Consider the following 113869-nt stretch of genomic DNA (forward strand, 5'->3'; position numbering starts at 1 on the left):
CTGGGCCAGGACCGCTGGCGCAGACAGCTGAAGACGTTCGTGGACCTGCAGGCAGCGGGCAAGAACGTACCGGCCCAGGCCAAGCAGGAGGCCTGGGCCGGCCTGCGCAACACGGCTGAGTCCGCGGTGGCGAACGGCGCCCTGGAGTTCTTTCTGCGGCCGGAGTTGGACGACGGCAGCATCATGCCCGTCTCGCTCATCGTGTCGCTGCTTCCCCATCCCGGTTCTCCGACGCCCAAGGATCTCCTGGCCTCGTTCGAGGAGATGGAGCACCGGAACGGGCGCGGTGCCGAGGTCTCGATCGTCGCTCTCCCGGCCGGCGAAACCGTCCGGATCCGCACGCGGACCACCCTGGACCTGTACGTCCATATGCCGGGAACAACCGGATATCTGGTCCTCGGGTTCGTCGTACCCCTCACCGGCGTCGTCGGTCCCATGGAGCGGCTGTGCACCTCGATCGCGGGATCATTGCGCTGGATCATGTGATCCACGTCTTCGGCGGTCTCGGTCGGTCTCGGTCGGTCTCCGGCGGTCTCGGACGGTCTCGGACGGTCTCCGGGGATCGGGCAGGGAACTGTGGGCGACAAGGAACTGGAGAGGGCAGTCCCGATGACGCTTTCTGTATGGTCCCTTTGCCCTCCATTGGTTGCCGGTTCGAAAACCCGTGCAAGAGGGTGGAGGGCGGCCCCGCGAGGTTGGTGTGCCGGACGGGGCGGCCGCGGTGGTTGTCGGGCAGCGGGCGCACGGGGGTGGCAGTGGCGGATCACATCGCGGTGTCCACGACGGAACTGCGGGACATCAGCCGCTCCGTCGCGAAACTGAAGACGCACTTCGAGCACGCCAAGGATCTGGTCGACTCCTACGACGCCGAGATCGGCTCGGGTGAGGTGGCCGCCGCGCTCGACGCCTTCGCGGACGACTGGAAGAAGAAGCGCAAGGTGCTCTGCGACGGCCTGGAGTTCCTCGGCAGGACGGCCGAGGAGGCCGCCAAGGCGTACGACGGCCTCGACCAGCATCTCGCGGACGCGCTGCTCAAGTCCCAGGACGGCAAAGGCGGCAGCGGCAAGTGAGCGACGACTTCTCCGGCGTCGACTGGCAGACCGCCCGCTACGACGACAAGGAACTCACCCCGGGTGATCCCTACGAGGTCGCCCGGCTCGGCAAGCGCATCGCCGATACCGCCGCGCTGATCCAGGAGCAGGCCACCAAGCTGCACAACCTGGTCGACGGCAATGGCTGGGACTCGGACGCGGGCCGTGAGTTCCAGAAGAAGACCGGCGAAACGGTCGGTCTCCTCACCAAGTCGCACCAGCGCTACGCGGCCGCCGCCGAAGCCCTGGGCTCCCAGGTGGGTGCCGCCCCCGGCGACGAGCACCAGCACACGGACTGGGCCACCGCGCTCGACCACGCGCAGAACCTCGTACGGACTGCACTGATCAAGGCGAAGGCCGCTGATGCGGATCGCAGTCACTGCCAGAAGCAGATGGATCAGCATCCAGGTCCCGACGATCACCCGGGCAAGCAGAGGCTGGACAAGCAGAAAGAGTGCGCCGATACGGACCTGGAGGACGCCAAGAAGGACCTCCGGCGGGCGCTGTTGTATCGGGACACCCAGGCCGGGTACGCCAAGGCGGCCATCCATGACGCCGTGGAGCACGACGGGCTGAAGGATCCCCAGCACCACTGGTGGGACAACTGGAAGGACTGGGTCGCGGACATCGGGCACTGGGCCGGAGTCGCCGCGGCCGTACTCGGTGTGCTGGCCCTGGTCCTGAGCTGGGTGCCGGTGCTCGGCGAAGTGCTCGCCGCCCTGGCCCTGATCGCCTCGGTCGTGGCCCTTGTCTGCGACACGATCTCCGCCCTCGACGGCAAGGGCACCTGGCTGGACGTCGCCATCGACGCGATCGGCGTACTGTCCTTCGGCGCCGGACGCCTGCTCGGTACCACGGCCAAGGAGGCGGCCGTCGCCGCGCGCGGGGCCTCCGCTCTCAAGGACGTGGGTCTGGCGCGGGAGGTGGGGCTGAACCCCGCGGCGGCCCGTGGCCTCGCCGAAGCCCTCAACGGGGTCAAGCCGGGCCAGATCGGCAAGGCGCTGGCCGAGGGACCGGCCGAACTCCTGCCGCGCATGCGGTCGGTGGTCAAGGAGTCGCTGGACGTCAAGGCGTACGTGGACGACATCCGGGTGGCCGCCGGTCAACTGCCCGGCGAGGAGAGCCTTCTCGCGGAGGGCGCACCCAAGCTTGCGCAGGTCTCCGGGTCTTCGTTCAAGACCATGGCGGGATTCGGCAAGGCCCTCTACATCGGCAGTCAGACCCTGCCGCTGACGCTCGGCTGGTCCAACCTGGCACCGGTCGGCGCGGGGGAGTCGAAGGCCACAGGCCCGAACCTCCTGAGCGGACTGAAGGAGATTCCCGGGGTCGGCGCCGGTGGCATCCCGTTCTACAACTGGACGTGGCACGCGGGTGGCTGAGTCGGGCAGGGGCGACAACTCCGGAGGCAGGGACAACGCGGGCCGCTCCGCGGAACAGAGGACCAAGTGGTGAACGAGGAAGAGGAGTCCGTCGACGACCTGTTCGCGCGGCTGCCCGAGGACGGGCGGCGGACGCTGGAACAGATCGGCATGGGGCTGCCGGAACTGCGCCGCATGGCAACCCGCGACGGCGGCATGCGGCAAGTGCGTGGCGTCCTCTCCGAGTTCACCACCGAGTCGCGGCCGCGGCATTCCGGTGACGACGAAGGTCCGGCGGAGCGGGCCGCTGTACGGCCGTGGGCGCTGCTGTTCGCGGCGGCCGTCGCCGGGGTGGTTCTGACCGAGCTCTCCACCCTCGCACTGCACGAGACGGCGCTGCTGGTGGGAGCGGTCTGCGGACTGGGCGTCCTGTTCGCGGCCTTCAGGACCCGTGAGTCGCGCGGAGGGCTCGTCCTTCGGTGGATCACGGTGGCGGCGTACGTCGTCCTGGTGATCGCCGGCTCCTTCGGCACCCAGCAGTGGTACTTGAGTCTCCGCGGCGTGGAGCAGCCGGTGACGATCGCCGAGCCGCTCCATCAGTGGACCCACGGGACCCGGGAGACGTACTGCCGGGTCCGGCTGCGGGACGGTTCCGTCCGCCGGGTGCTCGGCAACAGGGAGAACTGTGCCGATCGGGTCGGCCTGAAGGACACGGCCGTCGTCGATACGGCGGGCCACTACCGGCCGTTCCTCGGCACGAAGGCCGACATCGGAGGCACGCCAGGCGGACTCGCCGCCCTCGGTGCGACCGCCGTTCTGATCCTGGCTCCGGCGAGTGCCGTGGCCCTGGGGCTGGGGCCGCGGACGAAGCGGCACGGCGGGGAGCGGACGGGTGGGGTAGCGGCATGACAGGGCCATCGGACAACAGCACGGCCCCCGAGACGGAGCCGAGCCCAACACCGGAACACACATCGGCACCGGATCATCTACCGGCACCAGGGCCAGGGCCAGGGCCAGGACTGGCACCAGGACCAGGGCCAGGACTGGCACCCCCTTCCGACTACCGTCTGGCCGTCCCCGAGGGCTGGGAGCGCGTCGTCCTCGACCCCGACCGTTGGCCCCACCGCATCGACAAACTCGTCAACCGCGGTCTGCGCAGGACGCAGGCGACCCCGCAGCTCAAAGCGGCGCTGGCGGAACGGATCCGGGAGCAGGCCGAGGCCGCGCACGCGAACGGCGGGGTGGAGATGTACCTCGTCAACCAGGTCATCGGTCAGGTCCCGGTGTCCGCCGGACTGGTCGTGACTCTCCTGCGGCCACCTTCCGGGGCCGCCCACGGGGACCTATCCGACACAGCCCTGTCGCTGGCGGCCCGTGGCGCCGACGTCACCACGATCGACCTGCCCGCGGGCCCGGCCGTACGCCACCTCTACCGCCGCCGCCCCGCGCCCGACGACCCGGACGGCAACAGGCTCACCGTCACGCATCTGGACGTCCACCTCGCCGTACCGAACAGCGACCAGCGTCTGCTGCTCTCCTTCTCCACCCCGATGGAGCCGCTGGCGGACGCGCTGGTGACGCTCTTCGACTCGATCGCCCGCACACTTCAGTGGATGGCCTGATGCCCGAGTACTCCGAGTCAACCGTCCACATGCAGGCGCCCGACGCCGCCGTCTCCCTCCCCGTGCACGGCCCGGTCGACCTGGAAGCCTGGGCGGTGGACGCTGCCCGTCTCCGCGCGGGCCGGGACGGCGACGCGAGGCTGATCGAGGCGCTCGCCGTAGAACTCGGCGATGCGGCGGCCGACGCGCGCGGCCGTGCGCCGATCGTCGCGCTCTCGTACGTCCCCGAACCCCGGCTGGGGGAGCTGGCCCGCATCGAACTGTCGCCGCTCGTCGCCGACGAGACGTACCCGGCCGTCACCGTCGACCTGCTCCACCGCTATCTCGCGATGCCGACGGACCTCTCGTTCCGCCCGCCCGAGGCCGAGCGGCGCACCCTGCCGGCCGGCCCCGCGGTCCGCGTCCGGCACGCGTACGTCCAGGAGCCCGACCGGGACGGAACGGGCACCATCCTGGAGACCTGCGCCTACGGCATCTGCCCGGACGACAAATGGGGCCTTGTCCTGCTCACCTCCTGGCGCGCCCTCGCACACACCGACACCCTGTGCGCCCTGACGGACAGCCTCGCGGAGACGATCACGGTGACGTCCGCCCGCTGAGCCTTCCGTCGGCCGTCACCGCGGTTTCTGTGCCGCCCCAACCTCGCGTCAGACATCGCCCTTTTGGAAGCGGGCGTTCCCCCCCCCCCCCCCCGTCCGCGCCCATCAACGTGAAGGCGGCACCGCCGATTCCGTAGATGGGATCGACGCGATTGTCGAGCCGTAGGTGCCGTGGACGCCTCGAAGGCAAGGAGTCCGGAGGGCATCTGCTGATTCCCTTGGGGAGCACCTTGCCTGCACCGCCGATTCCCCGGCCCAGCCGTTCGGCCCGCCGGACGCGCCTCAGACGGACGCTGTCATCGGTTGACGGACTGGATCTCCTGCACGGTGATGTCCTGGGTCGTCCCGAAGGTCCCGTCGGGAAGGTCGCCGCCGGCTCCTCCGGTGCCGGTCCAGCTGACGGCCCAGGTGATGGTCGCCCGGAGTTTGTACGTCCCGTCGCCCGACGAGCGCAGGTACTTGATTCCGCAGGGCGGGATCTGGCCGGCCTTGCCCTTGGCGTACGGCGAGCCGATCGAGTCGTCGTCGTTCAACCGGCACTCGCCCGAGGCCGGATACGTCTCGGCGTCGCTCGTCCCCGGCTCCAGCTTGAGCGAGACGGGCTTCGCGGTGGTCGTCGCCGAGATGTTGAGCCCGGCGACGTCGAGCGCCGCGGTGACGGACACGTCCTTGAACGTCGCCCTGTCGAGCCAGGCCCAGGTCGGGAGGTTGACCTTGGTGATGTTCTGGGGGGCGAGGGTGATCTCGGTCTCGGGAACCTTGATCCGGCTGTAGGCGAGTTGGGCCAGGATCTCCGGCGTCACCGCGTTCTTCACGTTCGGGGTCTCGCCGTTCTTCACCCAGAAGGTGGCCGTGTCGCAGGCGAAGGCGGCGGGATCGCCGGATTCCTCGCGGTTCTTGTCACGGACCGCGTCCCACCACATGCCCTTGCCCGTCTCGGACTTGTTGAAGTCCTTGTAGGGCTGCCCGTTCTTGTAGTGCTCCTTGGCCAGGTTGTACGCCTCGCCCACACCACTGGCGTTCGGGATGTCCCAGTCCTTCTGGAACTCCTTGGCGAATTCGTCCGGCGTCCACTTGGGCTCGTACCAGCAGGCAGGCGGAAACCAGTCGCCTACGGGAGTGAACCCGCCGGAATGCGTGCCCTTGGAACCGCCGGTGGAGCCGCTGTAGACGATGCGTGATTCGAGGGTCTTGCCGCCGTCCTTCTGGTTGTCTCCCTCGACATCGAACTGGGACCCCCCAGGGCCCTTGGCGAAGGCGGCGGTGGGCACCGTCAGCAAACAGGTGATCGCGAGCACTCCGACGGTTGCCGCGACGCGGGTCCTGGTCACTGCACGCATGACTTGCTCCCTCGTACGGACGTGCCGTTGGAGGTCTGCCACACGCCCTGACCGTTCTTCTCCAGGCGGGTGTTGTAGAGCACGTAGGCGTCGTTTCCGGCGGGTGTCCTGTCGACCTTCTTGGTCTTCCGGTCCTTGTTGTACGCCTTGCTCTCGTCCGCGCAGTACGAGACGCCCGCGGACTTGCTGTCGAAGATCTCGACCTTCGGGCGGTAGTAGCGCGTGGTGCCGGTGTACGTGATTCCGGCGTCCAACCACTTCTGTACCCACTGGACGGACGAGGTCAGAGCCTTGCCCTTGTAGTAGAAGGCGAGGCCGGGAGTGTCCGACGTGCCCTTGATGATGGCGTCGTTCGTGGCGGTCTGTGCGCGGCCGGCATCTGCGAGGACGGCGTCCTTCGTCGAGTCCCCCGTCTTCCAGCTCTCGAACTCGTCCTTCACACCGAGCGGCAGGGTGATGTCCGGTCGACCTGCACCGTCCGACGAACTCGTACTCGGGGAAGCGGACAAGCCGGTCGAGCTGTCCGCCCCCGCGATCTTGTCGTTCCCCTTCGAGCTGTCACCCCCGCCGCCGCAAGCCGTGAGCAGCAGGGCTGTTGTCGCGGCGAACGCGGCAGCAACGGGCAAAGAGCGGCGCTTCACAGTGGACTCCCCGTGAGACATCGGTTGAGCGAAGTCAGTCAAGGGCAATGACGGTATCCGTGGGGCTCTTGGTTTCGCCAGGAGGGACCTCCCTGGAAATGTGGATGTTCTGGGAGGAAGGCGGATCAAAGGAGATCCTTCTCGGTTCCGATCTGCTCCGAGCGTGCCGTCGATCACATCAACGGGCCCTTCCCTCCAGGCTGTTCGCCGCGTGGCGGGCGCCGACGGCGGGCAACTTCCGTACGGGCCACGCCTGTGCGTCTTCGCGCGAGCTACGTCACAGTCGGCCCCACGGATCCCGTGCCGCCGCTCCTCGCGCCCCCGGCGCACCCCCACCTCGTAGGCTGACCCGAGCCGAACAGGTCGAACAGGTCGAACGACCGAACCAGGTCGAACAGAAGGACGAACGACGAACCCCGGGGGACACGTCATGGCCCGCTACATGGAAACGCTCACCGTCGAGCGCGGCGGATTTCGCATCAAGGTGCCGGAGTCGTGGTGGGAGTTCGATGTGCGGCCGGAGTCGCGGGACGACTCGATCCGGCGGATGGTGAGCGAACGGGTCGACCAGCACCCGGAGTTGGCTCAGTACCGCGACACCTACACCGCTTTCCTCCGCAAGGCCGCGGCCGACGCCTGGAAGTCCGGTGCCCTGTACTGCGGCTGCATGGCGGAGTCCTTCGGCGGCGACACCCCGATCACCGGTTCGGTCACCGTCTCGATCGTCGGCGGGCGCTCGCAGACCGGTGAGCCCCTCTCCACCGACCCCCAGGTCATCGCGGCCCAACTCGCCGCGCGGGAGGCGAAGAAGGAGGGCGACGCCTGGCGCAAGGTGACCACCGTCGAGATACCCGGCGTCGGTCCCGCCGCGCGGACGTACGGCATCGAGGACATCGTCGTCCCCGACGACAGCCTCCAGCGCACGATCCGCGCCGTACTCATGCAGACGTTCATCCCCGTGCCCGGCCAGGAGGGCAAGGTCGCCCTGGTCGCCGGCAGCAGTCAGGTTCTCGACCTCGCCGACTCCTTCTTCGACATCTTCGACGCCGTCACCTCCACGTTCCGCTTCGCGGCCCAGTAGGCCGCTGCGCCCTCGAACTCGAAGCCCCTGGCCGTGTACCGACTGATTCCGTGTGACGCAGTTCCCCGTCGGGGTCCAGTGGAACGGCTGGGCCGCCGACCGCCTGACCGAACTCCTCGGTGACGACCTGGAGACCCGCCTGATCTGGTCGGAGGATCCGGCCGCCACACCTCATCCCAACCCTTGGGGGTTCTGAGCCCGGTCGCGGTCATCGTTCAGAAGGCCTGGATGTCCCCTCCGCGAAGCGAGGGTCCCTCGTGTGGCTGAAAGATCACACCCCTCCAGCCCCCCACCCGTAAGCACCTTGTGCAGGGACCGTGCACACCCGGTGACGGACCGTAGGGAATGGGCACGTCAGAGATTCGCTGGCGCACAGCCCGGCGGGTCGGCGGATCACTGGACCCAACAGGGAACCGGACGGCCTCCGTTGCGCGTCGATAACGTCGAGTCGGGTGCGCTTCAGGGGCCTTGAAGCGCCTTGAGGGGCTTATGCGCGGCTGATACGGTGCCATGGCTTGACGCTCGCTCCAGCGCTGGCTGTTCGGCCAGGTCGCGCGGTACGTCCCGTATAGGGGCGCGGGGGTGAAGTGTCCTACTTGGCATGTGAATTGACAGGCATTTTCTTGGGTGTACGGGGAGCGGTTGCGTGAAGATCCAAGAGCGTACGGGCGCGGGCGGCAACCGTTCCGCCACGTCGGCGCACCCGGCGATGGGCGAGCGTCTTCCCACGCCGCCTCGCGAGCGCAAACCCGCGCTTGCCGCTCTCGCGGTGCTCCTCATCCTCCTCGGCGCGCTGGGCGCCACCATGCTGGTGCTGCGCGCCGGCGACCGTGTCGAGGTCGTGAAGGTGACGAGCGACATCCAGGCCGGTGACTCCGTGGGCGATCACACGATCTCCGTGCTGGTCGCGGACGACCCCTCCATCCACTACGTCAAGTGGAACCAGCTCGGAGAACTCGAGAAGCTCAAGGCCAAGTCCCCCATCTACAAGGGGACCGTCGTCATCGGCGAGATGTTCGCCGAGGGTGCCACCATTCCGGCGGGCAAGGCCTCCGTGGGTGTCTCCCTCAAGGAGGGCCAGTACCCCGAGGGCATCAAGTCCGGTGACACGGTGGCCGTCTACCGCGTCGGCGACACCGGATCCAGCGGCAGCCGCGGTTCATCGAGTTCATCGAGTTCCTCGAGTTCGAGCTCGTCGAGCGCGGGCAGCGCTCCCATCGTCGAGCGGGCGAAGGTCAGTTACGTCCAGGTACAGGACAACAGCACGATCGGCAGCACGAATCTGCCGGTCACCCTCATCGTGGACAGCGGCCAGGCGGCGTACGTCGCCGATGCCGCCTCGGCCGGTCAGGTCGCTCTCGTCATCGTGCCCGGCAACTAGAGGCGAGTGAGTAGACAGACATGGCGCTCATCGCCCTCGCCGCAGACAAGGGTTCCCCCGGAGTCACCACCGCCGCGGTGGCGCTCTCGGCGGTCTGGCCCCGCAGGGTCCTGCTCGCCGAGACCGACCCGGCCGGCGGCGACCTCGTGTACCGGAGCGCGGCGGCCCACGGCGGCCCGCTGAACCCCAACACCGGCATGTTGTCGATCGCGGCGACCGCCCGGCGCGGTCTCGTGCCCGACCAGCTCTGGGACCACGTCCAGCCGTTGAGCGGTGGACTCGAAGTCCTCGTCGGGCTCGGGATCGCCGAGCAGGCCGCCGGTCTCGCCGGGCTCTGGCCCACGCTGGGCCGGGCGTTCGCGCAGCTCGCCGATTCCCCGAACGCGCCGGCCGACGTCATCGCCGACTGCGGCCGGATCAGCGGAGACACTCCGGCCGTCGAACTCTTCCCGCACGCCGCCCTCGTGCTCCTGCTCTCCCGCACCGAGCCCGAGGCCATCGCGCGTGTCCGTGACCGCGCCGCCGCCCTCTCCGCCAAGCTGCACGGTGGTCCGCGCGGCGCCGCCGGACTCGCCACACCGTTCATCGGCGTCGTCCTCGTCGCCGACCCGGGCGACTCCGCCAAGCTCGTCCACCAGGTCAACGACATGCTCGTGGCGGCCCAGACCGGTGCCCGTGTCGTGGGCACGCTCGCCGACGACCCCGCGGGCGCCGACCAGTTGGCCGGACGCAGACGCGGTCGCCTCGACAAGTCGCTGCTCATCCGCTCGGCCCGCAAGGTGACCGCGGATCTGTACCAGCAGTACGGTGCCGCCTGGTCCGTACCCGCCGACGGACCCCACGGGACGCACGGGACGCACGGGCAGCCCGCTGCCGGAGCCGGCCGATGACCACCGTCGACCACCAGTTGGTCAAGCGGTTCCGGCAGGACGCCGGTGACCGCATCTCCGAACAGCGCCGCGAGGACCAGGTCCGCGGTGTCACCCCGATGTCCAACGAGGACGAACGGCACTATGCCCGCGCCGTCATCGCCCAGATACTCGAGGACCACGCCCGCACCGAGATCAACCTCGGCCGGACCCCGCTCGACGCGGAGACCGAGGAGCAGTACGCCGCCGCCGTGCACGCCGCGCTCTTCGGCGTCGGCCGGCTCCAGCCGCTGCTCGACGACCCGGAAGTCGAGAACATCGACATCAACGGGTACGACCAGGTCTTCATCGGCTACGCGGACGGCCGGGAGACCAAGGGCGACTCCGTCGCCGAGACCGACGAGGAGCTCATCGAGCTGATCCAGGTCCTCGGCGCATACTCGGGTCTGTCGTCCCGGCCCTTCGACTCAGCCAACCCGCAGCTCGACCTGCGGCTGCCGGACGGTTCCCGGCTCTCCGCCGTCATGGACGTGACCCGCCGGCCGGCCCTGTCGATCCGTCGCGCGCGCATGGGCAAGGTCTTCATGTCCGACCTCGTGGGCAACGGCACACTGACCCCCGAGGTCGCGCACTTCCTCGCCTGCGCCGTCCGGGCCCGCAAGAACATCATGATCGCGGGAGCCACCAACGCGGGCAAGACGACGCTGCTGCGCGCCCTCGCCAACGAGATTCCGCCGTACGAGCGTCTCATCACCGTCGAACGCGCCCTGGAACTCGGCCTCGACGCCTTCGCCGATCTGCACCCGAACGTGGTGGCCTTCGAGGAGCGCCTGCCGAACTCGGAGGACCAAGGCGCCATCACCATGGCCGAGTTGGTCCGCCGGTCGCTGCGCATGAACCCCTCGCGCGTCATCGTCGGCGAGGTCCTCGGCGACGAGATCGTGACGATGCTCAACGCGATGTCGCAGGGCAACGACGGTTCGCTCTCCACGATCCACGCGAACAGTTCCAGCGAGGTCTTCAACCGTATTTCCACGTACGCGCTCCAGGCGACCGAGCGACTGCCCATCGAGGCCAGCCAGATGCTCATCGCGGGCGCGGTGAACTTCGTGGTCTTCATCCAGCGGCGCAACGACTACGAGTCCGGCGGCCGCCTCCAGCGCATGGTGACCTCCGTGCGCGAGGTCAACGGCGTCGACGGACGGGTGCTGTCCAGCGAGGTGTTCGCCGAGGCCCCGGACGGCCGGATCGTCCCGCACGCGCCCATCGCCTGCCTCGACGAACTCGTCGCGCAGGGCTACCGGCTGCCCGGCAGCGGGAATTGGTGATGACGATGATCCAGCACATGACATCCGCCATGACGTCGGGGACCGCGACCGGCAGGACAACATCACTCGCGTCGCTCGACTCGCTCGGTTCCATGGGCGGACTGTTCTCCCTGCCCGTGCTGTACGCGCTCGGGTGCGGGATCGTCGTCGGCGGCGGCCTCGCGCTGTTCGCCGTGGCCGTACGCGGACTGCCCGCCAAGCCCGAGCACGAGAAGCAGAAGGCGAGCCGGCGCGCGAGCGAGCTGATCCGGTTCGCCGGCCGGCGCGGCTCGATCGCCGCCATCGCCGGTCTCGTCGTCCTCCTCCTCACCCGCTGGGCGGTCGCCGGTATCGCGGCCGGCATCCTCGTCTTCTTCTGGGACAAGCTCTTCGGCGGTGCCTCCGAGGAGCGGGCCGCGATGCGCCGGGTGGAGGCGCTGGCGTCCTGGACCGAGTCGCTGCGCGACACGATCGCGGGCGCGGTCGGCCTGGAGCAGGCCATCCCGGCCTCGGCGCGCGCCTCCGCCCCCGTGCTGCGGCCGCACCTCGACGCGCTGGTGGACCGGCTGCGTTCCCGGACACCACTGCCCGACGCCCTGCAGCAACTGGCCGACGAGATCGACGACGCGTCCGCGGACATCATCGTCGCCGCGCTCATCCTCAACGCGCGACTGCGCGGCCCCGGTCTGCGTCAGGTGTTGGGCGCGCTGGCCAAGTCGGCACGCGAGGAGGTCGACATGCGGCAGCGGGTGATGGCCCAGCGTGCCTCGACCCGACGCTCCGTGCAGATCGTCGTCGCGGTGTCCATCGCCTTCGTCCTCGGACTGTCGGTCTTCAACCGTGAGTTCGTCCAGCCGTACGGCACGGCGGTCGGACAGCTCGTACTCGCCGGTGTCTGCGGCCTGTTCGGCCTCGGGTTCTGGTGGCTGCGCAAGCTGTCCACGATCGAGACGCCCGAGCGGTTCCTGGTGCGGGACGAGTCGTCCGTGCAGTTCGTGCGTCCTCGTACACCGGTTTCTGGGGATGAGGCGGTACGCCGATGAACCTGACCATGCCGATCCTGATCGGCGCCGTCCTGGGCCTGGGCTTCTACGCCCTCGTCCGCGCCCTCATGCCGTCGAAGCGCAGCGCGGTCGCGCAGGTCGCCCGCATCGACGCGATGCGGGCACGCGGGGCGGCGTACGAGTCCGCGCGCCACGGGCAGCAGGACACCGGGCGGCTCGGCAGTCTGCGGGCTCAAGTGGGCACGCGCGTCGCCGAATTCTATTTCCAGCAGGGCTGGGAACAGCGGTCGCTCCGCGCCGACCTGGCAGTCCTGGACCGGAGCTGGGAGAGGTTCCTCGCGACGAAGGTGCTGCTGGCCGCGGCCGGTGTCTTCTTCGGCCCGTTGCTCTTCGCCGTCGTGTGGACGCTCGGCTTCGGCAGCAGCCCGATCATTCCGGTGTGGCTGGCGCTGCTGTTCGCGCTCGTCTTCTTCTTCCTCCCCGATGTGGAGGTACGCCGGGACGCGGTGGACAAGCGGCGCGATCTGCGGCGTGTGATCGGCGCCTATCTGGACCTGGTGTCGATGAGCCTGGCCGGGGGACGCGGTCTGCCCGAGGCGCTGATGGCCGCCGCCGAGATCTCCGACGGCTGGGCCACCCAGCGCATCCGCAACGCGCTCAACGACGCCCGGATCACCGGCATCAGCCAGTGGCAGGCGCTCGGCTCGCTCGGCGAGGAACTCGGCGTCGAGGAGCTGAAGGACCTGTCGGCCTCCCTGGCGCTGGTCGCGGACGACGGCGCCAAGGTGCGCGAGTCGCTCGCCTCGCGCGCCGAGACGATGCGCCACCGGGAACTCTCCGAGATCGAGGGCAGCGCGGGCGAGAAGTCGCAGTCGATGCTGGTTGCCCAACTGCTGCTGTGCGCGGGCTTCCTGGTCTTCCTGATCTTCCCGGCGGCGATGCGTGTGTTCCAGGTCTGAGCGTCCGCAGTGCCCGAAGCGTCGTAAGTCGATCACCACTATCCTTCGAGAGGACAACTCACCATGAACGGACGGAACTTCAACACCGGGATCCCGGGGGTGGACTTCCTGATCACCTTCCTCCAGGGCAGGGTGCAGCGTGCCCGCTCCGGCGAACTCGACCGGGGTGCCTCCGCGGTCGAGTGGGTCATCATCTCCGCCGTCGTCGTCGCCATCGTCGGCGTGGTCGCCGCGATCATCAGCAATGCGCTGAGCACCGGTGCGACGAAGGTCGGCACGTGCATCGCGGGCACCACCGACAGCAAGACCTGCTGAGTTCATACGGGGATGCGAGTGCGCGAACATCGAGGGGTACGTCGCTGGGTGCGCCGCAGGGTGGAGGCAGCCTCCACCCGCGGTGACTCCGGCATGACCGCGATCGAGTTCGTGCTGCTCACTCCGGTGCTCTTCTTCATGATCTTCGCGACGGTGCAGTTCGCGCTGTACTTCTTCGCGGACCATGTGGCTCAGGCGGCGGCCCAGGCGGGCGCCCGCAAGGCCCGCGCCACCGCCGACGCGCAGCCCGGCGCATGGCGCGGCGAGGCAGGTGACGTCGTCGACAGCTACATCCGACAGCTCGGCCCGAACCTGGTGCTGTCCCCGGACGTGACGATGCTCCAGCCGGAGCAGAACACCGTGGGAGTCGAGATCACGGCGAGGGTTCCCGCGGTCTTCCCGGGCCTGGACCTGAGGGTGCACGCGCAGTCGTCGGGCCCGGTGGAGCGGTTCGTGAAGGAGGAGAACTGATGGGAGGAGGGGCCCTGTCCGCCGTCCTTCGGCATCGCGTGTCCGGCTGCCGGCGCGACCGGGGGCTGTCCACCATCGAGGTGGTCATCCTTGCCCCGGTGATGATTCTCTTCATTCTGGTACTGGTGGCCTTCGGGCAACTGGTCGACGGGCGCGGCGCGTTGGACGGCGCCGCCCGGGACGCCGCGCGGGCCGGCTCGATCCAGAAGGACCATGCGACGGCCATGACCGAGGCGAGGAAGGCGGCCGACGCCGACCTCGGAGACATCTGTTCGGGCCCGGTGACCGTGACGCAGACCAGCGCGGGCTTCAAGCCGGACACGCTCTTCACTGTCGAGGTGAGCTGCGAGGTGCGCGGCCTCGCGGTGATCGGCCTCGACGTGCCCACCACCCTTCAGGCCAGCTTCAGTTCACCGCTCGATCCGTTCCGGAGGACGGCATGAGGATGCCTTCCGCGGTACGCGGCTGGGTCGCGGCGCGCCGCGCACGCCTGGACGACCGGGGCTCGGGTGCCGGCGCGGTCGTCATCTTCGCGCTCGTCTTCCTGTCGCTCTCGGCTTTCGTCATCGACGGCGGCATGTCCATCTCCAAGCGGGAACGCGCCGCCGACATCGCCGAGCAGGCGGCCCGTTACGCCGCCCAGGACATAGACCTCGAGTCCCTCTACGAGAACCAGAACGGCCCGGCGCCCATCAACTTCCAGGACTGCGACGCCCGCGTGAAGGCGTTCGCCCGCGAGATGAGCATGTCCGGCGCCGACATCGCCGCCACCCACTGTGTGACGGCCGACGCCGAACAGGTCGAGGTCGAGGTCCAGTTGACGTATTCGCCGGTCTTCACGGGCATGTTCTACGGCGGCGACGTGGTTGTCCACGGCAGCGCGGTGGCGGAGAACGAGGTGGGCTGAGCGCGGCCGGTGAAGGAGAACGGGGTTGGCTGAGGTCGGCCGCTACTTGGCCCCACCCGTCTGGCCTCCCTTGTCGTCCTCCTTCTTCACGCCGTCCTGCACTTGCTTGGCCAGATCGTCGTCGAGCTTCTTGAACTCGCGGACGACGGCGTCGGACATCTTCGCGAGGGCGTCGAGGGCCTGGCCGATGTCCTCGCGGCCGTCCTCCCAGCCGGATTCGAAGTCGTCCAGGGCGTCGTAGACGGTGTGGTCGCCGAGGTCGTCCTTGTAGGACTCGAAGAGCTTCTTGGTGTGGTTCAGCCGGGTCTTGATGTCCCGCAGCCGGCCGCCGTAGTCCTCCAGCTCGCTCAGCGGGAGCGCGAGGTCGCTCTTGCCGCCACTGCCCATGTCGGGTCCCCCTCCTGAAGCTCTGATGTCTCGGTCATACGAAGCGGAAGGTGCTGGTCACGGCGTCGAAGATGTCGTGGAACGCCTCGGCGAGATCCAGCACCGGGCTGGCTCCGGAGACGAGAACGACCTGGTCGGTGGTTCCCGGGACCGGGATGTACGTCTGGGTCAGCACCATACGAAGGGTACGGGTGTCGCCCTGCGCGACGGGTACGTCCTCGACGCCGAACGTCCGTGCGGCAACGCCGACTTGAGGGAGGTCGACGGTTGTGACCGTGCGCCAGGCGTCACCCTCACGGCGGGCCGTGACGGTCCGCAGGCTCTCCGCGATCGCACGCGGGTCGGTCGACAGGGTCACGCCCTGCTTGTTCTGGGAACCCAGCACCGACACGGTGAGGGTCGCGGTCAGGGGGACGCCGTCGAAGTTCTCGGCCATGCAGCCCATGTACACGGCCCCGGAGGCGTACGCATCCTTGGCCGTCTTGCGCAGCACGGCCGCCAGATCGCCTCGGTACTCGGCGAGTTCGGGAATCTCGCGGATCCGCTCGTCGACCAGCGCGCGGACGGTCGCGTCCCGGCCCTCCGGGCGGATGTCGAACTCCCACCAGGAGTCCGGGACGGACAGCGAGAACCCCGAGGACAGGCCCGGGCTCTCCGGGGAGGTGGAGCTTGCGGTCAAGGTCGGATGCCTTCCCTCAGGTAGCCCGGTGCGATCCGTCCGGGGCCGGCAGCCAGTCCAGCAGATCCTCGGACCGGGCGGGGGGATCGGCGTCCGTGGTGAGGGACACAGGCAGCCCCAGTCGGGCCGCGCACGCCAGTACGTGAGAGGAGAGGACGGCCTGCGAACCACTCCGGACGTGACCGCTCAGGTCCAGGAGGAGCGGGGCCCAACCAGGTCCATGAGGGCGCGGAGCTGATCGCTCAGTCCTCCCGGCATTCTGTCGCGCACCTGGAGTGCCCACAGTCCGCCCTGGGGCCGTGTTACCCGATCGCGGTGATCGTTTCCCGGCCTCCGGACCGACGTCGGAGGGAGCGAGATGGTCCGGGCCACGAGATCGGCATCCAGGTTGTGCTTGCGGACGACCAGCGTCACCGCGGTCTCGGCCCACGGGCCTTCCTTGTACGTGTACTCGATCACGCGTCCTCTTGGTCGAAGGTGACGGGGGTGTACGTCTTCGCGTGGGCGGCGAGGAAAGCGACGGCTTCCTCCGGCAGGGGAAGGGGCGCCGCGGCCACGTAGTCGAGGAGCCTTTTCGGCGCGTAGTAGTCGACGAAGCGGTATTCCACTCGGGCCAGCTCGGCCGCGTCGGCGTACCTGTGCGCCACTCCGAGGGAATCCAGCAGCTCGGAAAGGCCGTACGCGCCGACATCGTTACCGAGATCGACGGGAAGCCGATAACGGGTCACGTCCGAGGACGAGACGGGAAGTGCGCCCGAGCCGATGGCCCGGAGCTGGGGGAGGCCGAAGCCGAACCATGGACCGGTCTTCTTCACGAGCATCCAGCGATCGGCCATCCGGCTCTGGAAAATGTCGCACTCGTCTCCCGAGAAGACAGGGCGCATGCTCAGGCCCATCCTTGTCAACGGCGGGTGCGACGCTTCCAGACCGGGGATCTCTTCGTGCCCGGCCTGAACGAGGTGGACGAATTCCGCGTGGAACTCGCCACGTCTGTCCGACTGCACAAGGCATGAGAAGTGGAGATTGCCGTCGAGGAAGGACGGGGAATCGGACCAGAGATCCCGGACCAGGCGGTATCCGGTGATCTCTCCACACTGGCCGTCGATCGGGGGAGCCGCTTCGCCGCAGATCTGGCAACGGTTGATGTCGGGCATGGTTCTCCTGCTGGTCAGGTCTCGGGAGCCTGCTTCACCGAGTGCTTGGACTATATGCCGGGCACAGGAACAAGCCCGCCCCGGTCACTGATGGGTCCGCCAGGGGGATAGGTTCCTTGAGGCAGCTCCAACACCCCGTTGTTGTCGAAGAATCTCAGATTTCCGTCCCGGCTGATCACGACTTCCATGTGGGGACTCATTTTGTTGTCCAGGTCGCGGGTCATGCTGTTCCTGGTGTTGCGTGCGGCTTCCAACTCGTCCGGAGGCCCGGGTATTCGGTCCTCGGGGTGCGTGTGGGCGATAAACTTGTAGCCGTCGTCGGCCAGTTCACCGGGAATCCTGGTGGTCAGTTCCGTCCCTTGGAACAGTCGCAGTTCACCGGCCGGATTCTGGATTACGGCATGCTCGACACCGTGGAACTTCTGGAGTTCGGCCATGTGCGAGACATTCACCTCGTTGGGGCTGATACGCACGGGGCCGCGTGTCAGCGCTTTGGCGAGCTGGCGTGCCTTGGGGGACAGCTCGCGGTACGGAATGGTCCCCCCGAAGAGGCGCGTGGATCCCTTGAACGGGCGGTAGATACCCCGGAGGGCCTCGCCCGATCTGAGGTTCCGGGCTGTCTTCAGCAGCCCCCCGCCGATCCCCTTCATGAAGGCGCCGCCCAAGGCCCGCAAGCCGCCCAGCTTCCAGAGCTTGCCCATTTTGGCGAGGCTCGTGAAGCCCTTGGTGGCGGGGATGCAGTCGAGGACCGCGAATATTAAGTCGCCCCAGCCGGCTTGGCCGTTGAGCATTTTTCTTATCGTGTCCGCGAGGATGACGAGGGCCGCCGCGAAGACCAGCCAGCCCAGCGGGCCGCCCACGATCATCACGATGACGCCGACGATCGTCACAACCCACTTGCACACCGTGACGATCTCGTCCCAGTGGTCGGAGACCCAATCGACGGGCTCCTCCCACCAGTGGCGGTTGTGGATACCGGCGTCGGACGCCTCGTTCAGCTTCTGCACCGTGCGGCGGGCGGCGTCCTCGCGCAGTCCCTTCGCGTGGGCGGCGAGCTTCTTCGCCGCGTCCAGCAGCCCCTGGGCGTCGTCGACGTCCTTCTGGGCGGCGGTCTGCCGCTCCTTGGCGTGCTGGGCGTTGCGGGTGGCGCGGCGGACGTCGGCCTCGTCCGGCGGGGGCACGTTCTTGCCGCGGTGCTTGTCGGGGTCGTAGGAGTCGGCCTTCGCGGTGGCCGTGTGCACCCAGTCGTCGGCACCCGAGAGCGCGGTCCTGGCCGTGGACAGTTCCTGGCGGGCCTTGCGGCCGTCGCGCAGCGCCTTGTCCGCCTTCTGCTGGGCGTCGTCCAGGTCCGGCCAGTACGAGGTGAGCGCGTCGCCCGCGATGTCGTAGGACTTCTTGAGCTTCTTGAGCTGGCCTGGGACGTCCTCGAACTCCGAAGCGAAGGCGTCCGCCGTCTTGCCCGCCCACTTCAGGACCGCGTCGTCGTTCGCCAGCCCCTTGACGTCCCGCAGGATGTCCGCGACGTCGTCGGCGAAGTCGTGCAGCGAGCCCGCGAGTTTGCGTACGCGCTGCGGGTCGCCCGGCGTCGGGTCGTGGTCCAGGTCGAGTATGTGCCAGTCCGTCGGCCTGTTCGACACGCGTTCCCCCGTAACACCCGCAACCTCTGCATCAGAACGTACGTGTGAACGTATCGCGCTGATCGTTGCGAGTGAAACGCCGAACGAGGCTTCGTCGAAGGGTTGTTACGTCCGTGGTGCGGTGACCGCTCCGGTGCGTATGGCCTTGAGGAGGTGGCCGACGGAGGCCGGGGTGGTGGAGAGGACGGTGACGGGGTCGTCGGACTCGCGGAGGTGGAGGGTGGCGGGGGTGGAGGCGAGTTCGACGCAGGCGTTGCCGTCGCCGCCGCCGGAGAAGGAGGACTTCTGCCAACTGCGCGGGGTCGTCATGGGCGCCTCACAGTTCCTTCGTCAGTCTGTGGATGAAGTCACGCGACCTTGCGGGTTCGAGTGACACATCCTCCACTCTACGGAAGAGCGTTCGAAACCCGCCGAGTTGAGCTTCGGAATCCACGAAGGCCGAGGCGTGCGGTGCGTCACGCACGACGGTGTCCAGTTGAGGGACGGTGCCGCCCGCGTAGACCATCGCGCTTCCGGCGTCGGTGAACCCGTCCAGGTCGAAGGGGATGACGCGCACGGTCACATGGTCGGCTTCCGAGAGTTCCAGGACCCGGTTCAGCTGAGCTCGTGACGCGGCACGGTCGCCGACCCTGATGCGCAGTGCCCCTTCGTGCACCACTGCCTTGTAGGGAACGGGTTGGGCGCCCTCGATGACGGCCCGCCGTTTCATCCGGTGAACGACGCGCAAGGCAAGCTCGCTGTGGGGGAGTTCGGGCACCCTGTGCGAAAACACTCCGTGTGCGTACTCCTCGGTCTGGAGGAGGCCCGGGACATGCAGGAATTCCACGTCCCAGCGAAACGTGGCGTGGTGCTCCAACTCGGAGAGATCCAGGAATGATGTGGGCAGCAGACCCCGGTACTCCTCCCACCAGCCGCGCGTACGGTCCGTCGCCCAGGCCGCCAGCGCGTCGATCAACTCCGTGTCCGCGCAGGAGTAGTGCGAGGCCATGCGGCGCAAGCGTTCCTCGCTCACCCCTGCGACGCCGGCCTCGATCTGGCTCATCTGGGCTGAGTTCACTCCCAGCAGGGCTGCCGCCTCGGTGGCCTTGAAGCCTGCGGCGTCCCGGAGTTTGCGCAGCTCAGCTCCTAGTCGCAGCTGTCGTGCGGTGGGGTGTCGTCGTGTCGCCATGCGCTCAGCTCCCTGGTTCAACTCACCTGCTGAGGTGCCCCGTTCGGGTGTCAGGTTAAGCGAGCGGCTTGCATGGTCGCAAATTTCAGGCATACCGTCAGTGATGCGACGCACACGCTGCGGTACACCGGGACCCCGGAAGCGCACCACTCCGTCCTGCCGTGACGGCTGTGACACTGCCACCGCCCGTGACCAAGGCGGACTCTCGACTCCCCACACCTGAACCGGAGTTCACGCATGCCCGAAACCGAGCCCTGGACCTACACCCTGCACATCCCGCAGGACGACCGGGCGGTGACTGTCTGCCGCCGCACAGTCCGCCTGATCCTGACCCTGCACGGCCTGATCCGTCTCGCGGACGTCGCCGAGCTGCTGGCGGCGGAGCTGGTCTCCAATGCCGTACGGCATACGAAGGGGCCTGCGGCCCTGCGGCTGCACTGGCGGACCGGGGTGCTCCGGATCGGCGCGTGGGACGCGAGCCCGGTGCCGCCGCCGTACGACCTGCCGGTCACCGCCGAGGCGGAAGCGGGCCGGGGCCTCGTCCTCGTCCGGGCCTGCGCCGACGAGTGGGGCTGGCATCCGCCGCGCCAGGGCGGCGACGTCGGCAAGTACGTGTGGTGCGACCTGGCCGCGGCGTGATCGTTGATCACGTCGGACAGAAAGTAGAGCCGATGGTCAGCTCGTCGCACGAGGCACTGCACCGGATCTTCCAGAAGGACCCCGCGCTGCTGACACGTGCTCTGCAACGCGTGCTGCGCATCCCGTTCCCTGAACCACGCGAGTTCGCGTCCTGAATGCGGGCCGACGACCGGCCCTGATCCGCCGGCCCCGGCGAAGTGAGTCGATGTCCATGGAGCAGGTCTCCCGGCGGTAGGGCCCCGTCGCGAGGGCCGGCCGCGCTGTGGCCGCGGGCCAACAGGGTGATTGTGCGGGGATCGTGAGGACCGTCCCGCGGGTGCTGTGAAGGGTGTGAAGGGTGGAGGGCGCCGGGGAATACCCGGCGGTGCGACAACTGGGCTCTACAGGGCGGTTGGTGGCGAAACGGGCGGCGGATGACCGTTGCCCTCTGCCCGGGCTTCGACACCCTCCTTAAACTCTCAGTAGGCTCGGTTCACCCCCGAACTCACGCCCTTCCCATACGACCCCAGGACACCCGCCATGGCGCGACGCACCACTTCCAGTTCGACGGGCGGCTCGCCGGGTCCGAGGAATCGGACGCCGCAGCCCCTGCCTCGGCGTCGTCGGACGTTCGGGGACTTCGTGAAGGCGTTCGGCGCGTTCGTCGCCCTGCTGGTGCTGCTAGTCGGCGTGCCCGGCGCGCTGGTCGTCGCCGTGGGGTGGCCGCTGCCGCACGGAGCGCCCTCGCTGGACTGGCTCCAGCAGGAGATCACCGTCGGCACGTTCATCCACGTGCTGACGGTCATCGTGTGGTTCGCGTGGGCGCAGTTCACCGCCTGCGTGCTCGTCGAGGTGAAGGCCGCGCTGTCGGGCGTCGGGCTGCCGAACCGCGTACCGGGCGCCGGGCCGAGCCAGTTGTTGGCCCGTCAGCTCGTCGCGGCGCTCCTGCTCGTCGGCGCCGCCGCCGCGAGCTTCACACCGGGCCTCTCGCAGCTCGGCCAGAGCCTGGAGGGCAACCAGCGCGGTTCCGTCGCCGCCGCGCAGCAGACCCCCGGCGGGCTGTTCGGGCAGCAGGAGCAGGCCGCCGCAGGCGCCGCCGCGGTCGCCGAACAGGCCGCGAACGCCGCGTCGCAAGCCGCGTCCCAAGCGGACGGCGGCGCTTCCGCCCAGCACGGCGACACGAAGTACTACCGGATTCAGCCCCCCGAGGGCCGGCACCACGACTCGCTCTGGGAGATCGCACAACGGCACCTCGGCGACGGGCGCCGGTACAAGGAGATCTACCAGCTCAACAAGGACCGTACGCAGCCCGACGGGTCCAAGCTGTCCGAGGCCAGCCTCATCCGGCCCGGCTGGATCATGGAGATGCCCGGCGACGCCCACGGTGGCGAGCTCGTCGAGATGCCCGACGCGGCACCCGGGGTCCCGCAGCAGGTCAAGCAGCAGATCCACGACTACTCCAGGTCCGGCGACCACCAGCAGGCCGGCGGCAAGCAGAGCATCGGCAAGCAAGGCATCGGCAGCGACCGGCAGAGCGACCAGGGCGACCGGGACACCGCGCACATTCACGTGCCCCAGCAGCGCGTCGGCGACGACCGCGGTGCCGATGACAGCCGGCAGCGGGAGCACGCCTCCTCCGAGACCGCGTCGGACGAACAGAGCGAACAGAACCAGCGGGGCGAACAGGACCAGCAGAACCAGCAGCGCCAGGGGAACGGGCAGGACTCGCGGGTCTCCGGGGAGAGCGGGTTCGGGCTGCCCGAGGCCCTCGTCGGCGCCCCCCTTCTCGCCGCCGGCCTCCTCGGCGCCCTCGGCCGACGCCGCCGCCAGGCCCTGTGGCAGTCGGCGCTCGGCGCGGTCGGCGGTCGACGCGGCATGGAGCCGCCGGTGCCGACCGGGTCCGCCGCGGACGCCCAGGACGCGCTGCTCGTCGGCGCCGACCCCGAGGGCGTACGCCTCCTCGATCTGTCGCTGCGCGGACTCGCGGCCACTCTCGCCGCCGAGTCCCGCCCGCTGCCGACCGTCTACGCCGCCTGGCTCGGCGGCAACGGTGATCTGCACCTCCAGCTCGCCCAGCCGGCCGGAAAGCCGCCCGCGCCGTGGCAGCTCGGCCAGGACCAGACGTTCTGGATGCTGGCACGGGCCGACGCCGAGCGGTACGAAGAAGTCGACACCGCCGCCCCCTACCCCGGCCTCGTCAGCCTCGGCACCATGGACGACTCGCGGCTGCTGCTCAATCTGGAGTCCGTGCCCGGCATGGTCTCCTTGAGCGGAAGCGCCTCCGACCGTGCCGGTGTCTTCGCCTCCGTCGCCGCCGAATTGGCCACCAACGGCTGGTCGGACCGCATGACGATCACGCTCGTCGGCTTCGGCGAGGACCTGACGCCGCTCGCACCCAACCGGCTGCGCCACCTCGACGACGTCGAGGCGCTCGTCGAGACCATGGAGGCGGAGACACGGCAACGGCGCGGCGCACTGGGTGCCGCCGGACACGACTCCGTGCTCACCGGCCGCACCGGGCCCGCCCAGCACACCCGTTGGGCCCCGCACCTCGTGCTCCTGGCCGCCGAACCGTCCACCGAGGACGCCCTCAGGCTCGCCGAACTGGCCGCCGACGCGGGACGGTTGGGAATCGGCTACCTCGTCGGCACCGAGTCCGGCGAACTCCCCGGCGCCGCCTGGGAGATGGAGATCACCCGCGAGGGCAAGCTGCTCGCGCCGCTGCTCGGCCTCGAACTCGACGCGCAGATGCTGCCGGTCGCGCAGCAGCAGGCGGTCGTGGAACTCTTCGTCGACGCGGACCCCGAGGGCGGGCCCGACGGGCCGACGGACTCCCCGCCGTTCCTCGTCGACATCAGCGAACAGGGGCGGCCCGCCGTGTACGCGCGGCTCGTGGGCCCGTACGAGATCATCGGCCTGGAGACCCCCGACGGCGAACGCAGCCCGCTGCTGCACGAGGCGCTGGCGCTGCTCCTGCTGCACCGCGAGGGGGTGCACCCGCGCGTGCTGTCCTCCGCGCTGTGGCCGCGCGGCGTCACCGAGGACGTGCGTGACGCGCTCGTCGAGCGGTTGCGCGGCTGGCTCGGCACCGCCCCCGACGGCACACCCCGTCTGGGCACCGACGCGACCGGGCGGCTCACGCTCGCCAAGTCCGTCGTCTCCGACCTGGACGTTCTGCGCTCCCTCTACCACGAAGCGACGCAGGGCAAGGGTGTCAACAGCCGTGTAGTGCGGGGGCGGTTGCTCACCGACGCGCTCGTCCTGGTCCGCGGACCGCTGCTCGCCGACCGCCCCGAAGGGCGCTACGGCTGGCTCACCCACGAGATCATCGACGCCCAACTTCCGCTGCTCGTCGCGGACATCGGCCTCGCCCTCTCCGCGTTCCATCTGGAGAAGGACCGGGCGGAGAAGGCGATCGAGGCGCTGAACGCCTCGATGAACTCGGCGCCGGCGGACGAGCGGCTCTGGAACGAGCTGCTGCGCGCGACGCACGCGACGGGCGACAGCGACCGGTTGAAGCGCCTCGCCGCCGATCTGGTCGCCCGCAGCGGGGCGCGGGGGCTGCCGCCCCGGACGGAGGCACTGCTCGACGAACTGCTGCCGACCTGGCGAAGCGGTGCCGCCGCGGTGGGATGAGACACGGCCGCCCCGGCGAGGCGGTCACCCTCCGGCGGGGCCGAGCGGTCGGGCTGAACGGCCGTGGCTGAACGGCCGGGACGGTCTGGGGCGAATGGCGGGCTGAGCGGCCGGGGCGAACGACCAGGCTGGGCGGCCGGGCTGGGCGGTCAGGCTGGGCGGCCGGGGCGAACGGCCCGCGGCTGGACGGGCGGGGTGACCGGCCCGGGTTGGAGGGTTGTGGTGACCGGTCGGGGTTGGAGGGTTGTGGTGACCGGTCGGGGTTGGAGGGTTGTGGTGACCGGTCGGGGTTGGAGGGTCGGGGTGACCGGTCGGGGTTGGACGGGCGGGGTGACCGGTCGGGGTTGGACGGGCGGGGTTACCGGCCCGGGCTGAGTCGCGTGCTGTGAGTGCGGGCGGCGTAATGGATTTTCCTGGGGGGAACACGTGGATCTCGAGCTCTGGCTCACCGTCGTCGCCGCGTTCTGGGGCGCGGCGGCGGGGCTCCTGGTGCCCCGGCCCGCGTACCGCTTCGCCGTCGAGCCGGACGAGCCTTGGCGGGACCGCTGTCCCGAAGGGCAGCCGATCACCGGGGCCGCGCGCGGGTGGCTGGGACTCGCGCGTTCACCGGGCGGAACCCGGTACGGCCCCAGCGTCTTCCTCGTCTCGCCGGTCACCGCCCTGCTCTGCGCCGGGCTCGCGCTCGCGACCGGTACGCGTCCGGAGCTGGGCGTCTGGCTGCTGCTCGTGCCACTCGGCGTCCTGCTCGCCGTGGTCGACTTCCGGGTGCAGCGGCTGCCGGACGCGCTGACCCTGCCGCTCGCGGCGGCGGCGCTCGCGCTGCTCGGGGCGGCCGCCGCGCTGCCCGAGCACGCCGGGGAGTGGCTGACGGCGCTGTTCGGGGCGCTCGCGCTCGGGGGTGGCTACTTCGTCCTCTTCCTCATCAATCCGAACGGCATGGGCTTCGGCGATGTGAAACTGGCCCTTGGTCTCGGCGCGGCGCTCGGCTGGTACGGCTGGAGCGTGGTGATCCTGGGGACCTTCGCCGGGTTCCTGTTCGGCGGGCTCTACGGGATGGGGCTGGTGATCGTGCGGCGCGCGGGGCGCAAGACGTCGATCCCGTTCGGCCCGTTCCTGATCGCGGGCGCGTACGTGGGGCTCCTGATCGGGGCCTACGCGGCCTGACGTGGGTCGGCTCGGCGGGCTTGCACGGCCTGACGTCGGTCGGCCCGGTGTGCTGGCGTAGGGTGGTTGAGTCTGTCCACACCCTTACGAAAGGGACGCTCCCGGTGACCGAGAAGGCCGACCATCAGTCCGTGCTGGACCGTGCCGTGGAGGGTGGGCGGATCACCCCGGAAGAGGCGCTCGACCTCTACCGCGATGCCCCGCTGCACGCGCTCGGCGCCGCCGCCGACGCCGTACGCCGCCGCAGGTACGCGGGTACCGAGCACATCGCGACGTACATCATCGAGCGCAACATCAACTACACGAACGTGTGCGTCACGGCGTGCAAGTTCTGCGCCTTCTACGCCGCTCCCAAGGACACCGCCAAGGGCTGGACGCGCGACCTCGACGACATCCTGCGCCGCTGCGCGGAGACCGTCGAGCTCGGCGGGACGCAGATCATGTTCCAGGGCGGACACCACCCGGACTACGGCGTCGAGTACTACGAGAAGCACTTCGCCGCGATCAAGGGCGCGTACCCGGAGCTGGTCATCCACTCCCTCGGTGCGTCCGAGGTCGAGCACATGGCCCGGATCTCCAAGGTGACCGTCGAGGAGGCCATCCAGCGGATCCACGCGGCCGGTCTCGACTCGTTCGCCGGCGCCGGGGCCGAGCTGCTTCCCGCCCGCCCGCGCAAGGCGATCGCCCCGCTCAAGGAGAGCGGCGAGCGGTGGCTGGAGATCATGGAGATCGCGCACGGGCTGGGCGTCGAGTCGACGTCCACCATGCTGATGGGCACCGGCGAGACCAACGCCGAGCGCATCGAGCACCTGCGGATGATCCGTGACGTACAGGACCGGACGGGCGGCTTCCGCGCCTTCATCCCGTACACCTACCAGCCCGAGAACAACCACCTGAAGGGCCGTACGCAGGCGACGCTCTTCGAGTACCTGCGGATGATCGCGATCGCCCGCCTCTTCCTCGACAACGTCGCCCACATCCAGGGTTCCTGGCTGACCACCGGCAAGGAGGTCGGCCAGCTCTCCCTGCACTACGGCGCGGACGACCTCGGCTCGATCATGCTGGAGGAGAACGTCGTCTCCTCCGCCGGCGCCAAGCACCGCTCCAACCGCATGGAGATCATCGACCTGATCCGCAAGGCGGGCCGCGTTCCCGCCCAGCGGACCACGACGTACGAGCACATCGTCGTCCACGACGACCCGGCGAACGACCCGGTCGACGAGCGCGTCATGTCCCACATCTCCTCGACGGCGATCGAAGGCGGCACGGCGCACCCCGAGCTGAAGCTGCTCGCCTCCAATTGATCTCACTGTGCTGACACTTCACGTAGCCGAGCAGTCGACCGGGACCTCGGTCCTGGTCGACGGGGCAGCCGTCGCCGCCGTAGGCCCGTACGAGGAACTGGCCGCCGCCCACCCGGATGCGAGGGTGCGGCGCTGGCCCGGCATCCTGACGCCGGGACTGCTGAACCCGTACGGCCCGGAGCTCCTGGAAGCCATGTACCACCCGGACCCGCGCGAGGCCGAAGGCTTCGGCACCGAGCCCATCGGCGGGGAGCGGGCCAAGCGGATCTTCCGCGCCGATCCCGCACGCGTCGGCGCGAGCGCGCGGCGCGGGATCCAGCGGCTGCTGGCGCACGGCACGGTGGCGGTGGCCGGGGAGCTCAAGTCGCGAGCCGTGGTCGACGCGGTGCGCAGGGTCGGTCTCGTGGTGGGGCGGCGGCCGGACCGGCTCGCGGGTCCGGCGGCGCTGTCGCCGACTCCGCTGATCCTGCTGCCCGGTCTCGTGCCAGGCGGTCCCGCCCGGTTCGCCGTGTTCGACGTGGCGGACCGCGCCGAACTGGTCCGGCGCGGTGCGGGTACCTGCGTGGCGACCGTGATCGGCGGGCGACTGGTGTACCGCGGCCGCTGATCACGGCACGTGTCGTCGGCTCAGCCCGCGAAAGCCTTCGCGAACGCCCCCGAACTCTGCTTCACACCACTGCAGTCGGTCGACGCGTCGCCCGCCGTCGCGCTGCCCTTCTTGCACTGCTGGTCCCGGAACGTCGCCCACATCGACACCCAGGCGACCCCCTTCTTCTCCGCGAACGCCCGTACCTGCGCCGCGTCCGAGAGGCCGAACGTCTCGTTGTCCACGTCGTTGACGCCGATCATCGAGGTGAGCGCGAGCCCCTGCCAGGCGTCGGAGTCCGACAGCCCGAACACCTTCTTCAGCTGGGCGTGGGCCGCCTCGGCGGACGTGATCGCGTAGTCGCCCATGTCGTCGGCGTACGAACTGCCGTAGTTCATGGTCATGATGTTGACGGTGGAGACGTCCACGGAGTGGTCGTTGGCGGACTCCAGGAGTGCCAGGCCGTCGGCATCGAGGCCGGACGGCATCACGGGCAGCGTGAAGGACACCGTCAGGCCGGGGCGCTTCTTCTGGAGCAGCGCGATGGCCTCGGAGCGCAGCGCGACCGAGTCGGAGTCGCTCAACTGGGTGCCCTCGATGTCGAAGTCGGCCTGCGTGGAGCCGGCGGCGTCCAGCGCCGCGCCGTAGGCCGCCGCGAGGTCGCTCGCGCTGTCGCACGTCGACGCCAGCTCCTTGCCGGACGCGCCGCCGAACGACACCCGCACGCTCGCGCCGGACTTCTTGAGCGCCGATGTCCTGGACTTCACGGTGGTGTCGCCGATGGCGTACATCCCGTCCCACTTCGGTGTGCAGCCGTTGCCGTCGGAGATCACGAAGGCCAGGTTGTAGGTGGTCGGCGACCCTGCAGAGTCGGTGTCGGCGGCGGTCGTGGCGCTCACGTACGGGGCGTACGACGTGGCCGACGACTTCGTCGTGCCCGGGTTCGGTGACGCTGCCGCGGCCGTCGTCCGACCGGGCCGCGCGGGCGCCGCGTCCGAGGCGCCGCCGCCACCCGAGGAGCACCCCGCGCAGGCCAGGGCCACCAGACAGACGACCCCCGCGGCCGGCTTCAGGAAACTCCGCATTGTGCACGCACCCGCTCTCATGAGCTCTCGTGATTTCTGTCCCAGGACGGAAACAAACGGTCGTTCCCCGACTGGAAATGTGTCACACCCGGACCGGAATACCGAATGGAGATCATGCATGGGAATCACGAGGGGGAGTGCCAACAAAGGGGATGATCTGGACTTTCAAATGGTGCATAACTTCCATATCCATCAGGGTTGAGCTGCGCGGACGCTCTTGGATTCTCACAGAGAAAATACAGGTTGAGGCATCTCTCATGGGCCGCTCACACGGAAGGCAGAGTTTTTGACACATAAACGCGTCCTACCGTCTGGGGAATGCAATCCGAGTCCGCCATCGAAAACCATGCCCCGGTGCGTGGCCGCCGTCGCAAACGCGGTAGCGGGGCCATGGACGGCCCCGTGTTCGTTGACAACTCCGGGCGCCGCGCCCGCCTGCTGAGCAGAATCGGCATGCTCGTCGGCGTCGTCTGCCTCGGCTACGCCGTCGTGCTCGGCATGGCCTTCATGGGCTGGGGCACCTCGCTGACGCCTTCCTCCCTCCTCCCCTTCGACCGCGGCCGGGCCGGTTCCGCGCCCGGCGGGGGCTACGGCGTGCAGCAGGGCGGCATCGCCCCCAGCGGCGCCCCGGACGGAGCGCCCACCGGCACTCCGCCGTCGGGTCCGCCCACCGGGTCCGCGCCCTCCTCCGCTCCCACGACAACCGCCGGGGCGTCCGCCTCCGCCGGCGCCAACTGACGGGGACGCACCCACCCTCATGAGTACGACGACGCCCGCGCGCGGCCGTCGGCGCGCCCCCTCCAAGATGGAGCGGGCCGCCGGCAAGGCCGCGGCACTGCAGAAACCCCGTGCCATCCTCGCCCTGCTGCTCCTGCTGGCACTCATCAGCGTGATGCTGCTCGACGGCTATCTGCGCTCCGAGATCGGCAACGACGCCCGGGTCCGCGACGGCGCGGCCTACGACAAGGTCCCCGAGAAGATCCTCGCCGGCGGGCCCATCCTGAGCTTCGCGGGCGGCACCGCGAAGACGCAGTCCGTGCCGAAGAAGACCATCGTGCTGACCTTCGACGACGGGCCGACCGCGAACTGGACGCCGGAAGTCCTCAAGGTCCTGGAGGAGAACGACGTCGAGGGCACCTTCTTCATGGTCGGCTCGATGATCTCCCGCTACCCGGACGTGGTGAAGACCCTGGTCGACCAGGGCAACGAGGTCGGCATCCACACCTTCACCCACGTCGACCTCTCCTACCAGAGCACCGCCCGCCTCCAACGTGAGCTGAAGCAGACGCAGTTGGCCCTCGCGGGCGCGGCCGGCGTCACGACCACGCTGTTCCGCGCCCCCTATTCGTCGGAGATCAGCGCCGTCGACAACTACAGCTGGCCCGTCTACAAGGAGCTCGGCAGCCTCGGCTACACCAGCGTCTTCGTCGACACCGACAGTGACGACTGGAAGAAGCCGGGCGTCTCGAAGATCGTCCAGTGGGCGACGCCGAAGAACAACCAGGGCGCCATCGTCCTCATGCACGACGCGGGCGGCGACCGCTCGCAGACCGTCGCGGCGCTCGGCACGTACATCAAGAAGATGAAGGCGAAGGGCTACACCTTCACCACCGTCAGTGGCGCCCAGGCCAAGCTGAACCAGGCCGCGTTCCGGGCCCGCGGCACCGGAACGGCCACCGGTTCGAACCTCTCTCCCGGTCAGCAGGCGAACGGCGGGCAGACGAACGGCGGGCAGGCGAACGGGCAACGATCGGGCCCCGGTTCGGCGTCGGGTGCCACCGCGAGCGGCGCCGCGCAGGCCGCCCAGCGGAAGGCCACCGGCGCGACCCTCTACGAGGGCAAGGCGCTCGTCTACGCCGTGGCGGTCGCCGAATGGGTCGTACCGGCGCTGTCCTGGTTCCTCCTCGTCGTCGGCGTCGCCGTCATGGGCCGGTTCGGGATGATGCTCGTCCTCGCCCGCCGCCACTACCGGCAGCGCAACCGTGACCGCAACCGCAGTCGCGGCCGGGGCGGCAGGTTCAGCTGGGGGCCGACGGTCACCCGGCCGGTGACCGTGATCGTGCCCGCGTACAACGAGAAGGAATGCATCGCCAACACCCTGAGGTCGCTGGCGAAGAGCACGCATCCGATCGAGATCATCGTGGTCGACGACGGGTCCGAGGACAACACGTCCGAGATCGCCGAGTCGCTGGGCATGCCGAACGTCCGCGTCATCCGGCAGGAGAACGCGGGCAAGCCCGCCGCGCTCAACAACGGTGTCCGCAACGCGCGTTACGACATCGTCGTGATGATGGACGGCGACACCGTCTTCGAGCCGGACGCCGTGCACCAGCTCGTGCAGCCCTTCGCCGACCCGGAGATCGGGGCGGTCGCGGGCAACGCCAAGGTCGGCAACCGCAACACCATGATCGGCGCCTGGCAGCACATCGAGTACGTGATGGGCTTCAACCTCGACCGCCGCATGTACGACCTGCTGCGCTGCATGCCCACCATCCCCGGCGCCATCGGCGCGTTCCGCCGGGACGCGGTGCTGGAGGTCGGCGGCATGAGCGAGGACACGCTCGCCGAGGACACCGACATCACCATCGCGATGCACCGCGCGGGGTGGCGGGTCGTCTACCAGGAGCACGCCAAGGCCTGGACGGAGGCACCCGGTTCGTTCAAGCAGCTGTGGTCGCAGCGCTACCGCTGGAGCTACGGCACCATGCAGGCGCTGTGGAAGCACCGCAAGTCTCTGACGGACAAGGGTCCTTCGGGTCGCTTCGGCCGCGTGGGCATGCCGCTGGTGGTCCTGTTCCAGATCGTCACGCCGGTGTTCGCACCGCTCATCGACGTGTTCACCGTCTACTCGATGATCTTTGTGGACTTCCGGGCGGCGCTCCTCGCCTGGCTGGCCGTCCTCGCGGTCCAACTGGTCTGCGCGGCCTACGCGTTCCGGCTCGACCGGGAGAAGTACCGCTACCTCGCGATGCTGCCGCTGCAGCAACTCGCGTACCGCCAGATGATGTACCTGGTTCTGATCCACTCCTGCGTCACGGCCCTGACCGGCGGCCGCCTCCGCTGGCAGAAGCTCAAGCGCACGGGCGAGGTCGGAACCCCGGCAGGAGTGAGTTAGATGACCTGGGGCGCGGAACAGCCGGAACAGCCGGGACAGCAGGGGTACGACGACGGGCGGGGGCACGGGTACCCGGACGGCCCCGGATACGGGTACGGCCCCGGGTACGGGCTGCCGTACGACCAGGGCCTGCCGTACGGGCAGCAGACCGAGCAGCCGGTGCAGTATCAACAGCCGCTCCGGTACGAGGAGTCGGTCCGGCACGAGGAGCCGGTCCGGCACGAGGAGCCGCTCCGGTACGAGCAGCCGGTGCCGTATGAGGAACAGTGGCACTACGGTCCCGACACCACTCTCGCGAACCCTCCGCAGCCCCCTCCCGAGAACTCCCCGGAGGTGCCTGCCCCGAAGGCGGAGGCGGGGGAGGCGGGGGAGGCGGCAAAGGCGGGGGCGGGGGAGGCGGCGAAGGCGGCAGGGGGCCGCGACCGCTACTTCGACGCCCTCCGCGCCGTCGCCCTGGTCCGTGTCGTCACCTACCACACCTTCGGCTGGGCCTGGGCCGGCCTGGTCTTCCCGTCGATGGGCGTGATGTTCGCGCTCGCCGGCACGCTGATGGCCAAGTCCCTGGAGCGCCCGGCGCTCAAGGTGGTCAGAAGCCGCATGCGGCGACTGCTGCCGCCGTTCTGGTTCTGGGGCGTCTTCGTCGTGCTGGCGATGATGATCCACGGCTGGATGCCGGGCTGGCAGATCGTGTTCTGGATCGTCCCGGTCGGCGACCCGCCGGGAAGCCAATGGGGCGTGCAGGCCTGGGAGATCCTCTGGTATCTGCGGACGTACCTCTGGTTCGTACTGCTTTCCCCCCTGCTCCTGAAGATCTTCCGCATGGCCCCGATTCCGGTCCTGCTGCTCTCCCTCGTCCCGATCGTGGTCTTCCAGTACGGCTGGCAGCCGTCGGACGACCGCTTCGGCAGCGCCCTCACGGACCTCGCCACCTACCTCTTCTGCTGGCTCGTCGGCTTCGCGCACCGCGAGGGGGTGCTCCAGCGGCTGAAGCCGGCCGCAGTGGTCCTCGTCTCGTTGGCCGCCCTCGCGTACGGCGGCTGGTACGCCCTCGCGCACCAGGCGGAGTTCGGCACCTACGACCTCGACGAGGTCCCCCTGGCGCAGGCCTTCTGGTCGGCGGGCTTCGTGACGCTGCTGATGTACTTCAAGGCGTACTGCGACGTCGACTTCGCCTGGCTGGCCCGCTTCAAGCGGCTCGACCGCACGGTGACGATCTTCAATGGGCGGGCGGTGACGATCTATCTCTGGCACGAGATCGCGCTGATCCTGGCCGTCCCGCTGATCGACCAGTTCTGGAAGGTGCCGGCCTTCGAGAAGTGGCTGCCCCTGGAGAGCCAGTGGTTCATGTTCGCGATCGGCTGGGCGCTGATCTGGACTGCGATCCCCCTGTTCGGCTGGGTCGAGGACGTGGCCGCCCGGAAGAAGCCCCGACTGCTGCCGTGACGACCGCCCCGCGGGCCCCTGACGCAGGTTCCGGCGGGGCCGCCTGGCGAGAAGGGCCGACTGGGCCGGGACAGGCCGGTATCCGAGTGAACCTGGCCTGGGTCGGCCGTGCGAGCACGTGTACAACAGGCCGGGCACGATCTCGGCTACGGAGCGAGCGCCACAAGCCGGGTCTGCGGGTCGCCACCCCCGACAACCCCGCGGCCATCGACATCGTCGTCGCCCGCACCCCAGCCACCGTCACCGAACTCGGCGGGGTCGCGGCGGTCCGGAGCCGGATCAGCTACGGCGTGAACCAACTCAACAGGGCACTCGCGACCAGCGACGTGCCGGCCGGCGTGCACGTCGTGAACTCCCACGAGCCCCAGGCGACCGGCGTCCCCGGCGAGAACGCGGGAACCCTGCTGAACATGCTCAGCAACCCGAGGAACCTGTCCCTCGGCCTCATGGACAACGCCCAGCGGGCGGCATTCGGCGCCGACCTGGTGGCGCCCGTCGCCGCCATCCCCCCGGAGGACAGCTTCGGGCAGGCCGACCACCCGCGGAAACCCGGTGACAGCCGGAAGGCGCCGTACCCTCCCCAGGTTCACAGGGCCGGGTGCGGCGCTTCCCCATAAGCCGGAAGCATGCTCTGACCTGCTCGAAGAACCACCCGGAGGGAGCGTCCCGAACAGGTGTCCCCGACAGCGGCCGAATCCACGGCCGGGTGCCAGAGAGTCGACCGGCCCGTACTGCCACAATGGGACCGTGACCCGCGCATCCCTGGACAAGCAGCCGCACGAAGTCGCCTCGATGTTCGACGACGTGGCGGAACGGTACGACCTGACGAACGACCTGCTGTCGCTCGGCCAGGACCGGGTGTGGCGCAAGGAGGTCGCGAAGGCGGTCGACGCGCGCCCCGCACAGAAGATCCTGGACCTCGCGGCCGGCACCGCGACCTCGTCGCTCCCCTTCGCCCGCACCGGCGCGTACGTCGTCCCCTGCGACTTCTCCCTCGGGATGCTCCGCGTCGGCAAGCGGAACCACCCCTGGCTACCGATGACGGCCGGTGACGCGACCAGGCTGCCCTTCAAGGACGACACCTTCGACGCCGTCACGATCTCCTTCGGGCTGCGCAACGTGCAGGACACCGACACCGCGCTCCGCGAGCTGTACCGCGTGACGAAGCCCGGCGGACGCGTCGTGATCTGCGAGTTCTCGCACCCCACCTGGGCGCCGTTCCGCACGGTCTACACCGAGTACCTGATGCGCGCGCTGCCCCCGGTCGCCCGTGCCGCCTCCTCCAACCCCGACGCGTACGTCTATCTCGCCGAGTCCATCCGCGCCTGGCCGACCCAGCCGGAACTGGCCGATCGGCTGCTCAAGGCCGGCTGGTCGAAGGTGGCCTGGCGCAACCTGACGGGCGGCATCGTGGCCCTCCACCGGGGCTACAAGCAGACCTGAACCGCTCGGCCCGCCCACCCGCCCGGAAGACCGACCGGATTCGCTACCTGAGGAGCTCGAACGGGTCGCCGGGCTCGTCGAGTTCGCGGCGCAGCCCGCCCGACGGCGGCCGGGGCGGCCGGGGTTCACGCACTCCGGCGCCGCCCTCCGCGTCCCCGAGGTCGAACCACACGGTGACGACGGCTCCGCGCGGCACTTCGGCCCCGGGCTGCGGAAATTGCCGTACGACGTAGTCGACGACCGTCCGATGGAAATCGGGCCGGTCGGGCGCGGCGAGCAGCACACCTCGCGCCTCTGCCGTCTCACGCGCGTCCACGGCCATCAGACCGACGAGCCGCGGTACGCGCACTTCGGGTGTCTTGGGTGTTAGGCGCACGGACGTCACCCCCAGCGGTACCGGAAGGGTAAGCCTCGCCCGTGCCCCTCCGGAAGCCGTGAGGAGGCCTGCCGGACTCCGTCAGAGGGCCAGTCGGTAGCAGCGGCCCTCCTGCGTCGACGAGGGCAGCGTGAACCGCTCCGTGAGTTCCATGCCGAGCCGTTGAGTCACCGCGATGGAACGGGCGTTGGCCGCGTTCACCACCGCGACGACGTCCGTGACGCCCGCCGCGCGGACCCGCTCCAGCGTGGTCCGCGCCGCCGCCGTGACGTACCCCTTGCCCCAGTGCGCCCGCCCCAGCCGCCAGCCGATCTCGATCTGTCCGGCCGGCCCCCAGGCGTGCGGCCACGGCTGCGCGCCCGTGAAGCCCAGCACCTCGTCCCCGGGGCCGACCATCGTCCACAGGCAGAATCCGTACTCCGCGTCGTGCCGCCGCTGGCGCGCGGTCAGTTCCTCGTACACGGACGGCTCGGCCGCGTGGCCCCTGAGGAACTCCATGACCTCGGGGTCGTCGAAGACCCGGTGCCATGCGAGAGCGTCCTCGTCCGTGGGGACGCGCAGTCGTACATCGGGGAGAGCTCGGTTCACGGGGCAGCCCTTCAGCCGGGTGATCGGTACCGCTGCATAGACTGCCCATGTCCAGTGCCCGTCGGCACGTTGATTTCGAGTCTTGGGGAGACCCCGCCGTGACCGAGCCCCAACCCCTCTCCGAAAACACCGCCGACGTCATCGTCGTCGGGGCCGGGCCAGCCGGTTCCACCACCGCGTACTACCTGGCGAAGGCGGGGCTCGACGTCCTGCTTCTGGAGAAGACCGCCTTCCCGCGCGAGAAGGTCTGCGGTGACGGGCTGACCCCGCGCGCCACCAAGCAGTTGGTGTCGATGGGCATCGACATCTCCGAGGAAGCCGGCTGGCTCCGGAACAAGGGCCTGCGCATCATCGGCGGCGGCGTACGCCTCCAGCTCGACTGGCCGGATCTCGCCTCCTACCCCGACTACGGACTCGTACGGAAGCGGGACGACTTCGACGAGCAGCTGGCGCGGCAGGCGCAGAAGGCGGGCGCGCGGCTGTACGAGCGCTGCAACGTCGGCGCGCCGATCATCGACGACCGCACCGGCCGCATCACCGGCGTGCACGCGAAGCTGGGCGACGCCGACTCCAAGGAGAAGCGGGAGGTGACCTTCCACGCCCCGCTGGTGGTGGCGGCCGACGGCAACTCCACCCGCCTCTCCCTCGCGATGGGCCTGCACCGCCGCGAGGACCGCCCGATGGGCGTCGCCGTCCGTACGTACTTCACCTCACCGCGTCACGAGGACGACTACCTGGAGTCGTGGCTGGAGCTGTGGGACCGCCGGGGCGCCGAGGACCGTCTGCTGCCCGGCTACGGATGGATCTTCGGCATGGGCGACGGCACCTCGAACGTCGGCCTCGGTGTCCTCAACACCTCCAACTCCTTCAAGGAGCTGGACTGGCGCGAGGTCCTGAAGGCCTGGTGCGCCTCGATGCCGGAGGACTGGGGCTACACCCCCGAGAACATGACCGGCCCGATCCGCGGTGCGGCCCTGCCGATGGCCTTCAACCGTCAACCGCACTACACCAAGGGCCTGCTGCTCGTGGGTGACGCCGGCGGCCTGGTGAACCCCTTCAACGGCGAGGGAATCGCCTACGCCATGGAGTCCGGCCAGATCGCCGCCGACGTCATCGTCCAGGCCCACGCGCGCGCCACCCCGGGCCAGCGGGAACTGGCCCTCCAGCGCTACCCGCGCGTCCTCAAGGACACCTACGGCGGCTACTACACCCTCGGCCGCGCCTTCGTGAAGCTCATCGGCAACCCGAAGGTCATGAAGATCGCCACCCAGCGCGGCCTGAGCCACCCGATGCTGATGAAGTTCACGCTGAAGATGCTCGCGAACCTCACCGACCCGACGGGCGGCGACGCGATGGACCGCATCATCAACGGCCTCTCGAAGGTGGCCCCGAAGGCCTGACCGGACGGGCCGCCCGAGCGGTCACCGGGACAGCTCCGACTCCTTGGCGGCGCGACGGGCCACCACCTGCTCGCGCCGCTCGGCCACCTGTCGCAGGGCGTCCTTCCGATCCCGCCGGGAGAGCCGGTCCAGGTAGACGTGTCCGTCGAGATGGTCGCTCTCGTGCTCCAGACAGCGCGCGAAGTATCCCGTCCCCTCGATGACGAGCGGCATCCCGTCCTTGTCCACGCCCCGCACGACGGCCCGGTCGGGGCGGGGTACGTCCACGACGGCACCCGGGACGGACAGACACCCCTCGCCCTCGTCCAGGAGCCGGCGGCCGGAGGGCGCGAGCCGCTCCAGGACCGGATTGGCGATGTGGCCGACGTGCCGGACCCCGTCGTCGTCCGGGCAGTCGTAGACGAAGAGCCGCAGATCCACCCCGACCTGGTTCGCGGCGAGGCCGGCGCCGTCGGCGACGTACATGGTCAGGAACATGTCGTCGATGAGCGCGGCGAGATCGGGACCGAACTCGGTGACATCCCGGCAGGGGCGGTGCAGGACCTCTTCCCCGACCTCGGTGATCCGCCGGACGGTCCCGCGTCGGGCGTCCGGCGTGAGCGGCGGGTACGAACCGACCGGGTTTCCCTGGACGAACACACGGGGCATCGCTGTCTCCTTCGGGTGCGCGGGCACCGCGGCCGACGGCGGTCCGCCGCCCTCCGGCGCCGGTTCCCACCCTCGCGCATGCCGTCGCGCGGCGTGCCCGGAACAGCCCGGAGAACCGCCTCCCGAGCAGGCCACCGAAGAACAGGCCGCCGGCAAGCAGGCCGTCGGATAGCAGCTCCAGGACAGCCCGAAGGACCGCTCCCCGCACAGGAAGCGGCCCTGCGGAAGACACCCGCGGGTCAGAGCACGCGCACCGCGCCCGTCGCCGGGTAGCCCGAAAGGTCCTGAATCACGACGCCCTTGCCGGGGTTGGCCGCGTCCAGGTACTGCCCGTTACCGATGTACACACCGACGTGGTACGCCGAGCCCGCCGAACCCCAGTACAGAATGTCGCCGACCTGGACATTGGAGAGCGAAACCGGCGTACCGGACACCGACTGGTCCTGCGAGACGCGCGGCAGGTCGACACCGACCTGCTTGAACGCCGCCTGCACCAGCCCGGAACAGTCCCACGCGTTGGGTCCGGTGCCGCCCATGACGTACGCGTCGCCGACCTGCGCCTTGAGGAACGCGATCACGGTCGCGACACTGCCGCTGGCCGGGGCCGCGACGTTCGTGGACGTGGAGGCGCTGGCGGACAGCACGGTCCGCGCCGAGGAACGCGAGACGGCGTCGGCCGCCGCGGCCTTGCGCGCGGCCTCGGCCTTCTGCTTGGCCTCCGCCTTCTTCTTGGCGTCGGCCAGGTCGGCCTTGGCCTGCTTGGCGGCCTTGGCGGCGGCCGCGTCGCGCTCCGCCTGCAGCTCGTAGTTGGCCGCGGTCTGCTGCGTGGCGTCCGCGGACTGCGCGACCTGGGTGGCCAGGTCGGCCGTCAGGGTCGGCAGTTCCAACGTCTGCGTCACGGGCTCGGCGGCGTTCGCCGAACCCGCTGCCCCGGCCACTGCCAGGGTGCTGAGGACGCCACCGGCAACTCCGGCGCGCATCGCGAGCGACGGGGCGTTGCGGCGGGGCTTCCGGTGGCTTCGTATGTGTGCGGTGTGGGACATGGGTACTAGCGGTACCAGGGGCTCCCTCATACCTTCAAGAAACGTGTGGTGCGCCACAGTTGTTCAATCGACGGCCGAATTCGTCGCGCGTCACTCTTTATTGACGCCGTAACGGGCATTGCGGACACCGTCCACCAAGCCCGTGATCATGGCCTTTCAGCATTACGTCCGAATTGCCCGCCGCCTACCACCGGTTGAAGCCGATGGCCAAGCCCGGCTTATCTGACCCATAGGTAGATGTGGCGCAGGTCACGGAACGGTCACCCGGGCGGTCGCGTCCCGCGCATGGACCCCGGCCGCCTCCCGGCCGACCCCCGCTCGTGAACGCGTGCACGTGTCCACATCCGTCCACGGATCCCCCTGAAGTGTGAACGCGGTCCTCTATCAAGGGGGTGTGTCCAACGCCAATTTGCATGCAGCGGAAGTCTCTTGATATTGAGACGCCACCCTGGGCCTGCGACGATGAGCGAAAATGTCACATCTGGTGACCGACCTGACGCTTCGCGTGTGAAGATTACTGCTCATCCGACTTCATGATCGTTCGTCAGGTGGTGGAGATCACAAAGCTTGTGCAATACCCCGTGTCGCAGATCACAGACCGCCGGGCATAAGATGCGAGGCAGTTGGGCTTGTGACCTGCTTCACATGTCCGTGATCTTCGCCGGGACGGGCGGGGTTCGCGTGCTGGCGAGGCAGGGGTGCAGGCTCGCCAAAACCGCCACCAGTCAGTGCCGACTGAGAGGAGCGAGGAGCGTGAACGCGTATGCGCCGATCCTCGTACTGGGAGCCCTCGGGGCAGGCTTTGCGATCTTCTCCGTGGTCATGGCCACGCTGATCGGTCCGAAGCGGTACAACCGCGCCAAGCTCGACGCGTACGAGTGCGGCATCGAGCCGACCCCCACGCCGGTCGGCGGTGGGCGTTTTCCCATCAAGTACTACCTGACGGCGATGCTCTTCATCGTCTTCGACATCGAGATCGTCTTCCTCTACCCCTGGGCCGTCACCTTCGACGCCCTGGGTGTTTTCGGGCTCGTGGAGATGCTGCTCTTCGTGCTCACCGTCTTCGTGGCGTACGCGTACGTATGGCGGCGCGGCGGCCTGGAATGGGACTGAGGGGCCTTTAAGACATGGGACTCGAAGAAAAGCTGCCGAGCGGATTCCTGCTGACCACCGTCGAGCAGGCCGCGGGCTGGGTGCGCAAGTCGTCCGTCTTCCCCGCGACATTCGGACTCGCCTGCTGCGCCATCGAGATGATGACGACCGGCGCCGGGCGTTACGACCTGGCGCGCTTCGGTATGGAGGTCTTCCGCGGGTCACCCCGCCAGGCCGACCTGATGATCGTGGCCGGCCGGGTGAGCCAGAAGATGGCGCCGGTGCTGCGGCAGGTCTACGACCAGATGCCCAACCCCAAGTGGGTTATCTCCATGGGGGTTTGTGCGTCATCAGGCGGAATGTTCAACAATTACGCCATTGTGCAGGGCGTCGACCACATCGTCCCGGTCGACATCTATTTGCCCGGATGTCCGCCGCGGCCCGAGATGCTGATGGACGCGATTCTCAAGCTCCACCAGAAGATCCAGACCTCCAAGCTCGGCGTGAACGCCGAGGAAGCGGCCCGCGAGGCGGAGGAAGCGGCGCTCAAGGCGCTTCCCATCATCGAGATGAAGGGCCTGCTGCGGTGAGCGACGCTAACGGCAACGGGGTCAACCCCGAGAAGGACCTCGGCGCCTCCAACCTTCCCGGCCAGCGAGGCGACAAGGGCGAGGAGATCCGCGTCCAGCGCGGCATGTTCGGCGCCGAGAACGGCGGCGACACCTCCGGTTACGGCGGCCTGGTCCGCTCGATCCGGCTCCCCGGCGCGGCCGCCCGCCCCTACGGCGGCTGGTTCGACGAGGTGGCCGACGAGCTGGAGGGCGCCCTGGAGGAACAGGGACTCGTCCCGGAGAACGTCATCGACAAGACGATCGTCGACCGCGACGAGATCACCTTCCACGTCGAACGCGAGTACCTGCTCCGCGTCGCCCAGACCTTGCGCGACGACCCGGCCCTCCGGTTCGAACTGTGCACCGGCGTCTCCGGCGTCCACTACCTGCACGACAAGGGCCGCGAGCTGCACGCCGTCTACCACCTGCGCTCGATCACCCACAACCGGCTGATCCGCCTGGAGGTCAGCGCCCCCGACGCGGACCCGCACGTCCCCTCGCTCGTCTCCGTCTATCCGACGAACGACTGGCACGAGCGCGAGACGTACGACTTCTTCGGGCTGATCTTCGACGGCCACCCTGCGCTGACGCGGATCATGATGCCGGACGACTGGCAGGGCCACCCGCAGCGCAAGGACTACCCCCTCGGCGGCATCCCCGTCGAGTACAAGGGCGCCCAGATCCCGGCTCCGGACCAGCGGAGGTCGTACTCATGAGCACGCAGACCCCTTCCGGGGCATCAGCCGCTTCGGCCCGCGAGACTACCGAGGGCACCGTATATACGGTCACCGGCGGCGACTGGGACGAGATCGCCCAGGCGGCGGCCAAGTCCGACGACGAGCGCATCATCGTCAACATGGGCCCGCAGCACCCGTCCACCCACGGCGTGCTCCGGCTCATCCTGGAGATCGACGGCGAAACGGTCACCGAGGCCCGCTGCGGCATCGGCTACCTCCACACCGGTATCGAGAAGAACCTCGAATTCCGTACGTGGACCCAGGGCACCACGTTCGTGACGCGCATGGACTACCTGACGCCGTTCTTCAACGAGACCGCGTACTGCCTCGCCGTCGAGAAGCTCCTCGGCATCACGGACGAGATCACGGACCGCGCCACGATCATCCGCGTGCTCCTCATGGAGCTGAACCGACTCTCCTCCCATTTGGTGTGCATCGCCACCGGAGGCATGGAGCTCGGCGCCACCACGATCATGATCTACGGCTTCCGCGACCGTGAGCTGATTCTCGACATCTACGAGCTGATCACCGGCCTGCGGATGAACCACGCGTACATCCGCCCTGGCGGACTCGCCCAGGACCTGCCCCCGGGCGCGGTGGACCAGATCCGCGAGTTCGTGAAGAAGATGACGAAGAACCTTCCCGAGTACGACAAGCTCGCCACCGGGAACCCCATCTTCAAGGCCCGTATGCAGGACGTCGGCTACCTCGACCTGGCCGGCTGCGTGGCCCTCGGTGCCACCGGCCCGGTCCTGCGCTCGGCGGGTCTGCCGCACGACCTGCGCAAGTCCCAGCCGTACTGCGGCTACGAGACCTATGACTTCGAGGTCCCGACCGCCGACACCTGCGACTCCTACGGGCGCTTCCTGATCCGCCTGGAGGAGATGCGCCAGTCGCTGCGGATCATCGAGCAGTGCCTGGACCGGCTGCAGCCCGGCCCGGTCATGGTCGCCGACAAGAAGATCGCCTGGCCCGCCCAGCTCGCGCTCGGCCCCGACGGTCTCGGTAACTCGCTCGACCACATCAAGAAGATCATGGGCACCTCCATGGAGGCCCTGATCCACCACTTCAAGCTGGTGACCGAGGGCTTCCGCGTGCCGCCGGGACAGGCGTACGCGGCGGTCGAGTCGCCCAAGGGCGAGCTCGGGGTGCACGTCGTCTCCGACGGAGGCACCCGCCCCTTCCGGGTCCACTTCCGCGACCCGTCCTTCACCAACCTGCAGGCCATGGCGGCGATGTGCGAAGGCGGCCAGGTCGCCGACGTCATCGTCGCCGTCGCGTCCATCGACCCCGTGATGGGAGGCGTCGACCGGTGACCACCACCCCCGAGGGCGTCAGCCTGGGCATGCCCCAACTGCCCGCGCCCGACTACCCGGCCGATGTACGAGCCCGGCTGGAGGCGGACGCGCGCGAGATCATCGCCCGCTACCCCGACTCCCGCTCGGCGCTCCTTCCGTTGCTGCATCTCGTGCAGTCGCAGGAGGGCCATGTCACGCGAACAGGACAGCGGTTCTGCGCGGAGGTACTGGGTCTGACGACGGCCGAGGTCACCGCGGTCGCGACCTTCTACTCGATGTACCGGCGCAAGCCGAGCGGTGACTACCAGGTGGGTGTCTGCACCAACACCCTGTGTGCCGTCATGGGCGGCGACGCCATCTTCGAAGCCCTCCAGGACCACCTGGACGTCGGCAACGGAGAGACCACCGGCGACGGCAAGGTCACCCTGGAGCACATCGAGTGCAACGCGGCCTGCGACTTCGCGCCGGTCGTGATGGTCAACTGGGAGTTCTTCGACAACCAGACCGTGGACTCGGCCAAGCGTCTCGTCGACGACCTTCGCGCGGGAGTGGACGTCGACCCGACCCGCGGCGCCCGGCTGTGCACCTTCAAGGACACCGCCCGGATCCTGGCGGGCTTCCCCGACGAGCGCGAGGGGGCGGTGGAGGCCGGCGGCAGTGCGGGTCACGCGTCACTGGTGGGGCTGCGCCTGGCCAAGGGGGAGAGCGCCTCCGCGCGTGTGGTGCATCCGCGAGGCGGAGGGGCACCTCAGAACCAGCGGCCCGCCGAGCACCCGAGTTCGCACGACGCGCCGCAGGACACGTCGGCCTCCGACCCGTCCCACCCGGCGGGTCCTGTGGCAGAGGAGGGGGAGTGATGACCTTGGCAGCCGAGATCAACGAAACAAGTCCCGAAAAGCTGCTCGCACCCGTGCTGTCGGCCTTCTGGGACGAGGACAGGTCCTGGTCGCTGGACGTCTACCGAAGGCACGAGGGGTACGAGGGCCTGCGCAAGGCACTCGCCATGTCACCGGACGACCTGATCGCGTACGTCAAGGACTCCGGACTGCGGGGCCGCGGCGGCGCCGGTTTCCCGACCGGAATGAAATGGCAGTTCATTCCCCAGGGAGATGGCAAACCTCACTATCTAGTTGTCAACGCCGACGAATCGGAGCCGGGAACCTGCAAGGACATCCCGCTCCTCTTCGCGAACCCGCACAGCCTCATCGAGGGCATTGTGATCGCGTGCTATGCCATCCGGTCTTCGCATGCCTTCATCTATCTCCGCGGTGAAGTGGTCCCCGTACTGCGGCGGTTGCACGAGGCCGTACGTGAGGCCTATGCGGCGGGTTACCTCGGCGAGAACATCCTGGGCAGCGGACTCGACCTCCAGCTCACCGTGCACGCGGGCGCGGGCGCGTACATCTGCGGTGAGGAGACCGCGCTGCTCGACTCGCTCGAAGGCCGCCGTGGTCAACCGCGGCTCCGTCCCCCTTTCCCTGCTGTCGCGGGCCTCTATGCGTGTCCAACTGTTGTAAATAACGTCGAGTCGATCGCGTCAGTTCCCGCAATTCTCCAAAATGGCAAGGAATGGTTCAGGTCGATGGGCAGCGAGAAGTCTCCGGGCTTCACGCTTTACTCGCTCAGCGGCCATGTCGCCAGTCCCGGCCAGTACGAGGCACCGCTCGGCATCACACTGCGCCAACTCCTCGACATGAGCGGCGGGATGCGCCCCGGTCACCGGCTGAAGTTCTGGACGCCGGGCGGCTCCTCGACCCCGATGTTCACCGACGAGCATCTCGACGTCCCTCTTGATTACGAAGGAGTGGGCGCCGCGGGTTCCATGCTCGGCACGAAAGCACTCCAGTGCTTCGACGATACGACCTGCGTCGTCCGCGCCGTCACCCGCTGGACCGAGTTCTACGCCCACGAGTCCTGCGGCAAGTGCACGCCCTGCCGTGAAGGGACGTACTGGCTCGTGCAGTTGCTGCGCGACATCGAGGCCGGCAAGGGCGTCATGTCCGACCTCGACAAACTCAACGACATCGCCGACAACATCAACGGCAAATCCTTCTGCGCCCTCGGCGACGGTGCCGCCTCGCCGATCTTCTCCTCGCTCAAGTACTTCCGCGAGGAGTACGAGCAGCACATCACGGGCCGCGGCTGCCCCTTCGACCCGGCAAGGTCCACGGCCTGGGCGGACAAGCACACGGAGGTGAACGCATGACAGTGACCACCAGCGCTCCCTCCGGAGGCGGGGAAGCGGCGGTCCCGCCGGAGGATCTCGTCTCGCTGACGATCGACGGCGTAGAGATGAGCGTGCCCAAGGGCACCCTGGTCATCCGGGCCGCCGAACAACTCGGCATCGAGATCCCCCGGTTCTGCGACCACCCGCTCCTCGACCCGGCCGGCGCCTGCCGCCAGTGCATCGTCGAGGTCGAGGGCCAGCGCAAGCCCATGGCGTCCTGCACGATCACCTGTACGGACGGGATGGTCGTCAAGACTCATCTCACCTCGCCGGTGGCCGAGAAGGCACAGCACGGTGTGATGGAGCTGCTGCTCATCAACCACCCGCTGGACTGCCCGGTCTGCGACAAGGGCGGCGAGTGCCCCCTGCAGAACCAGGCGATGTCGCACGGCAACGCCGAGTCCCGGTTCGAGGGCAAGAAGCGGACGTACGAGAAGCCGGTCCCGATCTCCACACAGGTGCTGCTCGACCGCGAGCGGTGCGTGCTCTGCGCCCGCTGCACCCGCTTCTCCAACCAGATCGCGGGCGACCCCATGATCGAGCTGATCGAGCGGGGCGCGCTCCAGCAGGTCGGCACCGGTGACGGCGACCCGTTCGAGTCGTACTTCTCCGGGAACACGATCCAGATCTGCCCGGTGGGCGCGCTCACGTCGGCGGCGTATCGCTTCCGCTCACGCCCCTTCGACCTCATCTCCTCGCACTCCGTGTGCGAGCACTGCTCCGGCGGCTGCGCCACGCGCACCGACCACCGGCGCGGCAAGGTGATGCGACGCCTCGCGTCGCCGGACCCCGAGGTCAACGAGGAGTGGCTCTGCGACAAGGGGCGGTTCGGGTTCCGGTACGCGCAGCAGCGCGACCGCCTGGACACGCCCCTGGTGCGCAACGCCGAGGGCGTCCTGGAGCCCGCGTCCTGGCCGGAGGCCCTGGAGGCCGCGGCGCAGGGGCTGACGGCGGCCCGCGGCCGGGCCGGTGTCCTCACCGGCGGCAGGCTCACCGTCGAGGACTCCTACGCGTACAGCAAGTTCGCGCGCGTGGCCCTCGACACGAACGACATCGACTTCCGCGCGCGCGTGCACAGCTCCGAGGAGGCCGACTTCCTGGCCGCCCGGGTCGCCGGACGCGGCCGGGACCTCGACAGTACGGGCGTCACGTACACCTCTCTGGAGAAGGCGCCCGCCGTTCTGCTGGCGGGCTTCGAGTCCGAGGAGGAAGCGCCCGGAGTCTTCCTGCGGCTGCGCAAGGCATGGCGCGGGCACGGGCAGAAGACCTTCTCCCTGGCCACGCACGCCACACGCGGCCTGGAGAAGGCGGGCGGCACGCTGTTGCCGGCCGCGCCCGGCACCGAGACCGAGTGGCTGGACGCGCTCGCGAGCGGCGTCGGCCTGGAGGGCGACGGCGCCAAGGCGTCCGAGGCGCTGCGCGCCGAGGGCGCGGTGATCGCCGTCGGTGAGCGGCTGGCCGCCGTGGCGGGCGGGCTGACCGCCGCCGTGCGGGCCGCGACCGCCACCGGTGCCCGACTGGTGTGGATCCCGCGCCGGGCCGGGGAGCGCGGCGCGATCGAGGCGGGCGCGCTTCCCACACTGCTGCCGGGCGGACGCCCGGCCACCGACCCGCGCGCGCGGGACGAGGTCGCGGCCGCCTGGGGCGTCTCCGAACTCCCGCACCGCCACGGCCGTGACACCGGCCAGATCGTGGAGGCGGCCGCCGACGGCGAACTGCGGGCCCTGGTGGTCGCGGGCGTCGAGGTGGCCGATCTTCCCGACCCGGCACGCGCGCGTACGGCACTGTCCGAGGTGGGCTTCCTGGTGTCGCTCGAACTGCGGCCCAGTGAAGTCACCGAGCACGCGGACGTCGTCCTGCCGGTCGCCGCGGTCGCCGAGAAGGCCGGAAGCTTCCTCAACTGGGAAGGCAGGGTCCGCTCCTTCGAGGCGGCTCTCAAGCCCGACCAGATGACCCGGCCCCTGGCGCCCACCGACGCGCGCGTCCTGCAGATGCTGGCCGACGCCATGGACGTACACCTGGGGCTGCCGGATCTGCGCACCACGCGCGGGGAACTCGACCGGCTCGGCGCCTGGGACGGGCCGCATGCCACCGAACCCCTGGAGACCGGGGTGCAGTTGCCCCGTCCGGCAGCCGGCGAGGCCGTACTGGCCGGGCACCGGCTGCTGCTCGACCAGGGGCGTCTCCAGGAGGGCGACAACGCGCTCGCCGGGACCCGGCACGCCGCACACGCGCGCGTGTCGGCCGCCACGGCCGCCGAGGCCGGGGTCAAGAACGGCGACGTCCTCGCCGTGACAGGTCCCGCCGGAGTGACCGAACTCCCGCTGCAGATCACCGAGATGCCCGACCGGGTGGTCTGGCTCCCGCTGAACTCGACCGGTGGGGGCGTCGCCTCCGACACCGGCGCGCTGCCCGGCGCACTCGTCCACATCGGCCCGGCGACGATCGCCGCCGAGGCCCCCAAGGAGGTGGAGGCATGACGCCGTACCTCGCCGCTGAAGACCTCTCGATGTTCGGCCACGACCCCTGGTGGCTGGTCGTCGTCAAGGCGGTGTTCTGCTTCGCCTTCCTGATGGTGACCGTGCTCTTCTCCATCGTGTGGGAGCGCAAGGTCGTCGCCTGGATGCAGCTGCGCATCGGCCCCAACCGGCACGGGCCCTGGGGGATGCTCCAGTCGCTCGCCGACGGCGTGAAGCTGATGCTGAAGGAAGACCTCATCGTCAAGCGCGCGGACAAGGTGGTCTACGTCCTCGCGCCGATCGTCGCGGCCATCCCGGCCTTCATGGCGATCGCGGTGATCCCCTTCGGGCCCGCGGACGACCAGATCTCGATCTTCGGCCAGCGCACCTCGATGCAGCTCACCGACCTGCCGATCGCGATGCTCTACATCCTCGCGGTGGCCTCGGTGGGCATCTACGGGATCGTGCTCGCCGGCTGGAGCTCCGGATCCACCTATCCGCTGCTGGGCGGTCTGCGGTCCTGCGCGCAGATGATCTCGTACGAGATCGCCATGGGTGCCGCGTTCGCCTCGGTGTTCCTCTACTCCGGGTCGATGTCGACCTCGACGATCGTCGAGCAGCAGCACGACCGCTGGTACATCGTCCTGCTGCCGGTCTCGTTCCTCATCTACATCGTGACGATGATCGGGGAGACCAACCGGGCCCCGTTCGACATGCCGGAGTCCGAGGGCGACCTGGTCGGCGGCTTCAACACCGAGTACTCGTCGATCAAGTTCGCGCTGTTCATGCTCGCCGAGTACGTGAACATGGTGACGGTCTCGGCCGTGGCGACGACGCTCTTCCTGGGCGGCTGGCGGGCCCCGTGGCCGATCAGCAGCTTCTGGGAGGGCGCCAACCACGGCTGGTGGCCGATGCTCTGGTTCGTGGTGAAGGTGCAGCTTCTGCTGTTCTTCTTCATCTGGCTGCGCGGCACGCTGCCGCGCGTCCGCTACGACCAGCTGATGAAGCTCGGCTGGAAGGTCCTCATTCCGGTCTCCGTGGTCTGGCTGATGCTCGTCGCGACGGTACGGACGCTGCGCAACGAGCACGTCGCCTTCGCGGACATCGCCCTGTACGTCGGCGGAGGCGTCCTCGTTCTCCTGCTGCTGTCGTTCGTGGCGGACATCTTCCGCGACAAGCAGGGGGCTCAGGAGACGCCCGCCGAGCCCGCCGCCTTCGACCCGATGGCCGGTGGATTCCCCGTGCCCCCGCTGCCCGGCCAGGAGCTGCCGCCCGTACCGCGGCGCCGTCCGCGCCGCGAGCGGGAGCTGATTGTCAGTGGCGGGTCCGATACTGCGAGTGATGGATCGGTTACCGGATCTCGTGACGGAAAGGAGGGGTCCGATGGCTGAGAAGCCGAAGGAGACCAAACCGGGTTTCCAGAACCCCGTCGCCGGTTTCGGCGTGACCTTCAAGGCCATGTTCAAGAAGCGGCTGACCGAGCAGTACCCGGAGCAGCAGAAGACCACCGCGCCGCGGTTCCACGGCCGGCACCAGCTCAACCGTCATCCGGACGGCCTGGAGAAGTGCGTCGGCTGCGAGTTGTGCGCCTGGGCCTGCCCCGCGGACGCCATCTATGTGGAGGGCGCGGACAACACCGAGGAGGAGCGCTACTCCCCGGGCGAGCGCTACGGCCGCGTCTACCAGATCAACTACGCCCGTTGCATCCTGTGCGGCCTGTGCATCGAGGCGTGCCCCACGCGCGCGCTGACGATGACGAACGAGTTCGAGCTCGCCGACAGCAGCCGCGCCAACCTCATCTACACCAAGGAGCAACTGCTCGCCGGACTCGAGGAAGGCATGGTCGAAACACCGCACTCGATCTTCCCCGGAACGGACGAGCAGGACTACTACCGGGGTCTGGTGACCGAGGCGGCGCCCGGCACCGAGCGCCAGGTGGCCGTCTCCAAGGGCGAGTTGCACCCCACGGCGAGTCCGACGGGCGCGGCTTCCGGAGAGGGGGCGGAGGCATGACCGAGCTGGCCGCGTACTCCACCTCCACCGGAGAGGCCTTCCAGTTCTGGGTCCTCGGCGCCGTCGCGCTGATCGGCGCCCTGTGCACCGTCTTCATGAGGAAGGCCGTTCACAGCGCGCTGTGTCTCGCCGGAACCATGATCATCCTGGCGGTGTTCTACCTCGCCAACGGCGCGTACTTCCTGGGCGTCGTCCAGATCGTCGTCTACACCGGCGCGATCATGATGCTCTTCCTCTTCGTCGTCATGCTCGTCGGTGTCACCGCGGCGGACTCCCTGAAGGAGACCATCAAGGGGCAGCGCTGGCTGGCCCTGGTCTGCGGACTCGGCTTCGGTGTCCTGATGTTCGCCGGCATCGGCAACGCGTCCATCAAGGACTTCGACGGCCTGGCGAAGGCGAACGCGAACGGCAACGTGGAGGGCCTCGCCGCCCTCATCTTCACGAAGTACGTGTTCGCCTTCGAGATCACCGGCGCCCTGCTCATCACGGCCGCCGTCGGCGCCATGGTGCTGACGCACCGCGAGCGCACCGAGCGGCCCAAGACCCAGCGCGAGCTGTCCGAGCAGCGTGTGCGCGAGGGCAAGCACGTACCGCCGCTGCCGGCACCGGGTGTCTACGCCCGGCACAACGCGGTGGACATCGCGGGCCTGCTCCCCGACGGCACTCCGTCCGAACTGACCGTCAGCAAGACGCTGCGCGACCGCGGGCAGATCCGCGACGTGTCGGCCGAGGCGCTGAACGATCTGAAGGCGCTGGAGCAGCGCGCCGAGGAGCGCCTGGAGCGCACGAAGACGGAGGAGGCGTCCAAGTGAATCCGGTCAACTACCTCTATCTCGCCGCCCTGTTGTTCACGATCGGCGCCACCGGTGTGCTGATCAGGCGGAACGCGATCGTGGTGTTCATGTGCATCGAGCTCATGCTCAACGCCTGCAACCTCACCTTCGTCGTCTTCTCCCGGATGCACGGCAATCTCGACGGCCAGATCATCGCCTTCTTCACGATGGTCGTCGCCGCCGCGGAGGTCGTGGTCGGGCTCGCGATCATCGTGTCGCTGTTCCGTTCCCGCCACTCGGCCTCGGTCGACGACGCCAGCCTGATGAAGCTGTAAGGGGTCGCTGAATCGTGGAGAACCTGATTGCGCTGCTGGTAGCGGCGCCTCTGCTCGGAGCGGTCGTCCTGCTGTGCGGCGGGCGGCGGCTCGACGCCGTCGGCCAGTGGATCGGTACCGCGCTCGCGGCCGCCTCCTTCGTGATCGCCGCCGTGCTCTTCGCCGACATGCTGGGGAAGGGTCCTGAGGACCGGACCTTCACGCAGCATCTGTACAGCTGGATCGCCGTCGGAAACTTCCGGGCGGACGTCGGCTTCCAGCTCGACCAGCTGTCGATGACGTTCGTCCTGCTGATCACCGGCGTCGGCTCGCTGATCCACCTGTACTCGGTCGGGTACATGGAGCACGACGAGCGCCGCCGCCGCTTCTTCGGCTATCTGAACCTGTTCCTGGCGGCGATGCTGCTGCTCGTCCTCGCCGACAACTACCTTCTGCTGTACGTCGGCTGGGAAGGCGTCGGTCTCGCCTCGTACCTGCTGATCGGCTTCTGGCAGCACAAGCCCAGCGCGGCCACCGCCGCCAAGAAGGCCTTCCTGGTCAACCGCGTCGGCGACATGGGCCTGTCCATCGCCATCATGCTGATGTTCACGACCTTCGGGACCTTCGCCTTCGGGCCGATGCTCGGCACCGAAGCGCACCCGGGGCTGGTAGGGGGCGCCACCGAGGGCAAGCTCACCGCCGTCGGGCTGATGCTGCTGCTCGCCGCCTGCGGCAAGTCCGCGCAGGTGCCGCTGCAGTCCTGGCTCGGGGACGCGATGGAGGGCCCGACCCCGGTCTCGGCCCTCATCCACGCCGCCACCATGGTGACCGCCGGTGTCTACCTGATCGTACGTTCGGCCGCCGTCTTCAACGCGGCGCCCGACGCCCAGCTCGTCGTCACCGTCGTGGGCGGGGTCACGCTCCTGTTCGGTGCGATCGTCGGTTGTGCGAAGGACGACATCAAGAAGGCGCTCGCCGGCTCGACCATGTCGCAGATCGGCTACATGGTGCTGGCGGCGGGCCTCGGCCCCATCGGCTACGTCTTCGCGATCATGCACCTGGTGACGCACGGCTTCTTCAAGGCCGGGCTCTTCCTCGGCGCCGGTTCGGTCATGCACGGCATGAACGACGAGGTCGACATGAGGAAGTTCGGCGGCCTCAGGAAGTACATGCCGATCACGTTCGTGACCTTCGGCCTCGGCTATCTCGCGATCATCGGCTTCCCGGGCCTGTCCGGCTTCTTCTCCAAGGACAAGATCATCGAAGCGGCCTTCGCCAAGGGCGGCACCGAGGGCTGGATCCTCGGCAGCGTGGCCCTGCTGGGCGCGGCGATCACGGCGTACTACATGACGCGCGTGATGATCATGACCTTCTTCGGGGAGAAGCGCTGGCAGCCCGACGCGGACGGGCATGAGCCGCACCCGCACGAGTCGCCGAGGATCATGACGATCCCGATGATCGTGTTGGCCTTCGGTGCTGCCTTCGCGGGTGGCTACTTCAGCATCGGCGACCACTTCCTGCACTGGCTGGAGCCGGTCACCGGGTACTCGGAGGGCAACTCGCCCGTGAGCGCCCTCACGGTCACCCTGGCCACCATGGTGCTGCTGGTCGTCGGCGTCGGCATCGCCTACCTCCAGTACGGCCGCAGCTCCGTCCCGGTCGTCGCCCCGCGCGGCTCCCTGCTCACCCGGGCGGCCCGACGCGACCTGTACCAGGACGACTTCAACCATGTCGTGCTGGTGCGCGGCGGTGAGCACCTCACCCGCTCCCTGGTGTACGTCGACCACACCCTGGTCGACGGAGTCGTCAACGGGACGGCCGCCTCGGTGGGCGGCCTCTCCGGGCGGCTGCGCAAGCTGCAGAACGGCTATGCGCGCAGTTACGCGGTCTCGATGTTCGGCGGTGCGGCGATCATCGTCGCCGCGACCCTGCTGATGAGGGCGGTCTGATACCGATGTCCTTTCCTCTGCTGACAGCGACGGCGGCGCTCCCGGCCCTCGGGGCGATCGCCACGGCCGCCGTGCCGGCCGCGCGGCGCGTCGCCGCCAAGTGGCTGGCACTGCTCGTCTCCCTCGGCACCCTGGTGCTCGCCGGGGTCACCCTGGTGCGTTTCGACCCCGGTGGCGACCGTTACCAGCTCACCGAATCCCACGCCTGGATCCCGGACTTCGGGGTGAGTTACCAGCTGGGCGTGGACGGGATCGGGGTGGCGCTCGTCGCGCTCACCGCGCTGCTGATGCCGTTCGTGATCCTGGCGGGCTGGCACGACGCCGACCCGCACGAGACGGGAAGCAGGCGCTGGCGTCCGACCCAGGGTTTCTTCGCCCTGATCCTGGCCGTCGAGGCGATGGTGATCATCTCCTTCGAGGCCACCGACGTCTTCCTCTTCTACGTCTTCTTCGAAGCCATGCTGATCCCGATGTACTTCCTGATCGGCGGCTTCGGGGACCGGGCCCACGAGCACGGGGACGAGGCGGCGGCGACCCAACGCACGTACGCCGCCGTGAAGTTCCTCCTCTACAACCTGGTCGGCGGCCTGATCATGCTGGCCGCCGTGATCGGTCTCTACGTAGTGGCCGGAAGTTTCTCGCTCCAGGAGATCGTCCAGGCCCGGGCCAACGGGTCGCTGCACATGGCGACCAGCACCGAGCGGTGGCTCTTCCTCGGCTTCTTCTTCGCCTTCGCGGTGAAGGCGCCCTTGTGGCCGCTGCACACCTGGCTGCCCAACGCCATGGGTGAGGCCACCGCGCCGGTCGCCGTGCTGATCACGGCGGTCGTCGACAAGGTCGGCACCTTCGCGATGCTCCGCTTCTGCCTCCAGCTCTTCCCGGAGGCGAGCAAGTGGGCGACGCCCGTGATCCTCGTCCTGGCACTGATCAGCATCATCTACGGGGCGCTGCTCGCGGTCGGACAGCGGGACATCAAGCGACTGGTCGCCTACGCGTCGATCTCGCACTTCGGGTTCATCATCCTGGGCATCTTCGCGATGACCAGTCAGGGCCAGTCGGGCGCCACGCTCTACATGGTCAACCACGGGATCTCGACCGCCGCCCTGATGCTGGTGGCCGGCTTCCTGATCTCGCGGCGCGGCTCGCGTCTGATCGCCGACTACGGAGGGGTGCAGAAAGTCGCCCCGGTGCTCGCGGGCACCTTCCTGATCGGCGGCCTCGCGACGCTGTCGCTCCCCGGGCTGGCGCCCTTCGTGAGTGAATTCCTGGTCCTGGTGGGCGCGTTCGAGCGCTACCCGGCCGTCGGCATCGTCGCCACCTTCGGCATCGTCCTCGCCGCGCTCTACACCCTCGTCCTCTATCAGCGGACGATGACGGGCCCGGTCAAGGCCGAGGTGGCCGAGATGCCGGACCTCAGGGTGCGCGAGCTCCTGGTGGTCGCCCCGCTGATCGCTCTGCTGATCTTCCTGGGCGTCTACCCGAAGCCGCTCACCGACATCGTCAACCCGGCGGTCAACCAGACCATGTCAGATGTACACAAGACGGACCCCCAGCCCGCGGTGGAGGCGGCCAAGTGAGCGCATCAGCCGTCCACAGCCTGTGGACAACGGCGGCAACCGCGGCCGAGCCGATCTCCAAGATCGACGCACCGAAGATCGAATATGGGCAATTGTCGCCCACCTTGATCGTCATCGGTGCGGCGGTCATCGGAGTTCTGGTCGAGGCCTTCGTGCCGCGCAAGTCGCGTTACTACGCACAGGTGTTCGTCGCCGTCGTCGCACTGGCCGCGGCGTTCGCCGCGGTCATCGCGCTCGCGGCGGGCGGATACGGCACCACAAAGGCGCATATCGCGGCCATGGGCGCGATCGCGGTCGACGGACCGGCCCTGTTCCTCCAGGGCACGATCCTGCTCGCCGGAATCCTCGGCGTCTTCACCTTCGCCGAGCGACGCCTCGACCCCGAGGCGCACGGGAACCGGGTCGACTCCTTCGCCGCGCAGGCCGCCTCGGTGCCGGGCAGCGACAGCGAGAAGGCTGCCGTGAAGGCCGGGTTCACCACCACCGAGGTGTTCCCGCTGCTGCTCTTCGCGATCAGCGGCATGCTGGTCTTCCCGTCGGCCAACGACCTGCTGACACTGTTCATCGCGTTGGAAGTCTTCTCCCTCCCGCTGTACCTCCTGTGCGCCGTGGCCCGCCGCAAGCGGCTCATGTCGCAGGAGGCGGCGGTCAAGTACTTCCTGCTCGGTGCCTTCGCCTCCGCGTTCACGCTCTTCGGCATCGCCCTGCTGTACGGCTACGCGGGCTCGGTGTCGTACGCGACGATCGCGCATGTCGTCGACGGCACGATCACGAACGTCGACCCAGCGCTCGCCGGCACGATGGGCAATGACGTACTGCTGCTCATCGGTATGGCCCTGATCGTCATGGGCCTGCTCTTCAAGGTCGGCGCGGTGCCCTTCCACATGTGGACACCGGACGTCTACCAGGGCGCGCCGACCCCGGTCACCGGCTTCATGGCGGCGGCGACGAAGGTGGCCGCCTTCGGCGCGCTGCTGCGCCTGCTGTACGTCGTCCTGCCGGGCCTGCGCTGGGACTGGCGGCCGGTCATGTGGGCCGTGGCGATCGTCACCATGCTGGGCGGCGCGATCGTCGCGATCACCCAGACCGACATCAAGCGGCTCCTGGCGTACTCGTCGATCGCGCACGCCGGATTCATCCTCGCGGGTGTCATCGCGACCTCGCCCGACGGCGTCTCGTCGGTCCTCTTCTACCTTGCCGCGTACTCCTTCGTCACGATCGGCGCCTTCGCCGTCGTCACCCTGGTGCGGGACGCGGGCGGCGAGGCCACGCACCTGTCCAAGTGGGCCGGTCTCGGACGCAGGTCACCGTTGGTGGCCGCGGTGTTCGCGGTCTTCCTGCTGGCCTTCGCGGGTATCCCGCTCACCTCGGGATTCGCCGGAAAGTTCGCCGTGTTCAAAGCGGCGGCCGAGGGCGGCGCGGGCGCACTGGTCGTGGTCGGTGTGATCTCGTCGGCGATCGCGGCGTTCTTCTACATCCGCGTGATCGTGCTGATGTTCTTCAGCGAGCCGAAACCCGAGGGGCCGACGGTCGCAGTGCCGTCGCCGCTCACCACGACCGCCATCGCGGTGGGCGTGGCGGTCACGCTGGTACTGGGTGTGGCACCGCAGTACTTCCTGAACCTGGCGAGCCAGGCCGGGGTCTTCGTGCGCTGAGCGCCACCTTGCGCGGTTCGGGCCCCGCTCCCCCCAGACGAATTCCAGGGGAGCGGGGCCCGAGCCGTTCTCAGTGGGCGGAGTGGGCGGTGGCCGACGATCCGGAGGGGGCCTTGCCCGACGTGCCGGACGGGGACTTGCTTGAGGTGCCGGAGGGGGCCTTGCCCGACGATCCGGAGTGGGTTGTGCCCGACGAGTGGGACTGGGCCGGGGCGGCCGGGCACTTCACCCTGGGGTTCCAGCGGTTGAACAGCCCGTTGGGGTTGTGCTTCCAGAGCCAGACGTGCATGTCGTAGTGGATCGGCATACCGGGGTAGTGACCCGGCATCGGGCCGTCGAACTTCTGGCCGCCGAACATCGAGGGCCGGTCCTTGGTGGTCTTCATGATCTGATCCGAGTCCAGCACGATCCACTCCACCCCGGCGAGCCTGCGCTTGCCGTCCTTCCCGTCCTCGAAGAGGAGGGCCGCGGGCTTCGCCGGGTCGAGCGAGCCGTAGCGGGACTCGTTGAAGTAGTGGTAGCCCATGCTGCCGTGCCCCGCGGGATCCGTGGAGCACTGATGCGGGACGTATCCGTCGGCGAGGGCGACCTTCTCGTCGAGGTACTTGACGCTGGCCATGTACGCCGTGGTCAGGTCACGGATTTCCTTGGCGTCGGCCGGGCCGTCCGAGGCCGGGGCCGGAACGGCGGACAGGGCGAGTGACGCGGCGGCGGCTGTCACGAGGGTGATGACGTTCCTGAGGGGACGCTGAGACATGCGCTGGGACATGCGAAGACTCCTAGAGACGCGAGAGAGGCGTACGGACTGCACGGGTCCGTCGGCTGCGGGCCCCCTCCTCCCGCCCGAGCAGCATGGGCCTCGGCCACGAAGCGCCGCCATGCAAGCGGGGCCAACGGGTTGAACCAGGGCGGGGCGCGCCGTGCAGGGGAGTGAGGCGGGCGCCGCGCGCCGGTACGTAGAGAAGCCGGTCCCTCGCAGCCTGTGGACAACTCTCGGACTGTCGGTGCGGACCCCTATCGTGGACGCAGTGGTCGAGGCGCGACGTACGGGGGACAGAACGATGGGCGGGACGGGTGTGATGACCGAAGCGGACGCGACGGAGACGCTGGGCGAGAGTGAGGCACTGGCCACCCTCCACCGGGTCTTCGGGTACGACGCCTTCCGCGGCGAGCAGGAAGCGATCATCGAGCATGTGGTGGCGGGCGGTGACGCCGTCGTCCTGATGCCGACCGGTGGCGGAAAGTCCCTGTGCTACCAGATTCCTTCCCTGGTCAGACCGGGTACGGGCATTGTGGTGTCCCCCCTCATCGCGCTGATGCAGGACCAGGTCGACGCGCTGCGGGCGCTGGGCGTGCGCGCCGGGTTCATGAACTCCACGCAGGACTTCGACGAGCGGCGCGTGACCGAGGCGGAGTTCCTGGCCGGAGAGCTCGATCTGCTGTATCTGGCCCCGGAGCGGCTTCGGCTGGACAACACGCTGGACCTGCTGTCCCGCGCGAAGATCTCCGTCTTCGCGATCGACGAGGCGCACTGCGTGGCTCAGTGGGGCCACGACTTCCGTCCCGACTATCTGGCGCTCTCGCTGCTCGGCGAGCGCTGGCCGGACGTCCCGCGCATCGCGCTGACGGCCACGGCCACGCGTGCGACGCACAAGGAGATCACCCAGCGCCTGGGCATGCCCACGGCCCGCCACTTCGAGGCGAGCTTCGACCGCCCCAACATCCAGTACCGGATCGTGCCCAAGGCCGACCCGAAGAAGCAGTTGCTGTCCTTCCTGCGCGAGGAGCACGTGGGCGACGCGGGCATCGTGTACTGCCTCTCGCGCAACTCCGTGGAGAAGACGGCCGAGTTCCTCTCCCGGAACGGCATCGAGGCGGTGCCGTACCACGCGGGCCTGGACTCGGGTACCCGTGCAGCGCACCAGTCCCGCTTCCTGCGGGAGGAGGGCCTGGTGGTGGTCGCCACGATCGCCTTCGGCATGGGCATCGACAAGCCGGACGTGCGGTTCGTCGCCCACCTCGACCTGCCGAAGTCGGTCGAGGGCTACTACCAGGAGACGGGCCGCGCCGGCCGTGACGGACTCCCGTCCACGGCCTGGATGGCGTACGGCCTTCAGGACGTGGTCCAGCAGCGCAAGATGATCCAGGGCTCGGAGGGCGACGAGGCGTTCAGGCGCCGGGCCGCCGCCCACCTGGACTCGATGCTCGCCCTGTGCGAGACGGCCCAGTGCCGACGCTCCCAGCTTCTCGCCTACTTCGGCCAGGATCCGAACACCCCGGCCTGCGGCAACTGCGACACCTGTCTGACGCCCCCGGAGACCTGGGACGGCACGGTCGCGGCACAGAAGCTGCTGTCCACAGTGGTGCGCCTCCAGCGCGAGCGGGGCCAGAAGTTCGGCGCGGGCCAGATCGTCGACATCCTGCTCGGGCGCAAGACCGCCAAGGTGATCCAGTTCGACCATGACCAGTTGTCCGTCTTCGGTATCGGCGAGGAGCTGGCGGAGGCCGAATGGCGTGGTGTCGTACGGCAGATGCTGGCCCAGGGGCTGATCGCGGTCGAGGGCGAGTACGGCACGCTGGTGCTGACCGACGACAGCGGGACCGTGCTGCGACGCGAGCGCGATGTGCCGATGCGCAAGGAGGCGCCGAAGCCGGCCGCGTCCCGGTCGTCGGCACCGAAGGGTGAGCGCAAGGCCAAGGCCGCGGCTGCCGAGCTGCCCGCCGAGTTGGTCCCCGCGTTCGAGGCGCTGCGTGCCTGGCGCGGCGAGCAGGCGCGTGAGCAGGGCGTCCCGGCGTACGTCATCTTCCACGACGCCACGCTGCGGGAGATCGCCACGGTGTGGCCCACCTCCGTGAAGGACCTGGGTGGCATCAGCGGGGTGGGCGAGAAGAAGCTGGCGACGTACGGGGAGGGCGTCATCGGGGTACTCGCCTCACTGGGCGGCGCCACACCCGCGGCGCAGCCGCCCGCGAGTACACCCGCGGCGCAGCCGGCCGTCGGCAGACCCGCGGCCGCGTCGATTCCGGCGGCCGCTGTGGGACCGGACCCGGACTGGCCCGAGCTGGACCAGGAGCCGGAGCCCGAGGACTGGATGTAGCGGCACCGGGCGGGACGGCGGGCAGGCCGATCGGCATAGGGCGGGAAACCGGCCGCCGATCCGTTCGGGCGGGTCGGCGGGCGGCGCTTTGGCGGCGGGCGGTCGATTGATACCGGGCGGGAGTCGGGCGGGTCGGCGGGTGCCGATCGGTTCGGGCGAGGGCGCCGGGCGGCCGATCCGCCGGGGTCTTCCCGGCCTGCTTCACCGGGGGCACGGTGGCCAGGATCCTGGCCACCGTGACACGGACCTCGTTCCCCCGGGGGACCCCTACTGGGGGACGGCCCGCGTGATGCGGCCCCGGACCTCGCCGAGGCCCACCCGGGTTCCGCCCGGCCCGGGGGCCCAGGCCGTCAGGGTGACCTCGTCGCCGTCCTCCAGGAACGTGCGCTTGCCGTCGGGGAGCTCGAGGGCGTCGCGCCCGTTCCAGGTGAGTTCGAGCAGGGAGCCGCGCTCGCCCTCGGAGGGGCCGCTGACGGTTCCGGAGCCGTAGAGGTCACCGGTGCGCAGGGAGGCGCCGTTGACCGTCATGTGGGCCAGTTGTTGGGCAGCCGTCCAGTACATGGTGGAGAAGGGCGGTTCGGAGACGACGTGGCCGTTGATGGCGACGGAGATCCGGAGGTCGTAGCCGCCCGGGTCCTCGGAGGCGTCGTCGAGATAGGGGAGGAGGGGGTGCGTGCGGGCGGGAGGCGCGACGCGGGCCTCGTCCAGGGCGTCGAGCGGGGTGATCCACGCCGACACGGAGGTGGCGAATGATTTGCCGAGGAAGGGGCCGAGGGGGACGTACTCCCAGGCCTGGACGTCCCGCGCCGACCAGTCGTTGAGGAGGCAGAGGCCGAAGACGTGGTCGCGGTAGTCGCCCAGCCGTACCGGCCGGCTCTGTTCCGAGGGGGCGCCGACCACGAAGCCGACCTCCGCCTCGATGTCCAGGCGGATCGAGGGGCCGAAGACGGGGGCGGCGTCCGCGGGGGCCTTGCGCTGGCCCGACGGGCGTACGACATCCGTGCCGGAGACCACGACCGTGCCGGAGCGGCCGTGATAGCCGATCGGCAGGTGCTTCCAGTTGGGCGTGAGGGAGTCGGCGGCGTCGGGGCGGAAGATCTGGCCGACGTTCCGGGCGTGGTTCTCGGAGGCGTAGAAGTCCACGTAGTCCGCGACGGTGAACGGGAGGTGCAGCGTCACGTCGGAGAGCGGGTGGAAATGGGGAGCGAGGGTCTCCCGGTGGGCCGGGACGGTCACCCAGGCCGTCAGCGCGCGCCGGACGTCCGACCAGGCGGTGCGGCCCGCGGCGAGCAGCGGGTCGAGGGTCGGCTGAGCGAGCAGCCCGGCGTACGGGGAGCCGAGCGACCGGGCCGCGGCCCCGGCGTCGAGTACGTGGTCGCCGAGCCGTACGCCGACGCGTCGCTCGGGAGTGGCGGCCGGGCCGGCCAGGGAGAACACGCCGTACGGCAGGTTGTGCGGGCCGAAGGGATCGCCCTCGGGGACATCGAAGGGGGGCATCGGTTGCTGCCTCGCTTTCGGATTCGTACTCGTACTCGCCATGTGATCCATGCGTTCCACGCGTTTCATGTGGTCGGGGCACACGTTACGGGGGAGTGACCATGCTGTGGCAGTGCCTAAAGAGTTTGCAATGTCCGAATTGGTCTTGTCGGACGCGGCAATTCCGGCTTAGCGTCCTTTGGGGGACACGGACGGGGTGGGTCCGGTCCGTAGGGGGGACATGTGGGGGGACCCATGGCCAGGAGCTCCAGGAGTGTGCCGGTCGACGTCGACCGGGAAGTTCCGGGCCTCATCGTGAAATTCGGCGACTACCCGCTGCACCACGGCGGTGTGGGCGCCATACGGAGTCTGGGCCGACTCGGCATTCCGATGTATGCGATCACCGAGGACCGTTACACACCGGCCGCGAGTTCGCGTTATCTGCGGCGCGCTTTCGTCTGGCCGACCACGGGGACGGAGGAACCGGAGCGGCTCGTCGAGGGGCTGCTGCGCATCGGCCGCCGCATAGACCGCCCCACCGTCCTCGTCCCGACGGACGAAGAGGCCGCCGTACTGATCGCCGAGCACCAGGAGGAACTGGCCGACCGCTTTCTCTTCCCGCGTGTGGATGCCAAGCTGCCGCGTCGGCTGGCGAGCAAGCAGGGGCTGCACGAACTGTGCGTGGAGCACGGCATCCCCAGCCCCGAGGCGGCCTTTCCGCAGTCGTACGACGACATCGAGGCGTTCGCCGAGAAGGCCTGCTTCCCCGTCGTCGCCAAGAACCGGGAGGCGTTCGTACGCCGCAGCCGGCCCGCGGTGAACGGCACGACGAGGATCGCGACCCGCGAGGGACTGCTGACCCTCGCCCGGGAGTGGGGTGCGCATCCCGGCGTGATCCTCCAGGAGTACCTGCCGAGGGAGGAGGCGGAGGACTGGATCGTGCACGCCTATTTCGATGCGGACTCGGCGCCGCTCGCGATGTTCACGGGTGTGAAGGTCCGCTCCTGGCCGCCGCACGCGGGCATGACGGCGAACGCGTACGTCGTGGACAATCCGGAACTCGCGGACCTCGCCGCGCGTTTCATCAAACAGATCGGCTTCAGCGGAATCATCGACCTCGACCTGCGGTTCGACCGCCGCGACGGTCAGTACAAGCTTCTCGACTTCAACCCGCGCATGGGTGCGCAGTTCCGGCTCTTCGAGAACGAGTCGGGGATAGACGTCGTCCGTGCCATGCACTTGGACCTGACCGGGCGCGCCGTTCCCGAAGGGGAACAGCGGGCCGGTCACCGGTACATCGTGGAGAACATCGACCTGCCGGCCCTGCTCGCCTACCGGCGCAGCGGCTATACGACCCCGCACGCGCCGGCCCGCGCGAGCGGTACGGAACTGGCCTGGCTCGCGGGTGACGACCTGCGGCCGTTCTTCACGATGCTGGCGCGCTTCGTGCGGCCGGGCGCGAAGCATCTGTATCAACTGTGGCGGACCAACCGCCGCGGCAGCACCAGCAGTTCCACCGCGAAGTAGGCGTAGTACGTCCTGGGGAGGGACTTCGTGATTCATCCGGTAGCAGTCATCGGTGCGGGGCCGTTCGGCCTGTCCACCGCCGCCCATCTGCGGGCGCGTGGTGTCCCGGTGCGTGTCTTCGGCGAGCCCATGGTCAGCTGGCGCGACCACATGCCCGAGGGAATGCTCCTCAAGTCGACTCCGGCCGCCTCCAGTATCGACGCTCCGCAGCAGGGACACACGCTCGGCGACTACTGCGCCGCGGCGGGGATACCGCGCCTGGTCACGGACGAGGACATCATCCCGGTCGATACGTTCATCGCGTACGGGGAGTGGTTCCAGCAGAAGCTGCTGCCCGACCTGGAGCGGGTGCGGGTCGTGTCGATCGACCGGGCGGGCGGCCGGGAGGGGGCGGACCGGTCCGAGGGGTTCGAACTCAAGCTGGACTCGGGGGAGTTGTTCACGGCACGGGCGGTCGTGGTGGCCACCGGACTGTCCGGGCTGGCCCATCTGCCTCCCGAGCTCGCGGGCGCGGCGGCCGACGGTCCCACACCGACCGGTCCGGTGTCGCACAGCTCGCAGCAGCATGACCTGAGCCGCTTCTCCGGCAAGGAGCTGATAGTCGTCGGCGCGGGGCAGTCCGCTCTGGAGACGGCGGCGCTCGCGGCGGAGGCCGGCGCGCAGGTGCTGGTGGTGTCCCGGGGCAAGGGCGCCGTCGACTTCGGCGCGCCCCCGTGGAAGCAGCCCAAAATGCGCCCCGAGTCGCCGTTCGGGCGCGCCTGGTCCCTGTGGGCGCTGAGCTACTACCCGCAGCCCTACCGGTATCTGCCCGCCCAGGCCCGGCACTACCTGGTCCGCCGGGTGCTCGGTCCCCTCGGTGCCTGGTGGCTCCGTGACCGTTTCGAGGGCAAGGTCGCGGTCCGTGAGGTCCAGCGGATCGTCGGCGCCGGGGCGCCCGACGGCAGCCCCGTATTGACGGTGCAGACCCATGGCGGCCGGGTGGACGAGCTCTCCGCCGATCACGTGATCGCCGCGACCGGCTACCGCGTCGACATCGCCGCGATGGACTTCCTCGGGCACGAGCTCCGTGCGGAGCTGGCGGTGAGCCGCGGTACTCCCAAGCTGGGTGCCGGGTACCGGTCCTCGGTTCCCGGGTTGTACTTCACGGGTCTGCCGGCGGCGGCCTCGTACGGGCCCGTGATGCGGTTCGTGTGCGGGACGGAGTTCGCCTCCCCGCGGCTGGCCGGGCATCTGGTGGCCGCGCACGGGTGAGGTGGGGTACGGCCGAGGATGCGCGTCGCCCCGGGTGCGTGTGGCCCCCAGGGGGTGTGTGGCCGAGGGTGCGTGCGGTCGAGGGGCTGTGAGCCAAGGGGTCGGCCCCTACGGCTGCCGGCCCCTTGGCCATGCCCTCGGATCGGCGGCTGGGACTTGCCTCCGGCTGTGGGGACTTGGGGCCCGGGGCGGGTCAGCGGCGCGCTTTTACAGCGGGCTCAACAGGCATGTGTCTCCCCGGACTTGTCGATCCTCGTCGCCGGTTTCCGCAGCGGTGTGCGCCGCGCCGAGTCCGCCTGTCGCCGAGTTGGCCTGTCGCGGGGCGGTGTTGGGGTGTTGTGGTCGGTCGTGTGTGGGAAAGTCGGTGTGGGCGGAAGCGGACCTTGCGTGATCCGAAGCGGTCGCAACGCGCTTACCACCGTACGGTGAACGGCGTTGCTGACGGGATACCGGACGTCGTCCGGTTCACGCCGGGCCGATGAGTCGTTCGATCCGTATTCTTCGGATCATGGCCGCTCCGACTGCATATTCACTCATCGCCACTGACCTGGACGGAACGCTGCTGCGCGGCGACGACACACTCTCCGACCGGTCCCGGGCCGCGTTGGCGAAGGTGATCCAGGCGGGTGCCCAGCATCTCGTGGTGACGGGCCGCCCCGCACCGCGCGTGCGACCGCTCCTCGATGAACTCGGCGGTGAGGGACTGGCGGTGTGCGGGCAGGGGGCGCAGCTGTACGACGCCGGGGCGGACCGCATGCTGTGGTCGGTGACCCTGGACAGGGAACTGGCGGAGACGGCGCTCGGCAAGATCGAGGCGGAGGTCGGGCTGCTGTACGCGGCGGTCGACCAGGACGGCGTGGACGGCCTGACGCTCATCGAGCCGGGGTATGTGATGCCGCATCCGACCCTGCCGGCGGTGCGGGTGCCACGTCGGGACGACCTCTGGACGGAGCCGATCAGCAAGGTGTTGCTACGTCACCCGTCCATGTCCGACGACGAGTTGGCGTCCGCTGCGCGGGGAGTGGTCGGTTCACTGGCGACGGTCACCATGTCCGGGCCCGGCACCGTCGAACTCCAGCCATGTGGGGTGACCAAGGCGACGGGACTTGCTCTCGCGGCCGCGCACCTCGGTCTCACCCCGGCCGCGACGCTCGCCTTCGGCGACATGCCCAACGACATCCCGATGTTCGACTGGGCCGCCCGCGGTGTGGCGATGGCCAACGCCCACCCGGAACTGAAGGCGGTGGCCGACGAGGTCACCCTGTCGAACGAGGACGACGGAATCGCGGTGGTCCTGGAGCGCCTCTTCGGCTTCTAGCAGTGGCAACGCACCCGTCGGCGGCACCGAGAAGGTGCCGCCGACGGGTGCGGTCGAAGCCGAGGGTGTGATCAGTAGGCGCCGTTGACGTTGTCGATGGAGCCGTAGGTCTTGGCCGCGTAGTTGCAGGCGGCGGTGATGTTCGCGACCGGGTCGTAGATGTTCATCGACGTTCCGGCGACGTGGAAGGCCTGGAACGTGGGGTCGATGACCTGGAGCAGGCCCTTGGAGGGGATGCCCGCGGCGGCGTTGGAGTCCCAGTTGTTGATGGCGTTGGGGTTGCCGGAGGACTCGCGCATCACGTTGCGGTAGATGCCGTCGTAGCTGCCCGGTATGCCCGCCTTGGCCATGACGTCCAGGGACTGCTTGATCCAGCCGTCGAGGTTGTTGGCGTAGGTCTTGACGGAGGCCTGGGTGGCGGTGGCCACCTTGGACTTGGCGACGGCCGGGGTCGCGTTCGCCGTCGTGCGCACGACCGTCGACTTCAGCTTCTTCGTGCCCACGGTCAGCTTCAGGCCCGGACGGATCAGGGCCGGGTTGCCGCCGATGACCGCGCGGTTCGCCGCGTACAGCTTCTTCCAGCCACCGCTCTCGGGGTGCTTCTGAGCCACCTTGGACAGGGTGTCGCCCGCGACCACCTTGTAGGTGATGAGCTGCACGTTGGGGATCACCGCGGTGTGGGCGGCCTTCGTGAGCTGGGGGGCCTGCGCCGGGGTCGCGGCGTGGGCGCCGGTCGCGCTCACGAGCGGGAGGGCGAGGGCGATGCCGCCCGTTCCCGCGGCGATCATGCCCCGGGTGATGACGTTGGTCTTCGTGCGGCGGTGCTTGCCTCGTACGGGCATGACGAATTTCCTCTCCGACGCCTGCGAGGTGAGCTGTCGGGTTCGGGCGGGAGATGCCCGGCCGCGTTTTGGGCGCGGCTTCACCCCTAGCCGGTCCGGTGCGTCCGGATCGGCGGCTTACCTGTGGTTCCCCCGCTCCTGCCGTGCGTGGGTGGGTGGGTTTCCGGGCGGCGGCAGGATTTGGCGATCCGCCCGGGATCGACGAGAACGTATGCGAGAGCACATGTCCGGAACAAGGCCAGATTTGGCTGCGAAGATCGCTTTCACCTGGTTAGGGCACGGGGAAAAAGTCCGATTGCACCGGAATTGGATCCTCAACTTGCCTTTGGCAAAGGGGTTGGTCGGGAGGGGGCGCGAGGTGGTGCCGCGGCTCGCTGGTGACCCAATTCACGAGACCAAGGGTCATCAAGGCGGCATGCAAGGCAATTCGGGCATTGCGCTTCCGATGGCAGGGGGACGTCGGCCCCCGAAGGGCGCCGAGCGGCCCCTCGCGCAGCGAGATTTGTGGCGCGGGACACGTGGGGGAGCGCGGCCCGTACGGGGCCGCCGGAGCGCCGACCGGGCGCGGGCCCAGCCCGTCGGACGCGGGCCGAGCCGAGCGGACGCGAGCCGAGCCGGGCCATTCGGAGCGGGCTGCGGCGAGCGCGGGCCGAGTCCGGTGGTGGCGGATCGAGTCCCGGCGAACAGGGCGAAGTGCGTTCCGTGGCACCGGTGTTCGGCGTGCAGGCGGTGTCGCGGCCCACCCGGACCAGCGCGGACCGGCGCGGGCGTGCGCGTGTGCGGGGAGCCCGTGCGGGGGCCGAGCGAGGGTGAACTCCCGTCCCTGTAAGCCCTGTCGGCCAGGCCTTGTCGGCCAGGTGTCGGCCAGGTGTCGGCCAGGCCTTGTCGGTCAGGCTCTATCAGCCGGAGGTGCGCGGGATTCTCTTCTCCCAGGTTCGGTGGAAGACGACCTCGTCGCCGTCCCTGCAGACGAGCTCGTCGGTCGTGATGAAGTCCCCCGCGTCGCAGGTGATGGCGGAGACCGTCTCGACGCGGGCGTCCCACGGCAGGTCCGGGCGGTGCAGGCGGATCGACCAGGTCGAGCGGGCGCGGGCGGACAGCGGGTCCGACTCGTCGATCGTGTACGTCTCCCGCGCCTCCTCCGTGCATTCGAGGCCGTCGGGGTACACGCGGGTGCCGCCGTGGCCCGGGTCCACCTCCAGGCGCCAGGTGCCCGCGGCCACGTCACGCAGGACCAGGCGTTCCGGGCAGGGCTCGTCCAGGGTCGCGGAGACGGTCACGCCGAGGGGTTCGGACTCCTCCGGTTCCTCGAAGGTGATCGAGGGGTCCGACTCCGTTGTCCGTACGGGGAGTTCCAGGGTGCTGCCGATCGGGTCCAGGGTGAAGCCCGCCTCCGAGCCCGGCTGGGGCCAGATCCACGGCCAGTACGCGGAGGAGACGCCCAGGCGGATGCGGTGGCCCGCCGGGAACGCGTAGCCGATGCCGTTCAGGTCGAACACCACGTGCTCCGTAGTACCCGGTTTCCAGGGAACGGCCTGGTCGCGGCCTTGGCGCGCTGACAGGTTCAGGGCACCTCGGGTGACGAGCGTGGACGCTCCGTCCGGGGCGACGTCGCACAGCCGGGCGATCACCTGGCCCCTGGGCGACCCGGACGTCAGCCGCAGATTGACCCGTGGGCGGCCCAGCACCCAGGTCTCCTCCGCCACCTCGAACTCGAAGCAGGCCGACCGGGCGTCCTCCTCCCGCTGGTCCGGCGGCAGGTCGGCGTCGTTGCCGAAGGGGAAGAAGCGGCCCGCGTCGACCCCCGTGTGCTGCGGGGAGCGCACCAGGATCGGGGCGCCCTGGAGCGCGTACGCGACCGGGGTCACCGAGGGCGAGGGCCAGCCCGGGTCGCCCACCCAGCGGCCGGGGAGCTCTCCGTACACGGTCGCCGGAGGGTGCGCGTCCATCACGTACGAGCGCAGAAGGGGGACGGAGAGCGCGTCCGTCTCCTCGTCCCGGAGCCAGTGGTCCCACCAGCGCAGTGTCTCCTGGAGGAAGCCGATCGCCGGTCCGGGCGGCAGGACCCGGTCCGGGTACTGGTGCGACCAGGGGCCGATGAGGCCTCGTACGCGATCCGGTGGCAGGTTCTCCACCAGGCGCAGCACCGTGTCGCGGTACGGGTCGTGCCAGCCGCCGACCGCGAGGACCGCCGCGCTGATGGTGCCGTAGTCCTCGCGGACGCTGCCGTGGCGCCAGTACGCGTCCCGGGTCTGGTGTGCCAGCCAGGTGTGTACAGAGGGGTCGACCGCCTCCAGTCGCTTCACCCACATGTCGCGCCACATCACCTCGCCCACATGCGCCGGGTCCGGCGGGCGGGCGGCGAAGGCGAGCGTGGTGGCCGCCCAGGCGTGCATGCCGACAGCGAGGACGGAACCTCCCGCGTAGTGCACGTCGTTGTCATAGCGGTCGTCGGTCGCGCAGACCGTGACGACCGCCTTGAGCGGCTCGGGCGCGCGGGCCGCGATCTGGAGGGAGGTGTAGCCGCCCCAGGAGATCCCGAACATGCCGACCCGGCCGGTGCACCAGGGCTGGGCGGCCAGCCAGGAGACCACCTCCACGCCGTCGTCCGGCTCGGTCCCGGAGCGCTCGTCCCGCGGTGTGCCCTCCGAGTTGCCGTGGCCGCGCACGTCCACGCGGACGGAGGCGTAGCCGTGGCCGGCGTACCAAGGATGCCGCTGCCAGTCCCGCGGGGCCGTCCAGTCGGTCAGGCGGTACGGGAGGTACTCCAGGAGCGCCGGTACGGGCTCCTCGGTCAGCGGACGCCAGATCCGGGCGTACAGACGGGTGCCGTCCGAGAGGGGGACGAGGACGTCCTCATGAGTGGTCTCGTAGGGGAAGGACGTACGGATGTGCATGAGCGTCACCTCAGTGGACGGTGTGCGTCGTGCGGCGCGCCCGGGAGGCGGGGAGCGTCACGTCCGGGACGGACGGGGGGTGGGCGGAGCTATGGGGCACAGCAACCCCTTCCGAGTGCTTCGCCGCATGCCGTCGCATATCGGTTCACATCATCTGATCATGAACATACCGTCGGTGATCGGGTGGCGCCCGCAAGTCGGGGTACCCGCCGTTGGGGCACGCAGGTGCTTCCCGTGTGCCTTCCGGGTGTACTCCCGCATACCTGCTGGCGGAGCGAAGTCGGCCGGGGGACGGTGGGCGCTCGTGGTGATCGAAACGTGACCGGATACGCTGACTTGAGTGATGGCAGCGACACATCGACAAACCGTGTCATCGACCGAATGATCGACCGAGTTCGCCATGTGATCGTCAGCAGACAGGAGAACCTCTCGTGACCGTCGTCGGGCCGTTCGGGCTGAGCGTGCGGGACCAGGCTCTCGAAGCCGATGTCCAGGCCGGATTGGCGGCTGTCGAGGAGGGTTTGCTCGAAGCCACCAAGAGCGAGGTCCCCTTCATCACGGAAGCCGCCCAGCACCTCGTGCGGGCCGGCGGAAAGCGGTTCAGGCCGCTGCTCGTGATGCTCGCCGCACAGTTCGGTGACCCCTACGCGCCGGGTGTCGTGCCCTCGGCCGTCGTCGTCGAGCTGACCCATCTCGCCACGCTGTACCACGACGACGTGATGGACGAGGCGGAAGTGCGGCGCGGGGTGGACAGCGCCAACGCCCGCTGGGGCAATTCGGTGGCCGTCCTCACCGGTGACTTCCTCTTCGCCCGCGCCTCGTACATCCTGGCCGACCTCGGACCCGAGGCCGTCCGGATCCAGGCCGAGGCGTTCGAGCGGCTCGTGACCGGACAGATCCTGGAGACCGCGGGGCCGCGCGACGGCCGCGATCCGGTCGATCACTACCTCGATGTGCTCGGTGGCAAGACCGGATCGCTGGTCGCCGTCGCGTGCCGGTTCGGGGCGATGATGTCAGGGGCCGACGAGACGGTCGTGGACGTGCTGACGCAGTACGGCGAGCGGCTGGGCGTCGCCTTCCAGCTCGCGGACGACGTCCTCGACATCGCGTCCGACTCGCACGAGTCCGGCAAGACGCCGGGCACCGATCTGCGCGAGGGCATCGCCACGCTGCCGGTGCTGCGACTGCGTGAGCGCGCGGAGCGCTTGGGGCTCGCCGAGGACATCGCGCTGTGCGAGCTGCTGGCCTCCGACCTGACGGACGACGCGCGGCACGCGGAGGCGCTGGCCCGGCTGCGGGAGCACCCCGCGCTGGAGCAGGCGCGCCGGGACACCGTGCGCTACGCCGAGGAAGCGCGCGCCGCGCTGGCCCCGTTGCGCGAGTGCGACGCGAAGGCCTCGCTGGTCGAACTCGTGGACGCCGTGGTGCACCGGGCCGGCTGAGACCGGCCGGGTGGAGCACCGGTGCGGCCGAGACGGCCGGGTGGTGCACCGGGCCGACTTGGGCGGTCGGGTGTGCGATGAGTTGCCCGAGGCGGTCGGCTGGGGCGGTCGGATGTGCAATGGGTTGCCCGAGGCGGTCGGGTTGCCCGAGACGGCCTGCCGAATCGGCCGGGTGGTGCACAGGGTCGGCTGAGACCGGCCAGTTGGTGCGCCGGTGCGGCTGTCAGTAGCCTCCGCCTCCCCCCGTGTTCGTGGAGGTCGACGTCGGCGCCGGACTTGCCGATGCGGGTGTGGTGATCTTCGCTCCGCTGGGCGTCACGGCGAACCACGTTCCGTCCACTCCCTGGCCGTAGGCCTCCTTCGGCTCGGCGTCCTTGGAGTAGCGGTAGAGGGGCCAGCCGGCGAGGGTGATCTGAGTGCTGCCGTCGGTACGTTTCGCCGTGGAGACCAGGCTCTTGTCGATGCCGTTCGTGGTCACGCTGCCCTTGGCCGTGGCAGCCGGCCAGACCGTGGCGCAGGTGTTGTAACAGCTGATCCTGGTCGGGTTCGCCGAGTCCGCGTCGAAGCGGTACAGGACGAATCCCTTGCTGTCGGTCACGACCGTGCCCAGTTTCGCGATATTGGCGGTGTTCAGCGTCGCGGATCCCGCGGAGCCGCTGCTCTGTGTGGAGCTGCTGCTCGGCGTGGAGCTGCTCTTGCTGCCTCCGCCTCCCCCTCCGCATCCGGCGAGCGTGAGCGCCAGGACGGCGGCGCCCGTGGCGGCGTATCCGGTGATGTGCTTGATGGCGAGCATGGCGATCCCTCGATTCCCTGGACTGCTGGGTGATCCCTTTCGCTGCCAACCGTAAGTACGGATTCGCACCGGTTTTCACTCGAATCTCCGCCGGATTTGGTGGGTTCTGGCGATGTGATGCGATGTGACCGGCATCACACACTTGGAATGAGTCCAGGATCGGACCGGGTCCGTACTCCTGCACAGAAGCTGACGCAGGGGGCGTCGGCCGAGTTACGGGGAGAAAACAGAATCATGGGATCGAACGCCACGTTCACGACGCGTCGCAAGAGCCTGATCCTGACCGGTGTCGCGGTGGCCGCCGCGGCGGGTGTCGCCGCCGCCGTCATCCCGGCGGTCGCCGCCGACCACGGCGGCCACGGCAGGAGTGCCGGCGCGAGCCACAGCGGGAGCAGCGGCATGAGCCACCCGGGGCACGACGACCGGACCGTCGTCGCACAGCACGGAATCATGGGCGGCAGCGGTGGCACCGTCCTCGCCGCGAGCCTGCGCGGCGCCAATGAAGTGCCGGTCCAGGGCGGCCCCGCCGTCGGCGACAAGGACGGCGCCGCACTGGAGTTCATCAAGGTCAAGGGGAACAAGGTGTCCGTCGCCGTGACCTGGCGCGGTACCGGCAGGCCCACCATGCTCCACATCCACCAGGGCGCCAGGGGCACCAACGGCGGCGTCAAGATCGACTTCAGCAAGCTGCTCGACGGGATCAAGGGCCACAGCGTCGTCGGGACCGTCAAGGTCGAGGACACGGCCCTGCTCGACACGCTGAAGACCGACCCCGGTTCGTTCTACGCCAATCTGCACACCGCCGAGTTCCCGGGCGGAGCCGTCCGCGGCCAGCTCCACAAGGTCACCGGCACGTTCGACTTCCGGAACGCGCGGCACAACTTCCAGGCGTCCGTGGTCAAGGGCGAGCAGATCTACGAGTGCAAGCCGACCGACGACGGTGGCTACGCCTTCGCCCAGCGCGATGTCGCGGCCCTGCTCGGCGGTCACATCGCCCACTCGTTCGTGAAGCCCAACTCCGGTACCCCGCAGTGGATCGCGCCGGACCGCAGCGCTGTCACCGGCACGCTGATCGCGAAGACCCCGAACGGCGCGACGAACATTCCCGAGCTCGACCTCAGGGCCACGCAGTCCGGCAGGCATCACGGCCTCCTCGCCGGCACGCAGGAGATCCTGCGCCTGAACACCGTGGGCGGCGTGGCCCCGGCCGGGTCCTGCTCGCCGGGCGCGATCGTGGGCGTCCCCTACCGGGCGGACTACGTGTTCGTGCAGCGCTGAGGCGAGCGCCCGGTGCGGCAGTAATCCGGTCGGGTGCGCGGCCAGGGCGGTGCCTTCCCGGCACGACCCCTACGGGTCGGGGGAGGCACCGCCCTCTCACGTCATACCGCAGGACTACGCGGAGTTGAGCCCGGGGGTTGACGCATCCATCCGGTGTATTTGGTCAGATGGAGAACACCACTCCTCACCGGTTCGGGTGAGAATGGCGGCTTAGGGGTGGGAGCACGGAACGAGGGCAGGGCCGCCGCCGACGACGGAGGTAAGGCACACATGGCACCGTACGAATCCGACGACAGCGCGAGGGCCGCAGAGGCCGACGACATGCTCGCCGGGCGACGCAAGGCCGCGCGGTACGTCGTTCCGGTCGCGGTGGTGGGGGTGGCGGCGGCGACGATCGGGCTCGTCCCGGCACTCGCCGACTCCGGGGACCCCAACCTTCCGAAGGTCACCGCACAGCAACTCATCGAGAAGATCGCCAAGTCGGACGTGCAGCAGCTGTCCGGCACGGTCAAGATCAGTACCGATCTCGGACTGCCCAACCTGGGTGGTCTGGAGAGCGGCCTCATGTCCGGCGCGGCCGGGGGCCACGGCGGCTCCTCCGCCGACCCGCAGTCCAAGATCCTCGAACTGGCCTCGGGCACGCACACGCTGCGCGTCGCTGCCGACGGCCCGGACAAGGGCAAGGTCTCCCTGCTGGACAACGCCGCCGAGTACAGCCTCATCCACAACGGCAAGGACGTGTGGGGGTACGACAGCAAGTCGAACGAGGTCTACCACGCGACGTCCGCCGAGTCCGGGCGCGCCGACGAGGGCACCAAGGGGAAGGCGCCGCGGGATGTCCCGGCCACTCCCAAGGACTTCGCCGACGAGGCGCTCAAGTCCGTGGACGACACGACCTCCGTGACCGTCGACGGCACCGCGCACGTCGCGGGCCGCGACGCCTACAAGCTGGTCATCAAGCCCAGGCAGTCCGGCACCACGGTCGGCGCGATCAGCATTGCGGTGGACGCGAAGACGGGGCTGCCGCTGAAGTTCACGCTGACCCCGGCGAGCGGCGGCGCGGCCGTCGTGGACGCGGGCTTCACCCAGGTCGACTTCTCCCGGCCGGCCGCCTCGACGTTCGCCTTCACCCCGCCGAAGGGCGCGAAGGTCACCGAGGGCGACGGACTGAACGGCGCGAAGGGCGGCGAGTCGAAGGGCGCGAAGGGCGACGAGCCGAAGCGCATGGAGAAGTCGCTGCCGAAGGGCCACGAGGGAACGGCCAAGGGCCCCGACGGTCTGCAGACCATCGGCAAGGGCTGGAACTCCATCGCCGTGTTCAACACCGGTGGCAAGGGCCTGCCGTCCGGCGCGTCCGGCAAGACAGGCAACAGCAACGTCGACGGGTTCCTGAACTCCCTCGGCGACCACGTCACCGGCAAGTTCGGCTCGGGCACGGTCTTCTCGACCCGCCTGGTCAACGCGCTGATCACCGACGACGGCAAGGTGTACGCCGGTGCCGTCACCAAGGCCGCGCTGGTGAAGGCGGCCAACGCGGCCCAGTAGGTCCCAGGCGAGTCGAACCGAGGGAGCCCATGGAGGAGCTGTCCGCCGTCGAGCCCGATGATCCGACGGCGCAGGCCGCGGGCGCTGCTGTCCCCGCCGACCGGGCGGGGAGCGCCCGCACGGTGCCTGCCCGGGAGCCGGACGGTACCGGAGCCGTGACCGCGCGGGGAGCGGGAGGCAGCGATGCCGTGCCCGCTCGGGGGGTGGGAGGCAGCGGCGCCGTGCCCGCTCGGGAGACGGGAGACACGGGTGCCGTGCCCGCGTACGGAGGGGGAGACGTGGGTTCCGTGTCCGCCGAGGACGCGGTGATCGCCACCCGCGCGCTGAGCAAGCGGTACCGCGGCGGACAGCTCGCCGTCGACGGCCTGGACCTGACCGTCCCGGCGGGCAGCGTCTTCGGCTTCCTCGGGCCGAACGGCTCGGGCAAGACCACCACCATCCGCATGCTGATGGGCCTGATCGAGCCGACCTCGGGCACCGCACGGGTGCTGGGGCAGCCCATGCCCCGGTCCACGCGGGCCGTGCTCCCGCACGTCGGGGCGCTGATCGAGGGCCCTGCCCTGTACGGCTTCCTCTCCGGGCGGGACAACCTCGTCCGGTACGACGCCGCCGACCCGGCCGCCGATCCCCGTACCCGGCGGACACGCGTCGCGACCGCCCTGGACCGGGTCGGACTGACCGCCGCCGCGGGCAAGAAGGCGAAGGCGTACTCCCTGGGCATGAAGCAGCGGCTCGGACTCGCGGCCGCGCTGCTCCAGCCCCGCCGGCTGCTCGTCCTGGACGAGCCGACCAACGGTCTCGATCCCCAGGGCATGCGCGAAATCCGCTCGCTGGTGAGGGAGTTGGCCTCCGACGGTACGACCGTCTTCCTCTCCTCGCACCTCCTCGACGAGATCGAGCAGGTCTGCACACACGCGGCCGTGATGGCCCAGGGGCGGCTCATCACCCAGGGCCCGGTGGCCGACCTGGCGGCAGGTGCGCGGGGCCGGCTGGTGGTGACCACCCCTGACGCGGGGGACGCGGCGCGGATCCTCAAGGAGCAGGGCGTCGCCGATCTCGTCGTGACCGAGACGGGAGTGACCGCGGAGCCCCCCGACCGCGAACTCGCCGAACTGAACGCCGCGTTGGTCACTGCAGGCGTCCGGGTCCGCGGCTTCGGAGTGGAACGGGCCTCGCTGGAGGACGCGTTCGTGGCGCTGACCGGGGAGGGTTTCGATGTCGCGGGCTGAGAGTCTGCCGAAGTCGGACACAGAGACAGACATGAACACGGAGACGGAGACAGAGACAGGGGCAGCGACAACGGCAGGGACAGGGACGGGGGCAACGGCAGAGGCAGGGACAGGGACGCGCGCGAGACCGGCAGCGGGGTCGGGAGAAGGCCGAGGATCGAGCCGGACGGCGACGCGGGCGGGAGTGACGGCGGAGGCGAGGGCCGGACGGACGCCGAGCCCGCTGTGGACCCTCGGACTCTTCCGCAACGAACTCGTCACCACGTTCCGGCGCTGGCGGACGATCGCGCTGCTCGGCGTGCTCGCGGCCGTGCCGATCCTGATCGGCATCGCCATCAAGGTCGAGACGAGAGGCGGCTCGACCGCGGGCGGTGGCGGCGGTGAGGGACCCGCGTTCATCGCGCAGATCACCAACAACGGCCTGTTCCTGGTGTTCACCGCGCTGGCCGTGACACTCCCCTTCTTCCTGCCGATGGCGATCGGTGTCGTCGCGGGCGACGCGATCGCCGGCGAGGCCAACGCAGGCACCCTGCGCTATCTCCTCGTCGCGCCCGCCGGCCGCACCCGGCTGCTGCTCACGAAATACGCGACGACGATGACGTTCTGCCTGGTGGCGACTCTGGTGGTGGCGGTCTCGGCGTTCGCGGTGGGCGCCCTGCTGTTCCCGCTGGGCGAGTTGACCACCATCTCCGGGACCCGCATCAGCTTCGCCGAGGGACTCGGCCGAGCCCTGCTCATCGCCCTCGTCGTCGCCGCGTCACTGACCGGTGTCGCCGCGCTCGGCCTGTTCGTCTCCACCCTCACCAACAGCGGCATCGCGGCCATGGCGGCGACGGTCGGACTCGTCATCACCGTCCAGATCCTCGACCAGATCCCCCAGCTGCACGCGTTCCAGCCGTACTTCTTCTCCCACTACTGGCTGTCCTTCGCCGACCTCATGCGCGACCCCGTCTACTGGGACGACCTGGTCCACAACCTCGGCCTCCAGGGGCTGTACGCCGCCGTGTTCGGCTCGGCGGCGTGGGCGCGGTTCACGGCGAAGGACATCACGGCTTAGACGGGGACATCACCGCCGGTACGACGGGCGCCTCACGCCTCGTACGGGAAGCGGGCGAGGGGCGGTTCCTGCGCGAAGAAGGTCTTCGCGCGCGCCAGTGCCTCGGTGTCGTTCAACACGTCGCCGCGCCCGCTGCCGTTGCCGAGCAGGACCCCGCCGAAGCGCATCTTCATGTACGCCGCGGTGTGGTTCAGCGTGCCGATCAGCGGGTCGGCGACCTCCGGCTCCTTGTGCGCGAGCGCGGTGACGCCCCAGAGCGTGCGCCCGGCCAGGGCGGCCTTGAAGTCGACACCGGGCGTGCGCAGCCAGCCCGACCAGTAGTCCAGGTAGCGCTTGGTCAGCCCGGACACCGAGTACCAGTACAGCGGCGAGGCGATCACGATGTCGGTGGCCGCGAGCGTGGCGTCGAGCAGCATCGCGGGGTTCCCCGCGGCAGGAGGGCGCACATGGTCGCTGTCCCGCCGCAGGTCCACGAAGTCGGGGAGCGGATGCTCGGCCAGGGACAGCCAGCGCTGCTCGAAATCGGCGGGCAACTGCTCGGCGGCCTCGCGGGCCAGCGACTCGGTGTTGCCACCACTGCGGCTGCTGCCGAGCACGAACAGGAATTGGCGGGTCATGGTTCCCCCAGGGATGCGCGCCACGAACGACGTCGATTACACGCGTGAACAATATATGTGCACGCATGTAATCATCCAGGCCGACGTTGCGGCGGCGATCGTGCGCGGGGCGGTCATGCTGCGGATCTGCCGGTCAGCCGGGCCAGCGACGAGGTCTCGCGCGGCAGCGGTCCGATGAGGTCGCCGGTGCGCCATGCGGGCATCCACGGCACCCGGTAGACGTCTATGACCGAGTTGATCACTTTGACGCGCTGGGTGAGCTGACGCGGCAGACGGCCGGGCGCGTCCGCGACCAGGACGATGGCGTCGAGATCGAGTCCCGGCGGCGCGTCGCCGCGCCGGAAGATGTCGAGGGTGTGCAGGACGGCATCCAGACCCGTCGCGTGCGTACGCCCGACGAGCAGCACCGAGGCCGGTTCGCCCTGGTCCGGACGGGGCCAATTGCGGCCCGCGTCATGGCCGCCGAAGACGGTGGCGAGCGTGGAGGCGCCGGCTCCGCCATGGGTGGCGACCCAGGAGAACGTCCGTGCGCTCACGACGAGCTGCCGGTCCTCCTCGTACGGCTGTCGCGGTTGTTCCGGTTCGTCGACCGGCCCGCGAATCCATACCTCGGGCCCGCCAGGCCCCCGTGGCTCGCTCACGCGGGCCGCCGCGCCGTCGCTCCCGCGCGTCGGCACTCCTTCGCTCCCGGGCTCGGCCACTCCTTCGTCCGCCCGCATCGCCGCCCCCTCGATCCCCCGCATGGGTGCTCTCTTCCCTCGTCCGTTCGCCGATCCTCCTGGCGCCCGGACGAGTTGGTAACGGGACGTGGGTTCCTGGGACGAGTCTGTGACGCCGCGGTGACGCGGGGATCGGGTGGGAGCCGAGAGACTCGACTGGGTGTACACAACCGGAATGTGACGCCGCTCCGCGAGTACGCGGATCCGGCACCCTGGCCGGGGCTGAAGTGAGGAGGGAGGGGAGGATGAGGACGACACGGAGGGGTACGGGTACTGGCGCGGAGGCGCGCGCGTACCTGAACAGGTACGGAGGCTCGTGCGGGGCCCGTGCGAGCGTCTGTACGGGCATGCGCACGGGAGTCCGTACGGGCAAACGCACGGGAGTTCGTGCTGGGAAGCGCGACGGGGCGGGCGCCGCCTCGGCGGTCGTGTCCGTGACCGGGGTACTGGCGTTGACGGGCTGTGGCTTGCGGGACCATCGTGATGCGATGGGCGCGCAGGGTTCGTCGCCTTCCGCGGTGCCGTCCGTGGCACCGAAGGTACCCCTTTCGTCGGGCAGGGCCGCTGGGCGCGGACGCACACGTGCCGAGCCCGTCTGGCGTCAACGCGACGGACGGGACGGACGCGACGGACGCGACGGAAATATCGGAGGCGTGGGCGGAGGTGGCGTACGGACATGACACGAAGTACGACTACGGTCCGCACGATGCCGTGCCGCGTTCGGCCCGCTGGTACACCGAGGCCGCGGCCGCGGTCGAGCGGTCGTACCACCCCGCGAGCGGGGCGGGCGACGAGTGGAACAGCTGGGCCGGTCACCGGACGTGGAGCACGGTCGACGTGACCGCGGACGGTGACGCCGACGACCCCGCCGATACCGCCGTCCCGGCCTACCGCGCCCTGTTCGTGGAGGGCGCGTCCCAGGGCCGCGGCAGTTGGACGGGCGCGGGCCCGCGCGCGAACGTCCACCTCGAACTCACCCGGGCGGGTGGTGGCCGGCCGTGGCACCTCTCCGAGGTGACGACGGCGCAGGCGGCGGCCCCGTCGGCCCAGTCGGCATCCTCCGCGCCCTCGACTTCGTCCTGGCCTTCGACTTCGATGATGTCTTCGGCCCCGTCCCCGCCCCCGTCCCTCTCTTCGTCCTCGTCCTCGACCACCCCTTCGTGAGGGAACCGATGTCTCGACTCAGCCGCGAACAGAAGCGGGAACTCAAGCGGCAGCGCTCGGCGGGCGGTACCGGGGGTCAGCCGACCACCGGGATGACGCCGATCGAGGTCCACGTACCGGCGTCGGCGGACGCGGCGGGGCCTGCGGTCCGTGGTGCCGCGGGGGCCCGGAGCGGTGCCACGGTCGGGGGGGTGCCGGTCGTGCCCGCGCCAGGTGAGACGGTCCAGGGCGCGATCCTGAATCACCTCCACCGCCTCGCCCTCGCCACCGGTCACCCGGTTCTCGCCACCATCCACGACGAACGCATCGGCTTTGTCGTACCGCTCCAGGTGCACGTCGACGGCTCCAGCCGCTACACGGGGGAGCCGGAACGCGTGGCGCCGCCCGCGCCCCCCGCGCCGCCCATGCGGCGGCCCGACGGGCACCCGCACCTTCCGGCCCAGGAACACCGGCACTCTCCGGCCGAGGGCCGCTCCCAGCCCGCAGCCCGCAACTTCTCCCAGCCCCCGGCGCAGGACCACCACCCGCGGCCCCCGGCGCAGGAGCGCCCGCAGCCCCCGGGCTTGGAAGACCCGAGGCCGTCGGCTCAGGACCACCCGCGCTCCGGGGTTGAGGAGCGCCCGTACTTCCCGGTTCAGGAGCGCCCCCAGCCTCCGGCCCAGCGGCGTCCGGAGTCGCCGGCTCCGCCGCTTCCGCCCGCCCCGGTGTCCGCCGAGGGGTCGGCGCAGGCTCCGGAGACACCGGTTGCCCCGCGCCGGGACAAGGCGACGTACGCCCTGCGGTCGGTACCGGAACCGCATGCGCGGCCGGCTCCGGGACCGGAGAGCGGCACCCCGTCGGCCCCGGCGAGGAGGCCCGAGACGGCGCCCGCGCCCGCACCCGCACCGGAACCTGCGCTCCCGCCCAAGTCCGCGCCTCCCGCACCCCCGGAGTTCGCTCCCGCGCCCCAGCCTGCGCCCGCGCGCATGCGCGAACCCGCCGTGACCGCCGAGTTCGTGCCGCAGCCGCAGCCGCAGCCGCAGCCCGCGTCCGTGGCGTCGCCGGAGTTCGCTCCGGAGCCGCAGCTCGCGCCTGCGCGGAGTCCTGGGCCCGCAGTGACGGCGGAGTTTGTGCCGCAGGTCGCGCCCGAGCCGCCGGCTCGCCCGGAGTTCGCTCCGGAGCCGCAGCCGGCGCCTCTGCCTCCCCGGGAGTCCGCGCCCGCGACCGCCCCCGCGGCGATGCCCGAGCCGGTCGTGGAGGCGGACTCCGGCCAGGTCGCCGGTGCGGGGGCTGGTTCGGCGAGCAGTGCCGTCGCTCCTGCCTCCGGCCCCGAGCCGGTGCCCGCGGGCGGGCCCGCCGCGCCCGGTGCTCCCACGCCGTCCACCTTCGCGCTGAGGGCCGTACCGGAACCGAAGCCGTTGCCCGGGGCCGCGTCGACGCATGTGCTGCGGGCGGCGCCGGAGTCGACGCCCACCGCGACGTCCGCCCCGACGCCCACCCCGATGGGGAAGTTCGGTCCGGCCCCGCTGATCGGCTCCGTCCTGGAGTCGAAGCCCGCCCCTGGCTGGATGGCCGCCCACGAATCGCAGGCGGCCGCCGGGGAGCGGAAGCCTGAGCCCGAGTCGACGGCGGCCGCCCCCGCGCGGAAGCCTGCTTCCGCGATGGAGGCCTTGTCGCTGCTGGCTCCGGAGCGGGAACCGGAGCCGAAGCCCGCTCCCGTGCGCGGCTTCGACGCCGTCGCCGAGGCGGTGCTCGCGCCGAGTCCGCAGGAGCCGGGTCCGGAACGGGACCCCGCGTCGGCGTTCCTTGCGGAGCCCGTCGCCCGGATCAACGAGGCCGTGAAGATGGGCCGTATCGAGTCCGCCGCGGGGATGGCGGAGCGCGCCGTCGCGGAGGCGGCGCAGTCGCTGGGCCAGGAACACCCCGAGGTTCTGAAACTACGCGAACTGACCGCGTACATCGCTTACTTGGCCGGTGACGCCCTCAGGTCGTTCCACCTGTCACTGGATCTCGCGAGGGTCCGCCGACGCCACCGGGACACGGGGGCCGCCTACGGCAACGTCCAGAGCGCGGCCACCGCGTGGCGTGCTGTCCGCGACCCCCTCCAGGGGCTGCACCTGGGGCGCGATCTGATCGGCGTGTGGACCGAGCTCACGGCCGACGACGGTCCCGCCGCCGACGACCTCGAACAACTCGAATCGGCCCGCACCCGCATGGGCCGCCTCGCCGACCGCGCCCATGTCGTGGTGGACAACCCTTACACCTGGACACCTCGTGCCCATGGAGAGTGACGATCGGAACGGGAGGGATCGGAACGGGAGGGAACGGAACGGGAGGTAACAGGTCCGGCGGCGGCGAGCGGCGGTCCCTGCGTCAGTGGACGCAGAACTCGTTTCCCTCGGGGTCCGCCATCACGACCCACTCGCCCGCCGGCTCCTTCATCTCCCGCAGCACACTCGCCCCCAGCGACGTCAGACGCCCTACCTCATCGGCGCGCCGCCCCTCGCCGGGGTGCAGGTCGAGGTGGAGCCGGTTCTTGCCGGTCTTGAGCTCGGGAACCCGCTGGAAGAGCAGGCGCCGCCCGAGACCGGTGCCGCGTTCCTTGTCGTACGGGTCGTCGGGATGCCGTACGGCGATCAGGTCCCGGAAGGCCGGGCGGCCGTGGAAGTCGACGGTGGCCTCGGCCGGGAGGGCGCCGAGGCCCAGCAACTGCTCGATGAAGGCGCTGTTGTCCTCGACCGCGTAACCGAGCGCGGCGGACCAGAAGTCGGCCTGTGCGTGCGGATCGGCGGAGTCGATGACGAGTTTCCAGTGGACGGGGACGGGGACGGGGACGGGCGCGGGTGCGGGCACGGGATTCGGCGTCATGGAGCCACTCATAGTGGTTCCACCACGGGGCGGGCAACGGAATCGCCGGGGCCGACCCTGATGTCGTACGACGGCAGGCCCTGCATGTCGTACGAGGGCAGGCCCTGTCGCTTCGCCCCGGGCGAGTCCGCCCGCTTGCTAAGACGTGCCGGCCGACCCGGACGACCTGGCGGGACCCGCGGCCACGGCTGCGACTCCCGCGACGTCGGTGGTGACTCCCGCGACCTCGGTGGCGGTACCCACGACATCGGCAGTCGTACCCACGGCATGGGCAGTCGTACCGACGGCACCAGCGGCGGTCGTACCCACGGCATCAGCGGCTGTCGCGGACCCGGTCGCGCGGGCCGACTCCCGCAGGGCGCGCGCACCCCGCCGCGCGGCGCGCAGCGCGTCGAACGTCAGGAGCGACAGCGCGAGCCACACCAGCGCGAACCCGGCCCACCGCTCGGCCGGCATGGCCTCGTGGAAGTAGAAGATCCCGAGGAGGAGCTGGAACACCGGGGCCATGTACTGGAGGAGGCCCAGGGTGGACAGCGGCACGCGGATCGCGGCGGCGCCGAAGCAGACCAGGGGGATCGCCGTCACCACGCCGGTCGCCGCGAGCAGCGCGGCGTGCCCCGGCCCCTGCGCGGCGAACGTCGCGTCGCCGTGCGAGCCCAGCCACAGCAGATACGCCAGCGCCGGCAGGAACTGGATCGCGGTCTCGGCGGCGAGCGACTCGACGCCGCCGAGGTTGACCTTCTTCTTCACCAGGCCGTACGTGGCGAATGAGAAGGCGAGGCAGAGGGAGATCCACGGAGGGCGGCCGGAGCCGATCGTCAGGACGAGGACGGCCGAGAGGCCGACGCCGACGGCGGCCCACTGCACCGGCCGCAGCCGCTCCTTGAGAAGCAGCACGCCCATCGCGATGGTGACCAGGGGGTTGATGAAGTAGCCGAGCGAGGCCTCGACCACGTGCTCGGAGTTGACCGCCCAGATGTAGACGCCCCAGTTGACGGTGATGACCGCCGCCGCGATCGTGATCAGAGCCAGCTTGCGCGGCTGCCGCAGCAGTTCGCCCGCCCAGGCCCAGCGCCGCATCACGAGCAGTACGACCCCGACCACCGCCAGCGACCACACCATCCGGTGGGCGAGGATCTCGACCGCTCCGGCGGGCTTCAGCAGCGGCCAGAAGAGGGGGACGAGCCCCCACATCCCGTACGCCGCGAAGCCGTTCAGCAGACCTGTGCGCTGCTCGCCCCTCGACTTCCCGGCCACCGGCGTCTCCTTCTTCCACGATCGCGGACGCCTGTCGCGCCCCCCGCGCTCCGGAGCTCCCGTGCGATCGGGGAACTTCCGTGCAGCATGAAAGAAGGTAGCGCCGCACACCCCCGCCTGTCATGCCCGTATCGCCATACGGTCATGACAGGCGGGGGGTGGGGTGTGCGGGACCCGTGCCCGGCGCCCGCCCGGACGTCAGCCCTTCAGTGCCGCCGCGACGGACTCGGCGATCGGCGTGGTCGGACGGCCCGCCAGGCGGGACAGGTCGCGGGTGGTGACGGCCAGCTCGCCCTTCTCGATGGAGGTGTCGACGCCCGCGAGGATCCCGGCGAACACCTCGGGCAGCCCGGCGCCGGTCAGGATCCCGGTGAAGGCCTCGGGGGAGACGGGGTTGTAGACGATCTCCTTGCCGGTCTGCCGGCTCAGCTCGGCGGCGTACTCGGCGAAGCCCCACGCCTCGTCGCCGCTCAGCTCGTACGTCTTGTTCTCGTGCCCCTCGCCGGTCAGCACCGCGACCGCGGCTGCCGCGTAGTCGGCGCGCGAGGCGGAGGCGACCCGGCCCTCGCCGGCGGCCTGGACGACGGCGCCGTGCGCGAGGACGGGGGCGAGGTTCTCGGTGTAGTTCTCGTGGTACCAGCCGTTGCGCAGCAGCGTGTAGGGCAGTCCGGCGGTGAGCAGGACCTCCTCGGTGGCGCGGTGGTCGTCGGCCAGCGCGGCCGTCAGGCTGCCGGGGGCGCTGGTGTAGGCGAGCAGGGAGACCCCGGCCGCCTTGGCCGCGTCGATGACGACCCGGTGCTGCTCGACGCGGCCCTTGTCGAACTCGTTGCCCGAGATCAGCAGCACCTTGTCACCGGCGGAGAACAGGCCGTCGAAGGTCTCCGGCGTGTTGTAGTCGGCGACCGCGAGCCGTACGCCGCGGGCCGCGAGGTCGGCGGCCTTGGACTCGTCCCGCACGACCGCGGTGATCTGCTCGGCGGGGACCTTCTCCAGCAGCTGCTCGACCACGTGACGGCCGAGGTGTCCGGTGGCTCCGGTGACGACGATGCTCATGACGTACATCTCCTTGTGGGGTGCGGATGTCACTCACCCTAGGAGCTGCACTAACTATTGGAAAGTACCCACCTTGAAGTAAGGTACTGGTATGGCCGTAAGTAACAAGGCAGCGGACGGGTACGACGCCGGCGAGGCGATGTGCCCCTACCGTCTGGTCCTGGAACATGTCACCAGCCGCTGGGGTGTCCTCGTCCTGATCGAGCTCCTGGAGCGTTCGTACCGCTTCAGCGAGCTGCGCCGGGCGGTCGGCAGGGTCGGGAGAGGGGTCAGCGAGAAGATGCTCACCCAGACCCTGCAGACCCTGGAGCGCGACGGCCTCGTCCACCGCGACGCCAAGCCGGTCATCCCGCCGCGCGTCGACTACTCCCTCACCGACCTGGGCCGCGAGGCCGCCGAGCAGGTGCGGTCGCTGGCGCTGTGGACCAATGAGCGCATGGCCGACGTCGAGCGTGCCCGCGGCGCATACGACGAGGCCCGGGCACTCAGGGCCCGGGCCTCGTAGAAAGCCTGTGAATACCGCCTGCGGACGGAATCCGCCTGCCGCCTGCGGACGGAATCCGCCCGCGGACGGAATCCGCCTGTGGGCGGGCTTGACGGAATCCGCCCGCGGACGGGCTCAGCCGACGACCGTCCAGGTGTCGCCGCCCGCGAGGAGCGCGGCGAGGTCGCCCTTGCCGTTCTGTTCGATGGCCGCGTCGAGCTGGTCGGCCATCTGCGTGTCGTAGACCGGTCGGTCCACCGAGCGGAACACCCCGATGGGCGTGTGGTGCAGGGTGTCGGGGTCGGCGAGCCGGGACAGCGCGAACGCGGTGGTCGGGGACGCGGTGTGCGCGTCGTGGACGAGGATCTGCGAGGCGTTCTCGGGGGTCACGGTGACGACCTTGAGGTCACCGGTGCGCTGGTCGCGGACCACCCCGCGGGCGCCGTCGGTGCCGAAGCGGATGGGCTGCCCGTGTTCGAGGCGGATGACGGCTTCCTCGGCCTGCTGCCTGTCCTTGAGGACTTCGAAGGCGCCGTCGTTGAAGATGTTGCAGTTCTGGTAGATCTCCACCAGGGCGGTACCGGGGTGGGCGGCCGCCTGCCGCAGCACGTCGGTGAGGTGCTTGCGGTCCGAGTCCACGGTCCGGGCCACGAAGGACGCCTCCGCGCCGATCGCCAGCGACACCGGGTTGAAGGGCGCGTCCAGCGAACCCATCGGCGTCGACTTGGTGATCTTGCCGACCTCGGACGTCGGGGAGTACTGGCCCTTCGTCAGGCCGTAGATACGGTTGTTGAAGAGCAGGATCTTCAGGTTCACATTGCGGCGCAGGGCGTGGATCAGGTGGTTGCCGCCGATGGACAGGGCGTCGCCGTCACCGGTGACGACCCACACGGACAGGTCGCGGCGCGAGGAGGCGAGCCCGGTCGCGATGGCGGGAGCGCGGCCGTGGATGGAGTGCATCCCGTAGGTGTTCATGTAGTACGGGAAGCGGGACGAGCAGCCGATGCCCGAGACGAAGACGACGTTCTCCTTCGCCAGGCCGAGTTCGGGCATGAAGCCCTGGACGGCGGCGAGGATCGCGTAGTCACCGCAGCCGGGGCACCAGCGCACTTCCTGATCGGACTTGAAGTCCTTCATGGACTGCCTGGCCTCGGCCTTGGGGACGAGAGAAAGCGCCTCGATCGTGCCCGAGCCTTCCGTTGACGTGTCAGCCATCGATGGCCTCCTTGAGAGCCGCGGCGAGCTGCTCAGCCTTGAACGGCATGCCGTTGACCTGGTTGTACGAGTGCGCGTCCACCAGATACTTCGCCCGGACGAGGGTGGCGAGCTGACCGAGGTTCATCTCGGGGATCACCACCTTGTCGTAACGCTTCAGCACCGCGCCGAGATTCCGCGGGAAGGGGTTGAGATGACGCAGATGGGCCTGCGCGATCTGCTCCCCCGCGGTGCGCAGCCGGCGGACCGCCGCGGTGATCGGCCCGTAGGTCGAACCCCAGCCCAGGACAAGGGTGTTGGCTGCTGTCCCGGTTCCCGCGGTGGGGTCGTCGACCTCGAGGTCGGGGACGTCGATACCGTCGATCTTGGCCTGGCGGGTACGGACCATGAAGTCGTGGTTGGCCGGGTCGTAGGAGATGTTGCCGCTGCCGTCCTGCTTCTCGATGCCGCCGATCCGGTGCTCCAGGCCGGGTGTTCCGGGGATGGCCCACGGGCGGGCAAGAGTCTGCGGGTCGCGCTTGTACGGCCAGAAGACCTCGGTGCCGTCGTCCAGGGTGTGGTTGGGACCCTGGGCGAACTGCACGCGCAGATCGGGGAGTTCGTCGGTATCCGGGACGCGCCACGGCTCGGAGCCGTTGGCCAGGTAACCGTCGGAGAGCAGCAGTACGGGCGTCCGGTACGTCAGCGCGATCCGGGCCGCCTCCATCGCCGCGTCGAAACAGTCGGCCGGGGTTCGCGGGGCGACGATCGGCACCGGGGCCTCGCCGTTGCGCCCGTACATCGCCTGGAGCAGGTCGGCCTGTTCGGTCTTGGTCGGCAGGCCGGTGGACGGTCCGCCGCGCTGGATGTCGATGACGAGCAGGGGCAGTTCGAGGGAGACGGCGAGCCCGATCGTCTCCGACTTCAGCGCCACACCGGGACCGGAGGTCGTCGTCACCGCGAGCGAGCCGCCGAAGGCCGCGCCCAGTGCGGCACCGATGCCCGCGATCTCGTCCTCGGCCTGGAAGGTGCGTACCCCGAAGTTCTTGTGCTTGCTCAGCTCGTGCAGGATGTCGGAGGCCGGGGTAATGGGGTAAGAGCCCAGGTAGAGCGGCAGATCGGCCTGCCGGGAAGCGGCGATCAGGCCGTACGACAGGGCGAGGTTCCCGGAGATGTTCCGGTAGGTGCCGGTCGGGAAGGTCTTCGAGGCCGGAGCGACCTCGTACGAGACGGCGAAGTCCTCTGTCGTCTCACCGAAGTTCCAACCGGCCCGGAACGCCACGAGGTTGGCGGCCGCGATCTCGGGCTTCTTGGCGAACTTGGTCCGCAGGAACTTCTCGGTTCCCTCGGTCGGCCGGTGGTACATCCACGACAACAGACCCAGCGCGAACATGTTCTTGGAACGCTCGGCCTCCTTGCGGGAGAGCTCGAACTCCTTGAGCGCCTCGACGGTCATCGTCGTGAGCGGGACGGGATGGACGTTGTAGCCGTCCAGCGAGCCGTCCTCCAGCGGGTTGGTCGCGTAGCCGACCTTCTGCATCGCCCGTTTGGTGAACTCGTCCGTGTTGACGATGATCTCGGCGCCGCGCGGCACATCGGCCATGTTCGCCTTCAGGGCGGCCGGGTTCATGGCCACGAGGACATTGGGCGCGTCGCCCGGAGTGAGGATGTCGTGGTCGGCAAAGTGCAGTTGGAAAGACGAAACGCCCGGCAGGGTGCCTGCGGGCGCGCGGATCTCGGCAGGGAAGTTCGGCAGGGTCGAGAGGTCGTTGCCGAAGGACGCAGTTTCCGATGTGAAGCGGTCGCCGGTGAGTTGCATACCGTCGCCGGAGTCCCCCGCGAACCGGATGATGACCCGGTCGAGCCGGCGGACGTCCTTCGCCCCCGGCGGTTTGCGCTGTTCTCCTACGACTGCTTCGTCGGCCTGTTCCGTTGGGCTGCTGACCTTGCTCGTCACTGAACTGGACCTCCTTTGAGGCGGCTGTCCGGGAGTGGCCTTCCCGAAGACCCTTCCTTTTTCAACCCTACGTCGGTAAGGGTCGCCTTCCTTGGGCCATTCACATGATGGACGTGATTTTGAGACGCCTGACACCCTGACTTGTCACGATTTTTCCCGCCCCCGGGTCCTTTCTGTGAATGACGCTCCCCGCTCACCCTTTGGTTCTGCTCGACAACTGACAGACTGTCAGCTCGTCACGAGTTCAGGTACGTGAGGACGGCCAGAACACGCCGGTGATCCCCGTCACTTTGCGACAGGCCGAGTTTCTGGAAGATGTTGCTGACGTGCTTCTCGACGGCTCCGTCGCTGACCACCAGCTGACGGGCGATGGCGGAGTTCGTCCGGCCCTCGGCCATGAGCCCGAGAACCTCCCGCTCCCTCGGCGTCAGCCCGGCCAGCACGTCCTGCTTGCGGCTGCGGCCGAGCAGCTGCGCCACGACCTCCGGGTCGAGCGCGGTACCCCCCTGGGCCACCCGCACCACCGCGTCCACGAACTCGCGCACCTCGGCGACCCGGTCCTTGAGCAGATAGCCGACGCCGTGACTCGAACCGGCCAGCAGTTCGGTGGCGTAGCGCTCCTCCACGTACTGCGACAGCACGAGCACACCGAGTCCCGGATGGGCCTTGCGCAGCTGCACGGCCGCCCGCACGCCTTCGTCGGTGTGCGTCGGCGGCATCCGTACGTCCGCGACCACGACGTCCGGCAGCGCGTCCTGTGCGGCGAACTCGGTGATGGTCTTGATCAGCGCCTCGCCGTCCCCGACCCCCGCCACGACGTCGTGCCCGCGGTCGGTCAGCAACCGGGTCAGGCCCTCCCTGAGCAGCACTGAATCCTCGGCGATGACGACCCGCACCCTGTCCTCCACGATTCCTCGGCCCCCCAGAGCCCGCCCCGGGCCGCCCCCGGCTCCGCCGGGTTCGGTCCCGCTCGTACGACAGACCCCAGCATTCCAGCATTCGGACCGGGACGCGCCCGAGCGACGTGAATAGGGGTCCTGGAGTGGGTCTGGGGTGAAGCCTGGCGTGGGCCTGGGGTGGGCTTGGAGGGGTCCTGCTCGAAGGGTTGATTTTTCGGTCCTGGATGCCCGGCAGATCTCCGGCGCCCCGCCGCCGGACCTTGCGCCCGGGGGCGGGGCTTCGCTACCCCGTCGGGGTAAGTGCTGCGCTGCGCCGGGCTGGGCTTCGCTACCCCGTCGGGGTAAGTGCTGCTCTGCGCCCGGCGGGGCATCGCTACCCCACTGGGGTACGTGCGCGGGCATTCCACTGCGCGCGAGTACCCCGGTGGCGTGCACCGGGGCAGCCGCAGCGCCGGGTGTCTCAGCCCCGCCAGGGCAGCTCCGCCGTGATCCGGGTGGGACCGGCCACCGGCGAGTCCACCACCAGAATTCCGTCGACCGCGTCGAGCCGCTCCGCGAGCCCCGCCAGGCCCGACCCCTCGGAGGCATCGGCCCCGCCGACCCCGTTGTCGCCGACCTGGATCATCAGCCGGTTCTCGACCCGCCACACATCCACGGTCGCCCGCGTCGCACGGGAGTGCTTGCTGACGTTCTGCAGCAGCTCGGAGACGGTGAAGTAGGCGATCCCCTCGATCGCGGGCGCCGGCCGCGCCGGCAGATCCACCTCCACCTGGACCGGCACCGTGCACCGCGAGGCCACCGAAGACAGAGCGGCGTCGAGCCCGCGGTCGGTCAGCACCGCCGGATGGATACCGCGCGCGAGGTCCCGCAGCTCCTGCAGCGCCGTCTTGACCTCGCCGTGCGCCTCGTCCACCATCCGCGCCGCGGCCTCGGGGTCCTCGGTCAGCTTCTCCTTGGCGAGCCCCAGGTCCATCGCGAGGGCGACGAGCCGGGCCTGCGCCCCGTCGTGCAGATCGCGCTCGATACGGCGCAGATCGGCGGCGGCCGTGTCGACCACGACCCCCCGGTCGGACTCCAGCTCCACCACACGCGTGGCCAGCCGCGAGGGGCCGAGCAGGCCGCGCACCATGAGCCGGTCCACACTCGTCAGCGCCCGCACGATCCACGGGGTCGCCATCGTGAAGAGCAGTCCCACCAGCGCGGTCACCGTGATCTCGAACGGGTTGTCGAGATAGATGGAGTGCGTCCCGTCGCCGTACAGCTGGAGTCCGCCCTGCCCGCCGTACATCGGGAAGACCCAGAACCACAGCGGATACGTCAGCAGCGCCCACCCGTACGTCCAGAAGGTCAGGGCCACGACGAAGGAGAACACCGACCACGGGAACTGGATCACCGCGTACAGCAGGTGCCGCCAGGACGTGCCGCTCTTGAGCACGGCGCCCATCCACGCCATCGCCCCGTGCTTCTTCATCCTCAGCGGCTCCGGCTCGGCCACCTCGACACCGAGCAGCCCGCGCGCCCGGTCCCGCTCCAGGGAGCCGAAGCCGCGGCAGCCGGCCAGCGCGGCGGCGAGCACCGGGACACCCAGGAAGGTGATCAGCAGGCCCGCGCCGAGCGAGACCATCGTGACGGCGAACGTGAACATGATGATCCCGAGCGGCAGGCTCAGCATCACATAGCCGAACTCGCGCCAGCTGCGGGCCTCGATCGGCGCCCGCAGCGGGGCCGGAAGACGGTGCCGCCGCTTGCCGGCACCCGCCTCGTCGAATCCGGGACCGCTCCGGTGCCCGTATCCGTGTCCGTACTCCGTGGCCATCGGTTCGTCCGTTCTCTCGTCTCGTCCTGCGCCTCGACTCGACTCGTTCCGCGCGTCGACTCCTCCCTCAACCCTGCCGCCCGGGACGCCCGCCGGACATGGAGCGGATCGGCGTCTTGAACGGGGGGTTTTCCCTACCTCCGTGAGCCCGGGCGGGCAGGGCCTCCACTCGAGGCCCTGCCTCCAGGGTCCCCCGTGCCTGATCCTGCCGGAGGTGTCCTGCCGGAGGTGTCCAGCCGGAGGTCTCCATCGAGTGAACCGGGGCGCGCTCAGCCTTCCCCGGCCTGCTGCCCGCATGGGCCCCGTTTACTGCGCGGGCTCGTTCCGACGGTTACTGTGCGGGCTCGTTCCGACGGTTACTGTGCGGGCTCGTTCTGGCGTTCCCGCCACGGCAGTTCGGCCGTGATGACCGTCGGGCCGCCCACCGGTGAATCGACGACGAACACTCCGTCCACCGCGCCGAGCCTGTCCGCGAGCCCCGCCATACCTGTACCGCCGTCGAGGCCGGCCCCGCCGCGGCCGTCGTCCCGGACCTGGATGAGCAGGCGCTCGTCCGTCCGCCAGACGTCGACGGACGCGGACCTCGCCCCGCTGTGCTTGCTGACGTTCTGGAGCAGCTCGGAGACGGTGAAGTACGCGATGCCCTCGATGGCGGCGGCCGGCCGCGTCTCCAGTTCGGCGGTCACCTTCACGGGCACGGTGCACCGCGAGGCGATCGAGGAGAGGGCGGCGTCCAGGCCCCGGTCTGTGAGGACCGCCGGATGGATGCCGCGGGCCAGATCACGCAGTTCCTGAAGGGCGAGCTTCACCTCGCCGTGCGCCTCGTCGACCATCGACGCCGCGGCGTCGGGGTCCTCCAGGAGCTTCTCCTTCGCCAGGCCGAGCCCCATCGCGAGATTGACGAGCCGGGCCTGCGCCCCGTCGTGCAGATCGCGCTCGATGCGGCGCAGATCGGCGGCGGCCGTGTCGATCACGACCCCGCGGTCCGACTCCAGTTCGGCGATGCGCCGCTCCAACTCGTCGGAGGGCGACAGCAGCCCGCGCACCATCGCCCGGTCCACGTTGGTCAGCCCCCGTGCGATGAACGGCAGCACCGGCCACAGCACGAACAGCGATACGAGCGTCACCGTGAAGGTGACGATGCCCCAGGGCAGCCGTATCAAGTCGTACAGCACCGCCCGCCAGCCCACCGGGTCCTTCAGGCTCGACCACAGCCAGCCGAAGAAGCCGGTCCGGCGCACCGGCAACGGGCTCGGCTCGTCGATCCGCAGCCCCAACAGCCCCCGCGCCCGCGCCCGCTCCGCCTTGCCCAGCTGCCGCGAACCCCGCAGACCGGCCGCGAGCAGCGGCAGTCCGACGACCGTCACCGCGAGCCCCGCGCCCGTGGCGAGCATCGTCACCACGTATACGAATCCGATGATCGAGGCCGGCAGGTTCGCCAGGAGATGGGCGATCTCCAGCCAGGTCTGCCGGTCGAGGGCGAGTCTCGCGGAGGGGAGCCGGTCACCGTCGGACGGATCGTCCGGCGGGCTGGTGGGCGCGATGCGTTCGGTCATATCCGCTAGCCTGCCCGGCGGCGCGCCGCCGCGCCATGAGGTGGGCCGCCGCGATGCACTGGGGATAACCCCACCACCAGGGCGGGTGACGCCGGACGTGACGACGAGGTGGCAGGGGACGGGACGACGAACGGGACGACGAACGGGACGACAAGGTGTCGCCGGACGTGACGGCGAGCGGTACCCGGATGCGACGACGGTCCGGAACAGGGTGTGACGGCGAGGTGGCACTCGGATGCGACGACGGCCCGGCAGAGAGCGCGACGCCGGTCCGGCACAGGATGCGACGACGGTCCGGCACGCGATGTGACGACTAGGTGCCGCCGGGACGCGTTCACACCGTGAGACGTGAACGCGTCACCGGTGGTCGAGGGATGGTCGAGGCGTGACGGGCTGCTTACGCTCTCTTTAGCAGGCCCTAGACTCCCGTCCGTACAGATCGTCGAACATGGCGCATCACAGAGTGCGCGGCGGCGCACGACGGGGCGCAACGAGGTCAGGGAGTGAGGGGCTGACGTGCCGGAACCGACCGTTCTCGCGGCGACCGGGGCCGTCGTCGCGGCGGACTACTTCCAGTCCTACTCGGTCGTCGGGCTGCTCGTCGTCGTGGGCGTGCTGTTCGTCGCCGTCGCCTTCGGGGCCGGCCGCCTGCTGCGGCCCGTGGTCCCGACCCCCGAAAAACTCCTGACGTACGAGTGCGGCGTCGACCCCGTCGGCGAGGGCTGGGCCCACACCCAGGTCCGCTACTACGTGTACGCCTTCCTCTACGTCATCTTCGCCGTCGACTCGATCTTCCTCTTCCCCTGGGCCACGGTCTTCGCCGCTCCCGGCTACGGCGCCGCGACGCTCGCCGAGATGTTCATCTTCCTCGGCTTCCTGGCCGTGGGCCTGCTGTACGCATACAAGAAGGGCGTCCTGACATGGACGTGAACTCCTCCGCCCCGGAACAGCCGGTGCTGCTGCCCGAGCCGAAGCGGCTCGGAGCGCTCGCCCGGCTTGCCCCTGAGCCCATGAAGGTGGTCCTGAACTGGGGCCGCCGCTACTCGCTCTGGGTCTTCAACTTCGGCCTCGCCTGCTGTGCGATCGAGTTCATCGCTGCGTCGATGGCCCGCCACGACTTCATCCGCCTCGGCGTGATCCCGTTCGCGCCGGGCCCCCGCCAGGCCGACCTGATGGTGGTGTCGGGCACCGTCACGGACAAGATGGCGCCCGCCGTCAAGCGTCTGTACGAGCAGATGCCCGAGCCGAAGTACGTCATCTCCTTCGGCGCCTGCTCCAACTGCGGCGGCCCGTACTGGGACTCCTACTCCGTCACCAAGGGCGTCGACCAGATCATCCCCGTCGACGTCTACGTCCCCGGGTGCCCGCCACGCCCCGAGGCCCTGCTCCAGGGCATCCTCAAACTCCAGGAGAAGATCGCCCGGGAATCGCTGGGGGAGCGGTACGCGTCCGATGCGCCGCGTCCGTCGACGGCGGCACTCCAGAGCGGCCTGGTGAAGCCACCGGCATCGCCCACGGAGAAGCCGGCCCCGTCCCAGGACGGTCCGGCCGCATCCGAGCAGGGTTCGGCCGCATCCGAAGCGGGTTCGGCCGCATCCGAAGAGGGTCCGGCCGCCACCGGGAGCAAATCGACCACCCATCAGGCGGATCCGACCGCTCCTGAGGCAGATCCGACTGCTTCCAGGGCGGCTTCGACCGCTCCTGAGGCAGATCCAACTGCTCCCGGGGTGGCTTCGACCGCTCCTGGGGTGGATTCGACCGCCCCCGGCGAGGAGGACCGATGAACGTCGGCTGGCTCCCCGGCCCCGCCGAGGAACTTTTCGGCCCAGACGCCACGGCCGAGGAGTCGTACGAGGTCCTGACGGTCGACGTGCCGCCGGCGTCCTGGATCGCGGCGCTCGAGACGGCCCGCGACACCTTGGGCTGCACCTACTTCGACTGGCTGAGCGCCGTCGACGAACCCGGCATGGGCTTTCGCGTCTCGGCCCACGTGGTGGCACTGTCTCCGGTACGCCGCCTCCTCGTCCGTACGACCGTCCCGCACGCCGCCCCGGTCCTCCCGTCGGCGGTCTCCGTGTACGCGGGCGCCGCCTGGCACGAGCGCGAGACCCACGAGATGTTCGGAGTGGCTTTCGAGGGCCACCCCGGCCTCGACCCCCTGCTCCTGCCGGAGGGCTTCGAAGGCCACCCGCTCCGCAAGGACTTCGTCCTGGCCGCCCGTGTCGCCAAGGCCTGGCCCGGAGCGAAGGAACCCGGCGAGTCCGAGCACGGCGGCCCGAAGCGCCGCCAGATGCTGCCGCCCGGCGTCCCCGACCCCAACGAGTGGGGCCCCCTCAAGGGCCAACTCCCCCCGGCTCCGTCCCGCCCGGCCCGTGGCGCGGCCCGCCCCGCCGGCGACCGCCCGGTCCGCAGGGCCCGCACGGCGGGGGAGGGTTCGGCCAGTCAGGCGCCTGCCGCACCCGCCGAGGCAACCGCGGGCGCTACGGGCGCAGGTGCGGCTCCCGCCGGGGCGGAAGCCGCGCGACCCGCACGCCGAGCCCGCAGCGCAAGCCAGGGCTCCGCGACCCAACGGGCACAACAGACACCCCCTTCGGACCCGACGCCTCCTTCGGACCCGACGCCTCCTTCGGACCCGACGCCTCCTTCGGACCCGACAAATCCCCCGGAATCCACGGCACCCTCGGATCCGACGGCTTCCTCCGCGCCGACGGCTACCTCCGAACCGGCCGCCCTGGAGAGTGCCTCTCGGCCGGCCGAGTCCGACTCGGCGCCGACGTCCGTCAGAAGGCCTGCCGCACCGCGCGGCTCCGATGCTCCATGGCACCAGGCGAAGCCCGCGTTCGACGACTCGGAGCCGAAGGCGGAACGGGGACCGAAGCCCGAGGCGAAGCCGGAACCGAAGCCCGAGGCAGGGCCTGCCCCGACCCCTGAGGCGAGGCCCGAGGCCGAGCCGGAGCCCGAGCCGGATTCCGGGCGTGCGCCCGAGCCCCGGCCGGAGGCGACGCCCGAGCCGGGGTCTGAGCAGGAACCCGGTCAGGAGCCGAAGGCGAAGCCCGGCCCCGATCCGAAATCCGCCGATCCGAAATCCCCCGCCTCGAAATCCCCCGACCCGGAGTCGATCCCCGCTCCCGGATCGAACCCCGCCCCCACCCCCGACGACCCCTCCGGAGGTACGCAGTGAACGACGCTCCCGACGTCGCCCTACGCCTCCTCGTCGTCTTCGTCGTGTTCCTGACGTTCCCCCTGATCGTCGGCCAGACCGAGCACAAGGTGATGGCCCACATGCAGGGCCGCCTCGGCCCGATGTACGCGGGCGGCTTCCACGGCTGGGCCCAACTCGTCGCGGACGGCGTGAAGTTCGCGCAGAAGGAAGACATCGTCCCCACGGGCGCGGACCGGCGTATCTTCCAGCTCGCCCCCGCGGTGGCTCTCCTCCCGTACCTCCTGGTCCTCCTCGTCATCCCGATCGGCCCGGGCGAGGGCGCGGTCGGCGAGGTCGTCGACGCGGGCATCTTCTTCGTCCTCGCCGTCATGGGCGTGGGCGTCCTCGGCTCGCTCATGGCGGGCTGGGCGTCGGCCAACAAGTTCTCCCTCCTCGGAGGCCTGCGCACCGCCGCCCAGCTCCTCGCGTACGAGCTCCCGATGCTCCTGACCGCGGCCTCGGTCGCGATGGCGGCCGGCACGGTCTCCCTCCCGGGCATCGTGGACGCCTTCCAGTGGTGGTGGCTGCCCTGGCAGATCGTCGGCGCGATCGTGTTCTTCGTCGCCGGCCTCGCCGAACTCCAACGGCCCCCCTTCGACATGCCCGTCGCCGACTCCGAGATCATCTTCGGCGCGTACACCGAGTACACGGGCCTGCGTTTCGCCCTGTTCCTGCTCGCCGAGTACGCCGGGATCGTCGTCCTGTGCGGCCTGACCACCGTCCTCTTCCTGGGCGGCTGGCACGGCCCCTGGGGCGCCGACGGCCTCGGCTGGGTCTGGACCCTCCTGAAGAGCGCGATCCTCGCCTTCGTCGTCATCTGGCTCCGCGTCACCTACCCCCGCCTGCGCGAGGACCAGCTCCAGAAACTCTCCTGGACCCTCCTCGTCCCTCTGTCCCTCGCCCAGATCGCCCTCACCGGCATCGTCAAGGTGGTGATCGCGTAACCATGGCCCCCATTCCTGGCTCCGGCCTCGCCAAGGGCCTGGCCGTCACCCTCCGCACGATGACGAAGAAGACCGTCACCGCGCAGTACCCGGACGCCCAGCCCGAACTCCCGCCCCGCACCCGCGGTGTCATCGCCCTCTTCGAAGAGAACTGCACGGTCTGCATGCTGTGCGCTCGCGAGTGCCCGGACTGGTGCATCTACATCGACTCCCACAAGGAGACGGTCCCGCCCGCCGCCCCGGGTGGCCGCGAGCGCAGCCGCAACGTCCTCGACCGCTTCGCCATCGACTTCTCCCTCTGCATGTACTGCGGTATCTGCATCGAGGTCTGTCCGTTCGACGCGCTGTTCTGGACCCCGGAGTTCGAGTACGCGGAGACCGACATCCACGAACTCACCCACGAACGCGACAAGCTCCGCGAGTGGATGTGGACCGTCCCGGCTCCGCCGGCCCTCGATCCAGGCGCCGAAGAACCCAAGGAAATCGCCGCCGCCCGCAAGACCGCCGACAAACTCGCCACCGCAGCACAGGCCGAGCAAGCCGAACAGGCAGCTCAGGCAGCTCAGGCCGAGCAGGCCAAGCATGCCGACGCCGAGCAGGCAGTTCAGACCGAGCAGGGCGGGCGGACAGGGCAGGCGACGCCGGAGACGCAGGCCGACCCCTCGGCATCCGCTCCGGCCGAGCCCCCGGCAACACCCCCCTCCGGTCCGCAGGAGGGACAGTCGTGACCTTCGCAGCAGCCACGGCCACGGCGGCCCACGCGACCACCGCCGTCGCCGCCGAACACCACGGCTTCCTCTCCCCGACCGGCGTCGAGATCGCCTTCCTCCTCGTCGGCCTGCTCACCTTCGGCGCCGCGATCGTCACCGTCACCACGAAGCAGCTGGTGCACGCCGCACTGTGGCTGGTGGTCGCCCTCGGCGGCCTGGCCGTCGAATACCTGCTGCTGACAGCCGAGTTCATCGCCTGGGTGCAGGTCCTCATCTACGTCGGTTCCGTCGTCGTCCTCCTCCTGTTCGGTCTGATGCTCACCAGGGCCCCGATCGGCCGCTCCCCGGACGCCGACTCCGGAAACCGCTGGGCCGCGCTGACCGTGGCCGTCGCCTCGGCCGGCGCCCTGGTCTGGGTCGTCGTCGACGCCTTCCGCACGACCTGGGTCGACCTGAACGGCGCCGCCGCCGGTTCCACCGAAGTGACCGGAGCGAGCCTCTTCCAGAACTGGGTCCTCCCCTTCGAAGCGCTCTCCGTCCTCCTCCTCGCCGCCCTGGTCGGCGCGATCGTCCTCTCCCGCAAGGCGAAGGCGGACGCCGCCGCGACGACCACGAAGACCACCACCCCGCGCGTCCCCGGAAGCCGCGACGGCAAGCAAGACAAGGAAGGTGTCCGCTGATGCACCTCGCCTATCCCGCCGTGCTCGCCGCTCTCCTGTTCTGCACGGGCCTGTACGGAGTCCTCGCCCGCCGCAACGCGATCCTGGTCCTGATGTCGGTCGAGCTGATGCTCAACGCCGTCAACCTGAACCTCGTCGCCTTCGACGTCTGGCTCTCCAAGGCCGCCCGCGACACGCTGCACTCCGGCCAGGCACTGACCCTGTTCACCATCGCCATCGCCGCCGCCGAGATCGGCATCGGCCTGGCGATCGTCCTCGCCGTGTACCGCAACGGCGGCACGTCGGACATCGACAAACTCCGCGACACCGCCGAGGGCCACGGCCCCGACGACCCCGACAGCGACGCCCCCGCGGCCGAGAAGGCTGAGGCCACCGCGTGACCACGACCACCCTGGCCGTCCTCGTCCCCCTCCTTCCGTTTCTCGGCGCCGTCGCCGGACTCCTCCTCGGCCGCACGGCCCCGGGCTTCGTCCGCCCGCTCGCCGTCCTGCCGACCCTCGCGTCGCTCGTCCTCGCCGTGCTGGTCGCGGTGCACCAGGGCGGCGGCCGGGCCATCGACACGCACACCGAACTCACCCCGACCGGCTCGGTCCCCATCGAACTGGGCCTGCACATCGACGGCTTCGCGGCCCTCGTCGCCGTACTCGTCGGCGTGGTCGCCACCTGTGTGCAGATCTACTCGACGGGCTACCTGCGCGACGACCCGCGCTACCCCTCGTACGCCGCTCTCGTCTCCCTGTTCACCTCCGCGATGCTGCTCGTCGTCTACTCGGGCGACCTGATGGTGCTTCTGGTCGGCTGGGAGGTCATGGGCATCTGCTCGTACTTCCTGGTCGGCCACTACTGGGAGACACCCGAAGCCCGCGCCGCCTCCCTCAAGGCCTTCCTGGTTACCAAACTCGGCGACGTCCCCTTCCTCATCGGCCTGTTCGCCCTGGCCACCGACTCCGGCTCCTTCCAGATCACGACGGTCCTCGGCACCGTGGCGAGCGGCGGACTGCACCACCCGACCGTGGTCGCCCTGCTGCTCCTCTCGGGCGTGGCGGGCAAGTCCGCGCTGTTCCCGCTGCACACCTGGTTGCCCGACGCGATGGCGGGCCCCACACCCGTCTCCGCGCTGATCCACGCAGCGACGATGGTCGCCGCCGGTATCTACTTCGTCGCCCGGCTCCTCCCCGTCTTCCAGGCCTCCGCGGCCGCGATGGTCGTCCTCGCCGTCATGGCCGGCGTCACGATGGTCGGTTCGGGGCTGGCGGCGCTCGCCCAGGACGACATCAAGCGGGTCCTCGCATACTCGACGATCGGTCAGCTCGGCTACATGGCCGGCGCCCTCGCCGTCGGCGACCGCGGTGCCGCCGTCTTCCACCTCCTCGCGCACGGCGCCTTCAAGGCGCTGCTGTTCCTCGCCGCCGGCGTGATCATCCACGCCTCCGGCACCAACTCGCTGGCCGTCATGTCCCGGATGAAGGACCTGCGCACCCGCGTCCCGGACGCCTACTGGACGATGACCGTGGCGCTGCTCGCTCTCGCCGCGATCCCTCCCTTCAGCGGCTTCTTCTCCAAGGAAGCCGTCCTCGGCGCCGCCGAACACGTCGCCACCGGCCACACCGAACAGGCCCCCGGCGCCTCCGGCTGGATCGTCCTGGTCACCGGTCTGGTCACCGCCGTCCTCACCGCCGCGTACGCGACCCGGCTGTGGCTGCTGGCCTTCCGGGGCCACGGAACCGAGGCCCCGGACCACGGCAGGCAACCGATCACCATGACGGCCGTGCTGTGGGGGCTCGCCATCCCCTCGCTCGCGTTCGGTCTGGCGTTCGGCCCGCTGCCCGACTGGTTCGACGGCCGCGACCTGACGCCGGTTCTCACCACCTCGGTGCTCGGCACGGGACTCGCCCTGGTCGGCGGGATCGTCACCTACGGAGCCTGGAGGCACACCACGGCCCTCGCCGCAGGCGTCCCGATGGGCGCGGTCGCGGCCCACCCCGGTGCCGATGCCGGACAGGTCGAGGCCGAGGCCATCGCCGGCCACGCACCCGCTTTCGGAGGCGTGGCCTACGCCCCCGACCCGGCGGACCCGGGCCGCCTGCTGCTCGGCCCGCTGCACCGCCACGCGGCCGTCGGCTTCCACCTCGACGCCGTGTACACCGTGCTGTTCGTCCGTCCGGTCCAGGCCGGAGCCTCGCTCGTCCGGTTCCTCGACCGAGAGGTCGTCGAGACCTATGTACGCGGCGCGGGCGCCCTACCCCGCTGGCTCGGCACGGCCGTACGGCGTGCGCAGACCGGCAATGTGCAGACCTATGTGAGCGCGCTGCTCGCCGGCACCGTCGTCCTGGTGGTCGCCGCCCTCCTCGTCGCCACGGGAGCGTGAGCAGGCGTGATCGATATCAGTGAATCCGTGATGCAGATTCTTCTCGCGTTGATCGTCGTCGGCCCGCTCATCGGGGCCGCCGCCACCCTTCTGCCCGCACCGCCCGGGCTGAAGGGGAAGTCGCCCGAGCAGGCGGTGCTGCGGCACGGCGTGACCGTCACGGGCGTGGTCCTCATCGCCGCGATCGTCCTCGCACTCGGCTTCGACCACGACCATCCGTCGAAGATGCAGGCCACGACGGACATCAGCTGGATCCCCGCACTCGACGTGCGGATCCACCTCGGCATCGACGGCATTTCCCTCCCCCTTCTGGTCCTGACCGCGCTGCTGACCTTCCTCTGCGCGCTGTACTCCTACTTCAAGATGCCCGCGGGCCCGACCCCGAAGGCATTCGTCGCGCTGCTGCTCGTCCTCGAGTCCGGCACGCTCGCGACCTTCGCCGTCCTCGATCTGCTGCTGTTCTTCCTCGCGTTCGAGACGGTCCTCGTCCCGATGTACTTCCTCATCGCCCGCTGGGGCGGTGCCCAGCGCCAGGCCGCGGCCTGGAAGTTCATCCTCTACACCCTGCTCGGTTCGGTCGTCATGCTGCTCGGCCTGCTCCTGATCGGAATCAAGGCGGGCACATTCGACATGGTGGCACTCGCCACTGACAACGGCCGGTCGCTGAGTACATCCGTGCAGGTCACCGCCGTTCTGGCGATCGGAATCGGGCTCGCGGTCAAGACGCCGATGTGGCCGCTGCACAGCTGGCTGCCGGACGCCCACACCGCTGCCCCGACCGTCGGCTCGGTCCTGCTGGCCGGCGTCATGCTGAAGATGGGCACGTACGGGTTCGTCCGGATCCTCCTGCCCATCGCACCGGACGGCTTCCGGACCTTCGCCCCCTACCTCGCCGCCTTCGCCGTGGTCGGGATCATCTACGGCTCCCTGGCCTGCCTGGCCCTCGCCAAACAGGGCGCGAAGGGCGACCTCAAGCGGCTCATCGCCTACTCCTCCGTCGGCCACATGGGCTTCGTCCTGCTCGGCATCTCGACGATGACCCCGACCGGCGTGAACGGCGCGCTGTTCGCCAACATCGCCCACGGCCTCATCACCGGCCTCCTCTTCTTCCTCGTCGGAGCGCTGAAGGACCGCACGGGTACCAGCAGCCTCGACGCCCTCGCCGAAGAGACGGGCGCCGCGCTGTACGGCAAGGCCCCACGCCTCGGCGGCCTGCTGGCGTTCGCCGCGGTCGCCTCGCTCGGGCTGCCGGGCCTGGCCGGGTTCTGGGGCGAGATGCTGGCGCTGTTCGGCGCGTTCGAGCCCGCCGCCGGCCTCAGCCGTCCCGCTTATCTGACGTTCATGACGATCGCCGCGTTCGGCACACTGCTCACCGCCGCGTACATGCTCATCGTGGTACGCCGCGTCTGCATGGGCGCGACGCCGCAGGAGTCGCCGAAACTCGCCGACGTCCAGAACTACGAGTTCGCCGCTTGGACGCCACTCGTCGCCCTCACCGTCGTCTACGGGTTGTGGCCCCGGGCCCTGCTCGGCCTGACCGACCCGGCCGTACAGCAGCTCCTCGCAGGAGGCACCCGATGAGTCCCCTGGTCCAGTCCGTCGACTGGCTCGCCATCGCGCCGCCCACCCTCGCGGCGGTCGTCGGACTCGTCGTGCTCGTCACCGATCTCTTCATCGGCGACGCGAGGAAGGCCGTCCTCGGCTGGATGTCCGTGGCGGGCCTCGCCGCGTCCGCGCTGTTGCTGCTGCCCCTGCGGGACGGCGACCGGGCCACGTTCTGCCTGACGGGCGACGCCGACACCTGCAGTTACGTGGCGGACCGCTTCACCCTGGCCATTCAGCTCCTGGTTCTCGGCGGCGCGCTCCTCGTCGCCCTGCTGTCGGTCACCGCACTGAAGGACGCCGACAGGGAACTCCCTGAAGGGGAGTACTGGTTCCTGCTGCTCTCCTCGGCCGCCGGCGCCGCTCTGCTGCCCGCCTCCCGTGACCTCGCGACCCTCATCGTCGCCCTGGAAGTCGCCTCGCTTCCCGCCTTCGCGCTCGTCGGCATCAAGCGCGGCGACAAGAAGTCCTCGGAAGCGGCCTTGAAGTTCTTCCTGTCCTCCGTCACCGCGACCGCGGTGAGCCTGATGGGCGTCAGCTTCGTCTACGCGACGACCGGCACCCTCTACCTCACGCAGATCGCGGACCGGATCCAGCACGTCGACGGCCAGTTCAACACCCTCGCCCAGACGGGCGTCGTCCTCACCCTCGTCGGTTTCGCCTTCAAGACGGCCGCCGTGCCCTTCCACTTCTGGGTTCCCGACACCTACGTAGGGGCGCCCCTTCCGATCGCCGCCTACCTGTCGGTCGTCGGCAAGTCGGTCGGCTTCTCCGGACTGATCCTCGTCACCGTCGTCGCCTTCCCGTCGTACGCGGACGTCTGGGGCCCGGCGCTGGCAGCGCTGGCAGCCCTCACCATGACGGTGGGGAACGTCGGCGCCCTGCGACAGCAGTCCACGCGCGCGTACAGCGCGGTAAGGCTGCTCGCCTGGTCCTCCGTCGGCCAGGCCGGCTACCTCCTGGTCCCGATCGCGGCCGCCGCCTACTCCAAGAACGCCGAAAAGGCCATCGGCTCCACCGTCGCGTACGCCCTCATGTACGCCGCCGTGAACCTCGGCGCCTTCGCCGTGGCCGCCCTGGTGGCCCGCCGAAGCCCTCTCAACCGCATCAGCGACTACCGGGGCCTGTACGCCGAGAGCCCCCTCTCCGCGCTGGTCCTCGGCTTCTTCCTGCTCTGCCTCGCCGGTCTGCCGCCGGGCATCATCGGCCTCTTCGCCAAGGTGACCGTCTTCGCGGCGGCCGTCGACGCGGGGCTCGGCTGGCTGGCCGTCGTCATGGCCGTCAACGTGGTGATCGCGCTCTTCTACTACCTCCAGTGGACGACGCTGCTCTTCCGCGCTCCCGAAGGCGAGCCGGGCACGCACCGAGCACCGGTTCCGCTCACCGCGGCCATCGCCGTGACGGCCGTCCTGGGTGTCGTCCTGTCCGGGGCGCCCCAACTGATCCTGCGCTTCTCGGAGACCGTTCTCTTCTGAAGCGATTTTCCGAAGCGTCTCCTCTGAACCGGCGACCGGTTCCGCGACCCGATCCCAACCGGTTTCGCCGCCCGGTCCAACCGGCTTCCCCGCCCCGTCCAAGTGGCACGCGCGCGTGTGGACCGCCCGTTCGAATCACCCGGACGGCCCACGCGCCGGGCAGTGCGCACAAGGGAACTAGTGCTCTCCGTCTGGCGTTGACCAGTACGGGAGGGTCCACTGAAGAGTGGAAGCAGAGCATCAGCAGGCAAAGGGTTCCCCTGCCGCATGACTTGGAGGGCGTACCGTGCACCGCCGGCACAATGGGCTCAGGACAGCCGTACTCCTCGGGGGACTGTCCGCACTCATCATCGTCATCGGCAGCCTCTTCGGGCGTACAGGCCTGATCGTCGCGCTGTTCATCGCGATCGGGACGAACGCGTACGCGTACTGGAACAGCGACAAACTGGCTCTACGCGCGATGCGCGCACGCCCGGTGAGTGAGTTCGAGGCCCCGGCTCTCTACCGCATGGTCCGCGATCTCTCGACCCAGGCCCGCCAGCCCATGCCGCGCCTGTACATCTCACCGACGAAGGCGCCGAACGCGTTCGCGACGGGCCGCAACCCGCGCAACGCGGCCGTGTGCTGCACCGAGGGGATCCTGCGCATCCTGGACGAGCGAGAGTTGCGCGGTGTCATCGGCCACGAGCTCAGTCACGTCTACAACCGCGACATCCTGATCTCGTCCGTGGCCGGCGCGCTCGCGTCCGTGATCATGTTCCTGGTCAATTTCGCCTGGCTGATCCCGGTCGGCCGGTCCAACGACGACGACGGTCCCGGCATCCTCGGGATGCTCCTGGTCGTGATCCTGGGCCCGCTCGCCGCTTCCGTCATCCAGCTCGCCATCAGCCGCTCCAGGGAGTACGAGGCGGACGCGTCCGGTGCCCAGCTCACCGGCGATCCCCTCGCCCTCGCGAGCGCGCTGCGCAAGCTCGACGCCGGCACGAAGCAGCTGCCGCTGCCTCCCGAGCCGCGCATCGAGACCGCGAGCCACATGATGATCGTGAACCCTTTCCGCCCGGGACAGGGAATGTCCAAGATGTTCTCTACGCATCCGCCGATGGCGGAGCGCATCGCCCGGCTCGAGCAGATGGCAGGTCGTCAGCAGTGAAGACAATTCTGAACGTCATTTGGCTCATCCTGAGCGGCTTCTGGCTGTTCCTCGGGTACCTGACCGCGGGTGTCATCCTGTGCATCACGATCATCGGCATCCCGTTCGGCATCGCCGCGTTCCGTATCGGCATCTACGCGCTGTGGCCGTTCGGCTATACGACGGTGGAGCGCCACGACGCGGGCGCGCCGTCCTGCATCGGCAACGTCCTGTGGCTGGTCCTCGCGGGCTGGTGGCTCGCCCTGGCCCACATCGTCACGGGCATCGCCATGTGCCTGACGATCATCGGCATCCCGTTCGGTATCGCCAACTTCAAGCTCATCCCGGTCTCGCTGTTCCCGCTGGGACGCGAAATCGTGCGCACGGACCAGCCGTTCGCGTCACGCTAGCCGTACGGGCCCGCCGGGCGCGGTCGTGGTCCCTGGCGGGCCTACGCGTACTCGCCGACCGCCGCCGACATTCGAGGGCGTCCCCGGCCTCCCCGGCCTTCTCGCCCTCTTCGCCGGAAAACGGCGTCGGCGTCCGTCTCGCGTGAGGGTTGTCCACAGGCTCCCCGATTGTCAGTGGCGCGCTGCATGATGAACCCATGACCGAAATCGAGCAGTTGCTGGCACGGGTCGCTACGGAGGCCCGTAACACCCGCCCGTGGGGCTGGCCTTCGCTCCCCGCGCCCGTGGGCCCGGCTGAGGTCGCCCGCGCCGAGGCCGTCCTGGGATTCCCCCTGCCCGCGCTGCTCGCCTCGCTCTACCTGCGGATAGGGGACGGCGGATTCGGTCCGGAATACGGTCTGTTGCCCCTGCTCGACGGCCCGCCCTCGGGCGAACCCGCGGTCGTTCCGCAGTATCTGGCCAGCCGCGAGAGCGGCCGCAAGGACCCCGAGTGGCCATGGCCCGAGGGCGTCCTGCCGATATCCCACTGGGGCTGCGGCATGTACGCGTGCGTGGACTGCCAAAGCCCCGACGGCACGGTCCTGTTCTACGAGCCGAACGCCGACGAGGCCGACCACGCCTGGTACGTGGACGCGCCGAGCCTCGCGACCTGGCTGCTCGCCTGGCTCGAGGGAACGGGCTGGTACGAGGAGTCCAACGACGGCGCGGACCTTCCTCTGTGGCCCGACTTCCAGATACGGACGACGGTGACGCAGTCTTCCTGACTCGCTAACGCGAAGCTGCCCAGAGCCGTAGGCCGTAGGCCGCTGCCCCCACCGCCAGGACGGCCGCGCCCACGACCACCGAAACCCCCGGCAGGGCGAACGCCAGCGTCACGCATCCGAGCAGCCCCAGCGTCGGCATGACCCGCGACGCCGGAGCCGAACTCAATGTCCAGGCCGAGGCGTTGGCGACCGCGTAGTACGCCAGCACACCGAAGGAGGAGAAGCCGATCGCGCCGCGCACATCCACGGTCGCGGCCAGCACGGCGACCACCACGCCCACGGCCAGTTCCGCGCGGTGGGGGACCCGGAAGCGCGGGTGCACGGCGGCCAGGGCTCCCGGCAGATGACGGTCACGGGCCATGGCCAGCGTGGTCCGCGAGACACCCAGGATCAGGGCGAGCAGAGAGCCGAGCGCGGCCACGGCGGCCCCCACCCGTACCACCGGCACGAGCCCCGGCAGTCCGGCTGCCCGCACAGCGTCGACCAGCGGTGCCGGGGCGAGCCCCAGCCCGGCCGATCCGAGCACCGAGAGGACAGCCACAGCGACCAACGCGTACACCACGAGCGCGATGCCCAGAGCCAACGGGATCGCGCGGGGGATGGTGTGCGCAGGATCCCGGACCTCCTCACCGAGCGTCGCGATCCGCGCGTACCCGGCGAACGCGAAGAACAACAGACCGGCCGCCTCAAGTACCCCGCCCGCTCCGGACGACAGTCCGATGCCCAGCCGCCCGGCATCGGAGACGTCGGAGCCGAGACACCCGACCACCACGGAAGCGAGGACCGCCAGGACCACTGCCACGATCGCCCGCGTCAGCCAGGCCGACTTCTGCATGCCGCCGTAGTTCACGGCGGTCAGCGCGACCACGGCCGCGACCGCCACCGCGTGGCTGTGCGCCGGCCAGACGTACGCGCCCACGGTGAGCGCCATCGCCGCGCAGGAGGCTGTCTTGCCGACGACGAACGACCAGCCCGCCAGATACCCCCAGAATTCACCGAGCCGCTCACGTCCGTAGACGTACGTACCGCCGGAAGCGGGGTACAGGGCGGCGAGCCGGGCCGAGGACATCGCGTTGCAGTAGGCGACGACGGCGGCGACCGCGAGTCCGAGCAGGAGCCCGGATCCGGCCGCACGCGCCGCGGGGCCGAGCGCGGCGAAGATCCCGGCACCGATCATCGAGCCGAGCCCGATGAGCACGGCGTCCCCGACACCCAGGGTGCGGCGCAATTCGGGACTGGACTGAGTCATGGGCCGCACCCTACTGATCACTGCAACCGTAGGGAGCCGCGGCGACGTCCTGTTCATCAGCAGGGCATCAACACGGCATCGATACATACCTGACCCGCGCCGGACACGGACAGCGCGGGCATGGCCCGCCCGGACCGAAATCACAGGGCCGGGACAGCGTGGGGACAGCACGGAGGGGCAGGCTCAGGACATGGGCATCATCAGCTGGATCATTCTGGGGCTGCTGGCGGGCGCCATCGCCAAGTTCCTGCTCCCGGGGCGCGACCCGGGAGGCTTCATCGGAACGACCGTCATCGGTGTCGTGGGCGCGTTCATCGGCGGCTGGATATCGGCCCGCTGGCTGGACCACCCGATCACCAAGCACTTCTACGACGGCGCCACTTGGGCGGCAGCCATCGGCGGCTCGCTCGTGCTGCTGATCCTGTACCGCATCCTGTTCGGCGACTCGCGCCGCTGAGCGCGTATCCCCGAGAGGGCTGCCGACGACCGAGAAGGGCGGGCACACCGGGGTGCCCACCTTTCCTCGTACTTTCGGCCACCGCTTCGGCACGTACTGGGCACGCGCGAGAAGCGAGCAGGGCAACCGCCGACCCCGCAACGAACCGGCCTGCAACGCCCAACCCGCTGAGGCGGGTTGGCGAAGCGCTGCTGACCCTGCGCGGTGCTGTTCGGCGCTCTGCGCGCCCGGCGTATCGGGCGCGCCACGCGTTCTACCGGTAGTTCACGAACTGCAGAGCGAAGTCGAAGTCCTTGCCCTTGAGGAGAGCCTGAACGGCCTGCAGGTCGTCACGGCTCTTCGAGCTGACGCGCAGCTCGTCGCCCTGCACCTGGGCCTTCACGGCCTTGGGGCCCTCGTCACGAATGATCTTCGCCACCTTCTTCGCGTTGTCCTGGGAGATGCCCTCCTCGATCGTCGCGAAGATCTTGTACTCCTTGCCGGAGAGCTGAGGCTCACCGGCGTCCAGCGACTTCAGCGAGATGCCCCGCTTGATCAGCTTGGTCTCGAACACGTCGAGGATGGCCTTCACCCGCTCCTCGGAGTTCGCCTCCATGAGGATCTTCTCGCCGGACCAGGAGATGGAGGCGCCGACGTTCTTGAAGTCGTAGCGCTGCGAGATCTCCTTGGCGGCCTGGTTGAGGGCGTTGTCGACCTCCTGCCGCTCGACCTTCGAGACGATGTCGAAACTGGAGTCGGCCATGTCCTGTGGCTCCTTGTATCGGGTGCGTAGGGGCGGCCGTCGAGCCCGGCGTAGGCCTCCGGCCGCATCCGCATAAGCCTAGCCACCCCCCTCCCTCCAAGCGTCGATCAATTGGGTGGCGAAGCATCCCCGGTCATCAGGTATCGTTTACGTCGTTGCCAAGGAGCACCGCACAAAAGTGGGGCTCAGGGGCAGCATCCCTGGCGGTGTGCCCGAGCGGCCAAAGGGAGCAGACTGTAAATCTGCCGGCTTAGCCTACCCAGGTTCGAACCCTGGCGCCGCCACATGTAGGTAAACCCCCTTCGACCAGCCTTAACGGCAGGTCGGAGGGGGTTTCTTCGTTCCCGCTTCTGTTCGACTCGGCGTGGACGGAACGTGGACGTGTCTCACCTCGTACCGCCTAAATCCCACCTCTGATCAGCGCGTGTCCCCCAGGTGTCCCCCGGGGGAGAGCATGATCACTCCGGCTCGTTCCACTCCCGGAGGGCCGCGTCGATCCGGCTGTTCGCGCGTTCCCGGGTCTGGTCGAGCACCTTGGCGTACACGGTGTGCAGAACGGCGATGCTGTGGCCGGCACGACGGGCGCACTCCATAGCATCGACCCCGGAACTGAGCCAGAACGACACTCCTGCATGCCGTAGGTCGTAGGGGCGACGGGCCAGCAGAGAAGCCGTCTCCGCCTCGCTCAGTACGTCCTTTCGAGCATTCGCCCACACCTCTCCATAGCCGGTCTCTTGCAGCAGGCCATTGCGGTTCGTCCGGAAGAGCCGGCCGTCCGGCGCCGTGCCGTGTGCGGTGATGTGCTCCCGCAGCATGCGTACGAAGTGGGGCGGGATCGGGACGGGACGGGAGTCCTTCTTGGCGCGTGCCTTGAGGTGGCGTACCTCGTGCGCCGTCCCGTCGTTGGTCCAGCCGCGTCCTGCCCGGACTACTCCCTGGCGCAGGGTGAGCATCCCCCACCCTGTCTCCGGAAGGTGGCACTGGTTCACTCGAAGCCCGGTGGCTTCCGCGGGGCGCATGGCCGCGTAGTACAGGCATCCGAAGAACGCCTCCAGATGCCGCCCGCGCGGGCCCTGCTCGCGCACCCCCGCCAAGAGCACGCGGACCTGGCGAGGGTTGGCGACGCTCTCGGGGTCCACCGCGTCCACGGACTTCGGAGCGGTCCACTTCACGGCCGTGATGGGGTTGACCGGCGTCGAGAAGTACTGCTCTTCGACGGCGAGCCCGAGCACGTCGCTCAGACAGGCGCGCTTGCGTTTCGCGGTGCGAGGCGATGCCTCCTTGCCGTCCAGCCGTAAGGACAGCGCGTCCAGGGCCAGACGCACGGTCGCTGGGTCCTCAAGCGCGGAGACCGGCATGGAGTGCTTGGAGACCCAAGCAAGAGCCCGTGTCACATCGTCGGGCGGGGTCTCGTCCCAGCGGTTCCGGTTGTACGCCCACCCGTACAGCGCGCGGCGCATGAGCGCGCTGTCGGGCATCCCGGTCCTGGTTTTTACGAGCGCGGGAGTGATGGTGGCCAACGCATCGGCGTAGTTCTTCCGCGACTTCGCCGGCGCTAGCGCCCACTTGCGCTCGATGTACGAGCGGCTGTGCTCGTACCACGTGATGGAGCCTTGCTTCGCGCGTAACTCCGATACAGGCAAGCCCGTTTCCTCGTCGAACTGGTCACCGCGTCGAACGGCGGACATCAGTTCCGAGCGGCGCCCCTCGGCCTGAACTTTCAGCGCGTAGCTCTTGGAGTGCTTGCGCTCCCCGACCAGCCAGCGCATGCGGTAGGGCTTTGGGCGGTCCTTGCGGACCTCGATGGAGTAGAGGCGAACGTCGTAGGTCAGTGCCATATGAACTCCAGAGGGGCCCGCCGGCGGCGGACCCCTCGTGTCGTGTGTGCGGGAGGTTGTTACGCGGCGTCTTCCATGGACGACCACCAGGCATCGAGGTCGGCGCGGCGGCAACGCAGTTGGCCGTTAGGGAGTTTGAGGAGCTTTGGCGCCTTGCCGCGGGCACGCATGCGATAAAACGCGGCGCGGCTCATGTCGATCTCTTTGAGGACTTCCGGGAGCTTGAGCATCTTGGTGCCGGCCAAGGTGATGACTCCTTCTCGGAGGTGGGCTTCAGGCCCCCTTCTGAGGGGCGCTACTTCCGCTACCGCCGCTACCGCGCAGGTCAGGGGCCTGTTCGGGGTAGCGGGAAGGGGTAGCGGTAGCGGATGGGTAGCGAGCCGGTAGCGGCAACCGGGGCCGGTTGCCGCTACCGCGTTGTCGCTGGTCAGGTCAGGTTTTCGGTGCCCGGTAGCGGAGGTAGCGGACTTTCCGGGGGTGGGGGGCAGTAGCGGGCCCACGCGTCGTGCAGATCGGCGGCGTAGTAGCCCTTGAGGACGCTCCCGGCGGTCTTGATGTTGCGGGAGGTGATCGGCTCGTTGTCGGCCGTCATGTACTCCGCGAGCATCTTCGACAGCCGCCGGTTGTCGAGCGGCCTGCCGTGCAGGTCGGCCCACGGGGCGTCGTCCAGAGAGTTGAGCCGGTCCAAGACGGCGACGGTGGGAAGGCGGTCGATGCCGGCCATGACGTGATCGCGCAGGTCGGTCAGCAGCCGGACTCCGAGACTGCCTTTGTCGTTGGCCTTGGACGCGGTCACCAGCGTCACGCACGCGGCCCGTGCCCGGTCGGGCCAGGCGCCGCCGGCCGCGTCGGCGATGGCGAGCAGGGGTTCCCACACATCCGCCGGGCGGTCGGTGACACCGTCGGGCATGTCGGGCCAGGCGCCCATGACGAACCCGCGGGCATGTTCGGCCCATTGGGCGAGCCGGTCCCGCAGCCGGTGTCCCTCGGCCTCGTGGATGCGGGCGCGGAAGGCTTCGATGCGCTCGTTGCGGGCCCGGCGCCGCATCCGGATGACGATCGAGCGGGTCATGATCGTGTCCGGGAGCGCTCCGAGTCCGGCGACGGCGACCCCGCAGTACGAGGGGAAGGCCTGCACGGTCTGGTTGCCGCCGTCACCGATGCACCGGTAGGTGACCCCGGTCCGGCGGTGCCCGGCGTTCAGGAACCCGCGCAGCTCCTCGTTGTCTCCCGCCTTCGGGCCGAAGACCGTGTCGATCTCGTCGAACAGGATGGTGGGCCGGCCGTTCGGTCCAGACACCGACCGGAACAGGGCGGCGGCGGACGCGTTGACGGCCGTCATGGGTTCGGGCACGAGGGTTTCCACGATCTCCAGTGCCCGGGACTTTCCCGACCCCGGTTCGGGGGAGAGGAAAGCGAGGCGGGGGGTGGAGTCGAAGCAGTCGAGCAGGTGGGCGTGCGCGTCCCACAGCGCGACGGCGACGTAGGCGGCCTCGTGGGGGAAGACGTTGAAGCGGCGATGGAAGGCTTCCACCTCGCCGAGCAACGCGGCCCCGTCGATGGCGTCAGGCGCGGTCATGCGGCGGCCCTCCCTTCAGTGAGTGCGGCAGGGGTTCCGGTGCAGAAGTGCTTGTGCGCGGCGTACTCGGTGACGAGAGCGGCAACGTCGGCGGCCCCGCTCGCGGTGACGGCTTCACCGCACGCGCAGGCGTACGCGGCGTACGGGGTGTCGCCGTGCCGCTTGGACCAGCGGGCGCCGTCGTTGGGGTGGCGGTAGACCGGCGGAGCGTAGATGCGGATACCGGGCCGCTCCGGCGTCGGATCATCGCCGTGCCCGGGTGCCGCGCCGGCCTGGTCGCGGTCCAAGCGAACAAGGACTGAAAGGACGCCCTGACGGGCGACGACCCTCGGCTCGCCCACGGCCGTCGCGTCCACAGGCTGTGGAGCGGCGTCCGGACGGTCCGGGGTGGTGGTGATGCTCTTCAGAGGGGGATGGGGTCGGGTGTTCATGCCGCATCCCGGCGGTTCTGGTTGTGGGCGATGGACCAGTCCAGGGCGCTGCGCAGGGTAGAGCGGCACTCGGCCGCGGACAGTCCGGCCGCCTCGCCCCCTGCCTGAAGAGCCTGCTCGACCACGTGCCGGGGCAGGTCGCCCCACGCGACGAACCGTCCCAACGCGCGTGCGGCCCAGAACAACTTCGCCTCCCGCTGCCCGACTTGAGCCGAAGCCACGTTTCGGCACTCTGCGGCGAGCGCTACGTCCGCGTATCGACGTGATTGCCCCGCTACGGCCACCGAAGGGACCTGAGAGCGCTTGGGGGCCGGTTGCAGGATGCTCTGCAGCCACGAGGGCAGAGGGGCCGCCACGGGCCCGCACAGGGCTTCGTAGGCTCCGGCGGGGGTGGTGCTGCCGGCGGCGACGACGTATCCGCCCCACGCTCGGGTGTCGACCGAATCGGCAACCGTGCCCTGGGTGTTGGTCATCCGGGTGCCGGGCGGGGTCGTGAAGTACAGATGGGTTCCACCGCTCGCGGTCCGCACCCGGTAGGTGTCGAGGACGGCGTGCCCGGCGCGCTCGCAGAGCGCCCCAAAGGTCGCCGCGCCGTCAGGCGCGTCCGAACTGCCCTTGTGCTCAGGCGTGTCCAGGTCGATGACCAGCAGCCCGGAAGGGCCCGTGGCGATACCGACGTTGAACGGCGCCCGCCACCACGCGGCCCGGATACGGTCTGGATCGGTCGTGGCGCGCTGCTCCCACTTCCGGTGCCCTCCCGCGCACGGGCCGGTGCCGATGCATGTCCGCTCACCGTGCAGCGCGGGCTGCTTGGTGCCGGGGCGCAGGGGGAAGACGTGCCAGCCGCGTTCTGCGGCCGTCAGAGCTGCGGCGAGTAAGGACCCTCGCCGATTGTCGGTCGGTTGGTTCATGCTGGATGCCTCCAACAGGTCTGTTGCGGACTGGTTGGCAAGGGCGGTCCCGGACTTTGGCGAGACGGGGACCGCCCTTGGCGTAGCTACTGGTGGAAGTGGTTGCGCTTGATCACGGCCCGCCGGATGTTCACCGTCGTACCGCCCTTGGGGCCGGACGTGCCGAAGATCTGGACGGCGATCCAGCCGCCGAAGATGACGGCGGCGAGGGTGATCAGTTGGGTGATGAGCGCGGTCAGTGCGGCGATGAACGTCGTCAGGACCAGCAGCCCGCCGCACACGGCGGCGAACCCGATCCCTCCCAGGGCGATGTTCACGGCCGTGCGGGAGACGGCCGGCTTGGCCGCGACCGGTTCGGGCTGGACGGGGTTGATGGCGTATCCGGTGACGACCCGCCCGTCGGGCAGGACCACGCTCGCCACCGCCGGGACGCTGCCCGGCTGCACCGGTATGAGCGGCGCCGGCGCGACGGCGGCGGGGGCGAGCGGAACGGGCTGGTGGACCTCTACGGCGGTCGCGAGGCGACGGCTGGTGGGGTGTTCGGGGTACATGCGGAATCCCTTCCGGTGCTCGGTCGGGGAGGTGAAGCCACCCCCTTCGGGGGCGGCTTGTGGAGGGGTGTTCCGGAGGGTGACCTGCGGGGCCTCCCTGACTCCCTGGAACGGTGTTTTCGCTGATCAAGGCGGGGGATGCGATCCGGGGAGGGGGTTGGGGCGGTGTCCCCGCCTCCCCGGTGCGAGAGGGTGCGCTTCCCCGCTACTCGGAGGCGGAAGCGGAACCACCGCCGTCGCGGTGGGCGATGGCCCGAAGGACGTGATCCTTGTGGACGACCATGCGGCCGTTGGACTTCTTCGGCTCCTCGCCCTCGGCCTCCAGGACCCGCTTGAGGTCACCGAACGTCCAGCCGTCATAGGTGTCCGCGTCCAGTGCGGCGAGCCGCTTGAGGATGTCGAGGGTGAGCAGACGCTGCGCGTCGCCCATGACGGCGAGGATGTCGGCGAGCGGGTCGCGCTCCTCGCCGCGCTCGATCACGGTCAGGGTGGTGACCCCGTCGCGCAGAGCGCGGGCCCGATCGGCGACGGCGTGCGCCTCGGCGATGTCGATGTAGTGCGTGCGGACCGTGATGGACGCCTGCCCGGCCGGGATGGCGATGCCGTCGGAGGCGACGACGACCGTGCCCTTGTCGAGCCCGGGGCGCAGCAGGTTCGGGGCGGCGCCGCCGTCGACAGCCTTGTCGCCCAGTGCCATGCGGGCCTGCTGCTCGGTGCCCAGGGCGAGGGAGGCGCGGGTGTGGGCGCCCTCGCGGACCAGCTTGGGCAGGTTCTCGTTCGTCGGGTCCTGGGTGCCCTGCCACATCAGGACGTTGACCGCCCGCCCCTGGTTGTGGATCTTACGGACGGCCATGAAGTAACGGGAGTTGGCCTTGGCGCCGCCGTAGGGGCGCTTGTCCTCGTCCTTGGCCGGGCACATGAACGCGACCTGCGCCTCGTCCACGATCACGAGCAGCGCCGGGAACTTCGTGCCGGGCGGGGCCTGGAGACGGCGGTTCATCTCGTCCACGGCGCCCTCGACCATCTCGGTCACCTGGATCACGTGCTCATCCGTCGGGCCCTCGATCAGTGTGGTGGCCACGCCGTCGAACATCCGCCAGTCCCCGGCGCCCTTCAGGTCGCCCATGAGGAACTGCACCTGCTTGTCCAGGGCCAGCCACAGCGCGAGCGACCGCAGCGCGGCCGTCTTGCCCTGGTTCGACAGACCCGTGATCAGAAGGTGCCGCTGGAAGAGGGACAGGGCTGCCGCGTCGCCGCGCAGGTCCTGACCCCACGGGGCGCGGCCCTTGGCATAGTCGGCGGTCAGCGTCTCGTCCGTGACCAGCGGGGACGGGCCGATCGGCTCGTCCAGCGCCCCGGAGTCCGCGACCCACAGGCGGACGGTGCGGGCGGCGGTCGGGATGGTGATGAACACTTCGTGTTCGTGCCGGGTCAGGTTCTCCGCGAGCTTGCGGCGTCGGTTCTGCACCTCGTTCGTGGACACCCCGGAGGGCAGGGTGACGTCGACCTCGACGCCGCATCCGGCGATCCGGATCGGTCCGAGCATCGACGCGCCCGCGTCCCCCATGTCCTTGATCGCGTTGCGCAGGGCGGGTACGCCGAGGTCGCGCAGGGCCTTGACCACGATCGACGGGGTGATCGGCTCACCCTCGCTGGTGCGGACGCTGTCAGGCAGGGCCCATGCGGGTGCGGCCTGCTGCTTGCTGCCCACCGCCCATAAGGCCAGCAGGGCGAGGAAGGGGCCGATGGCGAGAGCGGGGCCCCACACCACCTGGACGATCCTGATCAGCAGGTTGATGAACTCGATCGTGGCCATCAGCGGGGTGATGACCTGCGTGACGTCCTTCGTCGCGATGGCCATCACGACCCCGAGCGCGACCAGCGACCCGACGCCCATGCCAGCGCTGACGGCTACGCCCTTGGCGGCCTCGAGCGGGGAGTGGAGCAGGTCCATGCGGCGGCGGTGGCGTGCCTCGCGGAAGTGCTGCCCGCGCTCCTCCCACTCCGTGGCCATCTCGTGGTTCCCGGCGGCTTCGGCGGCACGGAACATCCGCTCGTAGCGGGAGGCGGTCCGCCCGTCCCACGTCCGCTTCGCCGCGATCCGCGCGCCGCCGGCCACGTAGAGGGTGTGCCGGGCGATGGCGCGGGCGGTGGCCTTGGTGGTCTCGTGCGTGACCGCCGTGCGGATTGCGCGCCCGGAGCGCACCCACAGCGGCACGGGCGGCGCGGGCGCCGGTTCGGGGACCACGGTCAACGTGGTCACGGCCGACGGGTCGGTGTCTTTGTACAGGTGAACGACGTTGTCACTCATGGTGAAGCGGACTCCTGACTGCCCCGGATCGGGGTGAGAGTGAAGGGGAGGAATGCCGTGGCGGAGGTGCGGGTCA

At 69.7% G+C, this 113869-nt stretch carries 106 protein-coding genes, 1 tRNA gene, 1 pseudogene and 1 riboswitch (2 of these 109 cut by a window edge); of the genes and pseudogenes, 70 read left to right on the plus strand and 38 right to left on the minus strand.

Annotated elements, in window-relative coordinates; genetic code table 11:
* The 6 genes from ACFYR3_RS19850 to ACFYR3_RS19875 form a co-directional block, all read left to right on the plus strand.
* Positions 1-486: the 3' portion of a hypothetical protein gene (locus ACFYR3_RS19850; RefSeq protein WP_356782184.1), read on the plus strand. 78 nt of this gene lie to the left of the window's left edge; the window shows 486 of its 564 coding nt (coding positions 79-564); the start codon falls outside the window, past its left edge; the stop codon is at positions 484-486.
* Positions 487-755: 269 nt separating this feature from the next.
* Positions 756-1070, plus strand: a complete 315-nt coding sequence (locus ACFYR3_RS19855; RefSeq protein ID WP_356782183.1) for a hypothetical protein — start codon at positions 756-758, stop codon at positions 1068-1070.
* A complete protein-coding gene (locus ACFYR3_RS19860) occupies positions 1067-2470 on the plus strand; it encodes a hypothetical protein (protein WP_389284062.1) in 1404 nt (467 codons plus the stop codon). The genes ACFYR3_RS19855 and ACFYR3_RS19860 overlap by 4 nt, the downstream gene beginning before the upstream one ends.
* A 69-nt stretch (positions 2471-2539) precedes the next feature.
* Entirely contained in the window at positions 2540-3358 is an 819-nt protein-coding gene (locus ACFYR3_RS19865; RefSeq protein WP_356782181.1) for a hypothetical protein, read from the plus strand.
* A complete protein-coding gene (locus ACFYR3_RS19870; RefSeq protein WP_389284064.1) occupies positions 3355-4071 on the plus strand; it encodes a hypothetical protein in 717 nt (238 codons plus the stop codon). The genes ACFYR3_RS19865 and ACFYR3_RS19870 overlap by 4 nt, the downstream gene beginning before the upstream one ends.
* Positions 4071-4670, plus strand: a complete 600-nt coding sequence (locus tag ACFYR3_RS19875) for a hypothetical protein (RefSeq protein WP_389284066.1) — start codon at positions 4071-4073, stop codon at positions 4668-4670. The genes ACFYR3_RS19870 and ACFYR3_RS19875 overlap by 1 nt, the downstream gene beginning before the upstream one ends.
* Positions 4671-4966: 296 nt before the next feature.
* Here the strand turns inward: ACFYR3_RS19875 and ACFYR3_RS19880 are convergent, their stop codons facing one another.
* Both ACFYR3_RS19880 and ACFYR3_RS19885 read right to left on the minus strand, forming a co-directional pair.
* On the minus strand, positions 4967-6010 hold the full coding sequence (locus tag ACFYR3_RS19880) for a hypothetical protein (protein WP_389284068.1): 1044 nt from the start codon (positions 6008-6010) through the stop codon (positions 4967-4969).
* Positions 5998-6651 carry a hypothetical protein gene (locus ACFYR3_RS19885; RefSeq protein WP_356782178.1) on the minus strand — a complete coding sequence of 218 codons (654 nt, stop codon included), beginning with the start codon at positions 6649-6651 and terminating at the stop codon, positions 5998-6000. Before ACFYR3_RS19885 ends, ACFYR3_RS19880 begins: the two co-directional genes overlap by 13 nt.
* 430 nt (positions 6652-7081) lie before the next feature.
* On the opposite strand from ACFYR3_RS19885, the gene ACFYR3_RS19890 reads away from it, so the two are divergent.
* From ACFYR3_RS19890 to ACFYR3_RS19940, 11 genes are all read left to right on the plus strand, one after another.
* Positions 7082-7732, plus strand: a complete 651-nt coding sequence (locus ACFYR3_RS19890) for a hypothetical protein (RefSeq protein WP_356782177.1) — start codon at positions 7082-7084, stop codon at positions 7730-7732.
* A 52-nt stretch (positions 7733-7784) separates the two neighbouring features.
* On the plus strand, positions 7785-7928 hold the full coding sequence (locus tag ACFYR3_RS19895; protein ID WP_355840789.1) for a hypothetical protein: 144 nt from the start codon (positions 7785-7787) through the stop codon (positions 7926-7928).
* 450 nt (positions 7929-8378) lie between these two features.
* On the plus strand, positions 8379-9113 hold the full coding sequence (locus ACFYR3_RS19900) for a hypothetical protein (protein WP_355840787.1): 735 nt from the start codon (positions 8379-8381) through the stop codon (positions 9111-9113).
* Between the two features lie 20 nt (positions 9114-9133).
* On the plus strand, positions 9134-10003 hold the full coding sequence (locus ACFYR3_RS19905; RefSeq protein WP_355840785.1) for a hypothetical protein: 870 nt from the start codon (positions 9134-9136) through the stop codon (positions 10001-10003).
* Entirely contained in the window at positions 10000-11310 is a 1311-nt protein-coding gene (locus ACFYR3_RS19910) for an ATPase, T2SS/T4P/T4SS family (protein ID WP_355840783.1), read from the plus strand. Before ACFYR3_RS19905 ends, ACFYR3_RS19910 begins: the two co-directional genes overlap by 4 nt.
* A gap of 92 nt (positions 11311-11402) precedes the next feature.
* Positions 11403-12332: a type II secretion system F family protein gene (locus tag ACFYR3_RS19915; RefSeq protein ID WP_355840990.1), complete on the plus strand. Its 930-nt coding sequence runs from the start codon at positions 11403-11405 to the stop codon at positions 12330-12332.
* On the plus strand, positions 12329-13252 hold the full coding sequence (locus tag ACFYR3_RS19920; RefSeq protein WP_355840781.1) for a type II secretion system F family protein: 924 nt from the start codon (positions 12329-12331) through the stop codon (positions 13250-13252). The genes ACFYR3_RS19915 and ACFYR3_RS19920 overlap by 4 nt, the downstream gene beginning before the upstream one ends.
* Before the next feature lie 63 nt (positions 13253-13315).
* On the plus strand, positions 13316-13567 hold the full coding sequence (locus ACFYR3_RS19925; RefSeq protein WP_355840780.1) for a hypothetical protein: 252 nt from the start codon (positions 13316-13318) through the stop codon (positions 13565-13567).
* A 12-nt stretch (positions 13568-13579) separates the two neighbouring features.
* A complete protein-coding gene (locus ACFYR3_RS19930; protein ID WP_355840778.1) occupies positions 13580-14038 on the plus strand; it encodes a TadE family protein in 459 nt (152 codons plus the stop codon).
* Positions 14038-14481, plus strand: a complete 444-nt coding sequence (locus ACFYR3_RS19935; RefSeq protein ID WP_356782171.1) for a TadE/TadG family type IV pilus assembly protein — start codon at positions 14038-14040, stop codon at positions 14479-14481. Before ACFYR3_RS19930 ends, ACFYR3_RS19935 begins: the two co-directional genes overlap by 1 nt.
* 2 nt (positions 14482-14483) lie before the next feature.
* Positions 14484-14945: a TadE/TadG family type IV pilus assembly protein gene (locus ACFYR3_RS19940; RefSeq protein WP_389284192.1), complete on the plus strand. Its 462-nt coding sequence runs from the start codon at positions 14484-14486 to the stop codon at positions 14943-14945.
* Between the two features lie 42 nt (positions 14946-14987).
* On the opposite strand, the gene ACFYR3_RS19945 is transcribed toward ACFYR3_RS19940, so the two are convergent.
* The 6 genes from ACFYR3_RS19945 to ACFYR3_RS19970 all read right to left on the minus strand — a co-directional run bounded on the left by ACFYR3_RS19945 (position 14988) and on the right by ACFYR3_RS19970 (position 19970).
* The gene (locus tag ACFYR3_RS19945) at positions 14988-15332 is read right to left on the minus strand and encodes a hypothetical protein (RefSeq protein ID WP_355840774.1); all 345 of its coding nucleotides are present in this window, start codon (positions 15330-15332) and stop codon (positions 14988-14990) included.
* 34 nt (positions 15333-15366) lie between these two features.
* Complete coding sequence (locus ACFYR3_RS19950; protein WP_355840772.1) at positions 15367-16011, minus strand: hypothetical protein; 645 nt, start codon at positions 16009-16011, stop codon at positions 15367-15369.
* A 455-nt stretch (positions 16012-16466) separates the two neighbouring features.
* Positions 16467-17165 (minus strand): hypothetical protein, encoded by a 699-nt coding sequence (locus ACFYR3_RS19955; RefSeq protein ID WP_355840770.1) that lies wholly within the window; start codon positions 17163-17165, stop codon positions 16467-16469.
* 50 nt (positions 17166-17215) lie between these two features.
* Positions 17216-18802, minus strand: a complete 1587-nt coding sequence (locus tag ACFYR3_RS19960) for a putative T7SS-secreted protein (protein WP_389284073.1) — start codon at positions 18800-18802, stop codon at positions 17216-17218.
* A 105-nt stretch (positions 18803-18907) separates the two neighbouring features.
* Complete coding sequence (locus ACFYR3_RS19965; RefSeq protein WP_355840766.1) at positions 18908-19111, minus strand: DUF397 domain-containing protein; 204 nt, start codon at positions 19109-19111, stop codon at positions 18908-18910.
* A 7-nt stretch (positions 19112-19118) separates the two neighbouring features.
* On the minus strand, positions 19119-19970 hold the full coding sequence (locus tag ACFYR3_RS19970) for a helix-turn-helix transcriptional regulator (RefSeq protein WP_355840765.1): 852 nt from the start codon (positions 19968-19970) through the stop codon (positions 19119-19121).
* Between the two features lie 237 nt (positions 19971-20207).
* On the opposite strand from ACFYR3_RS19970, the gene ACFYR3_RS19975 reads away from it, so the two are divergent.
* The 6 genes from ACFYR3_RS19975 to ACFYR3_RS20000 all read left to right on the plus strand — a co-directional run bounded on the left by ACFYR3_RS19975 (position 20208) and on the right by ACFYR3_RS20000 (position 27299).
* Positions 20208-20609 carry an ATP-binding protein gene (locus ACFYR3_RS19975; RefSeq protein ID WP_389284075.1) on the plus strand — a complete coding sequence of 134 codons (402 nt, stop codon included), beginning with the start codon at positions 20208-20210 and terminating at the stop codon, positions 20607-20609.
* A gap of 32 nt (positions 20610-20641) precedes the next feature.
* Entirely contained in the window at positions 20642-20764 is a 123-nt protein-coding gene (locus ACFYR3_RS19980) for a hypothetical protein (RefSeq protein ID WP_355841004.1), read from the plus strand.
* Positions 20765-21128: 364 nt separating this feature from the next.
* Positions 21129-24224: a BTAD domain-containing putative transcriptional regulator gene (locus ACFYR3_RS19985; protein ID WP_389284077.1), complete on the plus strand. Its 3096-nt coding sequence runs from the start codon at positions 21129-21131 to the stop codon at positions 24222-24224.
* 426 nt (positions 24225-24650) lie between these two features.
* Positions 24651-25388: an A24 family peptidase gene (locus ACFYR3_RS19990; protein WP_356782162.1), complete on the plus strand. Its 738-nt coding sequence runs from the start codon at positions 24651-24653 to the stop codon at positions 25386-25388.
* A gap of 104 nt (positions 25389-25492) precedes the next feature.
* The gene (gene mqnC / locus ACFYR3_RS19995) at positions 25493-26692 is read left to right on the plus strand and encodes a cyclic dehypoxanthinyl futalosine synthase (RefSeq protein WP_389284080.1); all 1200 of its coding nucleotides are present in this window, start codon (positions 25493-25495) and stop codon (positions 26690-26692) included.
* A gap of 7 nt (positions 26693-26699) precedes the next feature.
* Positions 26700-27299 (plus strand): hypothetical protein, encoded by a 600-nt coding sequence (locus tag ACFYR3_RS20000; RefSeq protein WP_355840760.1) that lies wholly within the window; start codon positions 26700-26702, stop codon positions 27297-27299.
* Between the two features lie 20 nt (positions 27300-27319).
* Here the strand turns inward: ACFYR3_RS20000 and ACFYR3_RS20005 are convergent, their stop codons facing one another.
* Positions 27320-28363 carry a chitinase gene (locus tag ACFYR3_RS20005; protein WP_355840759.1) on the minus strand — a complete coding sequence of 348 codons (1044 nt, stop codon included), beginning with the start codon at positions 28361-28363 and terminating at the stop codon, positions 27320-27322.
* Positions 28364-28765: 402 nt separating this feature from the next.
* Between ACFYR3_RS20005 and ACFYR3_RS20010 the strand changes: the two genes are divergently transcribed.
* The 5 genes from ACFYR3_RS20010 (at position 28766) to ACFYR3_RS20030 (ending at position 34364) form a co-directional block, all read left to right on the plus strand.
* Complete coding sequence (locus ACFYR3_RS20010; protein ID WP_355840758.1) at positions 28766-29101, plus strand: hypothetical protein; 336 nt, start codon at positions 28766-28768, stop codon at positions 29099-29101.
* Positions 29102-29120: 19 nt separating this feature from the next.
* Positions 29121-31478 carry a bifunctional polysaccharide deacetylase/glycosyltransferase family 2 protein gene (locus tag ACFYR3_RS20015; protein ID WP_389284083.1) on the plus strand — a complete coding sequence of 786 codons (2358 nt, stop codon included), beginning with the start codon at positions 29121-29123 and terminating at the stop codon, positions 31476-31478.
* Positions 31479-32921 carry an acyltransferase gene (locus ACFYR3_RS20020; protein WP_355840756.1) on the plus strand — a complete coding sequence of 481 codons (1443 nt, stop codon included), beginning with the start codon at positions 31479-31481 and terminating at the stop codon, positions 32919-32921.
* Positions 32922-33007: 86 nt separating this feature from the next.
* On the plus strand, positions 33008-33538 hold the full coding sequence (locus tag ACFYR3_RS20025; RefSeq protein WP_355840755.1) for a hypothetical protein: 531 nt from the start codon (positions 33008-33010) through the stop codon (positions 33536-33538).
* A 130-nt stretch (positions 33539-33668) separates the two neighbouring features.
* Positions 33669-34364, plus strand: a complete 696-nt coding sequence (locus ACFYR3_RS20030; protein WP_389284085.1) for a demethylmenaquinone methyltransferase — start codon at positions 33669-33671, stop codon at positions 34362-34364.
* 43 nt (positions 34365-34407) lie between these two features.
* Here the strand turns inward: ACFYR3_RS20030 and ACFYR3_RS20035 are convergent, their stop codons facing one another.
* Together ACFYR3_RS20035 and ACFYR3_RS20040 are read right to left on the minus strand one after the other, a co-directional pair.
* The gene (locus tag ACFYR3_RS20035; RefSeq protein ID WP_389284087.1) at positions 34408-34740 is read right to left on the minus strand and encodes a PASTA domain-containing protein; all 333 of its coding nucleotides are present in this window, start codon (positions 34738-34740) and stop codon (positions 34408-34410) included.
* Positions 34741-34821: 81 nt separating this feature from the next.
* On the minus strand, positions 34822-35328 hold the full coding sequence (locus ACFYR3_RS20040; RefSeq protein ID WP_355840753.1) for a GNAT family N-acetyltransferase: 507 nt from the start codon (positions 35326-35328) through the stop codon (positions 34822-34824).
* A 98-nt stretch (positions 35329-35426) separates the two neighbouring features.
* On the opposite strand from ACFYR3_RS20040, the gene ACFYR3_RS20045 reads away from it, so the two are divergent.
* Entirely contained in the window at positions 35427-36728 is a 1302-nt protein-coding gene (locus tag ACFYR3_RS20045) for a geranylgeranyl reductase family protein (RefSeq protein WP_355840752.1), read from the plus strand.
* Between the two features lie 21 nt (positions 36729-36749).
* On the opposite strand, the gene def is transcribed toward ACFYR3_RS20045, so the two are convergent.
* On the minus strand, positions 36750-37376 hold the full coding sequence (gene def, locus ACFYR3_RS20050; RefSeq protein ID WP_355840751.1) for a peptide deformylase: 627 nt from the start codon (positions 37374-37376) through the stop codon (positions 36750-36752).
* A gap of 239 nt (positions 37377-37615) precedes the next feature.
* The gene (locus tag ACFYR3_RS20055; protein ID WP_389284090.1) at positions 37616-38449 is read right to left on the minus strand and encodes a C40 family peptidase; all 834 of its coding nucleotides are present in this window, start codon (positions 38447-38449) and stop codon (positions 37616-37618) included.
* A 723-nt stretch (positions 38450-39172) separates the two neighbouring features.
* Here ACFYR3_RS20055 and ACFYR3_RS20060 point away from each other — a divergent pair.
* The 14 genes from ACFYR3_RS20060 to nuoN are packed head-to-tail and all read left to right on the plus strand — an operon-like array spanning position 39173 to position 55124.
* Positions 39173-39532 carry an NADH-quinone oxidoreductase subunit A gene (locus ACFYR3_RS20060; protein WP_037627175.1) on the plus strand — a complete coding sequence of 120 codons (360 nt, stop codon included), beginning with the start codon at positions 39173-39175 and terminating at the stop codon, positions 39530-39532.
* A 14-nt stretch (positions 39533-39546) separates the two neighbouring features.
* Positions 39547-40101 carry an NADH-quinone oxidoreductase subunit B family protein gene (locus ACFYR3_RS20065; protein ID WP_355840749.1) on the plus strand — a complete coding sequence of 185 codons (555 nt, stop codon included), beginning with the start codon at positions 39547-39549 and terminating at the stop codon, positions 40099-40101.
* Positions 40098-40838 carry an NADH-quinone oxidoreductase subunit C gene (locus ACFYR3_RS20070; protein ID WP_355840748.1) on the plus strand — a complete coding sequence of 247 codons (741 nt, stop codon included), beginning with the start codon at positions 40098-40100 and terminating at the stop codon, positions 40836-40838. Before ACFYR3_RS20065 ends, ACFYR3_RS20070 begins: the two co-directional genes overlap by 4 nt.
* Positions 40835-42175 (plus strand): NADH-quinone oxidoreductase subunit D, encoded by a 1341-nt coding sequence (locus tag ACFYR3_RS20075; protein ID WP_389284093.1) that lies wholly within the window; start codon positions 40835-40837, stop codon positions 42173-42175. The genes ACFYR3_RS20070 and ACFYR3_RS20075 overlap by 4 nt, the downstream gene beginning before the upstream one ends.
* Positions 42172-43014 carry an NADH-quinone oxidoreductase subunit NuoE gene (nuoE, locus tag ACFYR3_RS20080; RefSeq protein WP_355840746.1) on the plus strand — a complete coding sequence of 281 codons (843 nt, stop codon included), beginning with the start codon at positions 42172-42174 and terminating at the stop codon, positions 43012-43014. Before ACFYR3_RS20075 ends, nuoE begins: the two co-directional genes overlap by 4 nt.
* Positions 43011-44363: an NADH-quinone oxidoreductase subunit NuoF gene (gene nuoF, locus ACFYR3_RS20085; RefSeq protein ID WP_355840745.1), complete on the plus strand. Its 1353-nt coding sequence runs from the start codon at positions 43011-43013 to the stop codon at positions 44361-44363. Before nuoE ends, nuoF begins: the two co-directional genes overlap by 4 nt.
* A complete protein-coding gene (locus tag ACFYR3_RS20090; protein WP_389284095.1) occupies positions 44360-46864 on the plus strand; it encodes an NADH-quinone oxidoreductase subunit G in 2505 nt (834 codons plus the stop codon). Before nuoF ends, ACFYR3_RS20090 begins: the two co-directional genes overlap by 4 nt.
* Positions 46861-48234, plus strand: coding sequence for an NADH-quinone oxidoreductase subunit NuoH (nuoH, locus tag ACFYR3_RS20095; RefSeq protein ID WP_355840743.1), 1374 nt, complete (start codon positions 46861-46863; stop codon positions 48232-48234). The genes ACFYR3_RS20090 and nuoH overlap by 4 nt, the downstream gene beginning before the upstream one ends.
* A complete protein-coding gene (gene nuoI, locus ACFYR3_RS20100; RefSeq protein ID WP_355840742.1) occupies positions 48227-48856 on the plus strand; it encodes an NADH-quinone oxidoreductase subunit NuoI in 630 nt (209 codons plus the stop codon). The genes nuoH and nuoI overlap by 8 nt, the downstream gene beginning before the upstream one ends.
* A complete protein-coding gene (locus ACFYR3_RS20105; protein WP_355840741.1) occupies positions 48853-49668 on the plus strand; it encodes an NADH-quinone oxidoreductase subunit J in 816 nt (271 codons plus the stop codon). The genes nuoI and ACFYR3_RS20105 overlap by 4 nt, the downstream gene beginning before the upstream one ends.
* On the plus strand, positions 49665-49964 hold the full coding sequence (gene nuoK / locus ACFYR3_RS20110; RefSeq protein WP_355840740.1) for an NADH-quinone oxidoreductase subunit NuoK: 300 nt from the start codon (positions 49665-49667) through the stop codon (positions 49962-49964). Before ACFYR3_RS20105 ends, nuoK (ACFYR3_RS20110) begins: the two co-directional genes overlap by 4 nt.
* A gap of 14 nt (positions 49965-49978) precedes the next feature.
* A complete protein-coding gene (nuoL, locus tag ACFYR3_RS20115) occupies positions 49979-51892 on the plus strand; it encodes an NADH-quinone oxidoreductase subunit L (protein ID WP_389284098.1) in 1914 nt (637 codons plus the stop codon).
* A gap of 5 nt (positions 51893-51897) precedes the next feature.
* Positions 51898-53469, plus strand: coding sequence for an NADH-quinone oxidoreductase subunit M (locus ACFYR3_RS20120; protein ID WP_355840738.1), 1572 nt, complete (start codon positions 51898-51900; stop codon positions 53467-53469).
* Positions 53466-55124: an NADH-quinone oxidoreductase subunit NuoN gene (gene nuoN / locus ACFYR3_RS20125; RefSeq protein WP_355840737.1), complete on the plus strand. Its 1659-nt coding sequence runs from the start codon at positions 53466-53468 to the stop codon at positions 55122-55124. The genes ACFYR3_RS20120 and nuoN overlap by 4 nt, the downstream gene beginning before the upstream one ends.
* 70 nt (positions 55125-55194) lie before the next feature.
* Here nuoN and ACFYR3_RS20130 read toward each other — a convergent pair whose 3' ends face one another.
* The gene (locus ACFYR3_RS20130; protein WP_389284101.1) at positions 55195-55893 is read right to left on the minus strand and encodes a hypothetical protein; all 699 of its coding nucleotides are present in this window, start codon (positions 55891-55893) and stop codon (positions 55195-55197) included.
* Between the two features lie 292 nt (positions 55894-56185).
* Here ACFYR3_RS20130 and recQ point away from each other — a divergent pair, with 292 nt between their 5' ends.
* Positions 56186-58222 (plus strand): DNA helicase RecQ, encoded by a 2037-nt coding sequence (gene recQ, locus ACFYR3_RS20135; RefSeq protein WP_389284194.1) that lies wholly within the window; start codon positions 56186-56188, stop codon positions 58220-58222.
* Between the two features lie 267 nt (positions 58223-58489).
* On the opposite strand, the gene fahA is transcribed toward recQ, so the two are convergent.
* Positions 58490-59719 (minus strand): fumarylacetoacetase, encoded by a 1230-nt coding sequence (fahA, locus tag ACFYR3_RS20140; protein ID WP_355840735.1) that lies wholly within the window; start codon positions 59717-59719, stop codon positions 58490-58492.
* A 234-nt stretch (positions 59720-59953) separates the two neighbouring features.
* Here fahA and ACFYR3_RS20145 point away from each other — a divergent pair, with 234 nt between their 5' ends.
* The 3 genes from ACFYR3_RS20145 to ACFYR3_RS20155 all read left to right on the plus strand — a co-directional run bounded on the left by ACFYR3_RS20145 (position 59954) and on the right by ACFYR3_RS20155 (position 63794).
* Positions 59954-61225, plus strand: a complete 1272-nt coding sequence (locus tag ACFYR3_RS20145; protein WP_355840734.1) for an ATP-grasp domain-containing protein — start codon at positions 59954-59956, stop codon at positions 61223-61225.
* 27 nt (positions 61226-61252) lie between these two features.
* Positions 61253-62476 (plus strand): FAD-dependent oxidoreductase, encoded by a 1224-nt coding sequence (locus ACFYR3_RS20150; protein WP_389284103.1) that lies wholly within the window; start codon positions 61253-61255, stop codon positions 62474-62476.
* A gap of 508 nt (positions 62477-62984) precedes the next feature.
* On the plus strand, positions 62985-63794 hold the full coding sequence (locus tag ACFYR3_RS20155) for an HAD family hydrolase (RefSeq protein ID WP_355840732.1): 810 nt from the start codon (positions 62985-62987) through the stop codon (positions 63792-63794).
* A gap of 71 nt (positions 63795-63865) precedes the next feature.
* Here ACFYR3_RS20155 and ACFYR3_RS20160 read toward each other — a convergent pair whose 3' ends face one another.
* Together ACFYR3_RS20160 and ACFYR3_RS20165 are read right to left on the minus strand one after the other, a co-directional pair.
* Positions 63866-64636, minus strand: coding sequence for a LysM peptidoglycan-binding domain-containing protein (locus tag ACFYR3_RS20160; protein WP_355840731.1), 771 nt, complete (start codon positions 64634-64636; stop codon positions 63866-63868).
* A 3-nt stretch (positions 64637-64639) separates the two neighbouring features.
* A riboswitch (cyclic di-AMP (ydaO/yuaA leader) is annotated at positions 64640-64800 on the minus strand.
* A gap of 735 nt (positions 64801-65535) precedes the next feature.
* Entirely contained in the window at positions 65536-67533 is a 1998-nt protein-coding gene (locus ACFYR3_RS20165; protein ID WP_389284106.1) for a CocE/NonD family hydrolase, read from the minus strand.
* A 431-nt stretch (positions 67534-67964) separates the two neighbouring features.
* Here ACFYR3_RS20165 and ACFYR3_RS20170 point away from each other — a divergent pair, with 431 nt between their 5' ends.
* A complete protein-coding gene (locus ACFYR3_RS20170) occupies positions 67965-68975 on the plus strand; it encodes a polyprenyl synthetase family protein (protein ID WP_355840729.1) in 1011 nt (336 codons plus the stop codon).
* A gap of 223 nt (positions 68976-69198) precedes the next feature.
* On the opposite strand, the gene ACFYR3_RS20175 is transcribed toward ACFYR3_RS20170, so the two are convergent.
* Positions 69199-69768 carry a hypothetical protein gene (locus tag ACFYR3_RS20175; RefSeq protein WP_389284108.1) on the minus strand — a complete coding sequence of 190 codons (570 nt, stop codon included), beginning with the start codon at positions 69766-69768 and terminating at the stop codon, positions 69199-69201.
* Positions 69769-70002: 234 nt separating this feature from the next.
* On the opposite strand from ACFYR3_RS20175, the gene ACFYR3_RS20180 reads away from it, so the two are divergent.
* The 4 genes from ACFYR3_RS20180 (at position 70003) to ACFYR3_RS20195 (ending at position 74877) form a co-directional block, all read left to right on the plus strand.
* Entirely contained in the window at positions 70003-71046 is a 1044-nt protein-coding gene (locus ACFYR3_RS20180; RefSeq protein ID WP_389284110.1) for a CHRD domain-containing protein, read from the plus strand.
* 270 nt (positions 71047-71316) lie between these two features.
* A complete protein-coding gene (locus ACFYR3_RS20185) occupies positions 71317-72591 on the plus strand; it encodes a DUF2092 domain-containing protein (protein WP_356782143.1) in 1275 nt (424 codons plus the stop codon).
* Between the two features lie 29 nt (positions 72592-72620).
* Positions 72621-73820: an ABC transporter ATP-binding protein gene (locus tag ACFYR3_RS20190; RefSeq protein ID WP_355840725.1), complete on the plus strand. Its 1200-nt coding sequence runs from the start codon at positions 72621-72623 to the stop codon at positions 73818-73820.
* Positions 73807-74877, plus strand: coding sequence for an ABC transporter permease (locus ACFYR3_RS20195; RefSeq protein WP_389284112.1), 1071 nt, complete (start codon positions 73807-73809; stop codon positions 74875-74877). The genes ACFYR3_RS20190 and ACFYR3_RS20195 overlap by 14 nt, the downstream gene beginning before the upstream one ends.
* A gap of 32 nt (positions 74878-74909) precedes the next feature.
* Here ACFYR3_RS20195 and ACFYR3_RS20200 read toward each other — a convergent pair whose 3' ends face one another.
* Positions 74910-75494, minus strand: coding sequence for an NAD(P)H-dependent oxidoreductase (locus ACFYR3_RS20200; RefSeq protein ID WP_355840723.1), 585 nt, complete (start codon positions 75492-75494; stop codon positions 74910-74912).
* Between the two features lie 113 nt (positions 75495-75607).
* Positions 75608-76237: a hypothetical protein gene (locus ACFYR3_RS20205; protein ID WP_389284114.1), complete on the minus strand. Its 630-nt coding sequence runs from the start codon at positions 76235-76237 to the stop codon at positions 75608-75610.
* A 558-nt stretch (positions 76238-76795) separates the two neighbouring features.
* On the opposite strand from ACFYR3_RS20205, the gene ACFYR3_RS20210 reads away from it, so the two are divergent.
* Both ACFYR3_RS20210 and ACFYR3_RS20215 read left to right on the plus strand, forming a co-directional pair.
* Positions 76796-77377, plus strand: a complete 582-nt coding sequence (locus ACFYR3_RS20210; protein ID WP_389284116.1) for a hypothetical protein — start codon at positions 76796-76798, stop codon at positions 77375-77377.
* Between the two features lie 8 nt (positions 77378-77385).
* Complete coding sequence (locus ACFYR3_RS20215) at positions 77386-79647, plus strand: hypothetical protein (RefSeq protein ID WP_389284118.1); 2262 nt, start codon at positions 77386-77388, stop codon at positions 79645-79647.
* Positions 79648-79729: 82 nt separating this feature from the next.
* On the opposite strand, the gene ACFYR3_RS20220 is transcribed toward ACFYR3_RS20215, so the two are convergent.
* From ACFYR3_RS20220 to ACFYR3_RS20230, 3 genes are all read right to left on the minus strand, one after another.
* Positions 79730-80224 carry a VOC family protein gene (locus tag ACFYR3_RS20220; RefSeq protein ID WP_389284120.1) on the minus strand — a complete coding sequence of 165 codons (495 nt, stop codon included), beginning with the start codon at positions 80222-80224 and terminating at the stop codon, positions 79730-79732.
* A gap of 138 nt (positions 80225-80362) precedes the next feature.
* Positions 80363-81481 carry an EamA family transporter RarD gene (rarD, locus tag ACFYR3_RS20225; protein ID WP_389284122.1) on the minus strand — a complete coding sequence of 373 codons (1119 nt, stop codon included), beginning with the start codon at positions 81479-81481 and terminating at the stop codon, positions 80363-80365.
* A 198-nt stretch (positions 81482-81679) separates the two neighbouring features.
* Entirely contained in the window at positions 81680-82534 is an 855-nt protein-coding gene (locus ACFYR3_RS20230) for an SDR family oxidoreductase (RefSeq protein ID WP_389284124.1), read from the minus strand.
* A gap of 91 nt (positions 82535-82625) precedes the next feature.
* On the opposite strand from ACFYR3_RS20230, the gene ACFYR3_RS20235 reads away from it, so the two are divergent.
* A complete protein-coding gene (locus ACFYR3_RS20235) occupies positions 82626-83039 on the plus strand; it encodes a helix-turn-helix domain-containing protein (protein WP_355840716.1) in 414 nt (137 codons plus the stop codon).
* 114 nt (positions 83040-83153) lie between these two features.
* Here ACFYR3_RS20235 and ACFYR3_RS20240 read toward each other — a convergent pair whose 3' ends face one another.
* From ACFYR3_RS20240 to ACFYR3_RS20260, 5 genes are all read right to left on the minus strand, one after another.
* Positions 83154-84233 carry a 2-oxoacid:ferredoxin oxidoreductase subunit beta gene (locus ACFYR3_RS20240; RefSeq protein ID WP_389284126.1) on the minus strand — a complete coding sequence of 360 codons (1080 nt, stop codon included), beginning with the start codon at positions 84231-84233 and terminating at the stop codon, positions 83154-83156.
* Positions 84226-86169, minus strand: coding sequence for a 2-oxoacid:acceptor oxidoreductase subunit alpha (locus ACFYR3_RS20245; RefSeq protein WP_389284128.1), 1944 nt, complete (start codon positions 86167-86169; stop codon positions 84226-84228). Before ACFYR3_RS20245 ends, ACFYR3_RS20240 begins: the two co-directional genes overlap by 8 nt.
* A 236-nt stretch (positions 86170-86405) precedes the next feature.
* Positions 86406-87065 carry a response regulator transcription factor gene (locus ACFYR3_RS20250; protein WP_315903659.1) on the minus strand — a complete coding sequence of 220 codons (660 nt, stop codon included), beginning with the start codon at positions 87063-87065 and terminating at the stop codon, positions 86406-86408.
* 463 nt (positions 87066-87528) lie between these two features.
* Positions 87529-88884 (minus strand): sensor domain-containing protein, encoded by a 1356-nt coding sequence (locus ACFYR3_RS20255; RefSeq protein WP_355840713.1) that lies wholly within the window; start codon positions 88882-88884, stop codon positions 87529-87531.
* A gap of 356 nt (positions 88885-89240) precedes the next feature.
* Positions 89241-90440: a sensor domain-containing protein gene (locus tag ACFYR3_RS20260; protein ID WP_355840712.1), complete on the minus strand. Its 1200-nt coding sequence runs from the start codon at positions 90438-90440 to the stop codon at positions 89241-89243.
* A 516-nt stretch (positions 90441-90956) separates the two neighbouring features.
* Between ACFYR3_RS20260 and ACFYR3_RS20265 the strand changes: the two genes are divergently transcribed.
* From ACFYR3_RS20265 to ACFYR3_RS20325, 13 genes and pseudogenes are all read left to right on the plus strand, one after another.
* Complete coding sequence (locus ACFYR3_RS20265) at positions 90957-91370, plus strand: NADH-quinone oxidoreductase subunit A (protein ID WP_355840711.1); 414 nt, start codon at positions 90957-90959, stop codon at positions 91368-91370.
* Positions 91361-91952, plus strand: a pseudogene (locus tag ACFYR3_RS20270) (NADH-quinone oxidoreductase subunit B); the annotation flags it as partial. The gene ACFYR3_RS20265 and the pseudogene ACFYR3_RS20270, both read left to right, overlap by 10 nt.
* A 268-nt stretch (positions 91953-92220) precedes the next feature.
* Positions 92221-93621 (plus strand): NADH-quinone oxidoreductase subunit C, encoded by a 1401-nt coding sequence (locus ACFYR3_RS20275; RefSeq protein ID WP_389284131.1) that lies wholly within the window; start codon positions 92221-92223, stop codon positions 93619-93621.
* Positions 93618-94586: a complex I subunit 1 family protein gene (locus ACFYR3_RS20280; protein ID WP_355840709.1), complete on the plus strand. Its 969-nt coding sequence runs from the start codon at positions 93618-93620 to the stop codon at positions 94584-94586. The genes ACFYR3_RS20275 and ACFYR3_RS20280 overlap by 4 nt, the downstream gene beginning before the upstream one ends.
* A gap of 2 nt (positions 94587-94588) precedes the next feature.
* Complete coding sequence (locus ACFYR3_RS20285; RefSeq protein ID WP_389284133.1) at positions 94589-95314, plus strand: NuoI/complex I 23 kDa subunit family protein; 726 nt, start codon at positions 94589-94591, stop codon at positions 95312-95314.
* On the plus strand, positions 95311-95976 hold the full coding sequence (locus tag ACFYR3_RS20290; protein ID WP_355840707.1) for an NADH-quinone oxidoreductase subunit J: 666 nt from the start codon (positions 95311-95313) through the stop codon (positions 95974-95976). Before ACFYR3_RS20285 ends, ACFYR3_RS20290 begins: the two co-directional genes overlap by 4 nt.
* Positions 95976-96356 (plus strand): NADH-quinone oxidoreductase subunit NuoK, encoded by a 381-nt coding sequence (nuoK, locus tag ACFYR3_RS20295; RefSeq protein WP_389284135.1) that lies wholly within the window; start codon positions 95976-95978, stop codon positions 96354-96356. Before ACFYR3_RS20290 ends, nuoK (ACFYR3_RS20295) begins: the two co-directional genes overlap by 1 nt.
* The gene (locus ACFYR3_RS20300; protein WP_389284137.1) at positions 96353-98344 is read left to right on the plus strand and encodes an NADH-quinone oxidoreductase subunit L; all 1992 of its coding nucleotides are present in this window, start codon (positions 96353-96355) and stop codon (positions 98342-98344) included. Before nuoK (ACFYR3_RS20295) ends, ACFYR3_RS20300 begins: the two co-directional genes overlap by 4 nt.
* 6 nt (positions 98345-98350) lie before the next feature.
* Positions 98351-99925 (plus strand): NADH-quinone oxidoreductase subunit M, encoded by a 1575-nt coding sequence (locus ACFYR3_RS20305; RefSeq protein ID WP_355840704.1) that lies wholly within the window; start codon positions 98351-98353, stop codon positions 99923-99925.
* Positions 99922-101421 carry an NADH-quinone oxidoreductase subunit N gene (locus tag ACFYR3_RS20310; RefSeq protein WP_389284139.1) on the plus strand — a complete coding sequence of 500 codons (1500 nt, stop codon included), beginning with the start codon at positions 99922-99924 and terminating at the stop codon, positions 101419-101421. The genes ACFYR3_RS20305 and ACFYR3_RS20310 overlap by 4 nt, the downstream gene beginning before the upstream one ends.
* 286 nt (positions 101422-101707) lie before the next feature.
* The gene (htpX, locus tag ACFYR3_RS20315) at positions 101708-102571 is read left to right on the plus strand and encodes a zinc metalloprotease HtpX (protein WP_389284141.1); all 864 of its coding nucleotides are present in this window, start codon (positions 101708-101710) and stop codon (positions 102569-102571) included.
* Positions 102568-102960: a YccF domain-containing protein gene (locus ACFYR3_RS20320; protein ID WP_355840701.1), complete on the plus strand. Its 393-nt coding sequence runs from the start codon at positions 102568-102570 to the stop codon at positions 102958-102960. The genes htpX and ACFYR3_RS20320 overlap by 4 nt, the downstream gene beginning before the upstream one ends.
* Before the next feature lie 197 nt (positions 102961-103157).
* On the plus strand, positions 103158-103724 hold the full coding sequence (locus tag ACFYR3_RS20325) for an SMI1/KNR4 family protein (RefSeq protein ID WP_356782124.1): 567 nt from the start codon (positions 103158-103160) through the stop codon (positions 103722-103724).
* Positions 103725-103728: 4 nt separating this feature from the next.
* Here the strand turns inward: ACFYR3_RS20325 and ACFYR3_RS20330 are convergent, their stop codons facing one another.
* Complete coding sequence (locus ACFYR3_RS20330; RefSeq protein WP_355840699.1) at positions 103729-104973, minus strand: APC family permease; 1245 nt, start codon at positions 104971-104973, stop codon at positions 103729-103731.
* Between the two features lie 190 nt (positions 104974-105163).
* On the opposite strand from ACFYR3_RS20330, the gene ACFYR3_RS20335 reads away from it, so the two are divergent.
* The gene (locus ACFYR3_RS20335; protein ID WP_355840698.1) at positions 105164-105430 is read left to right on the plus strand and encodes a GlsB/YeaQ/YmgE family stress response membrane protein; all 267 of its coding nucleotides are present in this window, start codon (positions 105164-105166) and stop codon (positions 105428-105430) included.
* A 253-nt stretch (positions 105431-105683) separates the two neighbouring features.
* Here ACFYR3_RS20335 and ACFYR3_RS20340 read toward each other — a convergent pair whose 3' ends face one another.
* Complete coding sequence (locus ACFYR3_RS20340) at positions 105684-106172, minus strand: YajQ family cyclic di-GMP-binding protein (RefSeq protein ID WP_355840697.1); 489 nt, start codon at positions 106170-106172, stop codon at positions 105684-105686.
* Between the two features lie 202 nt (positions 106173-106374).
* On the opposite strand from ACFYR3_RS20340, the gene ACFYR3_RS20345 reads away from it, so the two are divergent.
* Positions 106375-106456, plus strand: a tRNA-Tyr gene (locus ACFYR3_RS20345).
* A 174-nt stretch (positions 106457-106630) separates the two neighbouring features.
* On the opposite strand, the gene ACFYR3_RS20350 is transcribed toward ACFYR3_RS20345, so the two are convergent.
* The 8 genes from ACFYR3_RS20350 to ACFYR3_RS20385 all read right to left on the minus strand — a co-directional run.
* Entirely contained in the window at positions 106631-108010 is a 1380-nt protein-coding gene (locus ACFYR3_RS20350; RefSeq protein ID WP_389284145.1) for a tyrosine-type recombinase/integrase, read from the minus strand.
* Between the two features lie 59 nt (positions 108011-108069).
* Positions 108070-108255 (minus strand): helix-turn-helix transcriptional regulator, encoded by a 186-nt coding sequence (locus tag ACFYR3_RS20355; RefSeq protein ID WP_389284147.1) that lies wholly within the window; start codon positions 108253-108255, stop codon positions 108070-108072.
* A 182-nt stretch (positions 108256-108437) separates the two neighbouring features.
* Complete coding sequence (locus tag ACFYR3_RS20360; RefSeq protein WP_389284149.1) at positions 108438-109589, minus strand: DUF3631 domain-containing protein; 1152 nt, start codon at positions 109587-109589, stop codon at positions 108438-108440.
* Entirely contained in the window at positions 109586-110020 is a 435-nt protein-coding gene (locus tag ACFYR3_RS20365) for a hypothetical protein (protein ID WP_389284151.1), read from the minus strand. The genes ACFYR3_RS20360 and ACFYR3_RS20365 overlap by 4 nt, the downstream gene beginning before the upstream one ends.
* The gene (locus ACFYR3_RS20370) at positions 110017-110931 is read right to left on the minus strand and encodes a bifunctional DNA primase/polymerase (RefSeq protein WP_389284153.1); all 915 of its coding nucleotides are present in this window, start codon (positions 110929-110931) and stop codon (positions 110017-110019) included. Before ACFYR3_RS20370 ends, ACFYR3_RS20365 begins: the two co-directional genes overlap by 4 nt.
* An 86-nt stretch (positions 110932-111017) precedes the next feature.
* On the minus strand, positions 111018-111482 hold the full coding sequence (locus ACFYR3_RS20375; RefSeq protein WP_389284155.1) for a hypothetical protein: 465 nt from the start codon (positions 111480-111482) through the stop codon (positions 111018-111020).
* A 205-nt stretch (positions 111483-111687) separates the two neighbouring features.
* Complete coding sequence (locus tag ACFYR3_RS20380) at positions 111688-113793, minus strand: FtsK/SpoIIIE domain-containing protein (RefSeq protein WP_389284157.1); 2106 nt, start codon at positions 113791-113793, stop codon at positions 111688-111690.
* Positions 113794-113866: 73 nt separating this feature from the next.
* A protein-coding gene (locus tag ACFYR3_RS20385) for a hypothetical protein (RefSeq protein WP_389284159.1) crosses the window boundary here: on the minus strand, positions 113867-113869 show its final stretch. The gene runs 315 nt beyond the window's last position; only the last 3 of its 318 coding nucleotides appear in the window; the start codon falls outside the window, past its right edge — the gene reads right to left on this strand; it ends in the stop codon at positions 113867-113869.

The sequence above is a fragment of the Streptomyces sp. NPDC005784 genome (assembly GCF_042871525.1).
Classification (GTDB): Bacteria; Actinomycetota; Actinomycetes; order Streptomycetales; family Streptomycetaceae; genus Streptomyces.

Coding starts and splice junctions, on each gene's coding strand:
- ACFYR3_RS19870 (WP_389284064.1), top strand. CDS start 3,355: ATGACAGGGCCATCGGACAACAGCACGGCCCCCGAGACGGAGCCGAGC.
- ACFYR3_RS19875 (WP_389284066.1), top strand. CDS start 4,071: ATGCCCGAGTACTCCGAGTCAACCGTCCACATGCAGGCGCCCGACGCC.
- ACFYR3_RS19880 (WP_389284068.1), bottom strand. CDS start 6,010: ATGCGTGCAGTGACCAGGACCCGCGTCGCGGCAACCGTCGGAGTGCTC.
- ACFYR3_RS19890 (WP_356782177.1), top strand. CDS start 7,082: ATGGCCCGCTACATGGAAACGCTCACCGTCGAGCGCGGCGGATTTCGC.
- ACFYR3_RS19905 (WP_355840785.1), top strand. CDS start 9,134: ATGGCGCTCATCGCCCTCGCCGCAGACAAGGGTTCCCCCGGAGTCACC.
- ACFYR3_RS19910 (WP_355840783.1), top strand. CDS start 10,000: ATGACCACCGTCGACCACCAGTTGGTCAAGCGGTTCCGGCAGGACGCC.
- ACFYR3_RS19915 (WP_355840990.1), top strand. CDS start 11,403: ATGGGCGGACTGTTCTCCCTGCCCGTGCTGTACGCGCTCGGGTGCGGG.
- ACFYR3_RS19920 (WP_355840781.1), top strand. CDS start 12,329: ATGAACCTGACCATGCCGATCCTGATCGGCGCCGTCCTGGGCCTGGGC.
- ACFYR3_RS19925 (WP_355840780.1), top strand. CDS start 13,316: ATGAACGGACGGAACTTCAACACCGGGATCCCGGGGGTGGACTTCCTG.
- ACFYR3_RS19930 (WP_355840778.1), top strand. CDS start 13,580: ATGCGAGTGCGCGAACATCGAGGGGTACGTCGCTGGGTGCGCCGCAGG.
- ACFYR3_RS19935 (WP_356782171.1), top strand. CDS start 14,038: ATGGGAGGAGGGGCCCTGTCCGCCGTCCTTCGGCATCGCGTGTCCGGC.
- ACFYR3_RS19940 (WP_389284192.1), top strand. CDS start 14,484: ATGCCTTCCGCGGTACGCGGCTGGGTCGCGGCGCGCCGCGCACGCCTG.
- ACFYR3_RS19945 (WP_355840774.1), bottom strand. CDS start 15,332: ATGGGCAGTGGCGGCAAGAGCGACCTCGCGCTCCCGCTGAGCGAGCTG.
- ACFYR3_RS19955 (WP_355840770.1), bottom strand. CDS start 17,165: ATGCCCGACATCAACCGTTGCCAGATCTGCGGCGAAGCGGCTCCCCCG.
- ACFYR3_RS19965 (WP_355840766.1), bottom strand. CDS start 19,111: ATGACGACCCCGCGCAGTTGGCAGAAGTCCTCCTTCTCCGGCGGCGGC.
- ACFYR3_RS19970 (WP_355840765.1), bottom strand. CDS start 19,970: ATGGCGACACGACGACACCCCACCGCACGACAGCTGCGACTAGGAGCT.
- ACFYR3_RS19975 (WP_389284075.1), top strand. CDS start 20,208: ATGCCCGAAACCGAGCCCTGGACCTACACCCTGCACATCCCGCAGGAC.
- ACFYR3_RS19980 (WP_355841004.1), top strand. CDS start 20,642: ATGGTCAGCTCGTCGCACGAGGCACTGCACCGGATCTTCCAGAAGGAC.
- ACFYR3_RS19985 (WP_389284077.1), top strand. CDS start 21,129: ATGGCGCGACGCACCACTTCCAGTTCGACGGGCGGCTCGCCGGGTCCG.
- ACFYR3_RS20005 (WP_355840759.1), bottom strand. CDS start 28,363: ATGCGGAGTTTCCTGAAGCCGGCCGCGGGGGTCGTCTGTCTGGTGGCC.
- ACFYR3_RS20015 (WP_389284083.1), top strand. CDS start 29,121: ATGAGTACGACGACGCCCGCGCGCGGCCGTCGGCGCGCCCCCTCCAAG.
- ACFYR3_RS20020 (WP_355840756.1), top strand. CDS start 31,479: ATGACCTGGGGCGCGGAACAGCCGGAACAGCCGGGACAGCAGGGGTAC.
- def (WP_355840751.1), bottom strand. CDS start 37,376: ATGCCCCGTGTGTTCGTCCAGGGAAACCCGGTCGGTTCGTACCCGCCG.
- ACFYR3_RS20055 (WP_389284090.1), bottom strand. CDS start 38,449: ATGAGGGAGCCCCTGGTACCGCTAGTACCCATGTCCCACACCGCACAC.
- ACFYR3_RS20065 (WP_355840749.1), top strand. CDS start 39,547: ATGGGACTCGAAGAAAAGCTGCCGAGCGGATTCCTGCTGACCACCGTC.
- ACFYR3_RS20075 (WP_389284093.1), top strand. CDS start 40,835: ATGAGCACGCAGACCCCTTCCGGGGCATCAGCCGCTTCGGCCCGCGAG.
- ACFYR3_RS20090 (WP_389284095.1), top strand. CDS start 44,360: ATGACAGTGACCACCAGCGCTCCCTCCGGAGGCGGGGAAGCGGCGGTC.
- nuoH (WP_355840743.1), top strand. CDS start 46,861: ATGACGCCGTACCTCGCCGCTGAAGACCTCTCGATGTTCGGCCACGAC.
- nuoI (WP_355840742.1), top strand. CDS start 48,227: ATGGCTGAGAAGCCGAAGGAGACCAAACCGGGTTTCCAGAACCCCGTC.
- ACFYR3_RS20105 (WP_355840741.1), top strand. CDS start 48,853: ATGACCGAGCTGGCCGCGTACTCCACCTCCACCGGAGAGGCCTTCCAG.
- ACFYR3_RS20120 (WP_355840738.1), top strand. CDS start 51,898: ATGTCCTTTCCTCTGCTGACAGCGACGGCGGCGCTCCCGGCCCTCGGG.
- ACFYR3_RS20130 (WP_389284101.1), bottom strand. CDS start 55,893: ATGTCCCAGCGCATGTCTCAGCGTCCCCTCAGGAACGTCATCACCCTC.
- recQ (WP_389284194.1), top strand. CDS start 56,186: ATGGGCGGGACGGGTGTGATGACCGAAGCGGACGCGACGGAGACGCTG.
- fahA (WP_355840735.1), bottom strand. CDS start 59,719: ATGCCCCCCTTCGATGTCCCCGAGGGCGATCCCTTCGGCCCGCACAAC.
- ACFYR3_RS20145 (WP_355840734.1), top strand. CDS start 59,954: ATGGCCAGGAGCTCCAGGAGTGTGCCGGTCGACGTCGACCGGGAAGTT.
- ACFYR3_RS20155 (WP_355840732.1), top strand. CDS start 62,985: ATGGCCGCTCCGACTGCATATTCACTCATCGCCACTGACCTGGACGGA.
- ACFYR3_RS20160 (WP_355840731.1), bottom strand. CDS start 64,636: ATGCCCGTACGAGGCAAGCACCGCCGCACGAAGACCAACGTCATCACC.
- ACFYR3_RS20165 (WP_389284106.1), bottom strand. CDS start 67,533: ATGCACATCCGTACGTCCTTCCCCTACGAGACCACTCATGAGGACGTC.
- ACFYR3_RS20175 (WP_389284108.1), bottom strand. CDS start 69,768: ATGCTCGCCATCAAGCACATCACCGGATACGCCGCCACGGGCGCCGCC.
- ACFYR3_RS20180 (WP_389284110.1), top strand. CDS start 70,003: ATGGGATCGAACGCCACGTTCACGACGCGTCGCAAGAGCCTGATCCTG.
- ACFYR3_RS20185 (WP_356782143.1), top strand. CDS start 71,317: ATGGCACCGTACGAATCCGACGACAGCGCGAGGGCCGCAGAGGCCGAC.
- ACFYR3_RS20190 (WP_355840725.1), top strand. CDS start 72,621: ATGGAGGAGCTGTCCGCCGTCGAGCCCGATGATCCGACGGCGCAGGCC.
- ACFYR3_RS20195 (WP_389284112.1), top strand. CDS start 73,807: ATGTCGCGGGCTGAGAGTCTGCCGAAGTCGGACACAGAGACAGACATG.
- ACFYR3_RS20200 (WP_355840723.1), bottom strand. CDS start 75,494: ATGACCCGCCAATTCCTGTTCGTGCTCGGCAGCAGCCGCAGTGGTGGC.
- ACFYR3_RS20205 (WP_389284114.1), bottom strand. CDS start 76,237: ATGCGGGGGATCGAGGGGGCGGCGATGCGGGCGGACGAAGGAGTGGCC.
- ACFYR3_RS20215 (WP_389284118.1), top strand. CDS start 77,386: ATGTCTCGACTCAGCCGCGAACAGAAGCGGGAACTCAAGCGGCAGCGC.
- ACFYR3_RS20220 (WP_389284120.1), bottom strand. CDS start 80,224: ATGACGCCGAATCCCGTGCCCGCACCCGCGCCCGTCCCCGTCCCCGTC.
- ACFYR3_RS20230 (WP_389284124.1), bottom strand. CDS start 82,534: ATGAGCATCGTCGTCACCGGAGCCACCGGACACCTCGGCCGTCACGTG.
- ACFYR3_RS20235 (WP_355840716.1), top strand. CDS start 82,626: ATGGCCGTAAGTAACAAGGCAGCGGACGGGTACGACGCCGGCGAGGCG.
- ACFYR3_RS20240 (WP_389284126.1), bottom strand. CDS start 84,233: ATGGCTGACACGTCAACGGAAGGCTCGGGCACGATCGAGGCGCTTTCT.
- ACFYR3_RS20255 (WP_355840713.1), bottom strand. CDS start 88,884: ATGGCCACGGAGTACGGACACGGATACGGGCACCGGAGCGGTCCCGGA.
- ACFYR3_RS20260 (WP_355840712.1), bottom strand. CDS start 90,440: ATGACCGAACGCATCGCGCCCACCAGCCCGCCGGACGATCCGTCCGAC.
- ACFYR3_RS20275 (WP_389284131.1), top strand. CDS start 92,221: ATGAACGTCGGCTGGCTCCCCGGCCCCGCCGAGGAACTTTTCGGCCCA.
- ACFYR3_RS20285 (WP_389284133.1), top strand. CDS start 94,589: ATGGCCCCCATTCCTGGCTCCGGCCTCGCCAAGGGCCTGGCCGTCACC.
- nuoK (WP_389284135.1), top strand. CDS start 95,976: ATGCACCTCGCCTATCCCGCCGTGCTCGCCGCTCTCCTGTTCTGCACG.
- ACFYR3_RS20310 (WP_389284139.1), top strand. CDS start 99,922: ATGAGTCCCCTGGTCCAGTCCGTCGACTGGCTCGCCATCGCGCCGCCC.
- ACFYR3_RS20325 (WP_356782124.1), top strand. CDS start 103,158: ATGACCGAAATCGAGCAGTTGCTGGCACGGGTCGCTACGGAGGCCCGT.
- ACFYR3_RS20330 (WP_355840699.1), bottom strand. CDS start 104,973: ATGACTCAGTCCAGTCCCGAATTGCGCCGCACCCTGGGTGTCGGGGAC.
- ACFYR3_RS20335 (WP_355840698.1), top strand. CDS start 105,164: ATGGGCATCATCAGCTGGATCATTCTGGGGCTGCTGGCGGGCGCCATC.
- ACFYR3_RS20340 (WP_355840697.1), bottom strand. CDS start 106,172: ATGGCCGACTCCAGTTTCGACATCGTCTCGAAGGTCGAGCGGCAGGAG.
- ACFYR3_RS20350 (WP_389284145.1), bottom strand. CDS start 108,010: ATGGCACTGACCTACGACGTTCGCCTCTACTCCATCGAGGTCCGCAAG.
- ACFYR3_RS20360 (WP_389284149.1), bottom strand. CDS start 109,589: ATGACCGCGCCTGACGCCATCGACGGGGCCGCGTTGCTCGGCGAGGTG.
- ACFYR3_RS20365 (WP_389284151.1), bottom strand. CDS start 110,020: ATGAACACCCGACCCCATCCCCCTCTGAAGAGCATCACCACCACCCCG.
- ACFYR3_RS20370 (WP_389284153.1), bottom strand. CDS start 110,931: ATGAACCAACCGACCGACAATCGGCGAGGGTCCTTACTCGCCGCAGCT.
- ACFYR3_RS20375 (WP_389284155.1), bottom strand. CDS start 111,482: ATGTACCCCGAACACCCCACCAGCCGTCGCCTCGCGACCGCCGTAGAG.
- ACFYR3_RS20380 (WP_389284157.1), bottom strand. CDS start 113,793: ATGAGTGACAACGTCGTTCACCTGTACAAAGACACCGACCCGTCGGCC.